Source organism: Ruegeria sp. AB6 (assembly GCF_056542685.1).
In genome coordinates this window covers 1-115,343 of the sequence record NZ_JBQGAD010000005.1, presented here as the reverse complement: position 1 = coordinate 115,343, position 115,343 = coordinate 1, and the positions used below count along the sequence as shown (strand labels likewise).

The 115,343-nt window shown below is 58.8% G+C and carries 98 protein-coding genes, 1 tRNA gene and 1 pseudogene (1 of these 100 running past the window's edge); 46 read left to right on the top strand and 54 right to left on the bottom strand.

Going from position 1 to position 115,343, the window contains the following annotated elements; translation table 11 throughout:
* Positions 1 to 438, bottom strand: the 5' portion of a protein-coding gene (locus ACR0DB_RS12285; protein WP_480551200.1) for a hypothetical protein. It extends 360 nt beyond the left edge of the window; the window shows 438 of its 798 coding nt (coding positions 1-438); it begins with the start codon at positions 436 to 438; the stop codon falls past the left edge of the window.
* Positions 439 to 520: 82 nt separating this feature from the next.
* Positions 521 to 1,288, bottom strand: coding sequence for a helix-turn-helix domain-containing protein (locus ACR0DB_RS12280; protein WP_480551198.1), 768 nt, complete (start codon positions 1,286 to 1,288; stop codon positions 521 to 523).
* A gap of 103 nt (positions 1,289 to 1,391) precedes the next feature.
* Here ACR0DB_RS12280 and ACR0DB_RS12275 point away from each other — a divergent pair, with 103 nt between their 5' ends.
* A complete protein-coding gene (locus ACR0DB_RS12275; protein WP_170773252.1) occupies positions 1,392 to 1,811 on the top strand; it encodes a hypothetical protein in 420 nt (139 codons plus the stop codon).
* A 370-nt stretch (positions 1,812 to 2,181) separates the two neighbouring features.
* Here the strand turns inward: ACR0DB_RS12275 and ACR0DB_RS12270 are convergent, their stop codons facing one another.
* The 3 genes from ACR0DB_RS12270 to ACR0DB_RS12260 form a co-directional block, all read right to left on the bottom strand.
* Positions 2,182 to 3,594: a sulfatase-like hydrolase/transferase gene (locus tag ACR0DB_RS12270; protein WP_480551195.1), complete on the bottom strand. Its 1,413-nt coding sequence runs from the start codon at positions 3,592 to 3,594 to the stop codon at positions 2,182 to 2,184.
* Positions 3,591 to 3,872, bottom strand: a complete 282-nt coding sequence (locus ACR0DB_RS12265) for a hypothetical protein (protein ID WP_480551193.1) — start codon at positions 3,870 to 3,872, stop codon at positions 3,591 to 3,593. Before ACR0DB_RS12265 ends, ACR0DB_RS12270 begins: the two co-directional genes overlap by 4 nt.
* 61 nt (positions 3,873 to 3,933) lie before the next feature.
* Positions 3,934 to 4,212, bottom strand: coding sequence for a hypothetical protein (locus ACR0DB_RS12260; RefSeq protein WP_480551191.1), 279 nt, complete (start codon positions 4,210 to 4,212; stop codon positions 3,934 to 3,936).
* A gap of 120 nt (positions 4,213 to 4,332) precedes the next feature.
* On the opposite strand from ACR0DB_RS12260, the gene ACR0DB_RS12255 reads away from it, so the two are divergent.
* Together ACR0DB_RS12255 and ACR0DB_RS12250 are read left to right on the top strand one after the other, a co-directional pair.
* Positions 4,333 to 5,055, top strand: a complete 723-nt coding sequence (locus ACR0DB_RS12255; RefSeq protein WP_480551189.1) for a hypothetical protein — start codon at positions 4,333 to 4,335, stop codon at positions 5,053 to 5,055.
* 42 nt (positions 5,056 to 5,097) lie between these two features.
* Positions 5,098 to 5,697 (top strand): tetratricopeptide repeat protein, encoded by a 600-nt coding sequence (locus tag ACR0DB_RS12250; RefSeq protein ID WP_480551187.1) that lies wholly within the window; start codon positions 5,098 to 5,100, stop codon positions 5,695 to 5,697.
* A gap of 43 nt (positions 5,698 to 5,740) precedes the next feature.
* Here the strand turns inward: ACR0DB_RS12250 and arcC are convergent, their stop codons facing one another.
* The 17 genes and pseudogenes from arcC to ACR0DB_RS12165 form a co-directional block, all read right to left on the bottom strand.
* Entirely contained in the window at positions 5,741 to 6,670 is a 930-nt protein-coding gene (gene arcC, locus ACR0DB_RS12245) for a carbamate kinase (protein ID WP_480551185.1), read from the bottom strand.
* A 3-nt stretch (positions 6,671 to 6,673) separates the two neighbouring features.
* The gene (argF, locus tag ACR0DB_RS12240; RefSeq protein WP_480551183.1) at positions 6,674 to 7,675 is read right to left on the bottom strand and encodes an ornithine carbamoyltransferase; all 1,002 of its coding nucleotides are present in this window, start codon (positions 7,673 to 7,675) and stop codon (positions 6,674 to 6,676) included.
* 28 nt (positions 7,676 to 7,703) lie between these two features.
* Entirely contained in the window at positions 7,704 to 8,933 is a 1,230-nt protein-coding gene (locus ACR0DB_RS12235) for an arginine deiminase (RefSeq protein ID WP_170789896.1), read from the bottom strand.
* A complete protein-coding gene (locus tag ACR0DB_RS12230; RefSeq protein WP_480551181.1) occupies positions 8,930 to 10,258 on the bottom strand; it encodes an amino acid permease in 1,329 nt (442 codons plus the stop codon). Before ACR0DB_RS12230 ends, ACR0DB_RS12235 begins: the two co-directional genes overlap by 4 nt.
* Positions 10,259 to 10,267: 9 nt before the next feature.
* Positions 10,268 to 11,673, bottom strand: a pseudogene (locus tag ACR0DB_RS12225) (YfcC family protein).
* A 364-nt stretch (positions 11,674 to 12,037) separates the two neighbouring features.
* Complete coding sequence (locus tag ACR0DB_RS12220) at positions 12,038 to 13,879, bottom strand: V-type ATP synthase subunit A (RefSeq protein WP_480551179.1); 1,842 nt, start codon at positions 13,877 to 13,879, stop codon at positions 12,038 to 12,040.
* Positions 13,876 to 14,568 carry a hypothetical protein gene (locus ACR0DB_RS12215; protein WP_480551177.1) on the bottom strand — a complete coding sequence of 231 codons (693 nt, stop codon included), beginning with the start codon at positions 14,566 to 14,568 and terminating at the stop codon, positions 13,876 to 13,878. Before ACR0DB_RS12215 ends, ACR0DB_RS12220 begins: the two co-directional genes overlap by 4 nt.
* Before the next feature lies 1 nt (position 14,569).
* The gene (locus tag ACR0DB_RS12210; protein WP_480551175.1) at positions 14,570 to 15,247 is read right to left on the bottom strand and encodes a hypothetical protein; all 678 of its coding nucleotides are present in this window, start codon (positions 15,245 to 15,247) and stop codon (positions 14,570 to 14,572) included.
* Complete coding sequence (locus tag ACR0DB_RS12205) at positions 15,247 to 15,690, bottom strand: ATP synthase subunit C (protein ID WP_170352721.1); 444 nt, start codon at positions 15,688 to 15,690, stop codon at positions 15,247 to 15,249. The genes ACR0DB_RS12210 and ACR0DB_RS12205 overlap by 1 nt, the downstream gene beginning before the upstream one ends.
* Positions 15,687 to 17,483: a V-type ATP synthase subunit I gene (locus ACR0DB_RS12200; RefSeq protein WP_480551173.1), complete on the bottom strand. Its 1,797-nt coding sequence runs from the start codon at positions 17,481 to 17,483 to the stop codon at positions 15,687 to 15,689. Before ACR0DB_RS12200 ends, ACR0DB_RS12205 begins: the two co-directional genes overlap by 4 nt.
* Entirely contained in the window at positions 17,480 to 18,085 is a 606-nt protein-coding gene (locus ACR0DB_RS12195; RefSeq protein ID WP_170789890.1) for a V-type ATP synthase subunit D, read from the bottom strand. Before ACR0DB_RS12195 ends, ACR0DB_RS12200 begins: the two co-directional genes overlap by 4 nt.
* Positions 18,063 to 19,424 carry a V-type ATP synthase subunit B gene (locus ACR0DB_RS12190; protein WP_170785689.1) on the bottom strand — a complete coding sequence of 454 codons (1,362 nt, stop codon included), beginning with the start codon at positions 19,422 to 19,424 and terminating at the stop codon, positions 18,063 to 18,065. The genes ACR0DB_RS12195 and ACR0DB_RS12190 overlap by 23 nt, the downstream gene beginning before the upstream one ends.
* Positions 19,425 to 19,613: 189 nt before the next feature.
* Positions 19,614 to 21,776, bottom strand: a complete 2,163-nt coding sequence (locus ACR0DB_RS12185) for a DUF3141 domain-containing protein (protein WP_480551170.1) — start codon at positions 21,774 to 21,776, stop codon at positions 19,614 to 19,616.
* Between the two features lie 242 nt (positions 21,777 to 22,018).
* Complete coding sequence (fabI, locus tag ACR0DB_RS12180; RefSeq protein ID WP_480551168.1) at positions 22,019 to 22,780, bottom strand: enoyl-ACP reductase FabI; 762 nt, start codon at positions 22,778 to 22,780, stop codon at positions 22,019 to 22,021.
* A 409-nt stretch (positions 22,781 to 23,189) separates the two neighbouring features.
* Positions 23,190 to 24,464, bottom strand: coding sequence for a TAXI family TRAP transporter solute-binding subunit (locus ACR0DB_RS12175; protein ID WP_480551166.1), 1,275 nt, complete (start codon positions 24,462 to 24,464; stop codon positions 23,190 to 23,192).
* 592 nt (positions 24,465 to 25,056) lie between these two features.
* On the bottom strand, positions 25,057 to 26,163 hold the full coding sequence (locus ACR0DB_RS12170; protein ID WP_480551164.1) for a ParB/RepB/Spo0J family partition protein: 1,107 nt from the start codon (positions 26,161 to 26,163) through the stop codon (positions 25,057 to 25,059).
* Entirely contained in the window at positions 26,160 to 27,467 is a 1,308-nt protein-coding gene (locus ACR0DB_RS12165; RefSeq protein ID WP_170773215.1) for an AAA family ATPase, read from the bottom strand. Before ACR0DB_RS12165 ends, ACR0DB_RS12170 begins: the two co-directional genes overlap by 4 nt.
* Before the next feature lie 465 nt (positions 27,468 to 27,932).
* On the opposite strand from ACR0DB_RS12165, the gene ACR0DB_RS12160 reads away from it, so the two are divergent.
* Positions 27,933 to 28,616: a DnaA N-terminal domain-containing protein gene (locus ACR0DB_RS12160; RefSeq protein WP_480551162.1), complete on the top strand. Its 684-nt coding sequence runs from the start codon at positions 27,933 to 27,935 to the stop codon at positions 28,614 to 28,616.
* Between the two features lie 9 nt (positions 28,617 to 28,625).
* Here ACR0DB_RS12160 and ACR0DB_RS12155 read toward each other — a convergent pair whose 3' ends face one another.
* The 5 genes from ACR0DB_RS12155 to ACR0DB_RS12135 form a co-directional block, all read right to left on the bottom strand.
* Positions 28,626 to 30,239 carry an N-acyl-D-amino-acid deacylase family protein gene (locus tag ACR0DB_RS12155; protein ID WP_480551160.1) on the bottom strand — a complete coding sequence of 538 codons (1,614 nt, stop codon included), beginning with the start codon at positions 30,237 to 30,239 and terminating at the stop codon, positions 28,626 to 28,628.
* 9 nt (positions 30,240 to 30,248) lie between these two features.
* A complete protein-coding gene (locus tag ACR0DB_RS12150) occupies positions 30,249 to 31,538 on the bottom strand; it encodes a TRAP transporter large permease (protein ID WP_170785678.1) in 1,290 nt (429 codons plus the stop codon).
* Entirely contained in the window at positions 31,535 to 32,074 is a 540-nt protein-coding gene (locus tag ACR0DB_RS12145; RefSeq protein ID WP_480551158.1) for a TRAP transporter small permease, read from the bottom strand. The genes ACR0DB_RS12150 and ACR0DB_RS12145 overlap by 4 nt, the downstream gene beginning before the upstream one ends.
* A gap of 60 nt (positions 32,075 to 32,134) precedes the next feature.
* Complete coding sequence (locus ACR0DB_RS12140) at positions 32,135 to 33,133, bottom strand: TRAP transporter substrate-binding protein (RefSeq protein WP_170773205.1); 999 nt, start codon at positions 33,131 to 33,133, stop codon at positions 32,135 to 32,137.
* A 240-nt stretch (positions 33,134 to 33,373) separates the two neighbouring features.
* Positions 33,374 to 34,315, bottom strand: coding sequence for a LysR substrate-binding domain-containing protein (locus ACR0DB_RS12135; protein ID WP_170785672.1), 942 nt, complete (start codon positions 34,313 to 34,315; stop codon positions 33,374 to 33,376).
* Positions 34,316 to 34,414: 99 nt separating this feature from the next.
* On the opposite strand from ACR0DB_RS12135, the gene ACR0DB_RS12130 reads away from it, so the two are divergent.
* The 3 genes from ACR0DB_RS12130 (at position 34,415) to ACR0DB_RS12120 (ending at position 37,467) form a co-directional block, all read left to right on the top strand.
* Positions 34,415 to 36,043: an amidohydrolase gene (locus tag ACR0DB_RS12130; protein ID WP_480551156.1), complete on the top strand. Its 1,629-nt coding sequence runs from the start codon at positions 34,415 to 34,417 to the stop codon at positions 36,041 to 36,043.
* Positions 36,040 to 36,921, top strand: a complete 882-nt coding sequence (locus ACR0DB_RS12125) for a CobW family GTP-binding protein (protein ID WP_480551154.1) — start codon at positions 36,040 to 36,042, stop codon at positions 36,919 to 36,921. Before ACR0DB_RS12130 ends, ACR0DB_RS12125 begins: the two co-directional genes overlap by 4 nt.
* A gap of 177 nt (positions 36,922 to 37,098) precedes the next feature.
* Positions 37,099 to 37,467: a response regulator gene (locus ACR0DB_RS12120; RefSeq protein ID WP_170773197.1), complete on the top strand. Its 369-nt coding sequence runs from the start codon at positions 37,099 to 37,101 to the stop codon at positions 37,465 to 37,467.
* Between the two features lie 9 nt (positions 37,468 to 37,476).
* On the opposite strand, the gene ACR0DB_RS12115 is transcribed toward ACR0DB_RS12120, so the two are convergent.
* Both ACR0DB_RS12115 and ACR0DB_RS12110 read right to left on the bottom strand, forming a co-directional pair.
* A complete protein-coding gene (locus ACR0DB_RS12115; protein WP_480551152.1) occupies positions 37,477 to 39,090 on the bottom strand; it encodes an adenylate/guanylate cyclase domain-containing protein in 1,614 nt (537 codons plus the stop codon).
* Between the two features lie 3 nt (positions 39,091 to 39,093).
* Positions 39,094 to 41,817: a response regulator gene (locus ACR0DB_RS12110; RefSeq protein ID WP_480551150.1), complete on the bottom strand. Its 2,724-nt coding sequence runs from the start codon at positions 41,815 to 41,817 to the stop codon at positions 39,094 to 39,096.
* A 276-nt stretch (positions 41,818 to 42,093) separates the two neighbouring features.
* Here ACR0DB_RS12110 and ACR0DB_RS12105 point away from each other — a divergent pair, with 276 nt between their 5' ends.
* Positions 42,094 to 44,268, top strand: coding sequence for a CARDB domain-containing protein (locus tag ACR0DB_RS12105; RefSeq protein WP_480551148.1), 2,175 nt, complete (start codon positions 42,094 to 42,096; stop codon positions 44,266 to 44,268).
* On the opposite strand, the gene ACR0DB_RS12100 is transcribed toward ACR0DB_RS12105, so the two are convergent.
* Positions 44,265 to 45,164: a LysR family transcriptional regulator gene (locus ACR0DB_RS12100; RefSeq protein ID WP_480551146.1), complete on the bottom strand. Its 900-nt coding sequence runs from the start codon at positions 45,162 to 45,164 to the stop codon at positions 44,265 to 44,267. The genes ACR0DB_RS12105 and ACR0DB_RS12100 overlap by 4 nt on opposite strands.
* Before the next feature lie 106 nt (positions 45,165 to 45,270).
* On the opposite strand from ACR0DB_RS12100, the gene ACR0DB_RS12095 reads away from it, so the two are divergent.
* From ACR0DB_RS12095 to ACR0DB_RS12085, 3 genes are read left to right on the top strand one after another with little or no spacing between them, the layout of a single operon-like run.
* A complete protein-coding gene (locus tag ACR0DB_RS12095) occupies positions 45,271 to 45,999 on the top strand; it encodes a TSUP family transporter (RefSeq protein ID WP_480551144.1) in 729 nt (242 codons plus the stop codon).
* A gap of 6 nt (positions 46,000 to 46,005) precedes the next feature.
* Positions 46,006 to 47,028: a D-cysteine desulfhydrase family protein gene (locus ACR0DB_RS12090; protein ID WP_480551142.1), complete on the top strand. Its 1,023-nt coding sequence runs from the start codon at positions 46,006 to 46,008 to the stop codon at positions 47,026 to 47,028.
* 35 nt (positions 47,029 to 47,063) lie between these two features.
* Positions 47,064 to 48,029 carry a TAXI family TRAP transporter solute-binding subunit gene (locus tag ACR0DB_RS12085; protein WP_480551140.1) on the top strand — a complete coding sequence of 322 codons (966 nt, stop codon included), beginning with the start codon at positions 47,064 to 47,066 and terminating at the stop codon, positions 48,027 to 48,029.
* 46 nt (positions 48,030 to 48,075) lie between these two features.
* Here ACR0DB_RS12085 and ACR0DB_RS12080 read toward each other — a convergent pair whose 3' ends face one another.
* From ACR0DB_RS12080 to ACR0DB_RS12065, 4 genes are all read right to left on the bottom strand, one after another.
* Positions 48,076 to 49,581 carry an FAD-binding oxidoreductase gene (locus ACR0DB_RS12080; RefSeq protein ID WP_480551138.1) on the bottom strand — a complete coding sequence of 502 codons (1,506 nt, stop codon included), beginning with the start codon at positions 49,579 to 49,581 and terminating at the stop codon, positions 48,076 to 48,078.
* Between the two features lie 138 nt (positions 49,582 to 49,719).
* Positions 49,720 to 50,136: an MBL fold metallo-hydrolase gene (locus ACR0DB_RS12075; protein ID WP_170785655.1), complete on the bottom strand. Its 417-nt coding sequence runs from the start codon at positions 50,134 to 50,136 to the stop codon at positions 49,720 to 49,722.
* A gap of 10 nt (positions 50,137 to 50,146) precedes the next feature.
* Complete coding sequence (locus tag ACR0DB_RS12070; RefSeq protein WP_480551136.1) at positions 50,147 to 50,470, bottom strand: pentapeptide repeat-containing protein; 324 nt, start codon at positions 50,468 to 50,470, stop codon at positions 50,147 to 50,149.
* Positions 50,471 to 50,554: 84 nt separating this feature from the next.
* Complete coding sequence (locus tag ACR0DB_RS12065) at positions 50,555 to 51,148, bottom strand: cytochrome P460 family protein (protein WP_480551134.1); 594 nt, start codon at positions 51,146 to 51,148, stop codon at positions 50,555 to 50,557.
* Positions 51,149 to 51,461: 313 nt separating this feature from the next.
* Between ACR0DB_RS12065 and bioB the strand changes: the two genes are divergently transcribed.
* The 8 genes from bioB to ACR0DB_RS12025 all read left to right on the top strand — a co-directional run bounded on the left by bioB (position 51,462) and on the right by ACR0DB_RS12025 (position 59,953).
* Positions 51,462 to 52,442 (top strand): biotin synthase BioB, encoded by a 981-nt coding sequence (gene bioB, locus ACR0DB_RS12060; protein ID WP_480551132.1) that lies wholly within the window; start codon positions 51,462 to 51,464, stop codon positions 52,440 to 52,442.
* Positions 52,439 to 53,572, top strand: a complete 1,134-nt coding sequence (locus tag ACR0DB_RS12055) for an 8-amino-7-oxononanoate synthase (protein WP_480551130.1) — start codon at positions 52,439 to 52,441, stop codon at positions 53,570 to 53,572. Before bioB ends, ACR0DB_RS12055 begins: the two co-directional genes overlap by 4 nt.
* Positions 53,569 to 54,189, top strand: a complete 621-nt coding sequence (bioD, locus tag ACR0DB_RS12050) for a dethiobiotin synthase (protein WP_480551128.1) — start codon at positions 53,569 to 53,571, stop codon at positions 54,187 to 54,189. The genes ACR0DB_RS12055 and bioD overlap by 4 nt, the downstream gene beginning before the upstream one ends.
* Positions 54,186 to 55,472, top strand: a complete 1,287-nt coding sequence (gene bioA, locus ACR0DB_RS12045) for an adenosylmethionine--8-amino-7-oxononanoate transaminase (RefSeq protein ID WP_480551126.1) — start codon at positions 54,186 to 54,188, stop codon at positions 55,470 to 55,472. Before bioD ends, bioA begins: the two co-directional genes overlap by 4 nt.
* Entirely contained in the window at positions 55,469 to 56,083 is a 615-nt protein-coding gene (locus ACR0DB_RS12040; protein WP_480551124.1) for a pimeloyl-ACP methyl esterase BioG family protein, read from the top strand. Before bioA ends, ACR0DB_RS12040 begins: the two co-directional genes overlap by 4 nt.
* Positions 56,080 to 56,838 (top strand): methyltransferase domain-containing protein, encoded by a 759-nt coding sequence (locus tag ACR0DB_RS12035; protein WP_480551122.1) that lies wholly within the window; start codon positions 56,080 to 56,082, stop codon positions 56,836 to 56,838. Before ACR0DB_RS12040 ends, ACR0DB_RS12035 begins: the two co-directional genes overlap by 4 nt.
* A gap of 470 nt (positions 56,839 to 57,308) precedes the next feature.
* Positions 57,309 to 59,192 carry a DEAD/DEAH box helicase gene (locus ACR0DB_RS12030; RefSeq protein ID WP_480551120.1) on the top strand — a complete coding sequence of 628 codons (1,884 nt, stop codon included), beginning with the start codon at positions 57,309 to 57,311 and terminating at the stop codon, positions 59,190 to 59,192.
* A gap of 587 nt (positions 59,193 to 59,779) precedes the next feature.
* Complete coding sequence (locus ACR0DB_RS12025; RefSeq protein ID WP_480551118.1) at positions 59,780 to 59,953, top strand: hypothetical protein; 174 nt, start codon at positions 59,780 to 59,782, stop codon at positions 59,951 to 59,953.
* A 613-nt stretch (positions 59,954 to 60,566) separates the two neighbouring features.
* Here the strand turns inward: ACR0DB_RS12025 and ACR0DB_RS12020 are convergent.
* Both ACR0DB_RS12020 and ACR0DB_RS12015 read right to left on the bottom strand, forming a co-directional pair.
* Positions 60,567 to 60,643, bottom strand: a tRNA-Pro gene (locus tag ACR0DB_RS12020).
* Positions 60,644 to 60,731: 88 nt separating this feature from the next.
* A complete protein-coding gene (locus ACR0DB_RS12015; protein ID WP_480551116.1) occupies positions 60,732 to 61,847 on the bottom strand; it encodes a THUMP domain-containing class I SAM-dependent RNA methyltransferase in 1,116 nt (371 codons plus the stop codon).
* Positions 61,848 to 62,135: 288 nt separating this feature from the next.
* Here ACR0DB_RS12015 and ACR0DB_RS12010 point away from each other — a divergent pair, with 288 nt between their 5' ends.
* The 6 genes from ACR0DB_RS12010 to nqrF are packed head-to-tail and all read left to right on the top strand — an operon-like array spanning position 62,136 to position 67,996.
* A complete protein-coding gene (locus tag ACR0DB_RS12010; protein WP_170773160.1) occupies positions 62,136 to 63,479 on the top strand; it encodes a Na(+)-translocating NADH-quinone reductase subunit A in 1,344 nt (447 codons plus the stop codon).
* Between the two features lie 5 nt (positions 63,480 to 63,484).
* Positions 63,485 to 64,693, top strand: a complete 1,209-nt coding sequence (locus ACR0DB_RS12005) for an NADH:ubiquinone reductase (Na(+)-transporting) subunit B (protein ID WP_170356560.1) — start codon at positions 63,485 to 63,487, stop codon at positions 64,691 to 64,693.
* Positions 64,686 to 65,501: a Na(+)-translocating NADH-quinone reductase subunit C gene (locus tag ACR0DB_RS12000; protein ID WP_480551114.1), complete on the top strand. Its 816-nt coding sequence runs from the start codon at positions 64,686 to 64,688 to the stop codon at positions 65,499 to 65,501. The genes ACR0DB_RS12005 and ACR0DB_RS12000 overlap by 8 nt, the downstream gene beginning before the upstream one ends.
* Positions 65,501 to 66,154, top strand: coding sequence for an NADH:ubiquinone reductase (Na(+)-transporting) subunit D (locus tag ACR0DB_RS11995; protein ID WP_117873115.1), 654 nt, complete (start codon positions 65,501 to 65,503; stop codon positions 66,152 to 66,154). The genes ACR0DB_RS12000 and ACR0DB_RS11995 overlap by 1 nt, the downstream gene beginning before the upstream one ends.
* Positions 66,154 to 66,762, top strand: a complete 609-nt coding sequence (nqrE, locus tag ACR0DB_RS11990) for an NADH:ubiquinone reductase (Na(+)-transporting) subunit E (RefSeq protein ID WP_050603817.1) — start codon at positions 66,154 to 66,156, stop codon at positions 66,760 to 66,762. Before ACR0DB_RS11995 ends, nqrE begins: the two co-directional genes overlap by 1 nt.
* Positions 66,763 to 66,772: 10 nt before the next feature.
* Positions 66,773 to 67,996, top strand: coding sequence for an NADH:ubiquinone reductase (Na(+)-transporting) subunit F (nqrF, locus tag ACR0DB_RS11985; RefSeq protein WP_170789852.1), 1,224 nt, complete (start codon positions 66,773 to 66,775; stop codon positions 67,994 to 67,996).
* Between the two features lie 37 nt (positions 67,997 to 68,033).
* Here nqrF and tviB read toward each other — a convergent pair whose 3' ends face one another.
* From tviB to ACR0DB_RS11970, 3 genes are all read right to left on the bottom strand, one after another.
* Positions 68,034 to 69,317 carry a Vi polysaccharide biosynthesis UDP-N-acetylglucosamine C-6 dehydrogenase TviB gene (tviB, locus tag ACR0DB_RS11980; protein ID WP_480551112.1) on the bottom strand — a complete coding sequence of 428 codons (1,284 nt, stop codon included), beginning with the start codon at positions 69,315 to 69,317 and terminating at the stop codon, positions 68,034 to 68,036.
* A 5-nt stretch (positions 69,318 to 69,322) separates the two neighbouring features.
* Positions 69,323 to 70,336, bottom strand: a complete 1,014-nt coding sequence (locus ACR0DB_RS11975) for a GDP-mannose 4,6-dehydratase (protein WP_480551110.1) — start codon at positions 70,334 to 70,336, stop codon at positions 69,323 to 69,325.
* Positions 70,337 to 70,422: 86 nt separating this feature from the next.
* On the bottom strand, positions 70,423 to 70,947 hold the full coding sequence (locus ACR0DB_RS11970) for a CBS domain-containing protein (RefSeq protein WP_170773146.1): 525 nt from the start codon (positions 70,945 to 70,947) through the stop codon (positions 70,423 to 70,425).
* Positions 70,948 to 71,057: 110 nt separating this feature from the next.
* On the opposite strand from ACR0DB_RS11970, the gene ACR0DB_RS11965 reads away from it, so the two are divergent.
* The 7 genes from ACR0DB_RS11965 to ACR0DB_RS11935 all read left to right on the top strand — a co-directional run bounded on the left by ACR0DB_RS11965 (position 71,058) and on the right by ACR0DB_RS11935 (position 78,410).
* Positions 71,058 to 71,243, top strand: coding sequence for a hypothetical protein (locus tag ACR0DB_RS11965; protein ID WP_170773143.1), 186 nt, complete (start codon positions 71,058 to 71,060; stop codon positions 71,241 to 71,243).
* Positions 71,244 to 71,309: 66 nt separating this feature from the next.
* Positions 71,310 to 72,335, top strand: coding sequence for an FAD:protein FMN transferase (locus ACR0DB_RS11960; protein WP_480551108.1), 1,026 nt, complete (start codon positions 71,310 to 71,312; stop codon positions 72,333 to 72,335).
* Between the two features lie 12 nt (positions 72,336 to 72,347).
* Positions 72,348 to 72,590, top strand: coding sequence for a (Na+)-NQR maturation NqrM (gene nqrM / locus ACR0DB_RS11955; RefSeq protein WP_170356551.1), 243 nt, complete (start codon positions 72,348 to 72,350; stop codon positions 72,588 to 72,590).
* Positions 72,591 to 72,655: 65 nt separating this feature from the next.
* Positions 72,656 to 74,329, top strand: a complete 1,674-nt coding sequence (locus ACR0DB_RS11950) for a sulfatase-like hydrolase/transferase (protein WP_480551106.1) — start codon at positions 72,656 to 72,658, stop codon at positions 74,327 to 74,329.
* 89 nt (positions 74,330 to 74,418) lie between these two features.
* A complete protein-coding gene (gpmI, locus tag ACR0DB_RS11945) occupies positions 74,419 to 75,936 on the top strand; it encodes a 2,3-bisphosphoglycerate-independent phosphoglycerate mutase (RefSeq protein WP_480551104.1) in 1,518 nt (505 codons plus the stop codon).
* The gene (locus ACR0DB_RS11940) at positions 75,933 to 77,063 is read left to right on the top strand and encodes a murein hydrolase activator EnvC family protein (protein ID WP_480551102.1); all 1,131 of its coding nucleotides are present in this window, start codon (positions 75,933 to 75,935) and stop codon (positions 77,061 to 77,063) included. Before gpmI ends, ACR0DB_RS11940 begins: the two co-directional genes overlap by 4 nt.
* Positions 77,064 to 77,069: 6 nt before the next feature.
* Entirely contained in the window at positions 77,070 to 78,410 is a 1,341-nt protein-coding gene (locus tag ACR0DB_RS11935; protein ID WP_170773133.1) for a S41 family peptidase, read from the top strand.
* 39 nt (positions 78,411 to 78,449) lie between these two features.
* On the opposite strand, the gene ACR0DB_RS11930 is transcribed toward ACR0DB_RS11935, so the two are convergent.
* From ACR0DB_RS11930 to ACR0DB_RS11920, 3 genes are all read right to left on the bottom strand, one after another.
* On the bottom strand, positions 78,450 to 79,976 hold the full coding sequence (locus ACR0DB_RS11930) for an MFS transporter (RefSeq protein WP_480551100.1): 1,527 nt from the start codon (positions 79,974 to 79,976) through the stop codon (positions 78,450 to 78,452).
* Between the two features lie 77 nt (positions 79,977 to 80,053).
* Complete coding sequence (locus ACR0DB_RS11925; protein WP_170785606.1) at positions 80,054 to 80,413, bottom strand: hypothetical protein; 360 nt, start codon at positions 80,411 to 80,413, stop codon at positions 80,054 to 80,056.
* A gap of 10 nt (positions 80,414 to 80,423) precedes the next feature.
* Entirely contained in the window at positions 80,424 to 81,182 is a 759-nt protein-coding gene (locus tag ACR0DB_RS11920; RefSeq protein ID WP_480551098.1) for a DUF6478 family protein, read from the bottom strand.
* 244 nt (positions 81,183 to 81,426) lie between these two features.
* On the opposite strand from ACR0DB_RS11920, the gene ACR0DB_RS11915 reads away from it, so the two are divergent.
* The 4 genes from ACR0DB_RS11915 to ACR0DB_RS11900 are packed head-to-tail and all read left to right on the top strand — an operon-like array spanning position 81,427 to position 87,677.
* Positions 81,427 to 84,525 (top strand): ABC transporter transmembrane domain-containing protein, encoded by a 3,099-nt coding sequence (locus ACR0DB_RS11915; RefSeq protein ID WP_480551096.1) that lies wholly within the window; start codon positions 81,427 to 81,429, stop codon positions 84,523 to 84,525.
* Positions 84,512 to 85,414, top strand: coding sequence for a CPBP family intramembrane glutamic endopeptidase (locus ACR0DB_RS11910; RefSeq protein ID WP_170773123.1), 903 nt, complete (start codon positions 84,512 to 84,514; stop codon positions 85,412 to 85,414). Before ACR0DB_RS11915 ends, ACR0DB_RS11910 begins: the two co-directional genes overlap by 14 nt.
* A gap of 59 nt (positions 85,415 to 85,473) precedes the next feature.
* Positions 85,474 to 86,406 carry an acetyl-CoA carboxylase, carboxyltransferase subunit beta gene (accD, locus tag ACR0DB_RS11905; protein ID WP_170773120.1) on the top strand — a complete coding sequence of 311 codons (933 nt, stop codon included), beginning with the start codon at positions 85,474 to 85,476 and terminating at the stop codon, positions 86,404 to 86,406.
* Entirely contained in the window at positions 86,403 to 87,677 is a 1,275-nt protein-coding gene (locus ACR0DB_RS11900; protein WP_480551094.1) for a bifunctional folylpolyglutamate synthase/dihydrofolate synthase, read from the top strand. The genes accD and ACR0DB_RS11900 overlap by 4 nt, the downstream gene beginning before the upstream one ends.
* 67 nt (positions 87,678 to 87,744) lie before the next feature.
* Here ACR0DB_RS11900 and zapE read toward each other — a convergent pair whose 3' ends face one another.
* Complete coding sequence (zapE, locus tag ACR0DB_RS11895) at positions 87,745 to 88,803, bottom strand: cell division protein ZapE (RefSeq protein ID WP_480551092.1); 1,059 nt, start codon at positions 88,801 to 88,803, stop codon at positions 87,745 to 87,747.
* A 147-nt stretch (positions 88,804 to 88,950) separates the two neighbouring features.
* On the opposite strand from zapE, the gene ACR0DB_RS11890 reads away from it, so the two are divergent.
* Entirely contained in the window at positions 88,951 to 90,186 is a 1,236-nt protein-coding gene (locus ACR0DB_RS11890) for an MFS transporter (RefSeq protein ID WP_480551090.1), read from the top strand.
* A gap of 89 nt (positions 90,187 to 90,275) precedes the next feature.
* Here the strand turns inward: ACR0DB_RS11890 and ACR0DB_RS11885 are convergent, their stop codons facing one another.
* The 4 genes from ACR0DB_RS11885 to ACR0DB_RS11870 all read right to left on the bottom strand — a co-directional run bounded on the left by ACR0DB_RS11885 (position 90,276) and on the right by ACR0DB_RS11870 (position 94,048).
* Positions 90,276 to 90,731, bottom strand: a complete 456-nt coding sequence (locus ACR0DB_RS11885) for a YaiI/YqxD family protein (RefSeq protein ID WP_480551088.1) — start codon at positions 90,729 to 90,731, stop codon at positions 90,276 to 90,278.
* Positions 90,728 to 92,176 (bottom strand): Si-specific NAD(P)(+) transhydrogenase, encoded by a 1,449-nt coding sequence (gene sthA, locus ACR0DB_RS11880; RefSeq protein ID WP_170785590.1) that lies wholly within the window; start codon positions 92,174 to 92,176, stop codon positions 90,728 to 90,730. Before sthA ends, ACR0DB_RS11885 begins: the two co-directional genes overlap by 4 nt.
* 3 nt (positions 92,177 to 92,179) lie before the next feature.
* Complete coding sequence (fghA, locus tag ACR0DB_RS11875) at positions 92,180 to 93,013, bottom strand: S-formylglutathione hydrolase (protein WP_480551086.1); 834 nt, start codon at positions 93,011 to 93,013, stop codon at positions 92,180 to 92,182.
* Positions 93,014 to 93,118: 105 nt separating this feature from the next.
* Positions 93,119 to 94,048, bottom strand: a complete 930-nt coding sequence (locus ACR0DB_RS11870) for an AEC family transporter (protein ID WP_480551084.1) — start codon at positions 94,046 to 94,048, stop codon at positions 93,119 to 93,121.
* A 192-nt stretch (positions 94,049 to 94,240) separates the two neighbouring features.
* Here ACR0DB_RS11870 and ACR0DB_RS11865 point away from each other — a divergent pair, with 192 nt between their 5' ends.
* Together ACR0DB_RS11865 and ACR0DB_RS11860 are read left to right on the top strand one after the other, a co-directional pair.
* Positions 94,241 to 94,861, top strand: a complete 621-nt coding sequence (locus ACR0DB_RS11865) for a TetR/AcrR family transcriptional regulator (protein WP_480551082.1) — start codon at positions 94,241 to 94,243, stop codon at positions 94,859 to 94,861.
* A 131-nt stretch (positions 94,862 to 94,992) separates the two neighbouring features.
* Complete coding sequence (locus tag ACR0DB_RS11860; protein ID WP_480551466.1) at positions 94,993 to 96,729, top strand: sugar phosphorylase; 1,737 nt, start codon at positions 94,993 to 94,995, stop codon at positions 96,727 to 96,729.
* Here the strand turns inward: ACR0DB_RS11860 and ACR0DB_RS11855 are convergent.
* From ACR0DB_RS11855 to ACR0DB_RS11835, 5 genes are all read right to left on the bottom strand, one after another.
* Positions 96,713 to 97,942, bottom strand: a complete 1,230-nt coding sequence (locus ACR0DB_RS11855; RefSeq protein ID WP_480551080.1) for a glycosyltransferase family protein — start codon at positions 97,940 to 97,942, stop codon at positions 96,713 to 96,715. The genes ACR0DB_RS11860 and ACR0DB_RS11855 overlap by 17 nt on opposite strands.
* 18 nt (positions 97,943 to 97,960) lie before the next feature.
* Positions 97,961 to 98,722 carry an HAD-IIB family hydrolase gene (locus ACR0DB_RS11850; protein WP_480551078.1) on the bottom strand — a complete coding sequence of 254 codons (762 nt, stop codon included), beginning with the start codon at positions 98,720 to 98,722 and terminating at the stop codon, positions 97,961 to 97,963.
* 134 nt (positions 98,723 to 98,856) lie between these two features.
* The gene (locus ACR0DB_RS11845; protein WP_170773098.1) at positions 98,857 to 100,227 is read right to left on the bottom strand and encodes an HlyD family type I secretion periplasmic adaptor subunit; all 1,371 of its coding nucleotides are present in this window, start codon (positions 100,225 to 100,227) and stop codon (positions 98,857 to 98,859) included.
* Positions 100,224 to 101,981, bottom strand: a complete 1,758-nt coding sequence (locus ACR0DB_RS11840) for a type I secretion system permease/ATPase (RefSeq protein ID WP_480551076.1) — start codon at positions 101,979 to 101,981, stop codon at positions 100,224 to 100,226. The genes ACR0DB_RS11845 and ACR0DB_RS11840 overlap by 4 nt, the downstream gene beginning before the upstream one ends.
* Positions 101,982 to 102,042: 61 nt before the next feature.
* Positions 102,043 to 106,230, bottom strand: coding sequence for a beta strand repeat-containing protein (locus ACR0DB_RS11835; protein ID WP_480551074.1), 4,188 nt, complete (start codon positions 106,228 to 106,230; stop codon positions 102,043 to 102,045).
* Between the two features lie 341 nt (positions 106,231 to 106,571).
* Between ACR0DB_RS11835 and ACR0DB_RS11830 the strand changes: the two genes are divergently transcribed.
* From ACR0DB_RS11830 to ACR0DB_RS11800, 7 genes are all read left to right on the top strand, one after another.
* Entirely contained in the window at positions 106,572 to 107,492 is a 921-nt protein-coding gene (locus ACR0DB_RS11830) for a LysR family transcriptional regulator (protein WP_480551072.1), read from the top strand.
* Between the two features lie 263 nt (positions 107,493 to 107,755).
* The gene (locus ACR0DB_RS11825; protein ID WP_170773089.1) at positions 107,756 to 109,339 is read left to right on the top strand and encodes an ABC transporter substrate-binding protein; all 1,584 of its coding nucleotides are present in this window, start codon (positions 107,756 to 107,758) and stop codon (positions 109,337 to 109,339) included.
* A 67-nt stretch (positions 109,340 to 109,406) separates the two neighbouring features.
* Positions 109,407 to 110,501 carry a M24 family metallopeptidase gene (locus ACR0DB_RS11820; protein WP_480551070.1) on the top strand — a complete coding sequence of 365 codons (1,095 nt, stop codon included), beginning with the start codon at positions 109,407 to 109,409 and terminating at the stop codon, positions 110,499 to 110,501.
* On the top strand, positions 110,501 to 111,508 hold the full coding sequence (locus tag ACR0DB_RS11815; RefSeq protein WP_480551068.1) for an ABC transporter permease subunit: 1,008 nt from the start codon (positions 110,501 to 110,503) through the stop codon (positions 111,506 to 111,508). The genes ACR0DB_RS11820 and ACR0DB_RS11815 overlap by 1 nt, the downstream gene beginning before the upstream one ends.
* Complete coding sequence (locus ACR0DB_RS11810) at positions 111,508 to 112,410, top strand: ABC transporter permease subunit (protein WP_170785567.1); 903 nt, start codon at positions 111,508 to 111,510, stop codon at positions 112,408 to 112,410. Before ACR0DB_RS11815 ends, ACR0DB_RS11810 begins: the two co-directional genes overlap by 1 nt.
* 4 nt (positions 112,411 to 112,414) lie before the next feature.
* Positions 112,415 to 113,392 carry an ABC transporter ATP-binding protein gene (locus ACR0DB_RS11805; protein WP_480551065.1) on the top strand — a complete coding sequence of 326 codons (978 nt, stop codon included), beginning with the start codon at positions 112,415 to 112,417 and terminating at the stop codon, positions 113,390 to 113,392.
* On the top strand, positions 113,389 to 114,345 hold the full coding sequence (locus ACR0DB_RS11800) for an ABC transporter ATP-binding protein (RefSeq protein WP_170773081.1): 957 nt from the start codon (positions 113,389 to 113,391) through the stop codon (positions 114,343 to 114,345). Before ACR0DB_RS11805 ends, ACR0DB_RS11800 begins: the two co-directional genes overlap by 4 nt.
* A 2-nt stretch (positions 114,346 to 114,347) precedes the next feature.
* Here the strand turns inward: ACR0DB_RS11800 and ACR0DB_RS11795 are convergent, their stop codons facing one another.
* Both ACR0DB_RS11795 and ACR0DB_RS11790 read right to left on the bottom strand, forming a co-directional pair.
* Entirely contained in the window at positions 114,348 to 115,025 is a 678-nt protein-coding gene (locus ACR0DB_RS11795; protein WP_480551063.1) for a GntR family transcriptional regulator, read from the bottom strand.
* Positions 115,026 to 115,212: 187 nt separating this feature from the next.
* Positions 115,213 to 115,343, bottom strand: a 131-nt coding sequence (locus tag ACR0DB_RS11790; RefSeq protein WP_480551464.1) for a fumarylacetoacetate hydrolase family protein, incomplete at its 5' end; no start/stop codon positions are given.

The following is a 115,343-nucleotide window of genomic DNA, read 5'->3' as shown; positions in this document are numbered from 1 at the left end:
CATAACCGGTCCGATCGGCGGCAAAACTCCGTGGCTCAATGCAACTTCGGCAAAAGCTTCCAGCCATTCCGGCGGAGAGTCGCGATCAATCACGCGCACGGTCAAATCTTCGGGCAGCGCCCGCGTCTCGACAACTTGGCGCGCGACGTCAACGCAATTCAGGCCTCCCAGATAGCAGGCTATCGTATCTGTTTTGAAACCCTGGCTTTCAATTTTTGCCAGCGTTTTCGCAACCTCAGGGCGTGGTATGCTCTCTATCGCGGTCACGCCAAGGATCCGGGCCATTGCATAGGCATCATCCAAGGCCTCGCTATACTCATTGGAAACCTGAATACCCCGCCCATGGCTACAGAACCGAGGGTCGTCCCCCAGCAGATGCAAAAGATGCTCGCCCGTGGTGGACATATGTCGCTGGGCTTCACTACCAAACACTTCCATCGGTTTTCCTTCAGGGCACCCCATGACAGTGAACCGATGATCATTTGATCAGGGGTGCGCCGTCAAGACGCTCGACCGTATTCTACCCGCCATGTCTCGGACTTGAGATTTCCCTCAGAAAACTTGCGCTTGCTTCGTCGGATGGAAAGAACAGTTCGATCTTCAAGTCATCCAGAGTGACATCGGTCACGGTGCTGAATTGCGCAACAGTCCCAAACATCGACACCCGTTGCTCCCCAAAACGATAGATCGCCGGAACCGTTGGACCGGGAACCATATCCCTGTGGATGCTTGCATAGGGCGCAAGCGCCTTGGCCGCAGCGTCCAATTCGGGCAACCCGCCAGCATTCGCGCTTTCCGAGCGCAAACGCAGCATTGTATGATGCGCAACCTCGGGCCAGTTTTCTACTAGCTCGGCCATGACCGGGCTTGTAACAAGCGCCAACAGGCTTTGCCCGGTTTCGATCCCAAGCGGTGTAAACAGAAGCTCGGCCGCTTTGTTCAATCTGACGATCCTCCAAACCCGATCCAACACAATCCCCGGATAGGGGTCATGCCGTTTCAGTGTCCATTCTACGGCATCGCGGATCGGGGCCATGGCGGCGTCATCAAAGGGAGTTTTGGCAAAACGGGCGGCAAAACCTTCTGCCTGCAGCATCTGGTTTCTGGCGTCGACAGGTACATCCATAACGTCCGAAAGATGAAGGATCATATCCGGGCTGGGTCGAGACCGGCCGGTTTCGAGAAAGGAAATATGTCGCGCACTGACATCGGCTTCGGTCGCCAGGTCAAGCTGGCTCATCCGCCGATGCTTCCGCCATTCTTTCAGCAAACTGGAATAAGGGGTCATGGTGCCACCTTAGTGACCCTGCAGGTAGAAATCACTTACCTCTGACGTAATTGATCTCGACCCGCCCTGACCGCATGAAGGACACCATCGAAAGGAGGGCGTCATGACCCCACAACACATCGCGATGCGACGGTCGGGCACGGCATTGGTCGCCACCGGAGTTCTATTTACATTGACCGCACTGCCTGCCTTGCACAGTCTGGCGCATATCTTTCTGACAGTGGCGTATTGGCCGATCCACTCGGTTGCAGCCGATATCACCGTCCCAGCGCCATTATTGCTTGCAATTGTTGGCGGTCTGACGGCCGGGCTAGGCGCGATGCAATGGGCGTTGGGAACCTACGTTGTGCCGATATCCCCTGCCGCTGCAGCCAAAGTGGCACAGATCACCGCATGGGTCTGGTTTTGCACCGACAGCACTGGCTCGGTCTTGGTCGGAGCGCCCTTAAACGTTGCCCTCAACATTTCCTTCCTGCTGTTGATCCTCTGGTCCAGCCGACCGCAACCAGATGAAAATCCTTGAGGATCTGACGTTTTCGATCACCCAGCGATGGGTTCAATCTCGAATTGTCGAGGCCCGCTGCAAGCAACGGGCACGACGTCAGGGTTTTCAAAATCCATATCGACGGACACACAAATACAAATTCACCAGAGTTAAGTTGGAAATAGCCGGGTGGGATACAAAAAGTACTGGGTCAGCACAAAGGTGCCCTGCAACATGCCCGCAAAATCTCACTCGATGAAACTGATGACGGATTTCAGCAAGCGCCGGATGATCGTTTATAAAAAGCGATAGAACTCCAGGGGTGCTGAGTTGCAAAATCACGTTGAGAAACCTGTTTCCAGCTTGAAAAGGTCAGAGCCCCAAGGGGCTCTGACCCGTACCAGCGGCGTTACATGTCACTATCCGAGAACGGACGCGGATAGTTGTTGATCTGCTCGGGCGTGAAGGGCAAATTCTCGACCTCGACTGGCGCGGTATAAAGCTGCCGCGTCTCGGGCCGTTCGTTCGCGATACCCGTCAGGGCAGGCCCCGGAGTTGGATCGGGACGGTTCGGATATTGGTCCATCCACAGCTCGTGCCGAGCGCGTTGGCGATTGAACATCGACTTGATGTGGAACTGCTCGATCATCTCGCCGGTTTTCTCGCGTGGGTCGGTATAGAGATCATAGAACTCGTTCTTCGACAGGCCGGGAGTTGCGTTTTTCCAATCCCGCTTGAACCGGCCCTTGACGCCAGCCGACAGGTTGGGACCCTGATAGATCATGACATAGTCGCGGCGGCTGAAGCCGTCTCCGTTCAGCAACAGCGAGGTCTGATCGACACCGTCGATCACCCGGTCGGTTGGGATGGCATCCATCGCACCTCCAAGGCGCGCGAAGGTGGTGAAAAGGTCGCTGACATGCAAGATGTCCCCCACGATCTGATCGGGCTCAATCACACCCGGCCACTTCGCGATTGCCGGAACCCGCACACCGCCTTCGGTAAAGTCACCCTTACCGCCTGTATACAGCGTCTCGACCATGCCACGCGGCCCGTAGTGAATGAATGGACCATTGTCGGCCATCACGATCACCAGCGTGTTTTCAGCGATGCCCTTGGCCTCGAGATAGTCAAACAACTCTCCCACGAATTGATCGATTGCAACCAGACCTTCTTGCGCAAGGTTCTTGTTGGCCGTGTCTTTCTGCGTCTTGCGCGGATCAGGAAAAAATGCCGCCAAGATTGGGTGATAAGCGATAAAAAAAGGCTTTTGCTCCTCAACACTCTTGTCGATGAACGCCAGTGTCCGGCGCTGCGCTTCTGTTTCGATATCCCAATAGTTCTCGATATTGGGCGGCGGGCCCCATTCCAGCGTCTCGCCGCCTTTGGTTCCCTCAAGCGTCCAGACCTGACCCAACGGCTGCCAGGAGTTGTCGATGTCATATTTGTCTTCACCATAGAAGTCCGGATAGAGGCCGGTGATCACGTTGCCGACCTCGGCCTGCGGTATCCACATCGACGGAACCTGATTGTAGGGGGTAAACAAGGCCTCGTCATAACCCTGGTTGTGGGCGTATGAGAACTCGGTATCCCCTAGGTGCCACTTGCCGTAAAACGCGGTGTTGTACCCGGCGCCCGAGAGGACCTCGGCAATGGTCACCTCCTCAGCATCCATGCCTGAATATTCAACGGGGAAGGACACTGTGTGCATCCCGTTGTGCACGGCGTAGCGACCGGTCTGAAATGCTGCCCGCGTGGGGGTGCAAGCGGGTTCGGTATACATGCGCATGAAGTTGATCCCTTCATCCGCCATCTGGTTCATATTGGGGTCTCAAACCCACGCACGGCCTGAATTTCGGGGATGCCCACCTCGCCCACGGCGGTGTCGTCCCACATGATGTGGATGATGTTGGGTTTGGTGCCGTGTTCAGCCGCAAGCGCATCGAGTTTTTCCTGAAGCGCGGCATCTTCGGTCGCCCACCGCTCGCCGTGCTGAGCATGAAGGATGTAATGTTCGGCGTCGTGGATGATGGGCTGAGCCGCCACATCCGACGAAAGCACAGCTGCCGCTGCGCCACAGATTGCCAGACTAAATTTCATTTCAGTTTCCCTTTCCTCTATGCTGTTTCCAATAAGTTGATCGGATCCGCGCGGCTGGCGTTCAGCCCCCAAGATTGCGTTCAAGTACGGTTTCGATTTCGCGGACCAGCCCCTGCAGGCTTTCAAGCAGAAGGTCGCGTTCGGCCTGTGTTCCCGGATGCGAGCTGGGACGGCATCGGATCAGAGCGTTCAGGTCACCGGCCAGCAGCTCGTAGTCGCGGCAGATTTCGGCGAAGACTACGTTGGATTGCCGAAGCTGCGTGATAAGCACCTGCCGGTCCGGCAGGTACAATTCGACCATCGAAGGGTATAGTTCCGATCTGTCAATATGCAGAGCCATGCATGGCAGCATGAGCGCGGTTGAAAGGACCCGATAGGGGTTATACGGTGAAATACGACGTGAAACCGTGACTTCATACCGGTTTAGAAACTTGTTTTTGTTGACTTAAGCGACTCTGAGATGAGCGGCGCATCGAATATGGAAAAGCGTGACGAGCCTTTGGCCGAAGCCCAGATCCGAGAGGCGTTGGCCAGAGTTCTCAACAGCCCGCAGTTGTCAGCCTCGGCGCGGTTGCAGGACTTTCTGACTTACGTTGTCGACGAAAGCCTGCACGGTCGGGGGCAAGCCATTGTCGGCAAAATTATCGCGCAGGATGTTTATGGGCGCGACCCCACCAAGGGCAGCGACAACGTTGTTCGGGTTGATGCGCGTAGGTTGCGACGGGCGCTCGCGGAATATTATGGCGCGGATGGTGCGGATGACCCAGTGCATATCCATATCGACAAAGGCCACTATACGCCGCGGTTCGAAGCACGGTCGCAGGCAGATCGGCCAGGACCACAACATGCGCGTGCTCAGGGAAGACGAATGCCAGCGCTCTGGCCCATTCTGATGGTCGGCGCGATCGTCAGTTTGGCAGTTGTATTCTGGATGTCTTTTAAGGAAACGCCGCAACCCTCAGAAACAGAAAACGCAAGCAATGCTGCGCAGGAACGGCTGGCTCTGGCGGCAAAATCAATGGCAACATTGCAGGCTGCCAACATGTCGCAAAAGGCCAGCGAACTTTTGTTTCCCATAGCGGATACAGATCATCAGAATTCGGCCACGCAAATGTTCAAAGAGGCCATCCGCATCGATCCCGAGTATTCAGGCGGCTATGCAGGTGCTGCGCACAGCCTGTAAACTCTGGCTATTCTGTCCCCGGAAGAAACCCGGCAGCAGGCGATGCTTCGCGAAGCGTCGCAGATGTCACAAAAGGCGGTCGATCTTGACCCGACGAATGGTTGGTCAATCTCGTCTCAAGCATGGCTGGCTTTTGCTTCGGGCGACTTGGAAACCGCAAAAGAATTAGCGGATCGGGCTTTCAAACTCAGCGACATGGATGCGCGGGTTTTGGATTTCAGCGCGGTGATCTTTTTACTGACAGGTGATTTTAAATCCGCTCAGATGATTTCTGACCCGGAACAGCCACGCAGAGCTGCGGGATTGCATCACGCACATCGAAACATCTTTGGCGTCGCGAGTTTCCATTTGGGCAACTACGAAGCCGCTATCTCGGCCTTTGATACGGCCATTGCTTCCGGAGGTCCCGTCAGTGAGTTGACACTGCTTTTCAAAGCCGCCTCCTATCAAGCTGATGGTCAGACAGATATGGCAAAAGTGCTTCTTTCAGAACTGGCACAGATTTGGCCCGATTTTCATCCTTCTGTCGCGCTGAACAGGCTATACATCAATCCCGATCACGCGAACGCTGTGCTGTCGCAATTGAAAGCCGCGGGTTGGCAAGAAAACCCGAATGTGCCGAAACACTCGGACGCCAATTGACGGGCACGACGGCCCGTTCTGCTTGGCTTGCGACGTCTCCCTGTTAGTGAAACACGGTTTCACCAGCGTCGTCGCGGATGGTCGTTCCCTTGGTACCGGCCACGATCCCAGCCAGATCAGCCAGCGCGCCGATGGCGGCGGATTTGCCGGTCAAGAGGGCGAACTGAACCGCTGCATCCACCTTGGGACCCATTGAGCCTGCGGCGAAATCATAGGCGTCGATCGCATCAGGTGTTGCCGTCTTGATGCCACGTTGATCATCAGTGCCCCAGTCCAAATAGACGCTGTCCGCATCGGTGGCTGAAATGAACAGGTCCGCCCCCACTTCGCGAGCCAGCAGTTCTGAGGCCAGATCCTTGTCGATCACCGCTTCGATCCCCTCCAGCGTACCCGCGTCGTTATAGACGGTGGGGATTCCGCCGCCACCGGCGCAGATCACCACGGTCTGTTTCTCCAACAACCATTTGATCGGCCGGATCTGGAAAATCCGCTTGGGCAGGGGCGAGGCGACCACCCGCCGCCATTTGTCGCCATCGGCGCGGATGTCCCAACCCTTGTCAGAGGCCAACCGTTCGGCCTCGGCCTTTTCATAAATAGGCCCGATGAACTTGGTCGGGTTGTCAAAGGCGGGGTCCTTGGCGTCGACCTCGATCATGGTCAGCAGCGTGGCCAGAGGGGTTTCCTGCGGCAGGCGGTTGCCCAGCTCCTGTTCGACCATATAGCCGATCATGCCTTCGGTCTCGGCCCCCAACACGTCCAGCGGGTAGGCTTCGTCCGGTTTGTAAGCATTGCCTTGCAGCGCCAGCAGGCCGACCTGTGGGCCATTGCCATGGGTCACGATCAGCTCGTTGCCTTCGGCGATGGTGGCCAGCGCCTCGGCGGCGATGGCGGTGTTTTCGCGCTGGTTCTCCGCGGTCAAGGCCTGACCGCGGCGCAGCAGCGCATTGCCCCCAAGGGCGACGACAATGCGCATGGCTCAGCTCCCTAATGTGGCGACCAGAACCGCCTTGATGGTGTGCATCCGGTTTTCGGCCTGTTCGAACTGGATCCCGGCGGGGCTTTCGAACACCTCTTCGGTCACTTCCATTTCGGTGATGCCGAATTTCTGATGGATGTCCTCGCCCACCTTGGTTTCCGTGTTGTGGAAAGCGGGCAGGCAATGCATGAATTTGACGTTCGGATTGTTCGCCGCCGCCATCAGATCGCTGTTGACCTGATAAGGCGTCAGCTGCGTGATCCGGCTTTCCCAGACCTCGGCTGCCTCACCCATCGAGACCCAGACATCGGTATGGATAAAGTCCACGCCGTCCACCGCCTCTTTCGGATCGTCGGTGATGGTCAGCTTGGCGCCATAGCGCGCGGCGGCCTCTTCGGCGGGACCTCGGAATTCGTCCGAGGGCCACAGCTCTTTCGGGGCGCCGATGCGCACGTCCATACCCATCATGCAGCCCGCGATCATCAGCGAATGACCCATGTTCGAGCGCCCGTCACCAACATAGGCATATTTGATGTCATGCAAGGGTTTTTCACCATATTCCTGCATGGTCAGCAGGTCGGCCAGCATCTGGGTCGGGTGGAATTCGTCCGTCAGGCCGTTATAGACGGGCACACCCGCATAGTCGGACAGCGTTTCGGCCAGATTCTGACCGAAGCCACGGTATTCGATCCCGTCGAACATCCGGCCCAGCACGCGGGCGGTGTCTTTCATGCTTTCCTTATGCCCGATCTGCGACCCCGAGGGCCCAAGATAGGTGACGCCCGCGCCCTGATCCATCGCCGCTACTTCAAAGGCACACATGGTCCGGGTCGAGGTCTTTTCAAAGATCAGGCAGATATTCTTGCCCTTCAGGTGCTGAATCTCGGATCCGGCGTATTTCGCACGTTTCAGGTCGCGCGACAGGTCCAAAAGATAGCGCAGTTCGCGCTGGTTGAAGTCGAGCAGTTTGAGGAAGCTGCGGCCCTTGAGGTTAAATGCCATCGTCTTCGTCTCCTTTTCGTCATCAGTCTCAATAATCTACGGGGTCGCGCCAGATCGGGCAGGTCATGCAATGCCCTCCGCCACGTCCACGGCCCAGTTCGGACCCGGAAATGGTGATCACCTCGACACCCGCCTTACGCAGCAGCGTGTTGGTATAGGTGTTGCGGTCATAGGCCACGACCACGCCGGGCTCTAACGCGACCACGTTGTTGCCATCGTCCCATTGCTCGCGTTCCTGATTGAACGCATCACCACCGGTCTGCACGATGTTTAGCGATTTGATGCCAAGGCACTCTGCCGCGACATCAAACAGGTGTTTGTCCTCACGCCGGAACTCGATCGAGCCCTCTTTGTTGCCCGGATGCAGGCTGATACACTGGATCTCGTTACAGACATCCACAAAAGCGGTCGCGGTTTCGCGGTCGCAATGGCTAAACACCGTATCCAGATGCATGGCCGCCCGGCTGCGTGGCATCTGGCAGGCCACAACCCGTTCCGCCGCACCCTTGGCGAACAGCGCGCGTGCCACCTGACCCACCGCCTGCGGGCTGGTGCGTTCGCCCATACCGATCAACACGCTGCCATTGCCCCAGGGCATGACATCGCCGCCCTCGACCGTGGCCGCGCCATGATCTTCGTCGGGGTCGCCCCACCAGATTTCGAAATCCCCGTTCTTGAAATCAGGGTGGAACTTGTAGATCGCGGTGACCAGCAGCGTTTCAGGCCGCCGCGCGGGCCAATACATCGGGTTCACCGTCACACCGCCGTAGATCCAGCAGCTATTGTCGCGGGTGAACTGCGTGTTGGGGATTGGGGGGATCACAAATCCCAGAGGGCCAAGGTAGCTGCCGAACATGCCCGAGGGCTTGAAGGGCATATCCTCGACCGCGATGCCGCCGATCAGGTACCTGGCCAGTTCTTTGGCCGGCATTTCATCAAGCCATCCGCGCAACTCAGTCAGCATGCCGACGCCAACCTGATTTTCCGTGATCCGCCGTTCCAGCACCCAGTTGCGGGCATCTTTGTCCTTGAGTGTCGTCTCTAGCAAAGCGTGGAATTCCAGCACTTCGACCCCGCGCTCTTCCATTTTCATGCGGAAATCAGCGTGATCGGCACGGGCTTTGTGCACCCATAGAACGTCATCATACAAAAGCTCGGCTGCGTTGCCCGGGGTCAGGCGGGAATGGGCAAGGCCCGGTTCGCACACCATCACCTTGCGAAGTTTGCCAATCTCGGAATGGGCTCCAAATCCAGTCATGATGTCTCCTTCGGTGTTGCTTTGCCGGACTGCCAGCGCAGCCAGACATGGATGGGCAGACCTGCCAAAAGCAGCAGAACGCCCCAGAAAACCACATCCTCACCCGCGCCGTAGATCGCCCAGAGCGCGTAGGCAAAGCCCAACGTGGCAAGGATAAGGATGTTGGGTGACAGCCGGATGTGATCGCCCCGACGCGCACGGATCATGATCTCGGCCAGGGCGCATAGCAGATAGGGGATCAGGGTCGACAGCGTGGCCAGCAGGATGATGAATTCGAACTGCTCGGCCAGCGACCGTGTGTAATTCATGGCAATGAGGGCACTGGCCAGAAGGCTGGACACGATCAACCCAAAGGCCGGTGTACCTGAGCGGGACAGGCGCGCGAAATAGGCCGGGAACAACCCGTCGCGGGCCGCGCCTAGGGGCACCTGCCCAGTCAGAAGAACAAAACCGTTCAGCGTCCCAAAGGTTGAGATACAGGCCCCGATGGCGATAAAGACAGCGCCACCGAAGCCCCACATGACCGTGGCGACATCGGCAAGCGGCGCATTGCTTCCCGCCAAAAGTGACGAGGGCACGACACCGAGCGCCACATAGGTTGTCGCGATATAGATCAAAGCCGCCACGCATGTGCCAAGGATCGTGGCGCGGGGAATGGTGCGCTTGGGATCTTTGACCTCACCTGCCGGGACGGTCGCCGGTTCCAGCCCCACAAAGGCCCACAGTGTCAGCGCAGCACAAGTTGAAATCGCCGAGATGTTGGACATTCCGCTGACATTCACCGGTTTGAAATTAGCGCTGTCTACATATGCAAAGCCCAAAACGATCAGCACCAGCAGCGGAGCCAGTTTCATCACGGTGGTCACGACCTGAATGATCCCCGCTTCACGCACGCCGCGCACGTTGATCCAAGTCAGCAACCACATCGACCCCAGTGCCGCGGCCAACCCGGCCAATGCGCTTTGGCCCACGGCAGGGACCATAACGCTGAGATATCCAGCAAAGGCCACGGCCACGGCGGCATTTCCCGACCAAAGGGCGATCCAATAGCCCCACGCGATGATGAACCCTGCAAAATCCCCAAAGCCTTCGCGGGCATAGGCATATGGCCCACCGGTATCAGAAGACAGGCGCGCCAGCCGTCCGAAGATCAGCGCCAGGACGATGGCTCCTCCGGCGGTCAGAACCCATCCCGCCATCGAGATCGGCCCAAACGCTGCAAGAGACGACGGCAGCAGGAAAATTCCCGACCCGATCATATTGCCCACCACCAAGGCGGTACACATCCAAAACCCAAGAGCGTGTGGGGTATCAGAAGAGGTCATCGGACAGCCTTACGCAATTGCCGACAGGCTGAGACCGACCATGATGATCACGATCAGTACACCCAGCAGCGGAAGGGTGAATTTCAACCACCGTTCATAGGGCACACGTCCCAACGCCAAGCCACCCATCACCACAGCCGAGGTCGGCGTGATCAGGTTCACCAGACCGCTAGCGGACTGATAGGCCGTGACGACCAAAGAACGGTCCACGTTCGAGAAATCCGCCAGTGGCGCCATGATCGGCATGGTCAGAACCGCCAGACCCGATGAGGACGGCACCAGGAAAGACAACAGCCCCTGCAGCCCGAACATGGTATTGATGAAAGCCACCTGACCCAACCCGTTCACTGCACCCTCGGCCCAATACAGGATCGTGTCCGTTGTACTGCCAGCATCCATCACGATAACGATGCCACGTGCAATCCCGATCACCAGCGCCACGCCCAACAGATCACGCGCGCCATCCACGAAAGTCGAAGTGAACTCTTCTTCTCCCATCCGTGCGATCAGCCCGACGACGATGGCGGCCACAAGAAACAGGCCCGACATCTCGGCCATCCACCAACCTCCGACGGATACGCCCCAGATCATTACGCCGAAGCTGGCTGCAAAGATCACAAGGATTACACCATGGGTGCCCGTAAAGGTGACAGGCGCATCGCCCTCGCGTTTGCCTTTGAGGAAATGTGTTTCATTGCTTTCGCGTTTGTCGGCGACGATCGACAGCTGAGGGTCGGCTTTGACCCGCGCCGCGTAGCGCATGACAAACGCAACACAGGCCAGCCAGCAGACCGCAAGCAGTCCAAAGCGCAGCATGATCCCATTGGTGAACGGGATCCCCGCCGCGTCCGAAGCGATCACGGTGGCAAAGGGGTTGATGGTGGACCCCAGCGTACCCACGCCCGCGCCCAGCATGATGATCCCACACCTACAGCGGCGTCATAACCCGCCGCAATCATCACCGGAATGATCAGGGTGTAGAAGGCCAGCGATTCCTCAGCCATGCCATAGATGGTGCCGCCTGCAGCAAACAACGCCATCAGGATGGGGATCATCCACTTTTCATGCCCCTCCATCCTTGCCATCGCTTTGGCGATGCCTGCGTCAATGGCTCCGGTATGGGCCACGATCCCCAGAAAGCCTCCAATCACAAGAACAAACAGCGCAACGTCGATGGCCTGAGCCTCATAGGTGGCAGGATTGTAGAACCCCGCAATCGGTGCCAGAACCACGTCGAAAAAGCCCTGCGGCTGCGGGTCAACTACCTGATAGCTGCCTGGAACCGGGACATCCTTGCCCAGCTGTTCATTTGCGACTCGGTCATACTGACCGGCGGGCACGAACCAAGTGGCGATCGCAACCACTGCGATCAAAGCAAATAGAATGGTGTATGCAGTAGGGAACTGGAACTTCATTTGAACGATCCACTGAAAATACCGAGAATGAAAGCTAAGCTGCCTGCGTGCCCGATGATCTTCCGTTCAGTCCGGCCGGGTTCGTTGCAAGCTGTTGCGTGAAATGTGCAAAGCAAAATCAAACAGGACTTTGACTTGGATCATTAAAAACCCAAAAAGATGTAACTGATTTGTGAAATTTAGCCCTCGGAATTTTGCATGCGCAGACAAAAGCCGTTTTTTGCGGGCTAGCTGTTCACGTTATCCGGATCGAACGTTCCCGATGACAGATCGACACGCGCGTCGACCTCAGCTGCGTTGACGGTCGCATCGGCCCCCGGCTCGCTCAAAATAGTAGCTGTCTAAGGGGCCGGCTTTTGGCGTGTCACACTTCGAACTTTTCCCGGCACAGGCTTTCAATCTGTGCCCAAGTTGATTTGAATTCAGGTGTATTTTCGGCCGCGTAGTGGAAGTTCTTCATCAAGCCTGTCAGCTGCGTAAACACCTGACGTACTTCGGCTTTATCAGCGAAATCGGCGGTGGATTGGGTCACGCCATAGACCAGCTTGAAGGTCATCTTCTGCCGCTCCAGAGGGACGGTTGCGTCCACCTGATCAAAGGCGTCCTGCTGCAGATAAACCATGTCCACAAACAGTGCTTTTTGCTGGGTGACAAAGTCCTCGATCGTGACGCCCTCTTCGCCCGTCACCTGCATCATTTGATCGACCTGTTCGCCCTTTTCGATAAGCGCCAGCAAATCGCGGACCTTGCCGGTCCAGCCAGCTTCGGCATTCTTGTCATACCAGTCGGACAGCTGATCCAGATATCGTGACCAGCTGAGCATCGGGTCCACCGCCGGGTAAAACCGCTTGTAAGCGCGCTCGGACGACAGGCCGAGGAAACACTTGACCGTAGACAGGGTCGACTGCGTGACCGGTTCGTCAAAATTGCCCCCGGCGGGTGAGACCGTGCCGATCAGGGTCAGGCTGCCCAACGCGCCGTCATTGGTCTTCATCGCGCCTGCGCGCTCGTACAGCCCCTTGATCGAGCTTTCCAGGTAGGCCGGGAAGCCCTCCTCACCCGGAATTTCCTCCAGCTTGCCCGAAGTCTCGCGCATGGCCTGCGCCCAGCGGCTGGTGCTGTCGGCAATCAGCAGCACGTCATAGCCCATCTGGCGGTAATATTCGCCCAGTGTGATGCCTGTAAAGATCGACGCCTCGCGCGCAGCGACCGGCATGGACGAGGTGTTACAGATGATGATTGTCCGGTCCATCAGGCTGCCGCCCGAGGTTGGGTCGGTCATCTTGGGGAATTCCGCGATGGTCTCCACCACCTCGCCCGCGCGCTCGCCGCAGGCGACAACGATCACGATATCGACCTTGGAATTCCGTGCGATCAGGTTTTGCAGCACGGTCTTGCCTGCACCGAACGGGCCGGGAATACAGGCCGTCCCGCCGCGCGCGATAGGGAAGAACGTGTCGATCAGGCGTTGCGAGGTCAGAACCGGCTCGGTCGGGTAAAGACGTTCAGACAAGGCGCGCTTCAGGATGTTTTCCGGCAACGCCCTCCGGACGGGCCATTTCTGTGACAGGGTCAGCGTGTGTTCGCCGCCCTGCGCATCCTCAAGCCGGGCCACGATGTCGTGGATCGTGGCAGCCCCTTTCTGGACCCAGACGACCTTGTAATCGCCAACCCAGTTAAACGGCAGCATGATCTTATGCTCGAACCGCCCCTCGGGCACCGCGCCGATGCTGTCGCCCGCCGTCACGGTGTCGCCCACCTTGACCGAAGGTGTAAACGACCACTTCGCCAGCGTATCCAGCGGGGCCACATCCGCGCCGCGCGGCAGGAAAGTGCCAAATTCGGCAGCGACCTTGGGCAGTGGCGACTGCAACCCGTCAAACACCTGACCCAGCAGACCTGGCCCCAGTTCAACCGACAACAACTGGCCCGATTGCTCTACCGGATCGCCCACGGCCACGCCGTCGGTGCTTTCATAGACTTGCACATCCGCCGTGTCGCCGCGCACGCGCAGCACTTCGGCTTTCAAACGTTCCTGACGGCCGCCGGGGCCGGGGCGCGTGGGCAGGATGAAGACCACCTCGTTCTTGACCAATTGCCCCGGCGCGCCCGAGGCATCTGCGTTGGCCTGAATTTGCACCAGCCCCTCTTGCACCGAGACAACGCGGGCAGTGGCGGTTTGGGTGACGGGGGTTGGGGCGGTCATGCGTAGGCTCCCTCAAAGTCGATATCGGCGACGTCGGCCATGGCCTGTTGCGCCAGTTTTTCAAATCGCGTTGCCGCATCCTGCGCATTGCTCTGCGCCCAGCGGTCGAAAATATTCCAGATCAGAACGTAAATCGCTACGGCCTCGAAATCGAACAGATGGCGGGCGGCGTGGCGTTTCAGCTGCTTATGGCTAACCGAAAGCAGAAGCCTCTCCAGACCCAGCGGGTCCTCGGCCTCCAGCAGTTGATGCGCTTCCTTGAGCCACGGCATCGAGCTCTCAAGCTTGAAGGTCGGATCGCTCCAGTTGGCCGGGATGTGGCGGGCCCAGCGGCCCATGCCGAAGGTTCCGGCGGGCGAGCTGCCACCCTTTTTGCGAAGGCGCAATGCGGCTACGGCGGTGCGCAAATCCATCCGCTCCAGAAACAGCTTCTGCAAAGTCGGCTGCGGAATATCAGCAAGCGCGGCCTTGCACCGTTCGACGGCCTGCACGTCTGTCATGTCCATATCGTAATCGCCCCAGTTCAGGGCGTGCTCCAACACCCGCAGCACCTGCGCATCCTCAGGCGTCAACGCGCGCAGCCGCCGGTCTAGCCGAAAGCGCGAGATTGGGGGCTGTTTGGCGATAAACAACCGCTCTGAGCCGGGAAGGCTGCTGATTAGCGCGATATAGGCGTCGGGGTCCGACATTTCAGCGGATCACCCCTTCAAGCACGGCACGGAACCGGGGCTGAAGATGCTCCATCAGCAAGGAGGCCACGGCCTTGTCAGTCAGGTCCAGCACCACGCCCTGATCCTCGGCGCGCACCCGGATACCGTCCTGCGTGCCGTCAGCAGCGTGCAGCTCCACCTGTTCGCGCAGCATGTCGGCGGTCAGGCCCAGCACGTATTTCGTCAGCTTGCCCGACTGGATATCGTCAGCGTTCTGCTTGATATCCTCTTGTGTGGCCACCTTAGCGGGCAGGATCACCTGCACCTTACCGTCCAGCTTGGCCCCTTCGGCAGCGCGCCCGACGACCTCGAGGATCATCTGTTTCAGCATCTCGGGATCAGCCATTTCTTTGGTGACAAGGCGTTCGACATCTTCGCGAAACCGGTCAGTGAGTCCGGCCTTCATCGTCAGCACAGCATCGCGCATGGCGGTGTTCAGCGCCTCTTCCCCGGCGGCGCGGTAATTGTCGGATTCGGTGCGCGCCTTTTTCTGATACTCATCCGCTTCGCGCTTGGCATCGGCGAGAATCTTCGCCGCCTCGGCCTTGGCTTCAGAACGCAACTTGTCCGCATCCGCCTGCCCCGCCGAGACACCGTCGCTGCGCAGCTTGTCGATCAGCGCATCGACCCCGTGCGAGATCATTCCGTCCTGTGCCATCAGCTGATCCCCGCGCTAATGACCAAGGCAAAGACAAAGGCAAAAACGCCAAAGCCTTCTATGATCGCCGCAGGGGCCAGCGACAGGCCGAAGATCTCAGGTTTCTCCTTCGTGGCATTGATCGCCGCCGCACAGGCGCGGCCCTGCCAGATGCCGCAATACATCAGCGCAATTCCCGACAGGATGCCGATGCCGAACAGCCCGCCCGCGTTTTCCGGCGTCACATCGCGGTTCAGCGTAAACATGATCACGATGCCATAGATCACCATGGTCGACGGAAAGGCCGAGACGCCGATGAACCGGCCATAGCCGCCCTCGGTCTCGGTCATCGCGCCGATACTGGCCTGCCCCGCGATGGCACAACCAATGGCGCTGGACGCCGCACCCAATGCCATGGGCGCATAGATTCCCAGCCAACCCAATGTCAGTACAAGCTCATTCATTCCTGAACCTCCTTGCGGGCGAACGGGCGAAAGACGATGCCTTCATCCGGCAGACCCCATTTAAAGAATTCGATGTAATTGAGACGTAACCCGTGGACGACGCCGCTCATCAGTGCGAGTGCGAAATTGAGGAGATGCCCTGCAATCAGGATCAGCAGCCCGAACAGGATGCCCGGCCCTTTCAGCGCCTGCATCACTTGGACCGCCAGATCGTTGAACGTGATCGCCAGCGAGGCCGAGGCCAGCCCCAGCGCGAACAGGCGCATGTAACTCAGAACATCGCCAAACGCCCCCATCGCCCCCGCCAGCCCCTGCAGCCCTTCGATCAGACGCCACAGCCAGTCGGTAGGTTTGGTGATCTGTCGCTCGCTAGTGAACAGCAGAATGGTCAGAAAACCGGCAACCATCAGGACGGTTCCGGGCAGGGTCGCGCCGTCGTTCATGTAGGCCAACCACAGAACAAACCCGCCGATTAGCACTCCGATCCAACCTATATTGGCAACCGCTCTGCGCCGTCCCCACGCCGCCCGCGCTGCCAATGCGTTGGCCAGCACCAGATGGAACACCCCCACCACGATCGAGATCATCATCATCGCGTTGAAATTGTTCAGATCCAGTATCTTGAGCCGCGCCCAGATCGACCCATCTGCCGGGGACGCGCCGAAATAGCTGCCGACCAGGACCCCATAAATCACCGTCGCGCCCGCGATGATCACACCGTAGAGCCGCCAAGACCGCTGCGCCGGGGTCTTGTCCATCTTCCTCCAGAAGGCCAGCAGGCCCAGCAGGATCACCGCGCCATAGCCCGCATCCGCCACGATCATCGCAAAGAAGATCGCAAACGAGGCCGCAACGATGATGCTGGGATCCCAATCCCGGTAGCCCGGTATCTGGTAAAACAGCGCCAGATCGACCGCCGCGCTGCGGTTTTCAGGCTGCTCCAGTAACGTCGGAGGGGCGTCATCCGGCCCCGGCTCCTCGATCAGAACAGCAGCGTCTCGCGCCTGCGCCATCTCCAGCACCGCATCCACACGATCTTCAGGCACCCAGCCCTGCAGGGCAAACATCGCGCCCTCGTCGCGGACCTTCTGTGTGGCGTGGGCCAGTTCCGCCGCGCTTTCCGCCGCCGACAGGTTTCGGCGCATCAGGGTCAGGTAACGGGTCTGGGCGATGCGTTCCGCCTCAAGCGCCTCAATGGCGATCTCGGCCTCTTCCAGCTGCGCCTCAAGCTCATGGATCGGCAGCGACCCGGTATGAGTGCGCGGCACCGGCAGAATATCATCACCCGGATCCTCGGGCGCGATCAGCACCGCGTAAATATAGCGGTGATCCTGTTCCAGAATGGCCCAGGGCAGTTTGACCTCGGACAACGCCTCGCGGTGTTTCACCGGCAGTTGGTAGAACCACAGCCGATTGCCCGCCAGCACATCATTGGGTGGAAAATCCAGATCACCCCACGGTCGCACCTGCGCGATCCGGTGCGCCAGAAAATCCCGCCGATCTGTTGCCTCTCGGGTGCGCTGCATCAGGTCAAGCACGTCGCGCACGAACTGGTCCATGTCGAAGGCCGGATCGCGCTGTATCTGGCGGCGCGGGTCGGCCACGTCGGTCAAAAAGCGCAGCGCTTTATAAGCGTCATGCGCGCCACGTTCGCTGATCTTTTCCGGCTCGACGGGTGGAGGCGCCAGTGGCAGTACATGCATACAGCCCAGCTCCTGCAGCGCCTCTAACGTGTCGCCCTTATGCGCGGCGGGTCCGACGAGGGACAGTTTCTTCAGCCGCGCGACGCTCATGTCAGCGCCTCCTGCGCATGTTTGCGTTTGGAGATTTTCGAGCGCACAACCGCCTGCATCTGCTCATCGCTCAGATAGATGCGGATTTTCTTGATATTGGCCTTGGCGCGCGGGATCAAAACTTTTTCGAACAGGTTGACCCGTTGCGTGATCGTGGCCACGGCCTTGTCGAAAATGCGCACCCTTTCTTCGGCGACCTTCACGCGTAGCCGCGCCTCGATCATGTCATGCAACAGGTTGGCGGCGGCATCGACCCAATGTGGCTTGGCCAACAGCGAATAGGGTCGCACGGCAACTTCGATTCGGTCCAGATCGGGCATCTTGACGCCGACCACGTTGACCTCTTTCAACTGGTAATCCTTCAACTCGACCAACCCGTCCAGGTCGACCCCCTGCTGCGCCAGCATCGGCAGTTTTTCCCCGACCTGCTGCGCCAGATTGTGCACCTCTTGCTGCAGGCGGTGGACGTCTTCGCGGGCTTTGGCACGTTCCGCCATCAACTGCTGGCGCTTGAGGTCCAGCGACGGCAGGAACCGCTCATAGCTTTTCAGCTGGGTCTGCTGGCGAGCCAGCGACGATTTATTCAGCTGCAACCGCGCCATCGGTATCCTTTGGGAAATACTTCTCGACCAAAGCCTGCTTCATCAGCAACTGTTCAGGCTGGAAACACTCGGCCAGCGTCTTCCACCCCAGATCCAGCGCGTCCTCGAGCGGGATCGAGACGTTGATGTCCATAAACCGCGCCCGGAACAGCGCGCCGAATTTCAGCAACTGGTGATCGTAATCCGAAAGATCAAAGGCCATCGCCTGTTTCTGCGCCGCATCGCGGCTTTCGGAATAGAAGCGGATCATCGTGTTCATGATCTGCCCGTGATCTTCACGCGTGGTCTTGCCGATCACGTTCTGCTTGAGGCGTGACAGGCTGCCAAACGGATCAATCACCCCCGAATGCAGGTAAAACTGCCCCTCGGTGATATAGCCCGTGTTGTCCGGCACCGGATGGGTCACATCATTGCCGGGCATCGTCGTGACAGTCAGTACAGTGACCGAACCGCCTTTGGCATAGTCACATGCCTTCTCGTACCGCCGCGCCAGTTGGGAATAGAGATCGCCCATATAGCCGCGCTGCGAGGGCACGCGTTCCTGACTGATCCCCACCTCTTTCATCGCATCGGCATAGGCGGTCATGTCGGTCAACAAGACAAGCACCCGTTTGCCTTCTTCGACCGCGAATTTCTCGGCCACCGCTAGCGCCATGTCCGGCACCAAGAGCCGTTCCACCAGTGGGTCCATCGCCTGATTGACGAACATCACCGTGCGCGAGAACACGCCCGCATCCTCGAACGACGTCCGGAACGTGTGATAGTCGTCAAAGATCAGCCCCAGCCCGCCAAAGACTACGATATCCGCATCCGCCTGAATGCCGATCCGGCTGAGAAAGGCATTGAACGGCTCGCCCGAGACCGAAAAGATCGGGATTTTCTGGCTTTCGACCAGAGTATTGAACACGTCGATCATCGGCACGTCCGTGCGGATCATCTTGTTGGGCACTGCACGTTCCGAAGGGTTTACGGTCGGCCCGCCAATTTCGATCCGCGGTTCGGATGACAGGTCCGGCCCACCGTCGATTGCCACCCCTGCCCCGTCAAAGACACGGCCAAGAATATTGGCCGAATAGGGCGTCTGCATCGGATGACCCAGAAAAGTGGCTGTCGCCTCGGTCGAGATACCCTTGGTGCCCGAGAACACCTGCAGCGTCACCACATCCCGGTCGATGAAAATCGCCTGCGCCAGCGTTTTGTGTCCGTCGATGGTTTCGATCACCGCCAGATCGTTGAACCTAACGGTTGCTTCAGCCGATCCGTCCAACGGAACCCTAACTTTGATCGTATCCCCAACAATTTCCAGAACACGAGTATATTTCAAGAGACTCTGAGACATCGCCTACCCTAAGTCGCATGATTAAGAGTTTATTTTTCTTTCCACCTTCAAACTGCCCACCGAACCAGTGCGCTCGGAGGGTTTAATATTGATTTGGTAAATCCGGTTGCCTCCAAGCTAATAGAGATTGCAGGCCTAAAGCAATGAAATCAATTCAATTCCGACTGGATTTTGTGTCGCCATTCGATTTCAAGACTTTGCCATTGACGTCTGCGACGCCGCCTTTGGCCCCGTTTCAGCATCGGGACGATAGTCCAAAACGCGCACAAGCAAGTTGGCCATCTCTTCAAGTTCTTTGGAAGGTGTTTTGACTTCCCCTATGATGCGTTTGACCAGATCAACGGCTTCAGTGCGCTGCTCCTCGTCAGGCAACAGATAAGGCAACGTCTCGACTGCACCCTTCGGATCGAAAGTGGCGACCAGAGTCTGCTCGTGCAACATACGTTGACGTTCTACAACCGAAATGGATTTGAACGGCGCTTCGTGCCGAAAGATATGCGCCCAGCGGTGCAGAATCTCAGCGCGAAAGCCTTTGTGGCTGTCGGCCAATAAGATCAGCATTCGAATGACCGCCTCGGGCAGACCTCCTTGCCGCATATGCGCAAGCACCGTGTTGACCTCTGGCAAATTGCGCAAAGACGCTGGGTCTGGCAGGGTTCGGCGCTTGGAATACTCTTGCCCGAACCAAGTTGCGAACGGCCCGCCCCAAGTGGCGAAGAAGGTTGCCTCATACCATGCGTCGCGCAAATCACGGCCCAAATCCATCGATTGCTCGATCCATTCACCGGTGAGTTTTTCCCATTTTAGAAACGGGTTGTCAGCATCGGCTGGCGCGCGCTGCGCTCTGGCGTCCTGCGCCAGTTTCTCGATCCCTTTCCCCATAACTGTGTTCGAAGACATCGACGAACGCTGTACGCGCAGCGGATGCGCATCGCGCAAAGCCTGCGCTGTCACCGGTGTCGACATTGTTTGCACGGCTGGGCGACCAAAGGTTTCATAGGCACCCGCTTGCACTTCCGACATATGCGCCACGGCGGCAAAGCTGGTTTCATCCTGGCGACCGTCATCCAATGCAGCGACATCTGAAAGCGTTCGATCGACGAACCGAACTTCGAAGGATTTTTCGACCCCGTCCCCTTCGATGTTATCAATGACCATTTCATAAAGACCGGGTGCCATTGCCTCGACTGTTTCAAGTGTAGAGGCGAGGCCTGTGTGCTCTTTGCGCGCAATCTTGGAGGAAACAAAAATACCCAGATGCCCCACTTCATCATGAAGCATGTAAATAATGCGCTGGCCGCGTACTCGTATCTCTTCTTCGTCCGCATACGTTTCAGCGATCCAGTTCAACGCCTGTTGCGGCGGCGTGATATTGTCGCCATGACTTGCAAAGACAAAAATCGGCGCTTTGATCGCCTTGAGATCTACGGGAACTCCGGGTTCCAGTTGTGCGGTATTCTTGACGAGCCGATTTCCAACGAACAGTTGTTCGACAATCCATCGAATTTCGGCCTCGTTCAGAAGAAAGAAACCGCCCCACCAACGCTCAAAATCGATGAAACGCTGACGGCCGGCTTCGGGATCGCGGTACAGGTCGAAATATTTGCCAAAGTAGTTTCGGCTGGGATTTAGCTGCTCGAAATTCATCACCAGATTGGCACCGTCAAATTTGCCGTTCCCCAAATCTGACCAGAGCATCGGCTGCCATGTACCGCCAAGCATCCCGCCATTGTAGCGCATTGGATTTTCACCAACTTCACCCGACCAAGGTGCGACCGGCGCACCATTGAGCACCAGAGGCCCGGTCAGATCGGGGTTGCAGGCCGCCATCAGCAAGGTCGCCCAGCCGCCCTGGCAGTTTCCTGTCACAACAGGTTGCGGGCTTTTTGGGTGACGCGCGCTGACGGTGCGAACAAATCCAGCTTCGGCATGCATCACATCCGCCAGTGTCTGTCCTTCGACCGGGTCACGGCCAAAACTCACAAAGTATACCGGGTGGCCCTTCGCCAGCGCCACGCCGACCTGGCTGTCGGACTTGAACCCACCAATACCACCGCCATGTCCAGCACGAGGATCAATAATGATGTAGGGGCGTTTGTGATCGTCTACGTTGATCCCTTGCGGGGGAACAATGCGCAAAAGCTGATAGTTGCAGGGCCGGTCGAGCTCCCTCCCGTCAACCATCACTTCGTAGTCATAGACAAGCACTGGCGGGCAACCGGCCGCTTCATGTTCGAGTAAAACGTCTCCGCGCTCGCGCAAGACGTCCATCGTCAGGGCGACGCGCTGACCTGCATCCTTGATATAGTCCGTCCATGCCGAACCTACGGATTTCGTATGCGCGAATTGCACCGCAAGATCTCGCAGTTCGTTTGACCATTTCGTAGACCGGTTTGAATGGTGCTCAGTTATTTTCTGTGCCTGATTAGTAGCGGCTTGCGACAAAATTTGGTACTGCATACCAGATTGATCAAGCACACCAGAAATCGCATCAAGCACGTTGCTGTTTACGGTCGCTGTGGTTTTTTCACCGGTTGAAGGGTGCGACGCATTTTCTTTCGCAATTGAATTCCGGGCCATAGGTCAATCCTTCCTCAGACGATGCTGTACCCACCGTCGATGGGGTGTACGCCGCCAGTCACGTTGAACGCCTCGCGGCTTGCAAGAAACGCGGCATAGGCACCGACATCTTCGATGGTCGCCAACTGATGGGTGAGTGCACGCTCGGCAGCGGCGCTCAGCAGTGCATCAAAATCGGACAGCCCGGTGGCCGCGCGGGTTTTCAGAGGGCCAGGCGACAGAGCGTGCACCGAAATGCCTTTGGTCCCCAGTTCTGCAGCGGCATAGCGCACCGAGGCTTCCAAAGCGGCCTTCACCGGCCCCATGATATTGTAGTTTTCAACAACCCGAGTCGCCCCAAGAAACGAGACCGTCATACATGTTCCGCCACGCACCATCAGCGGTTCGGCCATGCGGATCATGCGCAGAAACGAATGAACAGAAATATCCATGGCCACCCCAAACCCTTCGGCCGAGGTATCAATAACCCTTCCGTGCAGATCATCGCGTGGCGCAAAGGCAATAGAATGCACAAGAGTGTCAATCCGGCCCCATTGCGCCCGGATTGCATCAAACAAGGCGTTTGTCTGGTCTGCATCCCGCACATCCAGCGGCAGACAGATTTTTGCATCAACCTCTTCAGCCAGCGGGACGACGTATGGTTTGGCCTTTTCGTTTACATAAGTCAGCGCGATCTCTGCGCCTTGTGCATGAAGCGCACGCGCGCATCCCCACGCAATCGACTGATCGTTTGCGACACCGATAACAACTGCTTTGTATCCGTCCAATCGAAACATAGCATGCCTTTTTTCTGCAGTGCAGCATAGCGCCTTTTCCTCGATTCGGGAAAGACGATTGCGGTGCAATTCTGCCTACGCTGCGTCACAGAGCTACGAACACGCACCAGTTTGCTCAAAAACGGGCGAATTATGTCCGGGCTTTTTCCATTTCAGCAATTCGCGCAGTAGACGATAGTATACGCCCCTGCCTTGTCCGGCCACGAGTGTTGAGATGACACTCAAACGGAAACGACGCTCTAAACTTCGGCTCTGTACCTCAGCGGAGTGCGAAGGGGTTTTCCTGGATTGCCGCGTTTGCTCGGGTACTAGCTGTGAGCCCAAAGCAACCATATCCGCACTAACTAAAGCGCAAGACCGTATCGAAAGCTCAAATCAAAAAGAAATTTTAACGCATTGCCTGCTATTGCTAAGGGTCCATCAATTTCGCGTTTCGACGGCGCGCAATCTCCTGTCGAATTAGGTCTATGTGCAAACGTGCATCATATGCGCCTTGGCGATATGCGAGCGGCAGGTTCAGGTTTGCAAGTGCGGTGTCCACTTCTTCGAATTTATTGGCGACTTCTTCCACCTCAGCCAAAGTCTGTGCCTTGCTGAGTTCTTCCTCAAGCGCAGCGATGCGCTGGTAAAAACGCCAGACCCTACGCTTTTGAAACCAAACGTAGCCAGACGGGACGATCCGCAGAAAAGGAACTAAGAACAACAAAGGCAATAACAACAACAATACACTGCCAAATTGCGCTGCGATCCAATATGGCAAGACGCCATGCAAAAAGTTTGGCCCAGAATTTATGAGTTCTGTCGCAATTTTGTTTAGTGGCACAGGCGGTGAAGCTGTGTTTGGATACTCGCGCGCACTTTGCAAAATAGTGGCTTCGCTATGAATGTTCTTCGCTGCATTCACCAACCTATCGGTTACTGCAGGATGAAGATCGGAAGCGGCGATAAGTGAAGCCCTCAACGCTAAGATCTTGACATCCTCCGGCGGCCTCGGAGGGTCCAGTGTGATTGATCCTGCCGGTACAGTTACCGAATTTGCGCCTGAAAGTTTCAATGCCAGAGCATCGACCAAAGCCATGGGAACGAAAACGATTTCTGGATCAAAAATTGCGTCCATAAGATAAGGCGCATCGAGGGGTGCGACAAACAACGCTGCATCCGCTTCGTTGGAATACAACGCCTCTATTGCATCGTTTCCCCCGGCATCGACTAGGGTTATGCCGACATTTTGCAAACCTGCGGCCTCAATTAGCGATAAAGCAGCGGCGCGAGTACCAGACGCCTTGGTTCCTGCTGCTAAACGTATGTCTCCCCATTCTCCTGCATTGGCCCCAACTGAACTAGACGTTCCACGGAACACCACCATGGGTTCAAGAAAAATGGCACCCAGGGACTGCAAGTTTTCGTCCTGAGGTAGTTCAAGACCGCCTTGAACAAAAGCGGCATCCACTTTGCCGGAAACAAGTTTTTGAATGTTCTCAACGGACCCCTCGGTTTCAACCAACATTACCTGAATGCCGTCACGTGCAAGTTCTGCTTTATAGAGTTGTCCAACTTGCCAGTATCCGCCGCCGTTTATGCCAGCAGCCAGCTTAATATTGTTGGGCGGTTTCAAACCAAAGATCAGAAAAACAACCAAACCGACAAACATAATCGGAAAGAGAATGAAAAGAGCTAAGCGCATTTATTCCCACATTCGGATGATCGGAACCGTTAAGTCGTTCTCATTTGATAGCAATCTTTTTGCCAACTAGAAACTGATCCCAGCGATTGGCACTCGTAGCTCTTATGGGCGTCAAGACCCATAAGTATGCACCTGATACTCCTGATCGAGTTTGTGTTTTGCGTCAGCCAACCAGTCTTGTAATGATCATAATAAGGACTTTTTGCGCACCACATGATTGAGAGCATAATCTATCCTCGTCACGAACTAGACAGCCAAAGCGGCATTCAAACCTACTAAATAAGGATTTGACTCCAATACATCCCCTTGTGTCCACCACCTGCAGTCCCCCCTGCCCTTACATGTTGCGCCGTTGCCCTACCGACCGCTGTGCTTGCTGGGTCCACGAACCCCTCCTTTGTAGTCAGACCCAGTCATTGCGTTCCAAGCATCCAATCCTAAGCTCGCATCATATGCCTGGGCTCGGCCACAAGATTCTCTGCCAACTGCCATCAAGTCCAAAACAGCTTTTGGGAAAACCCGCCCTAAAAATGACGCATGAAAAACGCCGGGCACTGGCCCGGCGTTTGTGTTTGTTAGCATGTTGCTGATCTTACCCGTGGGTAAGGTTGTCGTCTTCCTGCAATTCGTCCAGCAATGAGGCGATCGCTTGCTCTAGCTTGGCACGGTTCACCCGTGTGAAGTCCAGATTATAGCGCAGTTCAATTCGCCCGCTTGAGGCCGAGCACTTCGCCACCCCTGCTCTGCCCGAAACTTGAAACGTGGTCTTCGCCCGCCGCGTCTTTCCACCGCTTGCACCTGGCACTTTCTTGGGGTTGTCAGCTGTCGGCTCTAAAAACGAGCGGAGAATAGCAACCTCGCGCGCGCCGTCGCGATCCGGTTCGTTCATCAAACTGGTGCTCACATGACGCGCCAAACCGGGATCGGCATCCAACCTACGTTTCAGCTCAACGCCGACATTGCGCGGAATATCGTTAGGATGCATCAGCACCTTGTCCAGCATCATCAGCAGGCTGGCGAAAGATCGGATATAGCTGCGTTTGGTATAGCTGGCGGACTTGAACAAAAGCGCAACGGCCTTGTCCACGTCCGGGCATTCATTCGCAGGGTTCTCGGCAAAGGCCCGCGCCAATGCACCCATTTCCGCAAATGAGATATCCTTGCGGATCAGGTTTTCATCTACCATGCGACGGTAGCTGTCATTCAGATCCGCGCCTTCCGAAATGCCCGCCGGGATAGCCGCATACACTTCATTGCCGGTTTCCTGATACAGAGCTCTATAGGCAGACAATCTCCGCATCCCTTGAATGAGCTCGTACCGACCATCAGCCCGACGCTCCAACCGGATTGGGTTCGACAATCCGATTTCGCGGATCGAATCCTTCAACTCGTCCAATTCAGGATCCGGGCCGTCCTTGCGATCCCGGGTCAGCTTTTCAGTTACCACATCAGCCAGAAGTACATGCTCGGTCACCAGACCTTCGGACCGCAGACGAACAAGCTCATGGGCCAGGCGATCGTTTTCGGCGCGTATGGTGTCCTCTGTCGATTGTTGCCCGCGCAACGCTTCGGCGTTTTCCGAGATCGCGGCGGCCATCGGGCCACGGCGTTTTTCCAAGACCTTGTCAGGAACTTTGCCAACCGGGATATCCTCCATGGAAGGCATGTCGATGTCGAACATTCTGCGTTTGCGGCTCATGCGTCATCCTCCAACTGGTCCCAGGCCGAAAGCATCACGCCCCGGAATTCCTCGTACACGTTATCAAATGTAGACCGCGCGCGGCGCCATGTCTCGCGCGTCATTTCGCGGTAGTCCATTTCATAGACCGAACTCAGAAACCGGCCGGACTGTTCGACCGCACGGGTCATTTCAACCGGATGCTCGGCCACATGTTCGCCAAACACTTTCTTGAACGCTTCGAACATGGCCGAATGCAACGCGTTGCCAGGCTCGTACCGGGTCAGCAGAAAGCGCATTTCACAGAATGTCTTGGGTAAGCCGATCTTACCCGTGGGTAAGGTCTTGTCGAAACCGTAGGCAAGGTCTTCAAGCGCTTCGGCCAGCTGGCCAATGAAAGAGGTTGTCGAGTCGTATTCCCAATAGCCGGGCCCTGAGGGAATATAGAGCATGTCTGCCGCGAACACCGCGTTCATGGATTGATACCCAATCGCCGGGGGGCAATCGAACAGGATAAGGTCATAGGCATCATCGGGGATCTGATCCAGATAACGCGACACAGCCGCGAAGAATGACCACTCTGGGTTTAAGTGACGATACTGGGCCGAGGCGAACTCGACAAAGGCGGCGTTGGCGCAGGAGGGGACAACGTCGATGGTCGACCACGAGCTTTGCTTGATGAAATCCCCAATCCGAAGATCGCCCAAGCCCATATCCGTGATCGATGGCGGCAATTCGCGGCGGGGCAGGGCGGTGCCTGATTCAGCAGCGACGGGGCGGTTATTCATACGTTCGGTCTCGCGGATCAGGTCGCGGGCCATAATGCCCCAGACCGTGAAATCTTCGGCCACATCGGTCAGGCCCATGGAATGGCTCAAAGTGGCTTGTGGATCGAAATCCACCACCAGCACGCGGTAGCCATCCAGCGCCGCCGCATGAGCCAAGTGAAGCGCAACGGTCGACTTACCAGCGCCGCCTTTGAAGTTTGCCACCGCCGCACGTATCGCGCGCTTACCAACGGGGCGGGGCGGCATAAGAGATTTGCGGTTCACCTTGAGCCGCCGGCGGAGCTCATTCACCTCTTCCAGGCTGAACCAGCGTTGCCGGCCGTCTGGTTCCACCTCACCACCCGGCAGCGAGGGATCCGCAGCCAGCTTGCCCCGGAAGGTCGACTGGTTAATGCGAAAGATCAGCTCGGACACTTCCCAGCTGGAAAAACGACGAAGAGTCTTCTCCATCTCAGGACTAAAGGTTTGCTGCCGAATCCAGCCCTGCAACTTAAGGGACTGGTTCCGCAATGCGTTCAGGTCTTCGTGCGTATACATGCCTCGGGTCTCACCATTATGGACGCTATTTTTTATGATTTCACTATTTACGCCCTATTTGCACTTTAAGCAAAAGAAAATATACTCAGATAACGATCTTACCCATGGGTAACATAAACAAGGGAAATCAACGTCCTTCAGGAGCCGAATCGCGGTGATTCGCAGTGCCCCTGGAAAATAGGGCAGGTCGCTATATTTAGGGGGACGTTAGACTCTCTATCGGTCGATTTGGGGGGGCAAACATGCCATTTAAGGGGACAACTATAGTGTCCCCCATCACCAATACTTCACCGTTTTTCTTTTTTGAATTTAGATTTGAGTTGCTGAAAAACCGGGTCAATTCAAACTTCTCTTGACAGAATCGTCGCTTTGGACGCTAATCAGGGCATCAAGACGAAAAGCGTTGGCAAACAGCGCAACAGAGGTGGAAACTCCGCCCGAGGCAGACAGAGCGGTAAGATTGGAATGCAGGTTGCAAAACCGGTTGGGCTAAACGCGCCCGCAATAAAATATGATATCCTGTCCGCGATGACGGTGCACGCTTTGTCAGGCGACAAGCATCGGCAGCGCAGTATTCTACGCATCATTGCGTTGATCACCACGCGGTATAACTGGCGCGCGAATGAGCTGTCGATCGGGCGAGAAGAGATTGCCCGGCTATGGTCGGTGAATGAGCGCACCGTCAAACGTGAGATGTCCAAGCTGCGGTCCATGGGCTGGATTGCGGTCAAACGCCCCGCCGCGCGGGGCAGGGTGGCCGTGTATGAGCTGGACCTCAAACAGGTGATGATCGACACATCCGAGGTTTGGCCCACGATTGGAGCGGATTTTGTCGCGCGGATGTCAGACTCGCCCGAGCCCGGCACAAATGTGGTGCCGTTCAAAGTGAAACCTCCGGCACCTGAAGAAAGCAATGGGGATGTCTGGACGCAGGTTCAGGCCATTTTGCACGGGCGCGATCCCGAGCTTTGGGCCAGCTGGTTTCGCCATCTGATCGAGGCCGAAAGGGCAGGGGGGACCGTAACCCTTGTTGCCCCCTCGCGGTTCGAGGCGGACTATATCCATCGCAACTGGTCCGAGCGTCTGCTGGCCGCCTACAGCCGCATCGCGCCCGATATCAGAAAAGTACGGATCGAATCCAGCAGCTAAACAGAAGGGTTAACCAGAAGCACTGAAATTACGCAGAACCTGACCGGAATTGCTGGATGTGCGCAGGCCGTTCCGCATCGCCAATACCCCGTTCACCAGCACATGTGCAATGCCCGAGGCATAGCGGCGGGGGTGTTTCGCGGTCGCGTTGCTGGCAATGTTGACCTGATCGAACACACAGATATCGGCCTGTTGCCCTACGGCCAAAACCCCGCGATTCTTGAGCCCCAACCGATTGGCGGGGATCGAGGTCAGCTTGGCCACACCCTGTTCCAGAGACAGCGCCGATTTGTCCCGAACGTAGTATTGCAGGAACCGCGCGGCCCAGCCGTAACCCGATAGCGAGCCAATGTGGTCCTTCAGAACGCCCTCATTGGCGATGGCCACAGTGTCCGAGATCACGGCGCATTCGGGTTGTTCCAGACAGAGTTCCACATCCGAGTTGCGGAAGGATTTGGACGACCACATGCAGGCCATCAGGTTCTCGCCTTCCTCCAGAAGGATATCGAGCACTGCGTCATAGGGGTGGCAATTGCGCATCCGGCCGATCTCGGCGAAGTCGGCGCCGACGATGTCCTTGTTGACGGTGGCGTTCAGCAAGACGATGTCCGACCATTTCTCGGCCTTGACGATCAACCACATGGGTTGGGGGTTGGCCTTGATCCGCGCGCGGGATTCAGGGTCAGCCAGTCGCGCAAGCACATCGTCCACGGACCCTGCCTGCGCCCATTTCGGCAGGATCGCCGCCATGAGGGTATGGTTCCAGTCATGCGGGATGACGTCAAAGGCGATGTCCACGTCGTGGCGGCGAGCCAGGTCGATCATTTCCAGTGTGTGGTCCATGGCATAGTCCGGCGCGCCGAATTTGGGCTGGATATGGCTGATCTGCAGCTTGGAGCCGGATTGGCGTGCGGTGGCGATAGCTTCGGCAAAGCCCAGATCGTAATGCGTATCCCGGTTGCGCACATGGGTGGCGTAGAGGCGTTTGTATTTGGCCGCGACCTCACACATCGGCACCAGATGCTCCGGCGAGGCGAGGCTGCCGGGGAAATATTCCAGACCCGAGGAGAACCCGCCCGCGCCTTCGTCCATGCATTGATCGACCAGCCGGGCCATTTCGGTGACATCTTCGGCCTCGCCCGGATGAAGCTGATCGCCCAGAACCGCGCGATGCACGGTGCCGTGGCCGACAAAGGCCATGACATTCACGCCGAGTTCGGTGCGATCCAGCACATCCAAATAGTCGCCGAAACCCAGCCACGTGTCATGCTTGGCCTGATCGGTGTACCACGGGGCCACGCGGCTGATATCGCCTGGGCTGTTAACGGGGGCGCAGCTGATGCCGCATTGGCCGATCACCTCGGTCGTGACGCCCTGATGCACCTGACTTTCCGCGCGCCCATCGGCGATCAGCGTGAAATCGGAATGGGTGTGCATGTCGATGAAACCCGGCGCGACGACCAGGCCCGAGACGTCGATCTCTTGCGCGGACTTCTGCGCGGCCAACTCACCGGCGGGCAGGACGGCGCTGATGGTCTCGCCTGTGACTGCCACGTCGCCCAAATAGCCGTCCTGTCCCGTACCATCGACAATGGTGCCGCCTTTGAGAACAAGATCGAACATGGGTGCCTCCTATTTCGCTTCTCCGTACAGCCAGTCGGGCAGGAAGGTGGTGAGGTCGGGGAAGAATATCAGGATCACCATGCCGATGATATAGGCGAGGATGAACGGCAGGACGGCGACGGATATGCGTTCGATGGATATCCCGGAGATCCGCGCCGCAACCGTCAGGTTGGCGCCAAGGGGAGGTGTCAGGAACCCGATTTCGCAAGTGATGACGGTGAAGATACCGAACATCACCGGATCAACGCCCAGAGAGCTGACCAAAGGCAGGAACACAGCGGTGAAGAGGACGATCTGGGCCAGCGACTCCATGAAGGTGCCGATGAAGATGTAGAACACGCCGATCAGCAGCAGGACGAGGAATTTGTTCTCGGTGATCGAAGTGATGCCGTCTTGCACGGCCGTGGGCACGTCATAGAACGCGGTCAGTTGCCCGAAGGCCAGCGTGGGCGTCAGCAGGATCAGGATGCCGGTCAGCAGCGAGGTAAATCGCAGCGCTTCGATCAGCTTCTTCAGGGTCAGTTCGCGGTAGATGAAGAAGCCCACGAACAGTGAATAGAAAACCGCCACGCCTGCAGCTTCGGTCGGCGTGAAGGCCCCGCCATAGATGCCGCCCAGGATCAGAACCGGCGCGCCGATGGACCATTTCCCGTCCCAAGCCGCGCGCAGAAATGGACCCCATGAGAACCTCTCGCCGTCGCCGCCATATCCGCGCCTACGGGCGACGATATAGGTGGTGATCATCAGCAGGATCGTGACCATGACACCGGGGATGAGCCCCGCCAGAAACAGGCGCGGAATCGAGGTTTCAGACACCAGCCCGTAAATGATCAGCAGGTTCGAAGGCGGGATAAGACTGCCCAAGGCGCCTGCGCTGGCGGTGATGGCGGCAGCGAAGGGCACGTCATAGCCTTCGCGTTTCATTGCAGGCACGGTTACAGACCCAATCGCCGCCGTGGTGGCAGGGCCTGAGCCCGAAAGTGCGGCAAACAACATGCAGGCAAACACTGTCACCAGCCCCATCGAGCCGCGATAGGCCCCCACCAGATTGGTCGCGATCGAAATCATGCGGGTGGCCATGCCGCCCACTTCCATCAACCGTCCAGCCAGCACAAACAGCGGAATGGTCAGCAGCGGGAAGGGGGTCAGGCTGCCATAGCCGGTCTGCGCCATCAGCGTATATGGGATGTCGATCAGATACAGCGCCAGCGCCGTGGTCAGACCGACCGACACAAAGAGCGGCACGCCCATGACGGTCAGCACCACAAAGGCGATGGCCAGGATCATCAGGGCGCTCATATCTGATGCTCCTGATCCTTGGTGGTTGCTTCCCATTCCTCATCCAGCATTCCGGGCAGGCCGTTGCGCCCGTCGCGCCACCAATTGACATAGGTCTGCGCCAGGCGGATCAGCATCAGCCCATAGCCGATCACCAGAATGGTTTGGGGGTAGAATTGGTTGATGCCCAAACTGGGGCTGGTTTCGGGAAAGCGCCAGAAGACGGTCAGATAATCCCAACTGATCCGCAGCATGAAGAGGCAGAAGAAGGCCCAGAAGATATCTGCGATGAAGATGACGATCTTGCCGAAGCCGGTGGGTAGCGCCTGTACCGCGACCATAATGCGGATGTGGAACCGCTCGCGCACACATAGCGATGCGCCCATATAGACCGCCCAGACCATGCACATGGCGGCGGTTTCCTCGGTCCAGTGCAGCGCCACCTGAAACACGTAGCGCGCCACCACCTGCGCAAAGACTGCCACGGCGATCACCGCCAAACAGGTGCAGCAGATCAGTTCCTCGAAATGCCGTTCGAGCCACTTGAGTGCAGCCATTTTGTCCCTCGTCCGCTTGCCGGGCCGAAAAAAGGGCGCCTTGTGGCGCCCCGGTTTTTTTTATTGGGCGGCGGCCTGAATGGCGTTCACCAAGGCGATGAAATCATCACCGCGTTTTTCCGCGAACTCCTGCTGCACGCCTTGGGCCGCGGCAATAAAGTCAGTGCGATCCGGGTCGGTGCGGGCCATGCCGCCTTCGTCAACCAGCCACTGGCGGACCTCTTCGGTTTCGGTCGCGACCTGAGCGGCAAATTCGGCCCCGGCCTCGGCAGCGGCGGCCATGATCTGGGCACGCTGTTCATCGTTCAACTTCTTCATGAAATTGTCCGACGCGAACAGAGGTGCGAAGGCCACGAAATGCTCGAGGATGACCAGGTGCGGCTCAAACTCGAAGAACTTCATGTCGCGAATGAAGGATGTACCGTTGTCGCCACCATCCACGGTGCCGGTTTGCAGCGCGGTGGGGGTCTCGGACCACGCTAGCGGCACTGGGTTTGCGCCAAAGGCTTCAAAGGTGGCTATCATCACCTCGTTCTTGGGGACGCGGATTTTCAGACCTTCCATATCCGCCATGGTGTTCACGGGGCGCACCGAGTTGTAGAAGTCCCGATAAAGCGCCGGACCAAAGGCCAGCAGGTGGACGCTGGTATCGGCTTGCAACTGATCTTTCATCTGCTGTCCGACTTCGCCGTTCAGCACCCGGTCCAGATGTTCGGCGTTCTGGAAGATATAGGGCAGCACCGTGACATCCATCAGCGGCCAATGGGGCGAGACGTTGTTGGCGGTGATAAAGAACCCATCAACCGTGCCAAGCTGCATGGCCTTGAACGCCTCGTCCTCGCTGGAGATCTGGTTGCAGCAGCGCAGTTTAACTTCGATTGCACCGTCCGAGTGCTCGGCCACTTTTTCCTGAAAAATCTTGCCGAACCGGCCATAGAGCGATTCCTCTGGCGCGCCAAAGCCGACATTCATCGTGATGTCAGCGGCCAGTGCGGATGTGGCGGAGAGTGCGAGTGCCAGTACCGGCATCGTCACCGTTTTCAAGTTCCAAAGTTTCATGAAGTCCTCCTGGTTGGTGCGTTCTTGTTGTTTGATCTTGCCGTTTGCCGCCCCGATTTCGTTGATATTCCGTAAGCCTATTACGGGGCGGTAGAATTCTGCAAATCCCAGCGCGCCAAAGAGTGTCAGGCAGCTAAAGCCTGATCCCTCGGATCTGTGAGTGGGACAGGGAAACGCTACCCAATCCTCATTGATGCAGAAAACAGTTGTTTTCTGGGGGTATTATTGCATTTTTTGGGTTTATTGCGCCGCGTACGGCGCAGGCTGCGTCAGGAGGTGATCAAACCCGCCCTGATCCGAGATCTCGCGGCAGGTTTCCAGCACCTTGCGCACCAGGGCCGAGCGTTTGCCCGCGCCGGTATAGGCTACCCCGTAAAAAGGCGCATCCTGATCCCCTGAAATCGGCCGCGCGACATAGCCGTTCTGACCTTTGCGGTCCAGCGGCCCGCAGATGTTCAGAATGGCATAGCCCAGATCCGCCGCGACCATCCCGCGCAGAACCGAGGAGCTTTTGGTGGTGTGGGCAATACGCGGGCGCAGCCCTTCGGTGGTGAACAGTGCCTCGAAATAATCCGGGGCGCCAGGCAGATCCAGCAGGATCATCGGCAGGTCGGCCAGATCGGACAGCGCCACCTGGTCCTTTTGGGCCAAGGGCGAGACATCGGGGATCATCGCAATTGGTGCCGCCTTGAACATGGGCAAGAAGGGCTGCGCCTTGGGCGCGGCGCGACGGTAGGTCAGGGCCAGATCGACCACGCCGCTGTTGAGCATTTCGGCAATGCTGAGCATGTCGCCCTCTTTAATCTCGACCCTGATCTGGGGGAAATCCTGCGAAATGCGCTTGAGGATCGGTGGCAGAACATAAGGCGCGGTGGGGGCATAGCAGCCCAGACGCAGAGTGCCAGCTGGATCTCCGGTTAGGGTCAGCAGATCGGATTCGAAGATGCGCGCCTGTTCCAGAAAGGTGCGGATACGAGCACCGATCTCGATGCCTTTGTCGGTGGGGACAATGCCTTTGGCGGGCATCCGCCGCAACAGTTCGGCCTGGGTCGTGCTTTCGATCATGTCGATGGCGGCCGTGATCGAGGATTGCGAGATATTCATCTCGACCGAGGCCCGCGCGATCGAACCGGTGCGCAGGGCCGCATCGAAATACTGAAGCTGTTTGAGGGTAAAGCGCACGGGTAATTCCTGTATTTTTTGTATGATACTCTGATACTAATTCTATTTTTCCAAGTGACCAAGCTTGGCTAGCTGTAGGAGACCCGAGAGGAGGAGGACATGGGCAAAACGCTTCTTTTCCATGCGAAATCCGTGGTCACGATGGACAGAAACCAGCCGCGCGCCAGCCATGTGGCGGTGCGCGACGGGCGGGTTCTGGCGGTAGGCGGACCGAATTGCGCGGACCCGTGGGGCGGGGCCGAGGCCCATGTCGATCTGTCTGACACGGTGTTGATGCCGGGTTTTGTCGAAGGCCATGCGCATATGATGGCCGGGGCCATGTGGGACTATGCCTATTGCGGCTATCACGACCGGATCGACCCGCAGGGTCAGATGCACAAAGGTATGACGCAGATTGATCAGGTCATTGCGCGGCTGTCAGAGTTCGAGGCGACCCTGGCTCCGGATCAGCCGCTGATCGGCTGGGGGTTCGATCCGATTTTCCTGACCTCGGAGCGGCTCAGCCGCCATCATCTGGATCAAGTCAGCACCACGCGTGCCATCGTTATCATCTTTTCGAATTTTCACCTGCTCTGCGGCAACAGCGCAGCGCTGGCGCTGGCGGGCTATGACGCTGCCACCAATGTCGAGGGCGTCATCAAGGGGTCGGACGGTCAGCCGACCGGAGAGTTGCAGGAAATGGCCGCGATGTTTCCAGTCATGCGCCGGACGGGGATCGACTTTCGCGACCTGACGCAGACCGATGCGGCGCTGCGGTCTTATGGTGAGGTCTGCAAGCGCGCGGGCGTCACCACCGTGACCGATCTGTTTGCCACGCTGGTCGATGAGGATGTCGCGCGTTTGGCCGCTGCGACTGCGCGGTCGGATTTCCCCGTGCGTCTTGTCCCTGCGCTGGGGGCGATGGGCGGCACCCCGGCCGAGATTGCGGCGCAGGCGCGGGCGATGCGCGACCGCTCGACCGAGAAGCTGCGGCTAGGCGCGGTTAAGCTGATGACGGATGGGTCCATTCAGGGGTGGACAGCGCGTGTGCTGGCGCCGGGTTACGTGGGCGGGCAGCCGAACGGGCTGTGGAACACCGCGCCCGACCAGATTTTCCAGCTGTGCGAAGAGATGCAGCGCCAGGGGCTGCAAATGCATATTCATGTCAACGGGGATGAGGCGGCCGAGGTGACGCTGGACGCGTTGGAGGCGGCGGCGCGCAAACATCCGTGGCCGGGTGCGCGCCACGTGTTGCAGCATTGCCAGATGATGGATGACGCCCTGTTTCGCCGCGCGGCTGAGCTGGGCGTTGCCTGCAACATCTTTGCCAATCACCTGTGGTATTTCGGCGATCAGCACACGGCTCTGACCATCGGCCCGGATCGGGCGCAGTCGATGGATGCGGTGCGTGATTGTCTGGATGCGGGGGTGATCACCGCCATTCACTCGGATGCGCCGGTGACGCCTATGGGGCCGCTGTTTACCGCGTGGTGCGCCGTGAACCGCCGCACCATGAGCGGCCAGACGTTGGGCCCGGCGCAGTGTATCTCGGTCGAGGAGGCGCTTTATGCCATCACTCAGGGCGCGGCGCAGACGTTGAAAATGGATGCCGAGATCGGCTCGATCCAAACCGGAAAGCGCGCTGATTTCGTACTGTTGGGCGCGGACCCGACCGCAGTGGCCCCGGACGCGTTGAAAGATGTCGCCGTCTTGGGCACGGTGCTGGGCGGTGAGGTGCATCGCCTATGACTCCGCTGCCCATGACGGTGATCGGAGGCTATCTGGGAGCGGGCAAGACAACGCTGATCAACCGGATTCTGTCAGGCGATCACGGGTTGCGCATTCTTGTGCTGGTCAATGATTTTGGTGCGATCAACATTGATGCCGACCTGCTGGTTTCGGCCAAAGAGGACACGATAGAGCTAGCCAATGGCTGTGTGTGCTGCACCATGGGCGCTGATCTGTTTCTGGCGGTTGGCGATGTGCTGGACCGTCTCGCAAGGCCGGATCACCTGATTATCGAGGCCAGCGGCATCGCCGATCCCGCGCGGATTGCAAACGTGGCGCAGGCGGAGCCCGATCTGAATTATGCAGGGATCGTGACGGTTGTGGACGGTCAGCAGGTGCAGGCGCTGTGCGCTGATCCATTGATTGCACCGCAGGTTCAGGGCCAGATCGCCTGCGGCGATATTATTGCGGTCAGCAAATGTGACCTGTCCCCAGCATTGCGCCAAACCCTGTCGGGCCTGAATACCACAGCGGTGCTGACCCGGACTCAGGATCTGGACATCGCACAAGTGTTGATTGCACCGCAGGGTCCGATTGATCTGCTACAGACCCCGCACCCGGCCTATACCAAGTGGTCGTTCACTGGCCCGGATCCGGTTGACCGGGCGGCGTTGCAAGCCGCCCTGCGTGCCCGCCCCGAGGGGTTGTTCCGGGTCAAAGGGCAGGTGAGGGGCCTGGATGGGGTGGGTCTTTTGGTGCAGGTGGCCGGGCGCGACATTGACATTGGCGATATCGAGCAACCGGCGCAAAGCCAGTTGGTCGGGATCGGTCTGGCGACCAAATTATCAGCGAAGGCATGTGACCTTTGGTGGACGAAATCCGCGTTGCGAAAGCAATAATCGCAAAGGATTGAATATCCCCTCCGAAATACCCGTTGCACGAAAATAAATTGATGAGACAATGCAGTCACCGGCGAGGTTAGGGTAGTTCAGCCGCGGGGGAGGCGACTGAACGGGGGCTTTGTGGCTGGCCGGCATTATTCACAGTCAAAAAGCGCGGCTGCGCGGGGGGGGATTTTGACTAAAGTTCTTTTGGTGGAAGACAACGAGATGAACCGCGATATGCTGTCGCGCCGTTTGCAGCGCAAGGGCTATGAGGTCGTGGTTGCAAAAGACGGGTTAGAGGGCGTGTCGATGGCGGGTTCGGAAAACCCCGACATCATCCTGATGGATATGAGCTTGCCCGAGATCGACGGCTGGGAAGCGACGCGCCGCATCAAGGCCACGCCCGAGACGGCGGCGATTCCGGTTGTTGCCCTGACGGCGCATGCCATGGCCAGCGACCGGGAAAAGGCGCTGGAGGCCGGATGCGATGATTTCGACACCAAACCGGTCGAGCTAAGCCGACTGCTGGAAAAAATGGACAAGCTGGTGCCTGCCTCCTGACAAGTCCGGCTATTTCGCTGGGGGTTTGCGCCCGGTGACGAAGTGCGTTCTGACCTGACCCTTGCCCTTGATGCGGGTCTCGATGGGGTCCGAAACCTGAAACCTGTGTGCGATCCGCCGCGCGGTGTCTTCAGACACCTGCACCTGACCGGGTGCGCCGGTTGATTCCAGACGGCTGGCGACATTCACCGTGTCGCCCCAGATGTCATAGAGAAACCGGTGCGAGCCGATAATGCCCGCAACCACCGGCCCGCTGTGGATGCCGATCCTGATATGCATTGGATGATCGACCTCGCGATTCAGCGCCTCGACCTGCGCCAGCATCCTGTGGGCCATCTCGACAATCACCTCGGCGTGGTCATCGCGGTGATCTGGGACACCGGCGGCGACCATATAGGCATCTCCGATAGTCTTGATCTTCTCGACGCCCAGTTCCGTCGCGGTCCGGTCAAAGCCCGAGAAGATGCGGTTCAGGTAAGACACCACATGGGCCGGGGGCAGTTTGGCCGACATCTCGGTAAAGCCCACGATGTCGGAAAACAGGACGGTGACATCGCTGTGTCGGTCAGCGATGGTCGCTTCGCCTTGGTTCAGGCGCGCCACGATTTTCTGGGGCAGGATGCTGTGCAGAAGGTCTTTGTATTTCTGCTTTTCCGCCTCCATCTGATCCAGATAGTGACGTTCGCGCACGCGCCAGCGTTTCTTCTCCAGCGCGGCGTTGATGCGCGCTTGTAGCAGCACCGGGTTGAAGGGTTTGGGCAGATAATCCTCGGCCCCGGCTTCGATACAGCGGGCGACGCTTTCTATTTCGTCCAGTGCCGAGATCATGATGACCGGTATGTCGTGCAGGGCGTCATGCTCTTTCAATCGGGCCAGCACGTCAAACCCGTTGATGTCAGGCATCATCAGGTCCAACAGGACCAGATCGAAGGGTTGGATGGACACCATTTGCAGCGCCGAATAACCGCCATCAGCGGTCCAGACCTGATGACCATCGCGCTGAAGCCGTCGGGCCAGCAACGCCCGGTTGGCCTCGACGTCATCAACTACAAGGATGTTGCCAGTTAAAAGCTCGGTCTCGGCAATCGGGTCGATCGAGCGCATGCTGTCGGCCAAGTTGGCGAACATCGCGGCAGTGTCCTGCGGCGCGTTGGGGATGTCCGCCGAATTGCCTGCCGGATCATCGGACAGGGCGGCAAGATGGTCGATCTGCTGCAAAAGCGCGTCGGTATGGTCCAAAAGGCCTACCAGGTCACCCTGAAGATGGCTTGCGTCCAGATCGTCCAGATCCTCGAGCAGCATTTCACTGTAGCCTTTGATCGCGTTCATGGGCGTGCGCAGGTCGTGGCGCAAACGCTGCACGCTTTCATCGCCACCTACGGTCAGTTTCAGCGCCGTTTCGGGATGCAAAAGCTGATCCACCTGTGTGTTCAGATCGGCGGTGGCCTTCGAGATCCGGTCGAGATCCGAGGCCACGTCCGACAGCGCCTGCCGGTCGACCTCGGATTGAAGCAGCTCGCTGAATCCCACGATGGCGCTGACCGGTGAGATCAGGCTCTGGCGCAGATTGGCCAACCACGCCGCCTTGGCGCGCTGGGTTTCATTGTCCGGATCGGGGCGCATGATCTAACGGTTCCCGGTTCGCGCGTTGGGCAGGATGGCGTTCAACTGGGACAAGATGGTTTCAACCTCGTCCCCGTCCTTGCTGATCAGCGTCTGGACCGAGCCATTCAGCCGGGCGCGGTCCTCGTTCGACAGGGTTTTCGCAGTCACCACGATGACTGGAATTTCACCCCAATCGGGATTCTTGCGCATTCCAGCCAGAAATTCGAACCCGTCCATCTCGGGCATCATCAGGTCCAGCAGGATCACATCCGGGGTGGTTTTCGACATCTGGTTCAGCGCGTCCAGCCCGTTTATGGCCTGATCAATCTGCCAGCCCTCTTTGCCCAGAACACGGCAGATCATCTCGCGCGTGGCGGCTTCGTCCTCGACCACCAGTACGCGGGTGGAGGGTTGGGCGGAGCAATGCTGTTTCAGGGCGTTCAGCAATTCGACCGTGTCAATCGGCTTGCCCAGATACTCGCTTGCGCCCAGCGACAACCCGCGGGACCGGTCATCAGCGAAGGTCAGCATGATCACCGGAATTTCGGCCAGTTCGGGATCGTCCTTGAGTTTGGACAGCACCGCCCAACCGTCGATTTCGGGCATGAACACGTCCAGCGTGATCGCGTCAGGCCGGGTCTTGCGCGCCAATTCCAGCGCATCCTCACCCCTGGTCGAGGCCAGCACCCGGTATCCTTCGCGGCGCAGACGCCGCCCAAGCAGATCATGCACGGTCGGATCATCGTCGACCAGCAATATCAGCGGCGCGGTCGGATCACTGTTCGGATCGCCCTCGGTATAGCCCGGCCCGTGCAGCAGATTGGCCGCGGGATCGCGGCAGACACCCGGCAGGCGGATGGTGAAGGTCGAGCCTTCGCCTAGTGTGCTGGTGCAGTCGATATCGCCGCCCAATTGTTCGCAGAACACCTTGGTGATCGACAGCCCCAGCCCGGTGCCGCCGTAATTCCGGGTGGTCGAGGAATCAGCTTGGGTGAAAGCCTCGAAAACCTTCTCGACTTGCTCGGGTGTCATGCCGATGCCCTGATCGGTGACGGCAAATTCGATCAGATCGGGATCATCCGTGCGCTGCACAGTCAGAGCGATCTTTGCGTCTTCGGTAAATTTGCAGGCATTGGACAGAAGGTTCAGCAGGGCCTGCCGGACCTTGGTCAGATCGCAGACCATCTCGCCGATATCCTCGGGACACGAGATTTCCAGCGCATTGGCGTTTTTCTCGGCCAAAGGTTGCACCGTCGTGCTCACATCCATGACCATCTGGCAGATGTCAAAGGATTCCAGATTGAACTCCATCTTGCCCGCTTCGATCTTGGACAGGTCCAGAACGTCGTTGATCAGGGCCAACAGGTGCTTCCCGGCGGATTGGATCTTGGTCAGATCGCTGAGGTTGGCCTCATCATTCTGGTCAATGGCGTCTTCCAGCATCAACTCGCTGTAGCCGATGATCGCGTTCAGGGGCGTGCGCAGCTCGTGGCTCATATTGGCGAGGAAGGTGCTTTTGGTCTTGTTTGCCGTCTCAGCGATGTCGCGGGCTATGCGCAATTCGCTTTCCACCTGTTTCTGAGTGGTGATGTCGCGCCCGTAGATATTGGCATAGCCACCATCGGGCACGGGCCACAGAAGCAGGGCGTAAATCAAGCCGCCGGCCTCGTACTCGAAATCCTGGCGTTGATCTTCTTGCAAGCCCTTGGCAACGCGCCTGCGCCATCCGGTACCGACCCGGTCGCCCACCTTGAGCTGAAGCGCCGAGATCAGCGCCGCACTGGCGCGGTTGGCGTAGATCAGTTTGCCGTTGGCGCTGATGCGCATAACGGGGTTGGGGTTTTCCTCGGGGATGCGGGACAGTTCACGCATCCTGTTCTCGGCCTGTTTCAACTGGGTGACATCGCGGCCGTAGAGGTTGACATGTTTGGCATCGGGCAGGGGCCAGAGCAGCAGGGCATAGACCATCCCGCCCGCCTGACATTCGAAATCCTGTCGTTCGTTCTGGCGCAGGCCTGTCTCGACCCGCTTTAGCCAGTCGGGGCCGACCCGCTGGCCGACTTTAAGGTCCAGCGCGTCCAGCAGCGGGTCGCTGGAGCGGTTGGCATAGATCAGCACCCCGTCATTGCTGATGCACATGACCGGGTTGGGGTTTTCCTCGGGGATCTGCGCCAGTTCGGCGTTGCGGGCCTCGACCTTCTTCAGGTCCGAGACATCGCTGTAAATGGCGACAATCCCGTTGTCGCTTGTCTTGCGCTCACTGATCTTGATCCACCCGCCCGAGGCGCGGCTTTGCATCTGGGTGCCTTCAGGGTTGAAGTGGCGCTTAAGACGTTTGGTCAGCCATTCCTCTTCACGACCGGCTGCGTCCTGTATCACGCCCAGCGAAAGGGCTTTGCGGACGACCTGCTCAAACTTCATTCCCGGTTTGATTACATCTTCATGTCCCGGATACAGCATCTGGCGGTATGTTTGATTGGCCAGCACCAACCTGTCATCCGCATCGTAAAGGGCGAACCCCTCGGGGATGGTGTTGATCGCATCCACCAGACGGGCCAGCGTCTGTTCTGCCGCGCCATTTTCGGGGCTAGGGCTAAGCCCCGAGCATTGGGTGGTGAGCTGTTGGGTCAGCGCGATCTCATCTTCGCTGAACCCGGCGGCTTGGAGACGTGTGATCAGTTCGTCGGCGTCCTGCAACCGGGCCGTCAAATCTGCCAAAACCTGCAAGATCTCGGTTCGGGTCATTTATGTGCTCTCCCACGTGGCGAGACCAGAATACCGGGAAGCCGTCATATTGGTCGCCTGTCTATTAAGCAGTTCAAAGGAAATGCATGCGCAAAACAAGGCGTTTTCCGAGAATGAGAGAAACTGTTTGGACCAGAGAAGGCAGGAAAAGCACAGATACAAATATGTTCAAATACAATCTAAGATTAATCATATCTACATATCGCACAACGCCAAATTGTTGACGCAATTCCTTGGCACTCAACTTTCAAAGTGATTTTTTGCAGGAGATTTTCGATGCCGAAGCCAAACAAGGGCGGGGGTGACAGCAACGTCATCTCAGGGAACAAGCGGGACAACACTCTGACCGGAACCAGCGCGGATGAGGTGCTGGACGGCAAAGGTGGTAACGACCGTCTGACAGGCGGCGGCGGCGATGATACGATCCTAGGTGGCAGCGGGACCGACACTGCCGTCTATGCCCATGCGCGCGATGCGTATGAGGTCATACTGCTGGATGACGGGCGCATTCAGATTTCGGGACCCGAGGGGACAGACACCCTTTCTGATGTCGAGCTGTTCGAGTTTGCGGATATGACCCAAACAGCCTCTGATGTGATATTGCCACGTTTTGCCAATCTGAGCGCGCAGGCGGTGCAAGTCGAGGACACCGTGCTGTCGCCTGGTGAGGTGACGGATGTGAGCGTATCGATCGCTTCTGACGGCGTGCTTGATGCAGCCGCGTCCAGTGTTGACCTTGTGATTGCCACCGCTCCGGACGAAGGGGCGATCATCGACACAATTGACGCGGCACAATTGGGTGCTTTGGCGACCGGCAGCAGCGACTCGGTTTCCTTCACGCTTGATCCCGGCGCGTTGCAGCCCGGCACCTATTGGGTTGCGGTACGCGTGGACAGTGGCGATGCCCTGAACGAAGAGGATGAGACCGACAACCTGACCGAATGGGTTCAGATCACTGTCGAGGCTCCCAGCACCGATTTGCAGCTGCTTTCGGCCTCGGTTGGTGACGGATCGGACCTTGATTTGGACGGCGGCGCGCGGATCGAGATCGACTATGTCATTCAGGACGCCTCGAACATGGATGTGTCGGGGTATACGGTCGCCACCTATATCTCGACCGATGCAGCGATTTCCGAAGATGATCAGCGTATTTCAGTGATCACTGGCGGCACCGATCCCGGGATGACGACAAATGTGACTGGAACGCATTGGCTGCCCGAAGGCTTCGCGCCGGGCACCTATCACCTGATAAGCGTCGTCGAATGGGATGACGGATCGACCGATACGCAGCCTGACAACAACACCATTGTGCATACCGTCACCCTGACCCCTCCGCCCGCGCCCGTGGTGGACCTGTCGGTGGGAATGCTCAGCATCGCCGCGTCCTCGGATCTGGATCTGGGACCCGAGGGATATTTGTCTGGCCCGACAGGCGGGCAGCTTGATTTCAGCTTTGACGTCTCGAACTTGGGCTCTGACCCGGCAATCAATACGGGCTTCACGGCCTATCTGTCGACGGACGGTACTGTGTCAGGCGACGATATTGTGATCTGGAGCGGTTCGGCCACTCTGACGGCTGGAGGTTCGGCGACTCTCACGGGATCGGCCAGTTTGGATGCGGGTCTTTCCGCCGGGGACTATCAGGTCATTCTGGTGGCGGATGCCCAGAATGAGGTGGACTCGTCTAACAATAGTGGCACCGCAGACGTCACCCTGATCGGAGGGTCCGCCGTGGGCACCGAAGGAAATGACGTTTGGGTCGGCACTGCGGGCGGGGATAGTGTTGATCTGCTGGGCGGCGACGATATCGCGTTTGCCGGGAGCGGGCTGGACACGGTAGATGGTGGCGACGGGGTCGATACGCTGGACTTCTCGGGCAGGGCACAAGGCGTGCAATTGGCTTATGATTTCGTTTTCGATCCCGAGGACCCTCAGTATCTGGTCGAACAGGGCGCGACCGAGGCGCAATACATCAATTTTGAAACCCTCATATTGACCGCGCAGGACGACCATATTGATCTGTCCGCTGGCGCGGCGGCCACGGTCAAAGCTGGCGCAGGCAACGATCTGATCTTTGGAAGTGCCGGGGATGATATCCTTGAGGGCGGCGCCGGGGACGATTTGATTGCTGGCTATATGGGCAATGACACGATCAGTACCGGTGAAGGTAACGATATGGTTGGTGTTGCGCGCAATGCCTCAGCGGACGGGGTCAGCGGATTTGGTCATGATGTGGTGGATGATTTCGACTTCAACTTTGACGCCCTAGTGATCAATGTGGGGTATCAGGACACCTACGACCCCATGGTCGATTTAATCCAGACCAGCGAGGGTGCGCTTTTGCAATATGCCGGTGATTCCAGCCTGTTGCTGGAGGGGGTCGATGTTGCCGATCTGGATGCGAACCACTTTGTCGTCGTTGAAGACGAGCCGGCCATGATCGGAATCTAGGGTGATGATCCAGACGCTTGTGTGTCCAGAACCGCTGCGGTGAACCGGCGCAGGCCGGGGATGTCTTGTGACGCGGACAAAGTCGCAATTCGGGTCGGCCAGCTTAGGGGCGATGTCAGGCGCAACGTCGCAACGCCCGCGGTATCCGAGCTGCGCAGGATATTCGCATCGACAATGGCGCACCCGGCCCCTTGCGCCACCATATGGACCAGAGAGGTCTGGGTCTCGGCCTCGGCCCGGACCTGAAACGAGGTGCCGGCACGGTCGAACATCATCTCGACCGCGCGCCGAAAAGGGCTGTGCGGGGTTAGCATGATCAGCGGTCTTGTCGCCAGATCAGCCGCCGACACCTCGGTTCTGTGGGCCAGCGCATCGGTGCGCGGCACGATTGCGACTGGGTCCAGATTGGTCAGGCGGGTGCAGGCGAGGTTGGGGTCTCCGGGGTCCGAGGAGACGACCGCACAATCCACCCGTCCTTCTCGTAGGGCCGCAAGACCAGCCCTTTCATTCAGAACGACCACATCCACGCGCAAGGCCGGAAACTCGGCCATCAACCGTCCGGCTGCAATGGCCACCCGCGTATCGGCCACGGCCGGAACGGTTGCCACGCGCAAATGCCCTCCGGTCCCAAGGGCGATCTGGGTGGCGGTGTCGCGGATGCGATCCAGCCCTTGATAGTGTTTCTGAACTGCCTGCTGCAAGCTATGCGCCGCGGCGGTGGGTTCGAATTTTCGTCCGGCGCGGTCAAACAGGGCCACGCCCATCTCAACCTCGAGCTCGGCCACAACGCGGCTGATTGCAGGTTGCGAGATGTGCAGGGCGTCGGCGGCTTTTCGGGTGGACCTTTGGCGGTAGGCCATCTGAAACAGCTCAATCTGGCGGGCGGTAATGCGCATGCAAGTTGATAACATTTGAGCATCAATAAATACAATAAGATGATTTTTTATCATAGTAGATGAGCGCTAGGGTCATCGCTGCGAACCGCAGAAAGGACCTTGCCCCGTGTCGGCTGATTTGCTGATCTTGCTGATTGCCATCGTTTTAGGGGCCGGGCTTCAGGTTGGGGTCGGGATCGGTTTCAGCATCGTGGTGGCCCCGGTGATGATGGTGTTGCTGGGCACGGCGACGGCGGTGCCGGTGCTGTTGATGCTGAACACGCTTGTGTCGCTTGTGGCCACCGACCCGCAGGTCTGGCGGCGCGACCGGGGGCTTGTGCGGGACGCGGTTCTGGCCTGCCTGGCTGGGATCGCGCTGGGGCTGCTGATCTATCCGCTTTTGTCCGAACGCGCGGTTCTGTTTTTGACCGCCGCGCTGCTGCTGATTGGGGTTGCAACTTCGTTGATCCCATTCGGGCAGAGCATCGGACCATCAGGGTTCCGCACCATTTCGGGTCTGTCCGGCCTGGCAACTGTCTGGGCGGCCACGCCGGGGCCGTTGATGGTGCTTGGTCTGCTGGCGGTGGGCCGGTCGCCGCAAGCTGCCCGCAAACTGGTGCAGCCCGTTGCTCTGGTTGCCTATGGCAGCGCCTTTGCGCTGCATTTGGCGCTGGATTGGACGGCCTTTGCTGGTGCGCCGTGGTTGGTGCCTTTTGCCGCCGCGACGGTATTGGGCAGCGTTTTGGGTCGTTTGATTGGCCCGAAGTTACCGCAACGCGTAATTGGGCAGGCGATCCGGGTGATCTCGGTTCTGGCCTGCGTGGCCCTCATTCGACGGGCCTGGATGATGGGATGACACAGGATGACCATGCACATGCAGATTGACCGAAAACTGACCGAATTTCCCCGCGTCCGGTTGATGACCGAGGTCACTCCGGTCGAGCGGCTGAACCGGATGTCGGACCGGTTGGGCATCGACCTGTGGTTAAAGCGCGACGACCTGACCGGGTTGAGTTTTGGCGGCAACAAGACCCGGCAGCTTGAATTCTACTTTGGCGAAGCCCTGCATCAGAAGGCTGACACGGTTTTGATCACGGGCGCGGTGCAGTCCAATTTTGTGCGCACTGCCGCCGCCGCTGCGGTGCGGTTGGGTATGACGTCGGTGCTGCAACTGGAAGAACGCGTACCGGGGATGGGGCCGGCCTATTACCGCTCGGGCAATGTTCTGCTGGCGCAGATTCTGGGGGCCGAGCATATGCACTTTCCGGTGGGCGAGGACGAGGTCGGAGCGGACAATGCGTTGCACGATCGCGCCGCGCGCCTGAGGGCCGAAGGGCGAACACCTTATGTCATTCATCTTGGCGTCGATCACCCACCCCTGGGGGCCTTGGGCTATGTGCAGGGCGGCGCGGAGCTGGCCGATCAGATGGCGGAATTTGATGTGACGGTGGTGCCTTCCGGCAGTGGCGCGACCCATGGAGGGTTCCTGACCGGGCTGCGCCTGTCAGGTCATTGCGCGCAGGTCTACGGCATTTGCGTCCGCCGCGACCAAACCCAGCAGAAGGCCCGGATGGAGAAAGTTCTTGGCAAGCTGGCAGCGTTGATGGGTTTTGACCCGGCTTTGGTGAAGGAAGACATCCACGTCTGGGACGGTGCGCTTGCCCCCGGCTATGGCCAAATTGGGGACCGGACCCGCACGGCACTGGAGCTTATGGCCCGGACCGAAGGCATATTTCTGGACCCGGTCTACACCGCCAAGACCTTTGCAGGGCTTTTGGGGCTTCTGGACAGCGGCGCGATCCGCAAGGGCCAGAAGGTCGTGATGCTGCACACGGGCGGTTTGCCCGCGCTGTTCGGCTATCAGGACCAGCTTGAACCAACCTGACCAAACGACACTCAAGACAATCTCAAAGGGAGGAAATGATGAATAAAAAACTGATTTTGGCGTCGACCCTGACGCTTGCGCTTGGCACCGTGGCCGCTGAGGCCGAAGAGTTCGTGACCATTGGAACTGGCGGCGTGACCGGCGTGTACTATCCGACCGGTGGCTCAATCTGCCGTCTGATGAACAAGAATCGCAAGGAAACCGGGGTGCGTTGCACGGTCGAATCCACCGGTGGCTCGGTCTATAACATCAATACGATCCGCGAGGGCGAACTGGAATTTGGCGTGGCCCAGTCCGACTGGCAGTTTCACGCGCTGAACGGCACCTCAAAATTTGAAGAGGCCGGGCCATTCGAAGAGTTGCGCGCGGTATTCTCGGTCCATGCCGAGCCGTTCAACGTGATGGTTCGCGCCGATTCCGGGATTGAGCATTTCGATGATCTGGCAGGCAAGCGGGTTAATATCGGCAATCCGGGATCGGGCCAGCGCGGCACAATGGAGGTGCTGATGGACGCCAAAGGGTGGACAAAGGATACGTTTGCACTGGCGGCCGAGCTGAAATCGGCGGAACAGTCCAGCGCCCTGTGCGACAACCAGATTGACGCGTTCATCATCACTGCGGGCCACCCGTCCGGCAACCTGACCGAAGCCGCGACGACCTGCGACGCCAAACTGGTTCCGGTGACCGGTGACGCCGTGACCGGGTTGATCGACAACAACGCCTATTACCGGGCAGCGACCATTCCCGGAGGCATGTATCGTGGCACCGACGGGGATGTGGACACGTTCGGGGTCGGCGCGACGCTTGTGACCTCGGCCAAGGTCTCGGACGAGGCGGTCTATGCGCTGGTGTCGTCGATCTTTGAGAATTTCGACGATTTCCGTACGTTCCACCCGGCATTCGCAAATCTGACCAAAGAAGAAATGGTTTCAGCGGGCCTGTCCGCGCCCATTCATCCCGGAGCGCTCAAATATTACCGCGAGCAGGGTCTGTTGAAATAACGAAAGAGCAATCACTTGCTTATCTCAGGTGAGGCCCAGGAGGGCTTCACTTTGCTGCAGGACTGCCTGCGCCGGTTGTTTTAGGATCTTCCCGGTCGGGCGGATGCGTCAGGTTTTCGGCGAGAAGGCATCCAGGGTTCATGATGCCTTTAGGGTCGAGCGTGAATTTCAACTGAGCCAACAGATCATGACGTGCAGGAAGAGTTTTTCGGAACCACCCGGCCTTGGTGCGGCCAATGCCGTGCTCTGCTGAAAATGAGCCGCCGAGCTCTGTGACAATGTCGAATATGCGCGCTTCGATGGTCTTTCCGACGGCGCGCGCCTCTTCCTCGGACTTGGACTCCGGGGGTAGGGCATTAAAGTGAAGGTTGCCGTCGCCCAAATGGCCGTAGGTCTGCGGTATCCAGCCCGGAAACTCCTCAGCCAGCATGGTTTCGAGCGCGACCGCGGCTTGGGGCACATGCCCCAAGCGAACCGACACATCGCTGCGCACGTGGTAGCCGCGCTTGATCTGCCCTTCGACCAGCCCTTCGCGGATGGACCAGAACCGGGCGGCCTGAGATTGCGATTGCGCGATGACGGCGTCCTGCACCACCCCTTGCTCAAATGCTGAGGCCAGAAGTGCCTCCAGATGGTCTTGCAGCGGTAGGTCCATCGCGGATGAAAACGCGATCAGCACATGGACGGGCGCATCTACCGGCAGGATCATCGAGGGGTCAACGGATTGGGCCAATGGCATACAGCTTTGGGACATCACTTCAAAGGCCGACAGGACCTCGTGCCCGTTGCTGCGAATATGCCGCAGCAGATCCAGTGCGCCCTGCATCGAGGCGCAGCCGGCATATGCGGTGGCGCTATGTGTCTGGCGGGGAAGAATGCGCAGGCAGGCACGGGTGACCACGCCAAATACCCCTTCGGCGCCGATAGCAAGCCGCAACGGGTCCGGCCCCCGGTTGTCTTTGTGCAATCCTGTGATCGACGACAGGATCTGCCCTTGGGGCAGCACCATTTCCAACCCCAGAACCTGAGCACCCATCATGCCGTGGCGCAGGACATTCACTCCGCCCGCATTCGTGGATATCAGCCCCCCGATCTGAGCGCTGCCCTGAGAGCCGATGGCAACACCGAACTGGAAACCCTGCTCGCCTAGGGTCGTTTGCACTGTTTCAAGGACGGCGCCCGCCTGCACCGTGCATGTCATGCCGTCGGCGTCGATCTCTTCGATTGCGGTCATGCGTTGGGTGGAAATCAGAATGCAATCGCCCCGATTGCGCTGCGCGCCCCCGACCAGACCGGTATGCCCCCCTTGCGGGATGATACCGATGCCTGTGGCGTGGCTGAGGGCACAGACCTGCGACACCTCGGCTGAAGTGGTGGGTTTGACAACGGCCAGGCATTGTCCTTGCCGGTCTCGGGTCCAGTCTCGGGTGTAGGTCTCGGAAATATCTGAACCGGTCAGGACGGCGGCTTCGCCCAGCGTCGCCCTAAGCGCAGACAGATACGAATGAGTTGTGGCCTGGTCGTGCGAATCTGTTGGGGATGATGGTGTCATGTCGGACCTTTGTCACATCCGCCCCGCAAGTAAACCATTATCGGTCCTTGCGCGTTTGCCTTTTGCCATAGCGTCAGGATCGGCTGGCAAGGATGCTGTTGTGCGGAGCCAAAGGGAAGACGTGATCGGGGTAGCGGGTCAACATGCCAGCAATACGCTCGGATTTGGCCATCCCCTGTTGGGCCAGTCCAAGGCCGCGGTTTCAATGAATGTCAAAGACTGTGCTGCGCTTGCGACAATTGCTTGTGGAAACTGTGGCCCCAGAAATTGCAGGCCCAGATAGTGGTCGGGATGCGGGTGCGTGATCACGATATGGGTCAAAGGTTTGCCGGTTTCGCGGACCAGACGCGCCAGATCCTGCGCCTCGCTCACGTTCAGATTTGCGTCGACCAACACACAGCTCTGAGGGCCTTCGATCAGACAGGCATTGGCGAAAAAGCCGACCTCTGGGGCCGGGTGACGGTCGAGTTGCGGCGCATCGGCCTGCGCCGGACGGGCCAGTGCCGACAGCATGGCACAGCCCGCAACCCGCATCCATTGGCGGCGCGAGATCATGGCGGTCTGTTTACTTGCAACTGCCAACGGACCCAACGGCGCATTGTCGCGCGTCGTTGTAATAGGCCCCGTCAAATCTGGTGCCTTCGAAATTGTTGCCCCCCAATTGGGCTTTGGTCATGAAGGCCCCGCGCAGCTTGGCTGCAGTCAGTTTTGCGCCGCTGAGGTTGGCGTGGCTGAGATCCAAGCCCGAGAAATCCCGACGCGCCAGATCACAGCCGTGCCAGTCCACACGCGGCGCTGGTTGGGCATCGCAGTGATCGACCGCAGCCCCCATCTGCGCCAGAGCGGGGCAGGCTGCAAAACAGGCGACGAGAAAGAGCTTATGTGACACGTGAAGATCCAGAGAGGTTTTTGGGGTGCGAATGTATTGGCCACCGCGCCAACCTGGCGCGATGGCATTCAGAGGTCGATCCGCTTAGTTCGCGCTGAGGATCGCGTAAAAGCGGGTGAAAACCATATCCTCGTCTGCATTGTCGATATGGCACGAGGCACAGGCCTCGATTGGGGCGGCGGCGGTTTCGGCATAGGGTGGGGCATGGTGGCCAAAGTTGAAATAGCCCCAGTTGTTACTTTCCGCAAAGCGCGAGGAATCCTTGACCGCGATGTCGATGCCGTTGAACCCGGCCGGGAAATAGCCCTGTCCCGACACCTCAAGCCGCGATCCGTCCGCTTCCTCGCCGGGTTGGGTCAGTTGCAGCTCTTTTAACAAGATAGTGCCTTCGGGAAATTCCCCGGTTTCCTTGTACTGAGCATAGGCCGTCGGATGCATGTAGACATTGTGGTATTCCGGGAACCCGGCCTGCCCGCCGTTTAGTGCGTTCGGCGTCAGGGGTGAGCCCAGGAACACCCATTCCCTGTAGCCTGTTGGTAGAACCAGTTGACCATCCTCGGTCCATTGAGGCTGCCAGTCGTCGGACACTTGCGCGTTGACCGACGTGCTGAACTGACTGATCCCAAGCGCTGCAACACCCATCGCTGCGCCCAATGTTAGGATTTTCAATACTCTCATGGCTGATGTCCTCTTGCTTGGAAATTTTCGTCGCCCGGAAATTTGGAACGGGTTTATGTGACACCAGCCTATCCAAGCCGGCCCGGCGTCAAATTGCGTGTCATTCGGAAAAAGATGCAGATCGTTCAGCCTCACGAGCTTATCAGCAAAAACAGCGGTGATTTGACTGCCCGTGCGCATATTGGGCGCACGCATTCTTGCGATGCCCGCGTCCATTTGCCCTGACCTTGTCTGAGTGAAAAATATTGCAGTGTCAAAATTTATCGATAAAAAATGGCTGCAACCTCGGGTTACATGAAAGATTATAGATAAAATGCAGACCCAACCAAACTCGTGGACACGTGACGCGGCTCAGGCGCTGTATGATCTGCCGCTGTTGGATCTTCTGTTTCGCTCCCAGACAGTGCATCGCGCCAATTTCGATCCCAACAAGGTCCAGACCTCGAAACTGCTGTCGATCAAGACCGGAGGCTGCGCCGAGGACTGTGCCTATTGCTCGCAATCGGCGCGCAACGGGTCCAAGCTGTCGGCCTCGAAACTGATTGAGGTCGAGCGCGTTCTGTCCGAGGCCCGCAAGGCGAAAGAGGGCGGCGCGACCCGGTTCTGCATGGGGGCCGCGTGGCGCGAGCCCAAGGACCGCGACATGGCTGCGCTGGTCGCTATGGTCGAAGGCGTGCGCGACATGGGGATGGAATCCTGCATGACGCTGGGCATGCTGAGTGACACGCAGGTGGTGCAGCTGCGCAATGCAGGGCTGGATTACTACAACCACAATATCGACACGTCCGAGCGCTATTATTCCGAAGTGATCACCACCCGGACCTTTGCCGACCGGATCGACACGATGAACCGGGTGCAAGAGGCGGGGATCAAAGTGTGCTCGGGCGGGATTCTGGGCATGGGTGAGGGCGTTCAGGACCGCATGGACATGCTGGTGACGCTGGCCAACATGGCGCCTGCGCCGGATTCGGTTCCGATCAACATGCTTATGCCGCAGCAGGATACACCGCTGGCCGATGCCAAGCCGATTGACCCGATCGACTTTGTGCGGGTGATCGCTGTGGCGCGGATCATGATGCCGCAATCCTATGTCCGCCTGTCTGCCGGGCGCAGCGACATGAGCGATGAGCTGCAGGCGATGTGTTTCTTTGCCGGTGCGAACTCGATCTTCGTGGGGGAAACGCTGCTGACGGCGGAAAACCCTGAGGAAGACACCGACGCGGTTCTTTTTGCCAAGCTGGGGCTTCAGGCCGAGGTCGCGGCGCAGGACAGTCGGGCTGACGCGGCCGAATGACGGTTACGGCGCGCTTGTCCTCGATGCTTGAGGTGCTGGACAACCGACATCGTCGGCGGGTGTTGTCACCGCGCCGGGGGTTGGATTTCGCGTCGAACGACTATCTGGGGCTGGCGCAGTCGCCCGAATTGGCCGAGGCCGCGCAGCAAGCGCTGTCGCGCGGGGTGCCGTTGGGGTCGGGCGGGTCGCGCCTGTTGCGTGGCAACCACCCCGAGCACGAGGCTTTGGAGCAGTTCGCTGCCAGTTTTTTTGGGGCCGAGGCCGCGCTGTTCATGGGTGGCGGGTTTCAGGCCAATCAGGCCATCTTTTCCAACCTCCCCGCCGCGGGGGATCTGATCCTGCATGACGCTTTGGTCCATGCCAGCGCGTTCGAAGGGATGCGCACCGGGCGTGCCGACACACGGGGCTTTGCTCATAATGACTTGGCCGATGCGCGCCGGGTTCTGACGCAATGGCGCACCGAGGGTGGTTCGGGTCAAGTTTGGGTTGCGGTCGAAAGTGTCTATTCGATGGAAGGCGATCTGGCCCCGTTGGTCGATTTCGCAACGCTGGCGCGGGACCACGATGCGGTGCTGGTGGTGGATGAGGCCCACGCAACGGGCGTCTTTGGTCCACAGGGCCGGGGTCTGACGCATGGGCTGGACGCGGATGTGCTGACCTTGCACACCTGCGGCAAGGGTTTGGGTGTTTCCGGTGGGTTGATCTGCGGTCCGCGTGTGATGATCGACACTTTGATCAATCGCGCGCGCCCGTTCATTTTTGCCACCGCCCCGTCGCCCTTTAATGCAGCCCTCGTGCGGGCCGCGCTTGAGCTGCTGACCAACGACCCGATTTGGACGCAGCAGGCGCAGGACCGGATCGCGCATGCCCATTCGGTGGCGCATAGTGCTGGGATCGCGCCGCAAGCTCTGACCAGTCAGATTATCCCCGTCATTCTAGGTGATGACGCCAGCACCATGGCAACGGCGGCGCGCTTGCAGGAACAAGGTTTTGATATCCGCGGCATCCGCCCGCCGACCGTGCCGAAGGGCACGTCGCGGTTGCGAATCTCGATCACCGGGAATGTCACCAAATCCGAGATCAGCGCCTTGTTCGAAACACTGTCGCGCTACCGGAAGGAGGCCGCATGAGCACTCTGGTCGTCACCGGCACCGATACAGGTGTGGGCAAGACCGTCCTGTCCGCCGGGCTGGCCGCTGCCCTTGGGGCCAGCTATTGGAAGCCGGTCCAGTCCGGGTTGGAAGAGGCGACGGATACCGAAACCGTGCAGGCCCTGTCTGGCGCGCCGATCCTGCCCGAGGCGTATCGGCTGAACCTGCCCGCCTCGCCGCATCTGTCGGCCGAGGATATGGGGGTTGAGATCGACCTTGACCGGCTGGCACTGCCCAAAGTTGCCGGCCCGTTGGTTGTGGAAGGGGCGGGCGGCGTGATGGTGCCCCTGACCCGGCAGCATTTCTTTCTGGACTTGTTTGCCCGTTGGCAGGCCCCGGTCGTTCTGGCGGGGCGCACGGCTTTGGGCACGATCAACCACACCGCGCTGTCGTTGCGCGCCTTGCGGGGCGCGGGTGTCGACGTGGTCGGCGTGGCATTCATCGGAGACGCCGAGCCGGATGTCGAACAGACCATTGTCGAGATGTGCGAGACGCGCCATCTGGGACGGCTGCCGGTTCTTAACACCGTGACGCGTGCCTCTGTGGCTGATGCGATGGCGGGGATGGACCTGACCACGATACGGGGTGCGCTGTGACCCCATTGGATTTTGACGCGCGCCACCTGTGGCATCCTTATACCAACGTCCTGGATCCGGGGCCTATGCACCTGATCTCTTCGGCTGAGGGCGTCTGGCTGACGCGCGAGGACGGCGGTAAGATGATCGACGCCATGTCATCTTGGTGGTGTGCGGTGCACGGCCATCGTCACCCGGCCATCATCGCAGCGATGCAGACGCAGTTGGATCACTTGCCCCATGTCATGTTCGGCGGCTTGACGCATACGCCCGCGATTGAGCTGGGCAAGCGGCTGATCGACATGCTGCCCGATGGATTGGACCGGATTTTCTACAGCGACAGCGGCTCGGTCGCGATCGAGGTCGCGTTGAAGATGGCTGTGCAGTACCAGATGGCCAAGGGTCATTCGGGCCGGACTGAATTTGCCACGATCCGGGGCGGATATCACGGTGATACATGGAAAGCGATGAGCGTCTGCGATCCAGTCAATGGAATGCATGGGCTGTTCCGGGGGGCGATGTCGATCCAGCATTTCCTGCCCCGGCCCTCTGTGGCGTTGGGACAGGACTGGCCGGAGAATCCGGCGTTGAATGGGCTTGCCGCTCTGGAAGAGTTGCTGGACCGTCAGGGCGCCCGGATCGCCGCGTTGATCCTTGAGCCGGTGGTACAGGGTGCTGGCGGTATGTATTTCTATCACCCGTCCTGGCTGAAAGGCGCGCGCGAGCTGTGTTCGGCCCATGGGGTGTTGCTGATCTTTGACGAGATCGCCACCGGGTTTGGGCGGACGGGTCAGCTTTTTGCCATGCAGCATGCGGATGTGGTGCCGGATATCCTGTGCGTGGGCAAGGCGCTGACCGGCGGTCATATCACTCTGGCTGCCACAATTGCGACCGAAGCCGTTGCGTGCGGGATTGGCGAAAGCGAAGCCAGCGTGTTGATGCACGGGCCAACCTATATGGCCAACCCGCTGGCTTGCGCCGCGGCCATCGCCAGCCTTGACCAGTTGCAACAGCGCGACTGGTATCTCGAGGTCAGCGCGATTGCCAAGCAGATGGAGCATGAGCTTGCGCCCGCGCGCGACATTCCGGGCGTAGCTGATGTACGGGTTCTGGGCGCAATCGGCGTGATCGAGATGGAGCAACCGGTTGACCCTCGGGTCGCGCATGTACAAGCGCTCGACACTGATGTTTGGCTGCGCCCCTTTGCGCGCAATATCTACTGTATGCCGCCATTCGTGATCTCGGGCGATGAGTTGAGCCGGGTGACGGCGGCTATGGTCGATCTGGCGCGGGGCGAGGCATGAAGGCGGTCTGGCTGTCCCGGTCGGGTACGGAAAACCTGTCACTGGTGTTTGGTGGTTGGGCGCTGGGGCCAGCCCCGTTTGCCGGGCTGGAGGGTGGCGGGGATGTTCTGTTTGTCGACGACTATACTCAGCTTGATGCCGAGTTGCCCGAACTGGCCGATTATGACCGGCTCGATGTGCTGGCGTTTTCCTTCGGTGTCGCCTCGGCTGTGCACTGGTTAGAGGGGGCGGGGGTCAACCCGGATCGTCTGGTTGCGGTCAGCGGCACCTTGTTTCCGGCGGATGCGGAAAAAGGCATCGCGCCTGACATGATCAACGCCACTGCCGACAATCTGAGCGCGGCTAGCTTTGCCAAGTTCTGCCGCCGCGCCGGGTTCGAAGGACCAGCACCGCAGATTGACATCCATGCGGCGCAAGCGGAACTGCGTGCGATCCTTCAGCGCGGCCCCGCTCTGGCGCGTCGGTTTGACCGAGTGTGGATTCCGCACCAAGACCGGATCATCCCCACCAAGGCGCAAGAGGCGGCGTGGCAGAGCTCGGCCATTCGGCGCATTGACGGCCCGCATGTTCCGTTTCGAGCGGGTCAAAGCTGGGCAGAGTGGTTGGCATGAACGCATTGATCACAGACCGGGTACAACGCAGTTTTAGCCGCAGCTTCGGGAGCTACCACGACGCGGCGGGCCAGCAAGCGCAGATTGCGGCGGATTTGGTCGATGCCCTGCGAATCCATGGCGCGCCCGACAAGTTTACCCATGGGTTAGAGTTGGGGTGCGGCACAGGCCACCTGACCCAAAGGTTGAAGGAAACTTTCCAGTTTCAGTCGCTGACGCTCAATGACCTTGCGCCTGAGGCTGAAAAAACGGCAACGGACGCAGATGCATCTTTCCTGTGCGGTGACGCCCAGCAGATCATGTGGCCAAATGAAGTCGATCTGATCTGCTCGGCCTCGATGATCCAGTGGTTTGAGGACCCGGCGATTCTGATGCAACGCATAGCAAATTGGCTGCAACCCGGAGGGTGGATGGCTGTTTCGGGCTTTGGTCAGACGCAGTTTCAAGAGCTGGCCCAAGTCGGCTCCAACGCTGGTGCGCCGGGCCTGTGCCAGCCCGAAGAGCTGTCCGCTGCCGTCCGCGATGAACTGGAGGTGGTTGCAACCGGTCATTCTATCCGGACACTACGGTTTGACTCGCCTCATGAGGTATTACGCCATTTGCGGAGCACCGGGGTGAACGGCCGCGCGCGCGCAACCTGGACCCGGTCGGATTTGCGGCGGTTTTCGGATGACTATGTCGCGCGTCACGGCAGCGACGGGACTGTGCCGCTGACCTATCACCCGATCTGGATCATCGCCCGCAAGCCGGACTGATCGCCCACCGGGATCACAGCGCTGTCACACAGGATTGACCCGTTGGTTACACACCTCCGTGCTAGGCAGGGCAGGCGCGCGTGTTTCCACCTGAATCTTCCGAACACAAAGGTCCCCAAATGATCAGAGCCGTCCTCATCTCCGCCAGCTTGCTACTCATCGCCGCCTGCGAAAGCGGCCCAAGTGGCGGCAGCGCTGAAAATCAAACTCAGGACTTCGAAGAGAGCTTCCGCAATCGTGGCAGCTGATGCCTGATGGCTGGGCCAGGTGGTTTCGGCCCAGCTTTTCCTGACCGTCTGCCCAAGACGGGATAGGGCATTCTGGTCGGTTTGCTTCCTGCGCGCGGCAGGTATGCGTGCCTCATTTCCGCTCTATACATCCCCGTCGTCTCTCGCTATGAGCGGCGCTTCGACGATGATCCGTGTGTTGGACGCTCTGAGGGTGACAGCATCACCAGAGCGAGCCGATCTATGAAACAGACATTGCAGGATGCGCTCACGCGCAAAGGATATGAAACGCTGACCCCGGTACAGCAGGCCGTGACCGCGCCCGAATTGCAGGGGCGCGACCTGTTGGTTTCCGCGCAAACGGGTTCGGGTAAGACCATCGGGTTTGGGCTGGCCATCGCGCCGACGCTTTTGGGTGAGGGCGATGTCTTTGACGCGGCCGCAGCACCTTTGGCGCTGGTGATTGCGCCTACGCGCGAGCTGGCGATGCAGGTAAAGCGCGAGCTGGCGTGGCTTTATGCTGATGCGGGGGCGTTTCTTGCCTCTTGCGTGGGCGGAATGGATATGCGCGACGAACGCCGCGCCTTGGCCCGAGGCGCGCATATCGTTGTCGCAACGCCGGGCCGGTTGCGCGATCATATCATGCGCGGTTCGATCGATCTGACTGATGTGCGGGCGGTGGTGCTGGACGAAGCTGACGAGATGCTGGATCTGGGCTTCCGCGAGGATCTGGAGTTCATTCTGGAACAAACGCCCGAGACGCGTCAGACGCTGCTGTTCTCGGCCACGGTGCCGCGCGCGATTGTCAGCCTTGCTGCGCGCTATCAACAGGACGCTGAACGGGTCAGCACGGTCAGCGAACGCACGCAGCACGCAGATATCGAATACCGTGCACTGAATGTGGCGCCGCGCGATGGCGAGAACGCGATCATCAACGTGTTGCGCTATTACGAAGCCCCGAACGCTATCGTCTTTTGCAACACGCGCGCCATGGTCAGCCGGTTGACGGCACGCTTGTCCAACCGGGGGTTCCCGGTTGTCGCTTTGTCGGGGGAGTTGACGCAGAGCGAACGCTCCAACGCGCTGCAAGCGATGCGCGATGGTCGTGCACGTGTCTGTGTGGCCACCGATGTCGCGGCGCGGGGGATCGACCTGCCGAACCTTGATCTGGTCGTTCACGCCGAACTGCCCAACAGTCACGAAACCCTGCTGCACCGCTCGGGCCGGACCGGTCGGGCAGGCCGCAAAGGGGTCAGTGCGCTGATCGTGCCCCCGGCGGCGTTCAAAAAGGCACAGCGCCTTTTGAAATTCGCCAAACTCACCGCCGAGTGGGGGGCTGCGCCCTCGGCCGAAGAGGTCAACGCGCAGGATTTGCAACGGATGTTTGCGTCCGACGACTGGCAGTCCGAGGTCCCCGAGACCGAGCGCGCCTCGGTCGAGCAACTGGTTGCGCGGTTCTCAGCAGAACAACTGGCCGCAGCTTACGTTCGCCAGTACACGCGCCAACATTCCGCGCCCGAAGAACTGGGCGAAGTCAGCGCGGCAACCAAACCCAGCGCCCCCTTTGGCCCCAGCGTCTGGTTTTCCCTGTCTGAGGGGCGCAATCAACATGCGTCACCGCGCTATGTTCTGCCGATGATCTGCAAGGCCGGGAACATCACGAAATCCGATATAGGCGCGATCCGCATTGCCGACGATGTGACCTATATCGAAATCCGCGAAAGCAGCGTGCCCGGTTTTATCGAAGCCATTGGGCCCGAGATGAAGGTCGAAGGAGCGAAAGAGATCGTTCGACTGGACACGGCCCCAGACCTGTCGCGACCCGCAAAACCGGGCCCCAAACGTGGGATGAAGGACAAGAAACGGGGAAAAACTGAGCGTCCGGAGCGTCTGGTCGAACCGCTACCGGCAAAGACGCGGAAGAAGGACACACCCAAACCTGCGGACAAGGGAAAAGCCGATCCCAAACCCAAGCGCAGCAAGGCCGGGGACGCCTGGGCAGGCAAGACACCGGATCGCCGCCCCAAAGGTCCTCCGCCGCCAAAAGGCAAGCCCAACAGCAAGAAGAACCGCGCGCGGGCCGCGGCGGCCAAGGGCGGCAATGCGGTTCCGAAACGCCGGACGTAAACTGGGGCGTTAATCGCGCTGCGAAGCCCCTTTGCAAAAGTTGTGATCGGTTCTGAGGCTATTCTTCTTGCAATAGTCTGTGTGTTGATGTGCAATCGCGTTCTGATTGTACAAATGCTATTCAACTGGTTGGAAAGAGATGTCGAGCATTCTCATTTGGTCGAGCGTTTTTCTTCGGGCCGGTACAGCAGGGCAAAACGCAAAGCGCTGGATGGTCAACTATCTGCGCGGCCAAGTCCCGGCTTCGTCGGGCAAGGTATTTCTTAGGGAAGGAAGTCCGGTTTGACCAAATCAGAACTAGTAGCAATTTCAGTTTCCGTCGCGGCTCTCGCTCTGTCCGGATTTACAGCATATAAGCAACTTGATCGCGATGACCGGGCGATAGAAGCCAGCGTCCTTACAAGTCAAATTGACGCTTGCATTAAGCTTTACGCACATCATAGTACAAAGGGAACACCTGCACGGGCGAAAGAGGCCATAGACGCCGCACGCTCGTTTACAAATTGTCTAGCGGCTAAAGATATGAAGGCGTGTCGCGAGAGCGAAATTTTGGCTCGATCAGGACATATGTGCGTGGGAAATGGCTCATGAAACCAGCAATATCCTCAGTGGTGTACAAGAAATTCGGCTTTCTCATTCTTTTGGCAATCGCTTATAACGTTCGTGTTCACGTGAATGGAGGTAGTCTGGGGCTAATTATCATTTTGGCCGTATTTGGTTTTGCTGCACTCTTTTTCTCCAACAAAGCTAAAAGCGAGTAGTTGCGAGAAGTTCACGATAATGAGCAGGCTAGTGGATAGAATAGTGATGCTCATCAAGGAATTCTGCGCGCCTTACTCTGGCCCCCTGAAGCTTCTGATTTGTCTAAGCCCTGCATTTGTCTTCAAATTTATGTATCCAGACATCTACTATTCTTCCGGGTGGTCCGGAAATGCGGATTTTGGAGTATATGTCGCTTTGCCGTTCTCCTTGTGCGCACTGATCTGGGATTTTGTTAAGCGGAAACAGCAGTCCATCAGAAGGCAAGCTGTAGACGACCAAAAGGAGGCAGGCTTGCCCTAGCCCCCGGACCGCCGCATATCCACCATATGCACGTCCTCTGTCTCACCTGTCTTGGCTGCTATCAGACGGGAATGACCCGCGAGCCAAAGGCTATTGAGGCGCATAAGAAGGCCAGCCGATCCCCAGTCAGGTGCAGCAGGTGAGGACTACGCGGAACCTCCGACTAGTTCAAACCGACCCTATCGTTTTGCGTGGATGTGAAGCCTAACCGGCAGAGTGAGAAAATCACGGATTCTTAGGAGTGTCCCTAACATGTGAGGAAAACTCGGCAAGTTGGGAAGACGTGAAATCAGCGTAAGTGTTTAATACTATTGGTCGGAGTGAGAGGATTCGAACCTCCGACCCCTGCCTCCCGAAGACAGTGCTCTACCAGGCTGAGCTACACTCCGACCGTGGCGGCGGGTCTATACCCGGCAATTTGGATGTGCAAGAGGGATTTTGCGGTTTCAAACCCCGCGCTCATTGCCGCGATTGGTGTCAGGGCAGGGCGTCCGTGTGGTAGAGGCGGATTTTGGTGCCGCCGTGGTCAACCACTGGTCCGGGCGGCAGCAAAGGCAGGCGGGTTGCGCGGGCAAGCCCCGCATTGCTGGTCACGATCCCCACGCGCCAGCCGCTGAAGCGGGACGCAAGCACTTTGCCTAACGCCCCGTAGAGAGAGCGCAGGCGTTTTTCATCGCCGATTCGTGCACCATAGGGCGGGTTGACGATGACAAGACCGGCGTCGCCGGGTGGGGGCTTGATGTCGCTGACGGCGCGGGTTTGGAACTTTGTGACCTCACTCACTCCGGCCTGCGTCGCATTGGCTTGGGCGGCTTCAACCGCGCCCGAATTGCGGTCGGAGCCGGAGAAAACAAGATCGGTTTCGGACATATCCCCGTTGGCGCGTAGATCGCCCCAAGCGGCAGGGTCGAACCCGGCAAGGTCTTCGAAGGCAAAGCTGCGGCCGCGGCCGGGGTTCAGCCCCAAGGCGATCTCGGCGGCTTCGATGACGAAGGTGCCGGAGCCACACATCGGGTCCAGGACCGGTTCGGATCCGGTGTATCCGCACTCGCGCAGGAACATTGCGGCCATGGTCTCGCGCATGGGGGCTTTGGCAACTACCGGTTTGTGGCCGCGTTTGTGCAGCGGCTCGCCGGATGTATCGACTGAAAAAGTGCAGATATCCTTTTCAATGCGTAGCAGGACCCGCAGGGTGGCATCGCCCGAGATTGGCGCGCCGAGAGTTTCGGTAATTGCGTGCTCGACCCGCTGCTTTGCGGCGCCTGCATGGTAGATACGGGATTTGCGGCTGGTCGCCTCGACTTTGACCGGCACATCGGGGCGCAGAAAATCTGACCATGGAAACTTGCGGGCACGTTTGTCGAGCTGGGCCAGGTGAACGGCAGGAAAGCTACCGATGCGCAGCAAGACCTTGTTGGCACCCCGCAGACACAGATTGGCGCGCCAGACATCGGTCCATCCGCCGCGCAGGCTGACACCACCGGGTACGATTCTGGCGTTTTCGAATCCGTTTTCGACAGTCTCGGCCAGTAAAGGGGTCTCGAGGCCGGGCGTGGCCACCAGAAATATCTCGAATTTGTCGCTTTGTTCCATTTTGGGTGCTTACACCGGATGCGATCCGGGTGCGACATGCATTTTCCACGCGTCGAAACTGCGCAACATGATAGGAATGTGACAATTACTTGCGGCTTTGAGCGGTAACAGGTTTGCGTTTATGACCATCCCCGCGTAAAGGGTCCATGATCGAAAATATGCCTGCGGATTTTGGACCGTTTTCGGCGCTTTTGCGACGGAGATCCCGAAAAACCGTGCTATTGCAGGATTCCGAAAGGACGTCGGCAGAGTTGGCGCAGACAAAGAGGCTTGGAAGACCGTAGCGACATGCAAACTTTCAAACTGAAAAAAGGGTTCGAGCTGCCGGTGCTGGGTGCGCCGGATCAGACGATTCATCCTGGACCCGAGTTTTCGACCGTCGGAGTTCTGGGCGGCGACTATATTGGCCTGAAACCCAAGATGCTGGTACAAGAGGGTGACGACGTCCAGCGCGGCACGCCCCTGTTTAGTCACAAAGACGCGCCCGATGCGATGATGGTAGCGCCAATGACCGGCAAGGTCGTCGCAGTCAATCGCGGTGCTCGGCGCGTGCTGCAAAGCGTCGTGATCGAGGTGTCAGACCCCAATGACACCGGGGTTGATTTCTCGGGCACCGGGAATGCCGACAGCGCCGAGGGCGTGACGGCCAAGCTGTGTGCTGCGGGTCTTTGGACGGCCTTCCGAACGCGGCCCTATTCCAAAATGCCGACACCCGGCACCACACCTGCAGCGATTTTCGTGACGGCGATGGACAGTGAGCCTCTGGCGGGTGATGCAGCCGTGATCATCGCTGACGCAGGGGATGCTTTCGCTGCGGGTCTGGCGGCGGTCGCGAACCTGACCGAAGGCAAGACCTATCTGTGCCACAAAGAGGGTGACTCGGTACCGGGCGCCGATGTGCCAGGAATTGAAGCCGCCGCATTCGCAGGGCCGCACCCGTCGGGGCTGGCGGGGACGCATATCCATTTCCTCGAGCCGCTGGCAGGGGACAAGCAGGTCTGGACCATCGGGTATCAGGACGTCATCGCCATTGGTCGCCTGATGCAGACCGGCCATCTGGATCCCAATATCGTGGTCGCTCTGACCGGTCCGGGCGCGCGTCAGCCGCGCTTAATCCGCACGGTCATGGGCGCGTCGACCGACGATCTGACCCGCGACGAGGTTGATGTGGACGGGACGCCCCGGATTATCTCGGGCTCGATCCTGTCAGGTGCACAGGCTGAAGGCCCGACCGCTTATCTGGGTCGCTTTGCGCGGCAGGTTTCGATCATCCGTGAAGATCACGATCAACACACGATGGGTTGGATTCTTCCGATGCCGTCGAAATTCGCCGTACAGCCCGTGTTAGGCTCGGCCTTTGCGAAAAAGCTGTATGCGTTCACTTCAAACCTGAACGGCGGCCGTCGTGCGATGGTGCCGACGGGCGTGTTTGAAGAGCTGATGCCGCAGGACTATTTGCCAACGCAACTGCTGCGCGCATTGCTTGTCATGGACACGGACACGGCGCAGGCGTTGGGTGCGTTGGAGCTGGATGAAGAGGATTTGGGCCTTGTGGGCTTTGCCTGTCCGGCAAAATATGAATACGGGCTGGCGCTGCGCGACTGCCTGACCAAGATTGAAAAGGAGGGCTGATCCACATGGGTTTGCGCAGCTTCTTCGATCGGATTGAGCCGAACTTTACCAAGGGCGGCAAGTACGAGAAGTATTTCCCCATCTACGAGATGGTCGAAAGCTTTATCTACACTCCGAAAACCGTAACCACCGTGGCCCCGCATGCGCGGTCCTACGTGGATATGAAGCGGATCATGACCTATGTCGTGATCGCCACGATCCCCTGTATCCTGTGGGGGATGTGGAATACGGGCTATCAGGCGAACTCGGCGATTGCGACGCTTGGTCCGGATGCCGCGACCGGTTGGCGTATTGCTTTGCTGCAGATGTTCGGCATCTCGCTGGATCCGTCCAGCCTGTTTGCCAATGTGTTGCACGGGTTACTTTATTTCCTGCCGATCTACATCACGACGCTGGTCGCGGGTGGTATTTTCGAGGTCATCTTTGCCACCGTGCGCGGGCATGAGGTGAACGAGGGCTTTCTTGTCACATCGATGCTCTACACGCTGATCCTGCCGGCATCGACACCGCTGTGGCAGGTCGCTTTGGGCATCATCTTTGGCGTTGTCATCGGCAAAGAAGTATTTGGCGGCACCGGCAAGAACTTCCTCAACCCGGCATTGGTGGGGCGGGCGTTCTTGTATTTCGCTTATCCCGCGCAAATGTCGGGGGACTCGGTCTGGACTCCTGTGGATGGGTTCTCGGGCGCGACCGCGTTGGGGATCACCGCAGCCGAGGGCGTTCAGGCGCTGGCGGCCGACGGTATCACTTGGGCCAATGCGTTTTTCGGCACCATTCAGGGCAGTTTTGGCGAGACATCGACCCTGGCCTGTATGATCGGCCTGGCCTTCCTGCTGACAACGAAAATTGCCAACTACCGCCTGATCCTGGGCTGTTTGGCGGGGACCATCGGCTTTAGCCTGTTGCTGAACCTGATCGGGTCGGACACCAACCCGATGTTTGCGATGCCTTGGTACTGGCACATCGTTCTGGGCGGCTACGCCTTTGGTCTGGCTTTCATGGTCACCGAGCCGGTTTCCGCCAGCCACACTAACATGGGCCGCTATATCTACGGTGCGCTGATCGGTGTCATGGTTGTGATGATCCGCGTCATTAACCCTGCTTTCCCCGAAGGCATGATGCTGGCTATCCTCTTCGGAAACGTCTTTGCGCCGCTGATCGACTATTTCGTCGTGCAAGCCAACATCAAACGGAGGGCGCGTCGCCATGTCTGATACGCAGTCCCAAGAACCAAAGGGCGCGATTGCAAAATTTCTGGCCGCCTCGCCGGATTCTGTCGGTAAAACGATAATCGTCGCGGTCGCTGTCTGCCTTGTGGCCTCGATGGTCGTATCCGCCGCAGCGGTCAGCCTGCGCCCGGTGCAAGAAGCCAACGCGCTGAAGGACAAGCAGGTCAACGTTCTGCAAGTCGCCGGTGTCTATGAGCCGGGCGTCGATGTCTCCGAAGCGTTCGCTGCGTTCGAACCGCATGTACTTGAACTGTCGACGGGCGCTTTCGTCGACGATCAGTTCGACGCTGCCACGTTTGATGACATCGCTGCGGCCAGCGATCCCGACCTGAGCGTTGCGCTGGACAATGACCCGGCAGGTATTGGGCGTCAGTCTAAGTATCGCGTGATCTACCTGTTGCGCGACGATGCGGGCGAGTTGGACAAGGTGATCCTACCGCTGCATGGCTATGGCCTGTGGTCCACGCTCTATGGCTTTATCGCACTGGAGAACAACGGCAACGATATCTTCGGCCTGCAATTCTATCAGCATGGTGAGACGCCGGGCCTTGGGGCCGAGGTGGACAATCCGCGCTGGAAGGCACTGTGGAATGGAAAACGTCTGCGTGATGACGCGGGTGAGCTTCAGATCACCGTCGCCAAATCGCAGCCCGCCGCTGGCCCCGATTTTTACGTCGACGCGCTGGCCGGGGCGACGCTGACCTCGGTGGGTGTCGATAACCTTGTACGGTTCTGGATGGGAGATGCGGGTTACGCTCCGTTTCTGGCCAAACTGCAAGCAGGAGAATTCTGATGTCTCAGACTAAGAAAGAGATGCTGGTCGACCCGCTTGTCGACAATAACCCGATCACTCTGCAGGTGCTGGGCATCTGTTCGGCGCTGGCGGTGACCTCGTCACTGCAGGTCTCGATGGTGATGGCGCTGGCGGTGATCTTCGTGACCTCGTTCTCGTCCTTCTTTATCTCGTGCCTGCGCAACCAGATACCCGGCTCGATCCGGATCATCGTGCAGATGGTGATCATCGCCTCGCTGGTGATCCTGGTGGACCAGATCCTTAAGGCCTATGCGTTTGAGATCTCGAAAACCCTGTCGGTTTTTGTCGGCCTGATCATCACCAACTGTATCGTGATGGGCCGGGCTGAGGCGTTTGCGATGAAGAACCCGCCCGTCGCGTCGTTCATCGACGGCATGGGCAACGGTATGGGCTACGGCCTGATCCTGCTGCTGGTCGGCTTCATTCGTGAGCTATTCGGTGCCGGGTCGCTATTTGGCATCACCATTCTGGAGACCGTCAACAACGGTGGCTGGTACGTGCCCAACGGCATGCTGCTGCTGCCTCCGTCGGCGTTCTTCATCATCGGTCTGATCATCTGGGCCTTCCGCACATGGAAGCCGAACCAGGTGGAAGAGCGTGAGTACAAAATTCAGCAGGTAGAGGCCCACTGATGGAAGGTCTGATTTCACTGGCCGTAAAGGCCATCTTTGTCGAAAACCTTGCGCTCAGCTTCTTTCTGGGGATGTGTACCTTCATCGCCGTGTCCAAGAAGATTTCGACCGCGCTGGGTCTGGGCATCTCGGTCATGGTGGTGCAGGCCATCACCGTGCCTGCCAACAACCTGTTGCTGAACTATCTGCTGAAACCGGGCGCGCTGGCCTGGGCGGGATTCCCGGATGTGGACCTGACCTTCCTTGGCCTGATCTCATATATTGGCGTGATTGCAGCCATGGTTCAGATCCTTGAGATGGTTTTGGACAAGTATTTCCCGCCGCTTTACAACGCGCTGGGGATCTTCCTGCCGCTGATCACGGTGAACTGCGCCATTCTGGGTGGTTCGCTGTTCATGGTGGAGCGCGACTATAACTTTGCTGAGGCCGCGACTTATGGTCTGTCTTCCGGTTTTGGCTGGGCTTTGGCGATCACTGCGATGGCGGGTGTGCGCGAAAAGCTGAAATATTCGGATATCCCCGACGGCCTGCAAGGGCTTGGGATCACCTTCATCACCGCGGGTCTGATGGCGATGGCCTTCATGTCCTTCTCAGGCGTGAAACTGTAAGGAGGGGCGCATGGAAACTTTTAGCTTAGGCGTCGTTCTTTTTACTCTGATCGTGTTGGGGCTGGTGGCCATCATCATGGCTGCGCGGTCCAAGCTGGTGTCGACCGGGAACGTGAACATCACCATCAACGGTGAGAAAACCATCTCGGTCCCAGCAGGTGGCAAACTGCTGCAAACGCTGGCGGCCGAGAAACTGTTCGTCCCCTCCGCCTGTGGCGGCGGCGGTACCTGCGCGCAATGCCGGGTGAGGGTGCATTCGGGCGGTGGCTCGATCCTGCCAACCGAGGAAAGCCATATCACCAAGCGTGAGGCTTCGTGCGGTGACCGTCTGTCCTGTCAGGTCGCGGTCAAGCAGGACATGGACATCGAAGTCCCCGAAGAGGTCTTTGGCGTCAAGAAATGGGAATGCACCGTTCGCTCGAATGAAAACGTGGCGACCTTCATCAAGGCCCTGACCCTGGACCTGCCGGAAGGCGAGGACGTGAACTTCCGCGCCGGTGGCTATATCCAGATCGAGGCCCCCGCGCACGCGTTGAAATACACCGATTTCGACGTGGAAGAGGAATATCGCGAAGATTGGGACAAGTTCAATCTGTGGCAATACGAATCCGTCGTGGCCGAACCGATTGAGCGGGCTTATTCCATGGCCAACTATCCGGACGAAAAAGGCATGATCATGCTGAACGTCCGAGTGGCTTCGCCGCCTCCGGGTTCGGATGGTATCCCCCCGGGTCAGATGTCGTCGTATATCTTCAACCTGAAACCGGGTGACAAAGTCACGATTTCGGGTCCGTTTGGTGAGTTTTTTGCCCGCGACACGCAGAAAGAGATGGTCTTTATCGGTGGTGGTGCGGGCATGGCCCCTATGCGCAGCCACATCTTCGATCAGCTCAAGCGTCTGGAAAACCGCGATCGCAAGATCAGCTTCTGGTACGGCGCGCGGTCGAAGAAAGAGATGTTCTTTGTCGAGGATTTCGACCAACTGGCCGAAGAGTTCGACAATTTCGAATGGCATGTCGCCCTGTCGGATGCGCAGCCCGAGGACGATTGGAAAGGCTATACCGGCTTCATCCACAACGTTCTGTTCGAGGAATACCTCAAGAACCACCCCGCGCCCGAGGATTGCGAGTTCTACATGTGTGGACCGCCGATCATGAACCAGTCGGTCATCAACATGCTGCTGGACTTGGGCGTGGACCGCGAAGACATCATGCTGGACGATTTCGGCGGGTAAGACAGGATAAACCGGCGCAGCACAGCGCCGGTTTTTTTTACAACCGGAGGTCGCTGGCCTCTGGCGGTAGACAGGATTTGACGTCGAACAACACGCTTTGATCCTTGCCAAAGGCGCGTATCTCGGCCGGGGCGAGCGCCAGAAATTCCTGATGCGCAACTGCCAGAACGATACCGTCATAGGCGCCGGTTTCAGGCTGCGAAGTCAATGAAATCCCGTATTCCTTCTGCGCGGCAACTGCATCCGCATGGGGGTCGTGGACATCGACTGTGACGCCATAGTCTTGCAACTCGTCAATGATATCGACAACGCGCGTGTTGCGCAGGTCGGGGCAGTTTTCCTTGAAGGTCAGACCCATCACCAGCACGCGGGCGGCGGCAACATTGATCCCCTCGCGCATCATCCGCTTGACCAGTTGCGAGACCACATAGCCGCCCATACTGTCATTCAACCGACGCCCGGCCAGAATGATCTGAGGGTGATAGCCCACGGCCTCTGCCTTGTGGGTCAGGTAATAGGGGTCTACGCCGATGCAATGACCGCCCACCAGACCGGGGCGGAAGGGTAGAAAGTTCCACTTGGTCCCCGCGGCGCGCAGAACTGCATCGGTGTCGATATCCATCCGGCCAAAGATCATCGCCAGCTCATTCACCAGCGCGATGTTCAGGTCGCGCTGGGTGTTCTCGATCACCTTTGCGGCCTCGGCCACACGGATGCTTTCCGCCTTGTGGGTGCCTGCCGTGATGATCCGCGCATAGAGCGCATCCACCAGATCGGCCACCTCGGGGGTCGAGCCAGACGTAACCTTGCAGATATCCGCGATCCGATGGGTCTTGTCGCCGGGGTTGATCCGCTCGGGACTGTAGCCTGCAAAGAAATCGCGGTTGAACACCAGGCCCGAGGCGCGTTCCAACACTGGCACACAGTCTTCCTCGGTCGCGCCGGGGTAAACGGTGGATTCGTAGATAACCAGATCACCGGGTTTCAGCACGCGTCCAACGGTTTCAGACGCGCTGAGCAGCGGTGTTAAGTCAGGCTGCTTGCCTGCCGTGATCGGGGTGGGGACGGTTACGATATAGGTGTCGCATCCGGCGATTTCTGCCGGATCGGTGGTGAAGGACAGGCCGGTCGCGGCGCGCAGGTCCTCGGGCTCGACCTCATGGGTTGCATCCCAACCGGCACGCAGCGCGTCGATCCGCGCAGTGTTGATGTCAAAGCCGATTACGGGGCCGATTTTGCCAAAGGCCACAGCCAGCGGCAGGCCGACATAGCCCAGTCCGATCACGGCGATCTTGCGCGCGTTGGGGTCTGCTTCAAACATCGCCGTCATTTACCATGATAGTCGCGGAACCACGCGACGAACCGGGCTATGCCCTCTTTGAAATCGGTCTGCGGGCGGTACCCTGTTAGGGATTGCAGGAGGTCATTATCGGCCCATGTCGCAGGCACATCGCCCATCTGCATGGGCATGTAGTTACGGATCGCCTTTTTGCCCAAGGCATCCTCGATGGCCTCGATGAAGTCCATCAGCCGCACCTTGTCGCCATTGCCGATATTCACCACACGCCAAGGTGCTGCCGGAGACAGGCTGTCGCCCTCGGCAATCTGATCCGCGCTGTCTGGGCGCTCGGGCGGCACGTCGATCAGCAGGCGGATACCCCGCACCAGATCCTCGACATAGGTGAAGTCGCGGTACATGTCGCCGTGGTTATAGATGTCGATCGGGCGGTCATCCAGAATGGCGTCCACAAACTTATAGAGCGCCAGATCGGGGCGGCCCCAACTGCCGTAGACAGTGAAAAAGCGAAACATCGTCGTCGGCAGGTTCCACAGATGAGCGTAGGAATGGCCCATCGCCTCATTCGCTTTCTTGGTAGCTGCGTAGATGGTCAGGGGGGTGTCGGCTTTTTCGACCTCGGTAAAGGGCATCTCTTCATTGGCGCCGTAAACGGATGAGGTCGAGGCCATCAGCAGATGCGCAACTTCATGTTCTCGGGCAATCTCCATGACATTGAATGTGCCCACGACGTTTGAGTTGATATAGCTGCGCGGGTCTTCCAGGCTGTAACGCACCCCGGCTTGTGCGGCGAGGTGAACGATGACCTCGGGCTTGAAGTCATCGGCGATCTGTTTCAGGCGGTCGTGATTTTCCAGCAAGTCCTCGGTTGCGGAAAAGCCAGGGTTTTGCAGCAACATCTGGTGGCGGCGCTGCTTGAGGGTGACGTCGTAATAGTCGGTCATCCCGTCATAGCCGTGCACACGAAAGCCTTCGGCCAGCAAAAGCTTGGCCAGATGGAACCCGATGAACCCGGCCGTTCCGGTGACAAGAACCCGTTTCATGCAACCCTCTGTTTCATCGCCGTTTGATGCTGCATCAGGGATACTGTCACCGGCCCGAGGTCAAGCGGTTTTCGCACTTTGGAGCGTCAACCGACGATCATCTGTTTCATGCGAAGGGCTTCGTATTCCAGCTCTTTCAGGCGGAAATGCACGACGTCGCCAATGGTGATCACGCCGCGCAGGGCGCCGTCGGCGAGAACCGGCATATGGCGGAATCGCCCCTCGGTCATGGTTTTCAGAACGTCGTTCAGCGGGTCATCAGGTGCGCAGGTTTTGACCTCACGCGTCATCAGATCCTCGACTGATTGGGGAAGCGTCTGACCGGGAGTGTCGGCCATGCGGCGCACGATATCGCGTTCCGACAGAATGCCTTGCAGTGCGCCGTTTTGATCTGTCACCAGAACCGCCCCGATTTTCTTTTCCTTCAGCGTGTTCACCACCGAGTGAATCGTGTCGTTTGGACGCACCGAGAACACCGCATTTCCCTTGCCCTCAAGCAGTTTCGCCACGGTCGTCTGCGAGTGTGACAGGTTCGAGTCGACCGACTGGCTGCGCGTGCTGGTCTCGGCCTTGTCGCCGCGGGTCGGTGGCTGGTAAGAGCTTGGGGCCATGGGCAATCTCCTTCTGCTTTGTTATTTACCTTAGCGCAGCCAAACGACCTGTATAGGGTGCAATTGCCCGTTCCGGGGAAAACTGCCGAAAACCAAGGATATCCGAACTTTTGTCCGACCTTTCTCTGACCCCGCCTGTTGCAGCGCTGATCTTTTTCGCCGTGGTTGTATGCGGGCACAATTTTCGCATGGCATGGAAACAACAAGCGCCGGGGTGGCAGAAAAAGGCGTGGCTGTTTGGGGTGCCTGCCGGAATTGGTCTGCTGGTTTTGGGCTTCATGCCGCTGAAACTCTGACGCAGGTTTGACTCTGATCCGGGGCGCTGGCATATGCCGGGCACGTTTTCCTAAGAGGGTGCTGTGATGCGTCTTGTCCCCGTTTTGGCTGTTGCCGCGCTGGTGTCTGGCTGTTTGTTCGACAAAGAACCAGAGGTCGTGCGCCTGTCTGGCGAAACCATGGGGACGACCTTCAACATCACCGCCATCGGCGTGGACCTTGACGAAGAGGCGCTGGCAGGTGCAGTCGATCAGACGCTGGCCGAGGTCAACGCCAAGATGTCCAACTGGGATCCGAATTCCGAGGTGTCCACCTTTTCTGCGTCGGACAGCACCGATGCCGTGGCAGTATCTGACGAATTTGCGTTGGTGATTGACGCGGCAAATGACGTGCACGAGAAAACGGGCGGCACGTTTGACGTCACCCTTGGCCCGCTGATTGAGCTGTGGGGCTTTGGCCCGCGCAAACCCGAAGATCCTGTGCCGTCGGATGCCGAAATTCAGGCCGCGCTGGACAGCGTCGGTCAGTCCCGCCTGTTGACGCTGGACCGCGAGGCCGGGACGCTGGCCAAATCAGATGCGGGCGTGGGCATCAACCTGTCGGCCATCGCCAAGGGCTATGGCATTGATGCGGTGGCCGAAACGCTGCGCGACGCCGGGATCGAGAATTACATGGTCGAGATCGGCGGCGATCTGGTTGCCATGGGTCAGAATGACAAGGACGAGGCCTGGCGGATCGGGATCGAAAAACCTGAAACCGGCGTGCAGGCCATTCAGTTGATCGTTCAGCTTGACGATCTGGGGATGGCGACCTCGGGCGATTACAAGAACTTCTTCGAACAGGACGGCGTGCGCTATTCGCATATTATCGACCCGGTGACAGGCCGCCCGATCACGCATCGGACCACCTCGGTCACGGTGCTGGCGGAAAACGCGATGATGGCCGATGCCTGGGCCACGGCCATGTTGGCGCTGGGGCAGGAAAAAGGGCTGGAACTGGCCGAAAAGCATAAACTTGCCGTGTATTTCATCTCGCGGGATGTGACAGGGGGCGAAGATGCCTATATCACGGTTCATAGCAGCGCGTTCAAAGACGCCTTGGGCAGCAACTGACGGATACGGATCATGAGCACCTTTATTCTGGCTTTCATACTGCTGGCTCTTGTGATGGTGGGCATGTCGTTGGGCGTGATGCTGATGGGCAAGACCATCAAGGGCAGCTGTGGCGGTCTGAACGCGATCTCGGGTGCGGATAAATGCGTGGTCTGTCAGAAAGATGTCGACCCGAACAGCCCGCTGCGTGATCAGTTGCAGTGCAAGCGCGCCAAGAAGATGCTGGAACAGATGGAACGCGAAGCGCAGGTGTAAATTCCGCTTCGCCGCTGACGCCGAATTGGTTAGCCTCAGCCCCGGACGATCAAAGGGGCGCATCTGTGGCCAAAGCCAAAAACATCCTGTTCATCATGTTCGACCAGCTGCGCTGGGATTATCTGAGCTGCTACGGCCATCCGCATCTGCACACGCCGAATATTGACCGTTTGGCAGCGCGCGGTGTGCGATTTGACCGGGCTTATATCCAATCACCCATTTGCGGCAGCTCTCGCATGTCGACCTATACCGGACGCTATGTGCATTCGCACGGCGCCTCGTGGAATGGCATCCCGCTAAAGGTCGGCGAGATGACGATGGGCGATCACCTGCGCAGGGCCGGAATGGAGTGCTGGCTGGTCGGCAAAACCCATATGCGCGCGGATGCCGAAGGGATGGCGCGGCTGGGTCTGGAACCTGACAGCCTGATCGGGGCCCGTGTGGCGGAATGCGGTTTTGACGTGTTCGAACGCGATGACGGGATGCTGCCCGAGGGACCGGACGGTTATTACGATCCGGACGGCGCGAAAGAGTACAACAAGTACCTCACTGCCAAAGGGTATGAGAGTGACAACCCGTGGCACGATTTTGCCAATTCTGGTCTTGATGCAGATGGCAACGTACTGTCTGGCTGGTTCCTGAAGCATTCGACCGAGGCGGCAAATATCGCCGAGGAAGACAGCGAAACCCCATACCTGACCGGGCGCGGGATCGAGTTCATGGATACTCATGACGGCCCCTGGTGCTGCCATCTGAGCTTCATCAAACCCCACTGGCCTTATATCGTGCCTGAACCCTATGCTTCAATGTACGGCCCCGATGACGTGCTGCCGGTAAACCGGTCTGAAGCCGAGCGTGACAATGCGCATCCCGTTTTGCGCGCTTTCATGGACACAAAGATCGGCCAGACATTCTCGCGGCCGGATGTGCGCGAGGCGGTGATCCCCGCCTACATGGGTCTGATCAAACAGGCCGACGATCAGATGGGCCGCCTGTTCGACTGGATGGAAAAAACCGGCCGGATGGAGGACACGATGATCGTGCTGAGCTCGGATCACGGCGATTTTCTGGGTGATCACTGGATGGGGGAGAAGACATTCTTCCACGACGCCTCGACCAAAGTGCCGCTGATCATCTATGATCCATCGTCCGCCGCTGACGCCACGCGCGGCACGGCCTCTGATGCGCTGGTGGAATCCATAGATCTTGCCCCGACCTTTCTTGATGTGGCGGGCGGCGCAGATGCCTCACATATCCTTGAAGGGCATTCCCTGTTGCCGATCCTGCATGGGACGCAGGCGGAAACTCCGCGGGATGTGGTGATTTGCGAATATGATTATTCGGCCTCGCCGCTGGCGGAGAAACTGAATGCCTCGGTCCGCGATGCGGTGATGTTCATGGTCGCCGACAGGAAGTGGAAGCTGATCCATTGCGAGGGTGGCCATCGTCCTTTGCTGTTTGATCTGGAAAACGATCCACAGGAATTGACCGATCTGGGCGACAGCGCCGACCACGCCGACGTCATCGCGCAGATGTATGAGCATCTGTTTACGTGGACCCGCAGGCAATCTCAGCGCACCACGCGGTCCGAGGCGCAATTGATCGAGATGCGGACCAAAAGCCGGGGCCGGGGGGTTGTTGTCGGCATCTACGACGAAAACGACATGCCGTTGGAGTTGACGGTGAAATACCGAGGCCGCAAAGCGCGCCCGTATCGGGATATTGTCGGCAAGGATTAAATTCAGCGCGTCTGCGCCAAAAGGCGGTTCACCCGGCGTCGGGCAAGGGGTAAAAGGTCAGGCAAGAGCAGCAATCCCGGAGAGTCCGAATGACCGCCCCCAAACCTGTCGTCCTGTGCATTCTTGATGGTTGGGGTCTGTCCGAGGAGACCAAGGCCAACGCCCCCTATCTGGCGCAGACTCCAACATTTGATGCGATCATGGCGCAGGGGCCGCACGCGCAGCTGATCACACACGGGCCTGACGTGGGTCTTCCCAGCGGCCAGATGGGCAATTCTGAGGTTGGCCATACCAATATTGGCGCGGGCCGCGTGGTGGCGATGGATCTGGGCCAGATTGATCTGGCAATCGAGGATGAGTCATTTTTCGAAAATCAGGCGTTGCAGGCCTTCATCGCCAAGGTGAAGGCGGCGGGCGGCACGGCGCATCTGATGGGTCTGGTCTCGGATGGCGGCGTGCATGGGCACCTGAACCACATCGTGGCGTCGGCCAAGGCGATCACGGATGCGGGCGTATCGGTGGCGTTGCACGCGGTGACGGATGGGCGGGACGTGGCCCCGAAATCGGCCGCGCCCTTTGTTGCTGAACTGGAAGAGCGACTACCTGACGGCGCGCAGATCGTCACTGTTAGCGGGCGCTACTATGCCATGGACCGCGACAATCGATGGGAAAGGGTCAGTCAGGCCTATGACGCCATGATCAAAGCTAAGGGCCGTGCGGCGGCTTCTGCGCGTGCAGCCGTTGAACACGCCTATGACCAATCCGAAACCGATGAGTTCATTCTGCCCACGGTGCTGAGCGGATTTGAGGGCATCAAGGACGGCGACGGCTTCTTCTGCCTGAACTTCCGCGCCGACCGCGCCCGCGAAATCCTGCGCGCCATAGGTGAGCCCGGATTTGCCGACTTCGACACCGGCCCGCGCCCCAACCTGTCTGCGCTGCTGGGGATGGTTGAATATTCCGACGGCCACAACGCCTATATGACTACCGTTTTCCCCAAGCGGGACATCGCGAATACGTTGGGTGAATGGGTGGCCAAACAGGGCTTGCGTCAGTTCCGTTTGGCCGAGACCGAGAAATACCCCCATGTCACCTTCTTCCTCAACGGTGGCAAGGAAACCCCCGAGGTGGGCGAAGACCGCTATATGCCCAAATCGCCAAAAGTGGCGACCTATGATTTGCAGCCCGAGATGTCGTCGGCCGAGGTGACGGCCAAATTCGTCGAGGCGATTGAAGAGGGCTATGACCTGATCGTCACCAACTATGCCAACCCCGATATGGTCGGCCATACCGGCGATCTTCAGGCAGCAATTAAGGCGTGCGAGGCGGTGGATCAGGGGCTGGCGCAGGTGATCGAGGCGCTGACCAAAGCAGGGGGCGCGATGATCGTGACGGCGGATCACGGCAACTGCGAGGTGATGGTCGACCCTGAAACCGGTGGGCCGCATACAGCGCATACGCTGAACCCGGTGCCCGTGGCTTTGGTCGGCGGACCCGAGGGTGCCACGTTGTGCGAGGGGCGGCTGTCGGATCTGGCACCGACACTGTTGGACCTGATGGGACTGGAGCAGCCTCAGGAAATGACCGGGCGCAGCTTGCTGTCATGAGGGCGCTTCCTGTTCTGCTCGCAGCCCTTCTGGCAGCTCCGCTTTACGCGCAGACGGACCCGTCCACTGCGGCGCTGAACGCGGCGCGCCAGCTCGAGGCGGCCTCGATCGCGTTGACCGAAGCTGACAGCGCGCGGGATCGGGTGCGGGCGTTGACCACCACGGTGCAGGCTTATGAGGCCGGGTTGACGGCGATGCGGGACGGCTTGCGCAAGGCCGCTACGCGCGAGGCGCAGCTGACCGCCGAACTGCACGCGCGGGAAAAGGATGTGGCGCAACTGTTGGGTGTGTTGCAAACGATCGAGACCACAGCGCCGCCGGTTTTGATGCTGCACCCGTCGGGCCCGTTGGGGTCCGCGAGGGCGGGCATGATGTTGTCCGAGGTCACGCCGGGCCTGAACGCCCGCGCTCAGGCGCTGGCCAGTGACCTGCGAGAGGTTCAGACACTGCGCCAATTGCAGCAAAGCGCGACCGAAACCCTGACAGAAGGTCTGGTGGGTGTGCAAACCGCCCGAACCCAACTAAGCGCCGCGATTGCCGACCGTACAGACCTGCCGCGCCGCTTTGTCGAAGACCCTATTCGTACCGCCATCTTGATTTCCTCGACCGAGACTTTGGAAGGCTTCGCAAGCGGTCTGTCCGAGATTTCCGAGGGTGAGATTGCCGCCACCAATGCCGATGTATCCGACCGCAAGGGTCAGATCGACCTGCCGACGCAGGGGATCATCCTGCATCGCGCGGGCGAGACCGATGCCGCAGGCGTGACCCGCCCCGGCATTGTGATGGGCACCCGGCCCCGCGCGATTGTTACATCGCCCACGGCCGCGACGATCCGCTATCGCGGGCCGCTGCTGGATTTGGGCAATCTAGTGATATTGGAGCCGCAACCGGGTCTTTTGTTCGTCTTTTCCGGCTTGCAAGAGGTGTATGGAGAGACGGGTCAGGTGATCCCGCAAGGCTCACCCGTTGGGTTGATGCCAGGTGAAACGCCGGAAATCGGCGCTATTTTGTCAACAAGCAGTGATGGCACTGGAACTGACCGCTCAGAAACGCTCTATATAGAGGTAAGACAAGAAAACAGCCCCGTGGACCCGGAATCGTGGTTTCGGACCGACAAGGATGGATAACCGAGTATGAAGAAATTTGTGATGGCCGGTTTGGCCGGAACCGTGGCAGGCATTATCGCAACCACTCAGATTGCAGGCCCCTTGCTGGCGCAAGAGGCCGAGAACAAGGCGAGCGTTTATCAGCAGCTTGACCTGTTTGGGGACATTTTCGAGCGTATCCGTTCGCAATATGTCGAAGAGGTTGAGCCCGAAGATCTGATCGAAGCGGCGATTGACGGAATGCTGACCTCGCTTGATCCCCATTCCAGCTACCTGTCGCCCAGCGATGCAGAGCAGATGCGTGTTCAGACGCGCGGTGAGTTTGGCGGGCTGGGGATCGAGGTTACGCAGGAAGAAGGCTATGTCAAAGTGGTCTCACCCATCGACGACACGCCGGCTGATGAGGCCGGGATCGAAGCGGGCGATTTCATCACCCATGTGGATGGCGAAAGCATTCTGGGCCTGACGCTGGACAAGGCGGTCGATCTGATGCGCGGGCCGGTGGGCTCGGAAATCGTGATCACCGTAGTTCGTGAGGGCGAGCAGGAGCCTTTTGACATCACCATTGTCCGCGACACGATCAAGCTGACTGCCGTGCGCGCCCGGACCGAAGGTACCAGTGTCGTTCTGCGTGTGACTACGTTCAACGACCAAACCTTCCCCAACCTGCAAGAGGGCCTGAACGAGCAGATCGAAGAGATCGGCGGCATCGACAAAGTCAACGGCGTTGTTCTGGACCTGCGCAACAACCCCGGTGGTCTGCTGACGCAGGCGATCAAGGTTTCAGACGCATTCCTGAACGAGGGCGAAATCGTTTCAACCCGTGGTCGTGACCCGGGCGAGGGTGAGCGGTTCAACGCCACCGCCGGCGATCTGGCCGAAGGCAAGCCGATCGTGGTGCTGATCAATGGCGGGTCGGCCTCAGCCTCGGAAATCGTGGCGGGTGCGCTGCAAGACCATCGCCGGGCGATTGTCGTGGGCACGAAGAGTTTTGGCAAAGGCTCGGTCCAGACGGTCATGCCGCTGCGCGGGGATGGTGCGATGCGTCTGACGACGTCACGCTATTACACGCCGTCGGGACGCTCGATCCAGGCGCTTGGGGTCAGCCCGGACATTATTGTTGAACAACCGCGTCGTACAGCGGATACCGAGGAAGAGGAAACAAACCCCCGCACCCGGTCCGAGGCCGATCTGCGTGGCAGCCTGAACAATGACAGCCTCAGCGAGGATGAGATCCGTCAGATCGAGGAAGACCGCGCCAAGGCTGAAGAAACCGCCGAGTTGCGGGAAGAGGATTACCAATTGGCCTATGCCATCGACATCCTCAAAGGTCTGTCGGCCTTCCGGCCCAACGGCCCGTCCCAGTAAATCGAAGGGCCGCTCCAGGGCGGCCCTTTTCTTATGAACTTAGCTTTCGACCTTCCGCAGCTTCTCTTCATCCAGCATCATCGCAAGGATCATACCGACCGAGACCGAGATTGCGGCGAAGACAAAGGCCATGTTCATGCCACTGTCGAACGCCGATGCGATGGCGGTTTTCACCTGTTCGGTCTCTGCCGGGGTCAGTTTGGCCATCACGGCTTTGGCGGAATCGGTGGTCAGCGTGCCGCCGTTGATGGCCCTTTGATCCGCATCGGACATTTTGATGCCATCCACCGCAAGCTGTTTGCCAAGGCTGGAGAGGCTGGTGGCATACATGATCGCGGTGGCGAACGCGACTGAGATGGCACCATAGACGAGGTGGGTCATGAAGCTTAACCCGCCAACAAGCCCGGCGCGTTCGGGTTTGACCGCACAGACCGCAGCCGTACCCGATGGCCCCACTGTCAGCGTTGCGCCCAGCCCGATCATGGCCATGCCGGGCAGGATCTGGAAATAGCCCAGCCCTGTAGGCATCGCCACGATGCTGAGCGCCCCTATGGTGGCAATGAGATAGCCCCAGAACAACAGCCGCTTCGGCCCGAAGTCGTTATAAAGCGTCCCAGAAACGATCGACCCGATCGCCAACAGTAAAGTCAGCGGGGCCAGCCCAAGCGCTGAATGAAAGACCGACCAGCCCAGAACCTTCTGCATATATTGCGGGAAATACAGCAGCCCGACAAAGGCGGCTGAGACGTTGAACATGTTCAGACCCAGCGTGATCAGAAACTCTCGGTTCTGCATCATTTGGGGCAGCAGCAACGGCTCTTTCACACGCTTTTCGATTATGGGGAAAGACAGGAACAGCACGGCGCTGACAAAGAACACCATCAGCAGTGGCGGCGAGGCCCAACCCCAATCCGCGCCCACATCCAGCCCGTAAAGCAGCAGCAGGACCGCCAAGGACAATAGAACCATTCCGGCGATGTCCAGATGCTCACCCTGTTTGTGCTGTTTTTCACGCTCCATCAGGATCAGTGCCGTAATCATCGAGATGGTCGAGAATATGACATTGGCCAGGAAGAACAGCCTCCAATCACCGAAACTGACCGCTGCGCCGCTGATCAAGGGACCAAACACATTGCCACTGGTGACACCCGCCAAGATCATGCCCATGACCAAGGCCCGCTGTTCAGGCTTGGCGATCTTGGTGGCGCCAAAGGCCAGCGCGCAAGGCCAAACACAACCTGCGCCAATACCTTGCAAGGCGCGCGAGAGGATCAGGAAATCGAGGCTGGGGGACAGAAAACACATGACCGAAGAAAACAGAAAGATCGACAGCCCGATCAGCATCATTTTGCGGTGGCCGAACATGTCCCCCATCCGGCCTCCGGCCACCATGGTCATGGCAAAGAACAGGGCGTAGATGTTCAACACCCATTGGGTCGATGTGATGTCCGCGTCAAAGCTGTTTTCGATCGCGGGGACCAGTATCAAGGCACCGGTAAAGTCGATCCCGATGCCAAACCCTGTCACCATCAGGGCGATGACCTTGATAATACTCGCCCGGTCCATACCAATACTCCACCAATCGCCTATCGGTTCATGATGCACGGAAAACACTGGAAAGATAGGGGCTTGGGTCGCAGGCGTCAGGTATCGGACTGTTGCGACCGGCGAAAGGCGCGTTTCAGAAGGTCCAGTTCCGCGCGCAGCAGGTCAATCTCGGCCCGCAGATCGTCCGCCGCAGGAACCCCTGCAATGATGGTGAAATCGCCCAGTTTTTCCGAACTGTCCCGATCTAGGATGACAAAGCTGTGCACCCCGTCCGACAGAGCCGAGTTCGGGACGGGAATAGCCAGCGCCCAGCCATCGGGCGAGGCGGTCAGAGTTACGCCGTCCAACACCTCATCCCGGTAGTGAACTGAGACGTGCGGCTCGGCTGAGGATGTGATCAGCCCTTGCCAGATTCCGTTTTCCAGTCTGAGCGGCGTCAGGATGGGGTGCGTCATGATATGGGCCTCATAAATCGGCGCGATGGTGGCGGCAGAAGGTCAGTTCGCGCACAAAAATGCGGTTCATCGTCGGGGCGTCAAAGATGAGATCTAGCCAGATCTTGTCGATCCGCCGCTCGTTCAGGGGGAGGTGGGCCAAATCGAAATCGACCCCGCCTGTTCGGTTTGGGTCTAACTCCCTGAGAACCTGTTCGGTATTGGGGCCGTGCTGGATGTTCAAACGGGCCATTCCGTGTGTATCGCGTTCCGCCTCGATCTGCGCATCGACCCGTATCAGGTGCTGCTTGGTCAGACCCTGCGCGGCATCTGCGGGCAACGCGACGGACAGGGACAGAAAGGAGCCTGCGAATTCGAACACCTCGAGACTGAGCCCAAAGGGTGCCAGATCATTGTCGCGCCGGTTGCGCGTCTGGCGCAGGCTGATTTCCGACAGCGCGCAGTCGTGAAACAAGGTAGTCTGACCGTCCAACGGTGTTTTGCGCGGGGCCGAGGCCAGCCCGCTGCGCGACAGCGGTTCGCGCCAGAGGTCGGGGCGCCAGCTCCAATCTGTGCCAAGGGGTTTGGCGAATTGGTTTGATCCGATCAGGGGCCGCGTCAAACGGCCATCCGCCGCATGGATCAACCGGTCCAGATCGGCGCGCAGCTTGCGCGCTTCGTCTCGCTGGTGGCGCAACTGGGCGGGGGGTGTGTGCCCGGCCATCTGTGCGGCCTGCCGCCAACGAGCCTGCACCTTGCGGAAAATATAGCGATCCAGAAATTTGCCCATGGTCCCCGTCATCTTTTGTTGACCACTGTTTAGTCAATGACGGTGGTTAGGATAAAGCCGAAACCCGGAAATATCGCGTTAATTCCGGCGGAACAGTCGGGTTTCGGCTGGGCAGGCGGGCTGCGATCTGATACCCGCAGGGCCGTTCTTGCAATCGCGTGGACCAATGCGTACCGTCCGGCACCTGATTGCTGTAGATCATCCGAAAAAACGCGTATCAAAAAACTTGAGGCAAGGCCGGGGTATGGAACCCACTCTTTTTTCGTTCATTTGGAAGTATTCGAAGAAACAACAGATTGTGCTGTTGGTGCTGACGGTTCTGTCCTTCCCGTTTCTCTACGCCTCGTTGGAGTTGCCCAAGCAGATCATCAACGATGCCATCGGTGCGCCCAGCGATACGGTGACGGTGCTGGGGATCTCGTTCACACAGGTCCAGTATCTCTTGATTCTGTGCTGCGCGTTCTTGCTGACGGTGATCATCAGCGGGCTGATGAAGATGCGCATCAACACGATGAAGGGCGTTCTGGCCGAACGGATGCTGCGTCGGCTGCGGTTTACACTGATCCACCGTACCATGCGCTTCCCAAAATCCTATTTCCAGACCACCAGCCAGGGTGAGCTGGTGTCGATGATCACCTCCGAGGCAGAGCCGATGGGCGGGTTGATGGGCGATGCGATTGCCCAGCCGGTGTTCCAGTTCGGGCAGATGATGACCATCGTCACCTTTCTGTTTATGCAAAGCGTTTGGTTCGGATTGGCCAGCATCGCGCTGATCCCGCTGCAAGCGTGGATCATTCCCAAGCTGCAACGGCAGATCAACCTGCTGAACAAGGACCGCATCCAGGAGGTGCGTCATCTGAGTTCGGAAATCGGCGAAAGTGCCGCGGGCATCAGTGATCTACGCACCAATGGGGGCTGGCGATATCGTCTGGCGCTATTCAGTCATCGGTTGGGCACCTTGTTCGAGATCCGGTTCAAGATCTACAACAAGAAATTCTTCATGAAATTTCTCAACAATATGATCACTCAGATGACGCCGTTCCTGTTCTATTCGGTTGGCGGCTATCTGGCGATCAAGGGAGAGGTTACGGTGGGCGCGCTGGTTGCGGCGCTGGGGGCCTACAAGGATCTGAGCGGCCCGTGGAAGGATTTGCTGACCTATTACAATCAGGTGCAGGATATGTCTCTGCGCTGGGAAATCGTGACCGAGCGGTTTGCGCCGGACAATATGATTCCAGAAAACCTGTTCGTGGGCGAGCCAGAGACGATTCCACACCTTACGGGCGCAATTCAGTTGCGCAACGTGACAGTCCGCGACGATGACGGCAAAACGATCCTTGAAGATATCGACCTGACGATCCCCAAGGGCGCGCGGGTTGCGATCCAATCCTCGAACGCGGCCGAGCGCAGTGCGTTGGCTCAGGTCCTCACGCGCGAGTTGCTTCCGGTGCAAGGCGATGTGACCATTGGCGGGCACGATCTGCAAGGGTTGCATCAGGCGGTGATCGCGGCCCGGATAGGCTATGCCTATTCGCGGCCCTATCTGTTCGACGGGACCTTGGGGGACAATCTGCTGATGCCTTTGCGCACCCGTCCGAAACATGCAGAAGAGGCCAAAAAAGCGCCGACACGTTGGCAGATCGAAGCGGAACGCGCCGGAAACCCGGTGGATTCCCTGTCGGACGAGTGGATCGATCCCGCGCTGGCCGGGTTGGAGGATATCGACGACATCCGGGACTGGTGGTTCCAGCTGGTCGAATCCATGGGCATTGACGAGTTCATGTTCCGCCGGACTTTGCGGTCTCAGTTCGATCCGGTGCAGCACCCGTCGTTGGCGCGTGAAATTGTCGATCTGCGCAGCCGCGTGGCTGAGCGGTTGCAGGAAAAGGGGCTGGACCGGTATGTTTACCGCTTCGACCCGGATCTGTTCAACCCGGCGGTTCCATTGGGGGGCAACCTGCTTTACGCCGCGCCGTCGCATGATATTTCGCCTGATATTCTGGCGGGCGACCGGCGGTTCATGTCGATGTTGCGGGCTCATGATCTGGATGACGACGCGATGGGGATCTCCAGCGCGGTGCTGAAGACGCTGAACCGCACTTTCGGACGGGATGGCACCGATCACCCGCTATTCCTGCGGTTGGGCATGACCAAGGACATGTATTACCGCCTGCTGGATATCGAGGAACGGCGCAAGCTGAAGGGTGAGGCCGGGATCACCGATCAGGAGCGCGCGCTGCTGTTGACCGTTCCTTTCCTGTTGACAGCGGAACAGATTGGCCCCGATTTCCCCGACGAATACAAAGAGAAAATTCTGGCCATCCGCAGCGGACAGGCGGACCGTCTGCGCGCGCATCTGAAGGGCATGTTCATCCCCGTCACGCCTGACACCTATATCGAGCGTATGACGGTTATTGAGAATGCGCTCTTTGGCCGTATCTCGTTGATGGCGGGCGCGCATGCGGATGAGATCGAGGATGTGGTGGCCGATATCTTGAACGAGGCCGGTCTGCGCCGTCGTGCGGCGGCGATCATCTATGACTTGCCCTCGGGGCTGGGCGGAAACAACCTGCCGACGGTGTTTCAAGAGCGCGCCGCCTTTTCGCGCGCTGGAATCAAGCGGCCCGATGTCCTGATCCTGGACAAGGCGTTGGCCAGCCACGATTCCGAGAGCCGACTGCGGACGCGGCTGAAACTGCGAGAGCTTTTGCCCGACTCGATTATGATCTTCATGGAAGATCACTTTGCACATCCCGAGGCTTATGACCTGTTTGTCGAGATCAAGGATGGCCGTATCGACGGCGTCTCCAAGACGCGAACCCTGGACGAGGTGGACACGACTGAGGATCTCAGCCGCAAGCTCAAGATCATATCCTCGACCGAGCTGTTCGCCGGCATGGATGGCCGCAACCAGCGCCTGCTGGCTTTTTCGGCGCAATGGTACCATGCCACGGCTGGTCAGGTCATCTTTTCATGCGGTCAGGCACCGGATGCGGCCTATCTTTGCATCTCGGGCCGAGCCAGCCTGGAATGGCCCATCGAGGGCGGCACCTCGCGGCAGGTTTCGGTTATTGAACCGGGCCGTCTGATCGGGGATTTGTCCATCATCACTCGGGACCCCCGTCAGTTGGACCTTGTGGCGCTGGAGGAGTGTTCCTTCCTGCGCATTGGTGCCGAAGAGTTCCGCGCCGTGGTCGACAGCGACGCGGGTGTTGCCGTTCAGTTGCTTGAAACTGTTGCCGGGTATCTGACCTCACTGGCCAACCGGGTGAACGAGACCAAGGACCCAACCATCTTCCTGGAAGATCCCGGCCAGCCCGAGAGCGTAAATGAACGTGCCTGAGATTAGCTCGCCCCGCTACGGGTCGCATGAACAGCTTGTGGCCCCGGCTCGGGCGCGCGCTGAGATTTGGCGTCTGTTGGCGGGGTTGGGCATCGTCGCAGCCGTTGTCATTGCCCTGAATCTGGCGCTTCTGATCGTCATTTCAGCTATAGGGTCCTACGAATGGGCCGAGGCGTTTTTGTCCGGTTCCTCACCGTTGTCCATGTTGGTTCTGCTGAGCAGTTTCGCCTTTGTGACATTGGGCGTTCGACTGGCGGTCCGCCGTCTTCACCAAAGGTCGCTCGCGTCTGTTTTGGGCCCACTAGGTCAAAGTGTTGCACAGTTCTGGGTCGTCTTGCGCGCATTGGTGGTGCTTGGTGTCGTCATCACGGTGTTGCCGCCATATGATATGGGGGCCGCTTTCGTTCCGAATCTGGCCTTGTCGACATGGCTGTTGTTTCTGCCCCTGTCTTTAGGTGCAGTTCTGATTCAAACCAGCGCAGAAGAGTTTTTGTTTCGCGGCTATATGCAACAAGCCCTCGCTGCGCGATTCCGGTCGCCTGCGGTGTGGATACTCGTCCCATCTTTGCTGTTCGGAATAGGCCACTACGCCCCCGGTACCGCCGAAGGGAACGCCGGGCTGATTGCGCTTTGGTCTATCATGTTTGGCGTTTTCGCGGCTGATCTCACCGCGCGCTCAGGCACGTTGGGCCCTGCGATAGCACTCCATTTCTTCAACAATACCGTGGCGTTGCTGTTCATATCGTTGCCCGACAGCCTAAGCGGCCTTGCCCTTTTCCACCTGCCTTACGACATGTCCGATACCGGTATATTGCGGCAATGGCTTTACGTGGATTTCGCCATCATGACCGTCAGTTGGCTGACCGCGCGCCTGGCACTCAGGCGTTGATTGCATTTCTTTCCGTTGCGCCTTATTTGACGTCAAAGCCGCATTAGCAAGGTTCCGACATGAACTGGATCACAAACTACGTCCGCCCCCGGATCAACTCGATCTTTTCGCGCCGCGAGGTTCCCGAAAACCTTTGGCACAAATGCGATGAATGCGGAACGATGTTGTTTCACCGCGAACTGGCGGCAAACCAGAATGTTTGCACCCAATGCGATCATCACATGGCGATCACCCCACGGGAACGCTTTGCTCACCTGTTCGACGGCGGTATCTTTACCGAGGTAGAGGTCCCTGCGCCCAAAGACGACCCGCTGCAGTTCCGCGATCAGAAGAAATACCCCGACCGCATGAAGGCGGCGCAGAAAAAGACCGGCGAGAAAGAGGCGATGCTGGTCGCTGCTGGTGAAATCGGCCGTACTCCGATCATCGCTGCGGCGCAGGACTTTTCCTTCATGGGCGGTTCGATGGGCATGTATGTTGGCAACGCCATCATCGCCGCCGCGCAAGAGGCTGTGAAGCTGAAACGCCCGTTGATCCTGTTTTCTGCTGCTGGGGGTGCGCGGATGCAGGAAGGCATCCTCAGCCTGATGCAAATGCCGCGCACGACTGTGGCGGTCGAGATGCTGAAAGAGGCGGGTCTGCCTTATATCGTCGTCCTAACTCACCCGACCACCGGTGGCGTCACCGCGTCCTATGCAATGTTGGGTGACGTGCACATTTCCGAACCCAACGCGCTGATCTGTTTTGCCGGGCCGCGCGTGATCGAACAAACCATCCGTGAAAAACTGCCAGAAGGCTTTCAGCGCGCTGAGTATCTGCTGGATCACGGTATGCTGGACCGCGTCACCAAGCGCACCGAAATGCGGGACGAGTTGATCACCATCACCCGGATGCTGCTGAACCAGCCGCCGGCAGTGAAAGGCGATCTGCCCGCGCCAGCTCCGGAAGAAGCACAGCCCGAAGCACTGGCTGAACCTGCGGACGAAAAATGACCTCACCGTCTTCTGACGTCATCCTCGACCGGATGATGGCACTGCATCCCAAGATCATTGACCTGACCTTGGATCGGGTGTGGCGTCTGCTGGCCGCGCTGGATAACCCGCAAGAAATGCTGCCCCCGGCGATCCATATCGCCGGGACCAACGGCAAAGGCTCAACCCAGGCGATGATCCGCGCAGGGCTCGAAGGGGCAGGGCTGTCGGCCCATGCCTATACCTCGCCGCATCTGGCCCGGTTCCACGAACGTATCCGCTTGGCCGGAGAGCTGATCTCGGAACCGGCCCTGACCGAGGTGCTCGACGAATGTTACGCCGCCAATAACGGCGAAAACATCACTTATTTCGAGATCACGACCTGCGCCGCCCTTCTGGCTTTTGCGCGCACACGGGCCCATTACACTCTGCTCGAAGTGGGTCTTGGCGGGCGTCTAGACGCCACCAATGTGATCCACGAACCCGCAGTTACGGTGATCACGCCCGTGTCCATCGACCACGAACAGTTCCTTGGCAATACGCTGGGCAAGATCGCGGCGGAAAAGGCCGGGATCATCAAACCCAGCGTGCCCTGCATCGTCGGACCCCAACCCGATGAAGCGCTCGAGGTCATAGAATACACCGCCGCCCGTCTTGGCGCGCCGCTGCTGGTTTACGGCCAGCACTGGCATGTACACGAGGAAAACGGACGCCTGATCTATCAGGACGAAACGGGTCTGCGCGACCTGCCTCTGCCAAACCTGTTGGGCGCGCACCAGATCCAGAACGCAGGTGCCGCGCTGGCGGTCCTGCGCCACCTGAACCTGGGCGATGACGCCTATGAGGCCGCCGTCACCCGCGCCGAATGGCCAGCCCGGATGCAGCGCCTGAAAACCGGCCCGCTCGTTGATGCCGCTCCCCAAGCAGAGCTATGGCTGGACGGAGGCCACAACGCCGCCGCCGGGATCGCCTTGGCCGATGTGCTGGCGAAACTGCCTAAATGCCCCACCCATATGATCTGCGGGATGCTCAACACCAAGGACGTCACCGGATACCTGGCTCCACTGGCCGCACAGGCCCAAAGCCTGACTGCCGTTTCCATACCGGGAGAAGCCGCCACGCTTAGCGCCGAAGACACCGCATCCGCGGCCGCCAAAGTCAATCTGCCGGCCACTACTGCAAACAGTGTCATGGATGCTTTAACCGCCATCGTCACGGATGACCCGCAAGCCCGCGTCCTGATCTGCGGCTCGCTCTATCTGGCTGGTCACATCCTACGCGAAAACGGCTAACTCCCGATCCGTGCCGCTTCATCTGGCCAAAAATATCCCGGGGGAGGCGCGTCGGGGGCAGAGCCCCCTATGTCCCCCAATCTTGTGCTTGCATCTCACGTAGACGCGAGGCAGTCCGTTCAAATTCAAACGTCCCTTCACCCTCGACATACAACATCTCAGGTTCCGCGGCCGCCGAGCAAATCAATCGCACCTTCGCTTCGTAAAGCGCGTCAATCAACGTCACAAAGCGTTTCGCCTCGTTAAAATTGTTGCGCGACAGGCGGGGAATGTCCTCCAACACAAGCACTTTGATGGCTTCTGCAATGGCCAGATAATCCGCAGGCCCCAACATCCGCCCGCATAGATCGTAGAAGCTGGCGCGCGCCACCCCATTCCGAAACGCCGGTAGCTCGACCGCGCGACCATTGACCTGCAAAACCAAGGGATCAGCCTGACCCCCGGACAAGTCCTGCCACACAGCCCGAACGCTCTGCCGCGCCTCAGGTCCAATCGGGGTGAAATAGACCGGCGCTCCTTCCAAACGGTTCTGGCGATAGTCGGTGGGCGAGACCAACTCCCACACCTGAAGCTGTTCCTTGATATGCGCGATGAACGGCAGGAACAGCTGCCGGTTCAGGCCATCCTTATACAAATCGTCCGGGTGCCTGTTCGAGGTCGTGATCACCGCCACCCCGCCCGCATGCAGCAGGTCGAACAGACGTCCCACAATCATTGCATCGGTGATATCGGTGATCTGCATCTCATCAAAAGCCAGCAGGCGGACGGATTTCACAACTGCATCGGCCACCGGGGCCAACGCATCCTCGACGCCATCGGCGCGGGCTTTGTGCATCCCGGCATGGATTTCCTGCATGAAGGCATGAAAATGAACGCGTCGTGCGGGAATATCCTCCAGCGCATCAACAAACATGTCCATCAGCATCGACTTGCCGCGCCCAACGCCGCCCCACAGATACAATCCCTGCGGTGCAGGTGGGGCCTTGCGGAAAAATCCGCGTTTAACCGGGGCGGCCAGAGCCTGACGGATACGTTCGAAATGAGGAAGAACAGCCTCTTGCGCATCGTCTCGGGTCAGGCTGCCATCGGCAATGCGTGCCTCGTAAAGCGAAATCAAATCCGTCATATTCCGAGGCATACCCGCCGCGCAGCCCGTTGAAAAGCGGCCATTCCCGCGACGCATCAATTTTGCTGATCCGAAGTCCCAAAACTCCTGAATTGACCACGTCAAGATTTCCTCTACCGTCCTTGGACCGAACCGTCCGAGGGCCCAATGCCGCAATACGAACGCCTGCTGAACCCGATCCTGATCGTTGGCTGCATCATCATCACGGTTAGCTTTGCCGTACGCGCGTCGTTCGGGGTGTTCCAGATTCCGATCGCCGACGAATTCGGCTGGCTGCGCACCGACTTCTCGATGGCGATTGCGATTCAAAACCTGGCCTGGGGGATCGGCCAGCCGATCTTTGGTGCGCTTGCGGAAAAAATTGGTGACAGGCGCGCGATTGTTCTTGGAGCGCTGACTTATGCCGCGGGCATGGTCCTGACCGCATGGTCGGTGACACCGTTCGAACATCAACTATACGCTTGGCTTGTAGGTTTTGGCATTGCCGGAACCGGGTTTGGTGTAATCTTGGCTGTTGTCGGGCGGGCGTCTTCGGATAAGAACCGCTCGATGTCTCTGGCTATCGTGACGGCAGCGGGCAGCTTTGGACAGGTCCTTGGCGCCCCCGCAGCCGAATGGATGCTGAGCTTTCTGCCCTGGCAGCAGGTTTTCATCATCTTCGCGCTGCTTATTCTGGCCCTTGTCCTGACATTGCCTTTCATGCGCGCGCCGCAAGCGGCCACCAAGGCCGAGTTGCAGGACAGCATGGGTGAAATCCTGGCGCGCGCTTTCCGAGACCCATCTTACGCGCTCATTTTTCTAGGCTTTTTTAGCTGTGGCTACCAATTGGGTTTCATCACCGCCCATTTCCCCGCCTTCGTGACTGAGATGTGTGGGCCGATCCAACCAGGAGGAGTACTGCACGCCGTCGGGATCACGACAACATCGGCGCTGGGGGCTGTGTCGATTTCTCTGATCGGTCTGGCTAATATAGGCGGCACACTGGTAGCGGGTTGGGCGGGTAGCCGCTTTCCCAAGAAATATCTGTTGGCCGGGGTCTACACGGCGCGGACACTTGCGGCCGCTGTCTTCATCGTCTTTCCGATTACACCGATCTCTGTCATCGTCTTTTCTCTGGTCATGGGGTCGCTATGGCTGGCCACAATCCCGCTGACATCAGGGCTGGTCGCTCATCTTTATGGGTTGCGGTATATGGGTACGCTCTACGGGATCATCTTTTTCAGTCACCAGATTGGTAGTTTTTTGGGCATTTGGTTGGGGGGCCGCATGTATGACGCTTATGGCGACTACACGATGGTCTGGTGGATCGGCGTTGCCATCGGTGCTTTCAGCGCAATCGTTCACCTGCCCATCCGCGAAAACCGTACCCCTGTTCCAGCGTGACCATGGCCTTAAAAACCGCAGCGCGGCACGCGCTGCCCGGCCCAACCGGAGGTGACGCATCTTTGATGCGGCTTCGACGGGCGGGAGTGTTACTCCCTTTGTGCTGCGCGTAACTCCCGTTCCAAGGCATCCAGAAACCGGGATCGGTCGGCCCTGTTGAAGGGTTTCCCTCCGCCACCCGCGCCCAGCGGATTGGCCGCGCGCAGGTCGGCCATCAGATCGCGCATCGCCAGTTGCTGGCCGATATTGGCGGCGGTGAAGGCCTCGCCATTGGGGCGGAGAACCCGCGCACCGGCTTCGACGCATTTTGCGGCCAGCGGGATGTCGGACGTCACCACCACATCGCCGACACCGCAGCGCTCGGCTATCCACTTGTCCGCCTCGTCCGCGCCCTCAGATACGACCACAACCTGTACCAAAGGATTGGCCGAGGGGCGCAAACCCCCGTTTGACACCAGTGCCATCGGTACCTTGTGCCGGGTCGCCACACGTTCAGCCTCGGCTTTTACCGGGCAGGCATCCGCATCGATATAAAGCGTGGTCACGCCTTTTTCGCCTGTTTTGCTGCGGGTTTTTTCTTGACCTTGAACTCTTCGGGAATGGGCATTCGGTTGAACGCATCCAGCCCGGCGATTTTATAGGCTTCGGCCAGTGTCGGATAGTTGAACGTGTTCTGCACAAAATAGTCCACGGTGCCCTTCAGGTTCAGCACGGCCTGCGCGATATGGATCAGCTCGGTTGCGCCTTCACCGACGATCTGCACCCCCAGCACCCGGCGGGTCTTCAGAGAGAACAGCATCTTCAGCATCCCGTGCTCCAGTCCCATGATGTGCCCGCGCGAGGTTTCGCGGAACCGCGCCACGCCGACCTCATAGGGGATACCGCGTTCTTGAAGCTCTTCCTCGGACATGCCGCAGGTGGAAATCTCGGGGACGGAGTAGATGCCGTAGGGGTACCACGGGCTTTCCGGCAGGGTTGGGGTCTCCAGCGCATGACAGGCCGCGACGCGACCTTGCTGCAATGAGGTTGAGGCCAGAGAGGGATGCCCGATCACGTCGCCCGTCGCATATATATGCGGCACAGCGGTTTGATAAGTCTTGCGATCCACCGTGATCCGGTTGCGGTGATCTGTCTCCAGACCCACCGCCGACAGGTTCAGGGCCGATGTCGCGCCCATGCGCCCGGCGGCAAACAGCAGCATCTCGGCCCGGACATGGCGGCCGTTATCAAGCGTCACTTCGACATGACCGCCTGCATCTTCGATCTTTTCGACCGCCGAACCCAACCGCAAGTCCACTCCGTTTTCGCGGATCTGATGGGTGAAATCGTGGATCAACCGGCTGTCGATGAAGTCCAGAAATGTCTCGCGCGGCTCGATCAACGTGACCCGCACATCCAGCGCCGAGAACATGGTGGCATATTCCACCCCGATCACGCCCGCGCCGATCACGCAGAGCGACCGGGGGATCTCGTCCATTTCAAGGAAATCGTCGCCGTCCACCACGGTCTTGCCGTTGAAGGGCACATAATCGGGCCGGTAGGTCTTGGTGCCGGTGGCGATCAGGAACTTGGCGGCTGTCAGCCGGGTCGTCTTGCCCGCATCCGTTGCAACCTCGATCTCATGCGGGCCGACGAATTTCGCCAGACCGTTCAGCGTCTCCACGTGGTTGCGGTTGAACTGGTGTTCCAGAACATCGACCTCGTGATCCAGCGTCATGTGCAACCGGGCCTTGAGGTCTTCGGCCCGGATCTGGTCTTTCACCCGGTAGGACCGCCCATAGAAACTGCGCTCGCGCCATCCTGAGAGGTTCAGCACGGTTTCCCGCAGGGTCTTCGACGGGATCGTACCGGTGTGAACCGAAACGCCGCCCAAGCGGTCTTTGCGGTCGATCACCAGCACCCGGCGTTGCAGTTTGCCTGCCTGAATCGCAGCCGCCCGCCCCGAAGGGCCAGACCCGATGATGATCAGGTCGTAGTCGAAATCGCTCATGCGTTAGTCTCCGTACAGCGCCTCGGCGTGGAAGGTGATATGATCTTCCATGAAGGTCGACACAAAGAAATACGAATGGTCATAACCCGGTTGTAGCCGGAAGGTTGCCTGTTGGCGACGTTCAGCTATCGCCTGCGCCAGCGCCTCGGGGCGCAGCAGGTCCATGAATTGATCGCTGGCCCCGGTGTCGATCAGGATGGGGCCGTCAAAGCCTTTTTCCTTCATCATCAGCGAGGCGTCATGTTTGGTCCATGCGGCCTCATCATCGCCCAAATAAGCGCTGAGCTGCTTGCGACCCCAATCGGCCCCCGTCGGGTTTGAGATTGGCGCAAAAGCCGAGACCGAGCGGTAGCGCCCCGGCAGGTTCATTGCTAGCGTCAGCGCGCCATGACCGCCCATCGAATGGCCTGTGATGGCTTGACGCTCCATGTCGATGGCAAAGTTTTCAGCCAGCAGGGCTGGCAGTTCCTCGGCCACGTAATCCCACATGTTGAAATGTGGGGCCCAAGGGGTTTGGGTCGCGTTCACGTAAAAGCCCGCACCTTGGCCCAGATCGTAGTCCTCGTGATCGGCCACGCCCTCACCACGCGGAGAGGTGTCGGGAAACACAACCGCAATCCCTTGTTCTGCCGCCCACGCCTGCGCGCCCGCTTTGGTCATCGCGTTTTCATGGGTGCAGGTCAGGCCCGAAAGATACCACAGGACTGGAACTGGGCCGTCCTTGGCCTCGGCAGGCAGAAACAGGCCAAAGGTCATGTCGCATTGGCAAGCGGTCGAGGCATGGCGGTAGACGCCCTGGACGCCTCCGAAGCAGGTGTTTTCCGAAACGGTTTCCATCTGGCTTGTGTCCTTACATTGGGGTTGCGCCATGGCTAACCGCCCAAAAGCCGTACGTAAAGTGCGGCGGACACTGGGTGCGCGCATTTTTCGGAAAGGTGATGATCAGGGCGTGCTGACCCACGCGATGACCAGTGGAACGGTCAGGATACTTGCGGCGGTCGACAGAAGGATAGCCGCCGATGCCCGATGAGGGGCGACGTTATAATGCGCGGCCAGCATATAGACATTTCCGGCGACCGGCAGCGCAGCGGCGGCAATGGCCACCGAGGCCGGAAAGGCGGCAATTGGCATGATCCACAGCAAGGCCACCGCCACACAGGCGGGATGAACCACGAGTTTGCAAAAACTCAACCACCCGGCGACCTGAACCCGTTCGGCGGATTTGGAGGCCAGCGACGCCCCGATGGCGAAAAGCGCGCCGGGTGTGGCTGCACCGCCAAGAATGGTCAGAAAGTCATTCAATGGCGCTGGGACAGGAAACTGCATTGCGGACCAAAGCATTCCGGCCGAAATGGACACGATCATCGGGTTTTTTACCAGACCCAGTCCGATTAGTTTGAACGTGGCCGGGGCCAACCGCCCGTCGCGACCTGCATTGATCAGGATCACGATCAGCGACGAGAACACCACCAGATCAACGGTCAGCACCAGCATGACGGGGCCGATCGCGGCCTCGGTGAACAGAAGCGCGAGCATCGGAAGGCCCAGAAACCCCACGTTGCCGATGGCCGCGCACTGCGCCTCGACCGCGGCGGTTGGAAAATCGAGCCCGCGCAGCCAAGCGACGCAAGTGGCCAGTCCGTAGACGGCCACCGTGCCTATAAGATAGCCGATGACAAGACGCACATTGAAAATCTCGGCAAAAGGCAGGGTGGCGGCAAATCGAAACAGCATGGCCGACAGGGCGAAATAGAACACGAATTTGGTCAGATAGGCCGTCGCCTCTTCGGTAAAAAAGCGGGTGCGACCGGCCCAGTATCCCAGGCCGATGATCGCGAAAAAAGGCAGGGTGCGCAAAAAGATATCGACCATGGCCGAAGTGTTAGCACGGTTTGGCAGAACGACAAGGCCGCGTATGTATGGTCATGGGGATCAAAGACCGCGTTGGATACGTCTAGACAAAATTACCGGTTTTGTAGGGTTTCGGCGGCATCATTTTGTGCGAATCGTTGTGTCTGAACTAAACGGTTTATAAACTTTAACCTCTTCATCAACGGAGTGAGCATGTCAGAACCAGCCGCCATTTTGCGCACCGGACGCAAGTTCGATCAGGTATTGCGCGGTGCGCGCGAAGTGTTCATGGCGGATGGGTTCGAAGGCGCAAGTGTTGACGATATTGCGCGCGCGGCCGGGGTGTCCAAGGCGACGCTTTACAGCTATTTTCCTGATAAACGTCTGTTATTCATGGAAGTTGCGCAGACAGAATGTACCCTCATGGCCGAACACGTCGTGTCGATGGTGGACGATACGCTGCCGGTGCGCGACGTTCTGTTGATCACGGCAAAACAGTTGACCGCATTTCTTGTATCTGATTTTGCGCAACAGGTTTTCCGTATTTGCGTGGCCGAGCGCGACAGGTTCCCGGAACTGGGCCGCGCGTTTTTTGAGGCCGGGCCGAAACGCGGTACCGGCCACATTGCGGAGTATCTGCAACTGGCAGTCAAAAATGGCGAGTTGGCGATTGAGGATGTACAACTCGCGGCCGAGCAGTTCTCGGAGTTGTGTAAGGTACGGATTTGGGCACGGGCCGTTTTTGGAATTCAGAACCAGTTTTCGCAGGACGAAATAGATGTGGTCGCCTTGCAGGCGGTCGACATGTTCATGGCAAATTACGGGGTTCGATAGGTCGGGATTTGGTTAAACTTTAGGCATTGGGACGTGGCTCTGCGCGTCGCCTCAAGGCTGGGTTTGACTGCGCCGGAATAATAGCGAACCATCGGGCGTATGAAACCAAAGGTCCGGAACTTTTGACCAGTGTGAATTCCAGTTTCTCGCGCCGGCTGGCTGAGCTTGTCGCGCAGATCTACCCTGACAAGGACGTGCCGGACATTGCGAAGCGCGTCTCCGAGGCGTTCTGGCCAACTGGCACACATCGTCGCAAACAAGGACGCAAGCCGGGCAATGGTCTTTGGTCCGAGAAAGACAGCGTTCTGATCACTTACGGCAATTCGATTGAAGATCAGGTGCACAAGCCGCTTGATCTGCTGCATGATTTTCTGATCCGTCACCTGAACGGGGTGGTCAATGGCGTTCATATCCTTCCGTTCTTTCCATTCACCTCCGATGATGGGTTCGCGGTATCGGATTATTACAGCGTCAGTACGCAGCTGGGAGGTTGGCCGGACATCACTCGGATTGCCAGTGATTTCCACCTGATGTCCGATCTTGTGCTGAACCATGTTTCAAGTCAGGGTGTGTGGTTCACAAACTATCTGCAGGGTAAACCGCCACACAACCGGTTCTTTTTTGAAGCTTCACCCGAGGATGATCTGTCTGCGGTTGTCCGTCCTCGCACCACGCCGTTGTTGCGGCAAGTCGATACCAGCGAGGGCGAGAAATACGTTTGGTGCACTTTCAGCCACGATCAGGTCGATCTGGATTTCTCGAACCCCGAGGTTCTGATCGAGATGCTGCGGATCATCCGCCTGCACATCGACAAGGGCGTGCGTATTCTGCGACTGGATGCGGTGGCGTTCGTGTGGAAAGTGATCGGAACGAATTGCATCCACCTGCCGCAAACGCACGCCATCGTGCAATTGTTGCGGCTGTTGTGCGACTATGCCACCGAAACGCTGGTTCTGCTTACGGAAACCAACGTGCCGCGGACTGAAAACCTCAGCTATTTTGGCAACCGGAACGAGGCGCACGCGGTTTATAACTTCCCTCTGCCGCCTTTGATCCTGCATGCGATGCAATCAGGTACGGCGCAATATCTGCGTGAATGGCAGGCCGCGATGCCACCCGCGCAGCTGGGCTGCGCCTATCTAAACTTCACCGCCAGCCATGACGGCATCGGGATGCGCCCGGCCGAGGGCGTTTTGCCCCCCGAGGAAAAGGACCGAATGATCGACACGGTGCGCCGGATCGGCGGATTGGTTTCGATGCGCGCGCTGCCCGACGGGCGCGAGGAACCCTATGAGCTTAACTGCGGGTATTTCGATGCCATGTCCGAGACGTTCCACGGCCCCGATCAATATCATCTGGCACGGTTCATCTGTTCGCAGACCATCGTAATGTCTTTGGAGGGGATACCAGCCTTTTTCATCCATTCCCTTCTGGCCACGCCCAATGATCACGAGGCCGTCGAACGGCGCGGCATGAACCGGGCGATCAACCGGCATCGCTGGCACTATCCCGATTTGTTGGCACGTCTGGCCGATCCGGGGTCAAATCAGGCGCTGGTATTGTCAGAGCTGTCCAAACGTCTGCACCTGCGGTCGCAGCAACCGGCCTTTCACCCCAACGCCACGCAGTTTACCCTGCGGCTGGATGATCGCGTCTTTGGCATCTGGCGGCAGAGTCTGGATCGCAGCCAGTCGATCTTTGCGCTGCACAATGTCTCGGCTGAATTGGTCCATGTCAGCCCCGCCGAGATCAATATGATCGCCGAAGAGGTCTGGACCGACGCATTGACCGGCGAAATCCTAGCCACCAACGGCCCGGATATTGTTCTGGCTCCGTATCAGTGCCGCTGGATCACGAACGCGGGCTGAATTCGTCCAGATCGTCGGATACGGCGGCCTTGAGACGCAGCAGAAACTCGGGGTCGGCCGAATGCACTCGGTTCCATGTAGGGATGAACGGCGTCTCATGCGGGTTGTCCAGAAACACCTGCCCGGCGCGAATGATGTTTTCGGCGAACAGCTCGATGGACTTCTCTTCCTTGTGGCGGTCCAGTTCCAGCCCGTTCATCTTGGCATCGGTATAGTAACCCTCGAGCAGATCCAGCGCCGAGCGATAGTAGGTCGCCTTGAGCGTGCGGAACGTATTGGGCGTAAACACGGTGCCATCGGCGGCCAGTTTGCGGAAGATCGCCTTGCAGATATCGGTGGACATACGCGACAGGCCGCGATTTGCGTCCTCGGGCGAAAGGTCTTGATGTTTGTGGTCGTAATTGTCGGCAATCTCGACCTGACAGACGGATTTCGGGGCCAGATTACGCCACGCTTCAGACAATACGCCGATCTCTAGCCCCCAATCGGATGGAATGCGCAGGTCGGGCAGGGTGGGCGTGCGGATCGCGAACTCTCCCGACAGCGGATAGCGAAAACTGCGCAGGTAATCGAGGTAATCCCGGTCGCCAATGACCTTTTTCAGCGCGATTAGCAGCGGGCTGACCAACAGGCGCGTGACGCGGCCGTTCAGCTTGCCACTGCCAATGCGGGGGTAGAACCCCTTGGCCATCTGGAACGGAAAGGTTGGGTTCACCACCGGATAGACCAGACGATCCAGCATTTGCCGGTCATAGGTTACGATATCGCAATCATGGATCGCCATCACGGAACTGTCGGCGCAAGCCAGCAGATACCCTATGCAGGACCAAACATTCTTGCCCTTGCCCGGCTCTTGCGGCGCCAGTCCCAGTTCTTGCAGATGCGCCTGCAACGCAGTCAGGCGGGGGCTGTCATTCCAGATGACGGCATGGTTTTGCGGCAGATCGGCAAAGAACGCCCGCGCGTGGCGATATTGCGTCTCATCCGCTTGATCCAACCCAATAATGACGCGGTGCAGGTAGGGCACTTGCGCCAGTTCGTGCAAAATCCCGGTCAATGCGGGACCTGCCAACTCTGAATAGAGGCAGGGCAGGATCAGAGTGATCTTGCGCGTCTCGGCAAAGACCGAGATTTCATGGGCCAACTGGCCAGCGGGTCTGCTGCGCAGGTTGTGCAGAGTGGTAATGTTTCCGTTCTGGTGAAAATCGGCCATGTCGTGCGCCTCGTTTTGTCAAATATCCCGGGTCAGCGCCAAAATCGCGTCCGACCAACCTTGTGGACCTGCCTGTTTTGTTCTGAGAATGCGGGCTTCGGTATCGGACGGAAACTGCGATATCCCAGCGCTGTGGGGGTTGTGCACGACCACGCCGTGATCGGCCAGCTCCAGCATCTCACGGTCATTCGGAGCATCCCCCAAAGCGATCGTCAGACGAGGGGTAAAGTGGCTGATAACCTCGCGCATCGCGTCCGCTTTGGTCGAGCCAAACGACAAGGTCAGAAATCGCCCACCCTGACGCGCGTGCAATCCGTGTTCCTGCGCGGCAGCAAGGAATGCTTCAAGGCCTGAAGTGGAGCCAGTCCACAGGCCCGGCTCGCTAAACCGACGCTGTCGGGCAAGCGACGCCTGCTGGGGGTCGAGGCCCGTCAAATTGGCGATCTCGCTATCGGACATATCCCCGAAGCCTTCAAATCCCTTGGGCAGTTCTGCGAGAATTGCCCGCAGCTTGGCATAACAGGTTTCGCCGCTATCGGGCTGGTCCGGCCATAGAACGCCTGCGCCGTTTTCAACGATGGCGGGCATCCCCAAAAGCCCGAGTTCCTGTTGCAGAGGCAGGATTTCTGCTGCGGTTTTACTGCTGGCCAAGACCAGACCGGCCTTCAGGTAAGACAGGCGTTGAAGTCCGGGTTTGGCGGCTGCCCAGCTATAGTCGTGATGATCCAGCAGCGTCCCGTCGAGATCGGAAAAAACCAATAAATCAGGCGCGCGTGTCATGGCCGGGGAGGGGTCGTGCAAAGTTTCATATCGTCAAATTAGAAAACCATGCCCGAGCGAAGTAAATGTATGGCGGTGATAAATACGCCAAATGAACAACCCGCGCCTAAAAAATAGGCGCGGGGGTACCCAGGTCACTCGATAAACGTTTTGGCCAACCGGTCGCTGATAGGTTGCGACAGGTAGGTAAAGACTGCCCGTTCGCCGGTATTCACAAACAGATCGGCGGGCATTCCCGGCACCAGATCCAGTGCCGCGATCGCCTGCGGCTGATCGGCGTCCAATTTGACGCGGGCTTTGTAGTAGGCCTCGCCTGTGCGGTCGTCTTCCAGCGCGTCGGCTGAAATGTCGAAGATCTGACCATTGGCTTCGGGAACATCGGCCTGTGCGAAGGCAGACAGGCGAATGCGCGTGGTTTGCCCGATATGCAGCTTGTCGATGTCGCCGGTCTTGACGCGGGCTTCGACGATCAGGGCCTGATCGGCGGGCACGATGTCCATGATCGGCTCACCGGGTCGGATCACACCACCGGTCGTTGATACCGCCAGGTTCACCACACGGCCGCTGGTCGGGGCCAGAACCTGCGTGCGGTTCAGACGGGCCAGCGTTCCTGCAAATTGCGGACGGACCAGATCAAGCTGGGCTTCGACTACGGCCAGTTCTCCGGCGATGACCTCATCACGCAGTTTCTGCTGGCTGATCAGCGACAATTCCAGTTCCTGCACCTGGTTTTCGGCTTGCGCGATTTGCGTGCGCAGCGAGGCATCGACACCATTAAGACGCTCCAACTCGATCCGGCGCGCGCTGACACGGGTGACAGCAACCAGACCTTTGGCCAACAGGGATTCCAGATTGGTCAGCTCACCTTTGGTGATCTCGATCTGGTTTTGGGTGCTTTGGCGTTGCTCATTCAAACCCGCGATCTGGGCACGCAGACCCGACACGCGCTGCGCGTTGATTTGGGCTTCGGTGTTGCGGGCGCGGGCCTCGGCATCGAAGAGTTGTTTCTGCGTCAGATAGGGCGAGACCCAATGCAGGCGCTCCATGCCTTCCTGAAAACCCGCAAATGCGGCAGCTTCGTAGAAGTGACCTTGGCCGCTCATCTGTGCCAGCAGACGGGCGCGGCGTACTGAAAGCTCGCCCAACTGGCTGCCCTGCACGCTAAGATCGACGTCGATCTCGGTGCTGTCGAGCCGCACGAGGGGTTGCCCGGCCTGCACAAACTCGCCATCCGTGACGAGGATTGCGTGAATGATGCCGCCATCCAGATGCTCGACCGTTTTGCGGTCGCCTTCGACCACGAACGAGGCAGGGGCAACTACTGCGCCGTCCAGTTTCGAGGCCAGGGCCCAATAGGCGCTGCCGCCGACAAAGGCCATCAGGGTGAAGACGCCGAACAGGATATAGCGTCCGATATTTGATGTGGTGTCGTTGATTTCCTTCAGCTGCGCCTCGTGAAAGGCAACTGCACAGTAGGATTGGGAGTGGGGAACCAAGTTTGTCATTGGGCTGCTCCGCTGATCTGAATTTCATTTGCAGGGCGTGGCGACGGGGTCGCAGCGCCGGGTTGATTGGGGGTATCAAGAACGTTGCGCCGGTTAACCTTCAGCACGTCGTCTTTGTCGCCGAATTGGGTCTGGTTACCGTCGCGCAGCACCATGACCTTGTTGGCCGCTTGCAGGGTGGCCGGACGGTGCGTCATCACGATCGAGATCGCTCGGCGGGCTTGCGCGGCCAGAATAGCGTCACGCAGAGCCTGTTCGCCTTCGGCATCCAAGTCCGAGTTCGGTTCGTCCAGAACCAGAACGAACGGATCACCATAAAGCGCGCGGGCCAGGGCCAGACGCTGGCGTTGACCGCCAGACAGGAAAAAACCCTTGCCGATGCGCGTTTCATAGCCGTCGGGCAGCGAGCTGATCAGCTCGTGCACGCCGGCCTCGCGCGCGGCACGCAGAACCTCGGCGTCGTCAATGGCAATCGAGAATCGGCCGATGTTTTCGCGGATTGTGCCGTCAAACAGCTCAACATCCTGCGGCAGGTAGCCGATCTGTTTGCCAAGGTCTTCGTTGTTCCATTTCGACAGCGGGCTGCCGTCCAACAGAACCTCGCCGCGCTGCGGGAACCAGATCCCGGCCAGCATCTTGCCCAGCGTGGTCTTCCCCGATCCGCTATGGCCGATCACAGCCAGCACATCACCCGGTTGCAGGCTGAAATCGATACCGCGGACCGTTGCGTTCATCGCACGCGGCGGACCAGCCTGCGCGATCTTGACGTCCAGCGATTTGAATGCGCGTGGCAGGTTCAGATTGGTCGGCGCTTCCGCATAATCCTCGGTCAGTTTCTTGATCTTGGCATAGGAACCGCGCGCGGCCAGGAAGGTGCGCCACTGGCCGATCAACTGGTCGATAGGCGACAAGGCGCGGGCCAGAACGATGGTTGCGGCGATCATAACACCGGCGGTGGATTCCCCAGTGATGGCCAGCGCGGCACCCAGACCCAGAATGGCCGATTGCAGGCCCATGCGGATCGTTTTGGACAGTACCGAGAAGCTGGCCACACGGTCCGCCGCACGGGTCTTGTACTGGTGTGCATCGGCTTGCAACGCCGTCCAGCGGCGCAGCAGGTCCGACTTCATCCCCAGCGCATGCACAAGTTCGGCGTTCTTGTCGCTGGTGTTGAACAGCGCGTCAGAACGTCCACGCGCCTGCGAGGCTTGCTCCATCGGGCCGCGGGCGCGCGAGTTGTTGATCAATGCCATGATGGTCAAGGTCAGCGCGCCGACCAGACCCAGCAGGCCCAGCAGTGGGTGCAGAACATACAGCACCATCAAATAGATCGGGATCCAAGGGGCGTCGAAAAAGGCGATCAGGGTCGTGCCCGAGATGAACTCGCGGAAGCCGTTGACATCCTCGACCAGATGCTCGCCGGCGTCGCTTTCGCCCTGCACCCGGCGGCGCATCGCAGCGCTGAGCACCGGGGCACCGACGCTCAGCTCGAACCGGGCGGCGAGACGACCCAGGATGCGCATCCGCATCAGGTCAAGGCAGGCGATTACAATGAAAACACCAACCAGAAGAACGGACAGAGCGATCAGTGTGTCGACGTTCTGGCTGGTCAGAACACGGTCATAGACCTGCAACATGTAAAGCGGCCCGGCCAGCATAAGCAGGTTCAGAAACAGGCTGAAGAAGGCGACCGCAACAAAACCCTTGCGCAGTGACCCCCAGGCAGTTTTGACGGGATTGGCATGCTTGAACATTTCTTTGACCCTTTCCGGTTTGAAGAACGGGGCGACCCAAGGCCGCCCCGCTGTTGGTCAGTTACGCGACAAAGTCGTCGTCGTTCAGGTCGGTGCTGTTGACACCGGCGAGGCGGACGGACCCTTCACTGCCGAAGGTGATGACCGCGTCGTCGCCATCTTGTGCAACGCCGACACTGCCGTCGAAGTCGGGTCCGAATTCGCCGAACTGGAGCTGGTCCAGACCGACTTCGAAGTCCTGAATAACGTCGTTGCCGAAGTTGCCTTCGAAGACGAAGGTGTCGTTGCCTGCGCCACCGATCAGGATGTCATCGCCACCCTCACCGTTCAGCACATCGTCACCGGCCTGACCGTTCAGGGTGTTGGACCCCGAGTTGCCCGACAGGATGTCGTCGCCACCATTCGGGCTGCCAGCGTTGTTCGAGCCGTTGATGTTTTCGAACCCAAACACCTGATCCAGGATTGCACCATCGGGTGCATTGACCTGTGCAACGCCGTTGCCTTCTTCATCCAGATCCAGAACAACGCCCGGCCCTGCAGTGAACAGCGCGGTGTCGATCCCTTCGCCACCGATGATCACGTCGGCACCTCCGAAGGAATGGATCGCGTCATTGCCGGCACCACCGTCGAGGATGTTGAACTCGTTGTTGCCAAGGATCAGGTCATCCCCGTCCGAGCCTACAACGTTTTCGAAGTCATCAACTTCGGCGACGATCTGGCCATTCTGGATGATGGCACCGTCGTGCGGACCTTCATCACCGCTGCCAGCAGGGTTCGGCGAAGGACCGCTGAGGTCCAGATCAACGGTTACACCGTCAAAGCTGGAGACGTCGATCGTGTCGCTGTCATCCGAGCCGACAACCCGCTCGATCGAGCGCAGGATGTCCACTTCGATCTGGTTGTCGATGACGTCCTCGCCGATGACACCTGTGCCACCAGTGGCTTCGGTATCCAGCGTTGCACCAGCATCTACCAGCGTGTCCTGCAAGACCGGGCCGTTCTGACCAGCAGGTGCATTGTGCAAGTGCACAGCCGAGACAACACCCGGGATCGGAGTCAACAGATCAGCTTCGTTCAGGCCCGTCACGCTCAACTCGCTGGAATAGGTGACTTCACCGGTTTCCAAGTTTTGAGTGACGACGAGGGTCGCCTGACCGGTCGCTTCGCTGTCGGATGTAGGACCAGGCTCCTGCGAGGCGTCCAGACCACCGCTCAGCGTGACAGTACGGATGCCATTCTCGGTCACGTCGCTGTCAACCAGCAGTTGCCCGCGAATTTCACCAGCCGGGAAGTCCGATGTGTGGATGTTGTAGTACAGGTTGCCCTGGACTGCCTGCTCCACGAACTCGGCGCCGTTGGTGATGGACGATCCGAACTGATCCGGTGCTGCAACAACCGCGTCGGTGACGGTGACGTTAAAGCCTGTGTCACGTGTGGCAGTGCCATTGCCGTTTGCATCCAGGCTGACTTCGACCGCGACATCCAGATCCGAGAAATCGGCTGTGTCGATGCCTTCGCCACCGTCGATGAAGTCATTGCCCAGACCGCCGGTGATGACGTTGTCTGCGTCGCCTGCGATCAGAACGTCATCTCCTGCGCCGCCCGAGATATCACCGTTGGTGGTGCCCAGGTCGACAAAGATGTCGTCGCCGTCGCTCAGCAGAACGTTGCCGTTGATCACGCCTTCGTCGTCGTTGACGATGGTCACGAAGCCTGCATCCGATGCGTCGATCGCATTGACCGTGCCGCGGATTTCGCCTTCGTTCAGGATCGCGCCAACCAGGTTCAGGCCGCCATCAACGCGGATACCTGCTGCGGCGTCCGAGTCCTCGGAACCGGCGATCAGGCCTTCGTTGACCACAACACCCGCGAAAGAGGCGTCGTCCTGGCTGGTGAACAGGCGCAGACCGTCACCGACCTGGTTGCCTTCCAGCGCATCGCCACGACCTTGCAGCGTACCTTCGTTGATGACTGCTGCGGACACGATGTCCCCCGACTCGTCGCCGGTTTGCAACGAAACGGCGGAACCGTTATTGCCTTCGCCTGCATCGACCAGACCCGAGTTGGTGAAGCTGTAGTTGTCAGCAGTGCCATCGGCATAGACTGTGCCGTTGCGCTGATCGCCAGTGCCCAGGATTCCGCCTTCGTTGACAACATCCAGACCGATCCCGTCGATATTCACCGCACGGCTGTCCGATGTCACAGTGCCACGGTTGACGAACGAGCCGCCTGTGTGATCACCTGTGCCAAAGTACACACCGTTCTGGCCGCCTTCGAACAGACCGCCTTCTTCGTTGATCAGCTGACCTTGGAAGTTGACGTTGTTCACCGCACGGAACGCACCGACGGTGCCGTTTGCACCTTCGGATGCAACGGTGCCCGAGTTGGTGATGGTTCCCGAGAACGTGCCCGTGTTGCCGACATTGCCAATACGGATGCCGTCTCCGGCGCCATTGGTGCCTGCCGCCGCGTTGCCGCGACCCTGGATGGTGCCTTCGTTGTTCAGCTCAAAGCTGTTCTCGCCTGCAATCTCAGCGCCAAAGCCCGAACCTTCATTGCCTTCGCCCGCATCGACCACACCGGTCGAAAGGTTGTTGAAGGTAAAGTCCTGCGCAGTGCCATCAGCATAGACTGTGCCGTTGCGCTGATTGTCGGTGCCAAGGATGTCACCGGCGTTGTTCACTTCCAGACCGATGCCATCAATGTTGAACGCGCGGCTGTCGGACGAGATGGTTCCGCCTTCCAGGTTGTTGAACACACCACCGGTGTGATCTGCGCCCTCACCGTTGACCGGGTTGCCGAAATAGACACCATTCTGCACGCCCGAGATATCGCCCGAGTTGTTGAACTTACCTTGGAACGAGACGCCGTTTACAAAACGTACGCCAGCGACGGTACCGTTTGCGCCTTCCGAGTCGATGGTGCCGGTGTTGTTGATGACCGCATCGGTGGTGCCGATGTTGCCGACATTGCCGATCCGCACGCCGTCACCGGCTGCGTTTGTGCCCGCTGCGGCGTTGCCGCGACCCTGGATCGTACCGGCGTTGTCCAGCGTGAACGAGGTCACGCCGTCTGGTGCGTCACCGATTTCAACACCAAAGCCCGAGCCTTGGTTGTGCTCGCCCGCGTCGATGGTCCCGGTTACGAGGTTGTTGACCGAGAAATCATCGGCGGTGCCATCGGCATAGACGGTGCCGTTGCGCTGATCGTCGGTGCCCAGAATGTCGCCACCGTTGATCAAGTTAACCCCTGTGCCATCGATGTTTACGGCGCGGCTGTCGGATTGGATGGTGCCGAAGTTCAGAACGTCAAGATCATGTTCACCCTGGCCAATATACAGACCGTTCGCGGCACCTTCGATCACCCCGGTCGAGGTGTTCAGGATTTCGCCTTCGGTGTTGGCGCCGTCGGCGATGCGGATACCACCGGCAGTGCCTTGGGTGCTTTCCGACGTAATCAGGCCGCCGTTGACGATTTCGGTTTCCAGGATGGTGCCCTCGGCGCCGTTGTCGACGCGAATGCCGTCGCCGGCCAGCGATGTGTTCGATGCTGCCTGACCGCGACCCTGAATGGATGCGCCAAAGCCGTTGAAGATGTCGGTTTCGACACGATCGCCGACCTCGTCACCCACCTGCAGCGACACACCTGCGCCCTGGTTGCCTTCACCTGCGTCAACGGTGCCGCCCGTGAAGTTCGAGATCGAGACGTCCTCGGCGGTCGAGTTGGTGTAGATGGTGCCGTTGCGCTGATCGCCGGTGCCGATGATGTCACCAAAGTTGCGAACGTCGATTCCCTGGCCCTGAATGTCCACAGCCCGGCTGTCCGAGCTGATCACGCCGCCTGCAAAGTTGTCGAGGCTGCCCGAGCTTTCGGCGCCAGCAAATTGCACGCCGTTGAATTCGCCCACGATCTCGCCAAAGTTGCGGATCAAAGCGCTGCCTGTGACCTGAACACCGGTTGCCAGCGCGTCAGGGCCGTTGTTGGCTTCGATACGGCCGGTGGCGAAGTTGAAGATGTCGACGTCCTGGCCTTGGGCTTGAACAGCGGCAACTGCGTTGTTGGTGATGATTTCACCAAAGTTCAGCAGGCGCGAAAAGTCGTTTGCCAGTACAAAAGCCGGGGTGTCATCAACCACGGTGCTTTGCGCGAAGTTGTTAATTAGAGTCTGACCATCACGAGAGGTCTCTTGCGCCAGCGTGGACGTCGTCAAGAGACGTGCGCGAAGGCTGCTTAGAAGTTGGGACAGCATTGGATACTCCGTCAAAAATTGTTTCGTTTTGCAGATCGCTCGCTGCGATGGGCGTTCCGCGTATCAAAGGGGTAGCCAGCCGTGCCGGTCAGCTAAAATTCATCCTTCGAATTGGGGGTATAACCAACGCAAATACTCACGTTATTCGTGAAGATTTTGGGCGTCGCTTGGCGTAAAAACAATGACTTAGCTGAACTTAGATCACTTCGGTAAACTATTCGGTTGCGACAGTTGACACTTATGTGACCAGACGTGATCGTGTTTTCATACACGAGGGGTAGCATTGAGGTAAGAATTGGTCGGCCCGCAGGGGTGCGACTCGGTTTTTATAGTTTGCGAAAATGAATTTCAGAGATTTGGAATATGTCTTGGCCATCGCCAAACATGGCCAGTTCAGTCAGGCCGCCGCGGCCTGCAATGTCTCGCAACCCGCATTGTCCAATCAGGTCAAGAAACTTGAGCAAGAGTTGGGAGTTGAACTGTTTCTGCGCCTCAATAACGAAGTGCGTCCGACAGCCTGTGGTCTACAAGTTCTGCGCATTGCCGAACGTGTTCTGAACGATGCGCAAAAGATACGCGATACGGCGACCAAGTTCCGCGACCCCGAGGCGGTTCCTTACACTATAGGGATGACGCCGACGCTGGCCCCTTATCTGACGCAGTATTTCTCGGACCTGTTCAGCGCCCTGTTCCCGAACATGCGTGTGACGATGATCGAGGACCTGCCGCATAACATGTTGCGCATGGTAGAAGATCACACATTGGATCTTGCACTGGTCGCCAAGGTCAACAACACCGAGACGCTGGAGTTCACGTCGATCTGGTCCGAGCCGTTGTTTCTTGCGGTGCGCGAGGGGCATCCGCTTTGCACCCTGCCATCGATTGCGCCTGAGGAAGTGCCGCGTCACGATTTCATCCGCCTGCCGCATAGTTTCGGCTATGAGCTGGAAAACCGTCTTCCCAAGATCGACCCGGCAAACCGCGCCAGTAAGCGGTTCGACCTAAGCGCGCTGCGGTTCGAGACGATCTGTCGGCATATTTGTCATTCCGACGATTGTACAATCGTGTCGGCCCTGGCGGCCGAGCAATTCAAACGCGACCGCTGGCCTTTGTGCTTTATCCCCTTTGACGCGCCGGGCAACCTGCGCGATCTAGGCGCGGCGACCCGTCCGGGTTGTCCAAGACGGCCGCTTTTGGATCGGATCGGGGCGTTCGTTCTGGAACAGCCTCCGGTCGGTGTGGCCCCAACATTCCAGATGTGATCGCGGAAATCCGAAAACTTGCGCTGTATCAAAGTCGGCGCGACTGATTCCCCTCAAAGCTAGGAACAGAACCGGGCCGTCCCACGCCGGATGGCTGTCTTTGCGTATGCACGCGCTCGCGGACTCGTTAACTTTGTTGACAATGGATTTTGTATTTTGGATACATTGAGCAGTGATTTCGCGGCGGCAAGAGTCGCCAAAGCGTGTTCTGACAAAAAAGCACTAAGCGAAAACCAAACGAACGACATTTCTGGGAGAAACTCATGAAACTTAAGTTTTTGGCCGCAACCGCAGCGATTGCGTTGTCCAGCGCTGCGGCACAGGCAAATACGTTGGTCTATTGCTCGGAAGGCTCGCCCGAAGGTTTTGACCCGGCGCTGTTCACCGCTGGCACCACCTTTGATGCGTCCTCGCACCCGATCTACAACCGCCTGCTGGAATTTGAGACCGGCACCACCAATGTGATCCCAGGCTTGGCCGAAAGCGTCGAGGCCAGCGATGACGGTTTGGAATATACGTTCAAGCTGCGTCAGGGCGTCAAATTCCACTCGAACGACGAATTCACCCCAACCCGCGACTTCAACGCCGATGACGTGATCTTCTCGTTCATGCGCCAGAAGGATGAAGGCCACCCCTATAATCAGGTGTCTGGCGGTACGTGGGAATATTTTCAGGGCATGGGTATGCCCGATCTAGTCGAGTCCATAGAAAAGATCGACGACTACACAGTGAAATTCACGCTGTCTAAACCCGAGGCGCCTTTTGTCGCCAACATGGCGATGGACTTTGCCTCGATCCTGTCGGCGGAATATGCCGACGCGATGATGGAAGCGGGCACACCTGAAAAGCTGAACACCGCGCCTATCGGCACCGGCCCGTTCTCATTCGTGGCCTATCAGAAAGACGCCGTGATCCGCTATGCGCAGAACGCTGATTACTGGAAAGCACCGGCGGATGTGAGCAATCTGATCTTTGCGATTACGCCTGATGCGTCGGTCCGTTATCAAAAGCTGAAGGCGGGTGAATGCCACATCATGCCTTATCCGAACCCCGCCGACATTCAGGCGATGCAGGATGACGCTGACATCAACATGATGGAGCAAGAAGGCCTGAACGTGGGTTATCTGGCTTACAACACCACGATGGAGCCGTTCGACAACCCGAAGGTGCGCAAAGCGCTGAACATGGCGATCGACAAGCAGGCGATCATCGATGTGGTGTTCCAGGGCTCGGGGCAAGCGGCCAAGAACCCGATTCCGCCGACCATGTGGGGTTATAACGAGGCCATCACCGACGATGCCTATGATCCCGAAGCGGCCAAGGCGATGCTGGAAGCCGAAGGCGTCAGCGATCTGTCGATGAAAGTCTGGGCGATGCCGGTTCAACGCCCCTATAACCCGAACGCCCGCCGCATGGCCGAGCTAATCCAGGCAGATTTCGCCAAGGTCGGCGTGGATGTCGAGATCGTCTCCTATGAATGGGGCGAGTACCTGTCACGCTCTAAAGAACTGAACCGCGACGGTGCTGTTCTGCTGGGTTGGACCGGTGACAACGGCGATCCAGACAACTTCCTGGCCGTGCTGCTGGGTTGCGACGGCCGCGAAGCCTCGAACCGTGCGCAATGGTGCCACGAGCCCTTCGAAGATCTGATCCTGAAGGCCAAGCAGACCACTGATCAGGCCGAGCGCACCAAGCTGTATGAAGAGGCGCAGGTCATCTTCAAAGAGCAAGCCCCCTGGGCCACCATCGCACACTCAGTCGTTTACATGCCGATGCGCAACGAAGTGCAGGGCTACAAAGTCCACCCGCTGGGCGGTCACATCTTCTACGGCGTCAGCGTCGAATAAATCATCACTCACGGATCGGAGCCGCCCGTATGGCGGCTCCGGTTTTCTTTTTTGGAGGTCGGCCCCCATGCCGGATTTGTCCGAGTACCGTCAACTGGCAAAGGACATGTCAGTCGATGCCGTGGCCCTCGTGCCCGGTCCCAATTTCACCCGCGCGTTGGGGAAACCCTTCATGAGCCACGAGCGACCCTTTGTGGTCGTTATCCCGGCCCGAGGTAGTCCCGCCGCGATTGTCCCCAATCTGGAGCTTGGCACCTGGGCGCTGGTCGGCTTTGACGGTGCCGTGTTCGATTGGATGGACCAGGCGGGCTATGACAGCGCTTTTGCCGCTTTGGCCGCGCACATGCCGCTGACATCGCTGGCCGTCGAAGGGCAAGTGATGCGGGTCTTTGTGTCGAAGGCTTTCACCAACGCGCTGCCCGATCTGCGCATTGTGGATGCCGAACGCGAAATCTCGGGCTTGCGGATCATAAAGACCGATGACGATATCGCGGCACTGCAAGCGGCAATTGATATCTCGGAACGCGCGCTGGAGCGTGTGATAGCCGATGTGCGCGTCGGACAGACGGAAAAACAGATCGAACAGGCGCTGATTCAGGCACTGTTCGCCGAGGGTGCGGCCTCATTGGCGTTCGCGCCGATTGTGGCGGCTGGTGACAATTCGGCCCAACCGCATGGCAAGGCGCGTGCGGATTATCAGATCAAACCCGGCGACGCGTTGTTGTTCGATTTTGGCGCGCGCAAACACGGCTTTGCCGCCGATATCACCCGCACTTTCTTTGTGGCCGAAGTTTCAGACGAGGGCAGGGATGTCTACGACACCGTCCTGCGTGCCAACCTCGAAGGGTTCAACGCCTGCCGCCCCGGTGCTACGGCGCATGACATCGACGATGCCGTCACCCGCGTGCTTGAGGCATCGCCCTATGCTGACCGTATACGCACCAAAACCGGGCACGGGTTGGGCCGCGATGTGCATGAAGCGCCCTATGTCATGCGTGGAAATCATCAGGACATCCTTCCCGGCATGGTCTGGACCAATGAGCCGGGGCTTTATGACCTCGGAAATTTTGGTGTACGGATCGAAGATGACGTTCTGGTGACGCAGGATGGCTGTCGGTCACTGACCCGCTTTCCCAAAGATCTCACAATCATAGGTCGCTGATGTTTGGCTACTTCCTTTCGCGCCTTGGAATGTTCGTTCCGACATTTCTGGGCGTGACGCTGATTTCCTTCATGTTCATCCGGGTGCTGCCCGGCGATCCCATCATCGTCATGGCCGGAGAACGCGGTATGACTGAAGAACGCTATCAAGAGATGGTGGTCAAGCTGGGCTTCGACAAACCGGTGCTGCAGCAATACTGGGACTATCTGGTCGGCGTTATGCATGGCGACTTGGGCGAAAGCTTTGTCACTAAGAAACCGGTCTGGGATGAGTTCTTTGCCTTGTTCCCCGCCACGCTGGAACTGTCGATCTGCGCAATGATCTTTGCGGTGGCTCTGGGCTTACCTGCGGGTGTGATTGCAGCCGTGAACCGAGGCAGGTTCTTTGACCGCGCGTTGATGTCCTCGGCTTTGGTTGGCTATTCGATGCCGATCTTCTGGTGGGCCCTGCTGCTGATCATCGTGTTCTCGGGCAATCTGGGTTGGACGCCGGTATCGGGGCGGATCGACCTGCTGTATTACTTCCCCAGCGTGACCGGGTTCATGCTGATCGACAGCTTGCTGTCGGGGCAGGAGGGGGCGTTTACCTCAGCCGTACGCCACCTGATTCTGCCGACCATCGTGCTGGGCACCATCCCGCTGGCGGTGATCGCGCGCCAGACTCGCTCGGCCATGTTAGAAGTTTTGGGCGAGGATTACATTCGCACCGCCCGCGCCAAGGGTCTTGCGCCCACGCGGATCAACGGGCTGCATGCGCTGCGCAATGCTCTGATCCCGGTGATCACGGTGATCGGCCTGTCGGTCGGTACGCTGCTTGCGGGCGCAATTCTGACCGAGACGATCTTTAGCTGGCCGGGCATCGGCAAGTGGATGGTCGACAGTATTTTCCGCCGCGATTATCCGGTGGTGCAGGGCGGGCTGCTGATGATCGCCGTGATCGTGATGCTGGTGAACCTGATGGTCGATGTCCTTTACGGCATCATTAACCCCAAAATCCGGAGACGGTGATGGCCGAGCTTTCCGCAACCACCCCCAAGACCGAGGACCGCCCCAGCGCCCTGCGCGAATTCTGGTTCTATTTCAGCGAAAACCGTGGCGCGGTGATCGGGTTGTATGTGTTCATGGCCTTCGTGATCTGCGCGGCTTTTGCGCCTTTGCTGGCACCCTATGACCCGACCGAACAGTTCCGCGATCACATCCTGCAACCCCCCGCGTGGCAAGAGGGCGGCAGCTGGGCCTTCCCGCTGGGCACCGATCCGTTGGGGCGGGATATGCTGTCGCGGCTGATCATGGGATCACGCTATTCCTTCTTTGTGGGCATCGTTGTTGTCTGTGTGGCCGTGACGGGCGGCGTGATCATCGGGCTATTGTCCGGCTTTGCACCGAAATGGGTCGATACGCTGATCATGCGGGTGATGGATATCATCCTGTCCTTCCCCTCGCTGCTGTTGGCGCTGGTGCTGGTGGCTATTCTTGGGCCGTCGCTGACCAATGCGATGATCGCCATCGCCATCGTTTTTCAGCCGCATTACGTGCGCCTGACCCGAGCCTCGGTTCTGTCTGAGCGGCAGAAAGACTATGTGACCTCGGCCCGTGTGGCGGGCGCGGGCAAGGCGCGGCTGATGTTCAAGACTGTGCTGCCTAACTGTCTGGCCCCGATCATAGTGCAGGCGGCATTGTCTTTCTCGACCGCCATTCTGGACGCAGCCGCCCTTGGATTTCTGGGCATGGGTGCACAGCCACCCACGCCGGAATGGGGCACCATGCTGGCCGAAGCGCGCGAGTTCATTCTGCGCGCCTGGTGGGTCGTCACCTTCCCCGGCCTTGCCATTCTGGTCACGGTGCTGGCGATCAACCTGATGGGCGACGGCCTGCGCGACGCGCTGGACCCGAAACTGAAGCGGAGCTGACGATATGAGCTTGTTGGATATCCGAAACCTCACTGTCGAGTTTGCCACCGCCTCGGGCCAGTTCCGCGCCGTGGACGGTGTGGACCTTTCTGTCGACAAGGGCGAGCTGATGGCCATTGTGGGCGAAAGCGGCTCGGGCAAATCCGTGTCGATGCTGGCGCTGATGGGCCTGTTGCCTTGGACCGCCACGATCACCGCCGACCAGCTGAGTTTCGAGGGCATTGACCTGACCAAAATCTCGGCCCGTGACCGGCGCAAGATCATCGGCAAGGACATCGCCATGATCTTTCAGGAGCCGATGTCGTCGCTGAACCCCTGTTTTACTGTGGGCTTCCAGATCAAAGAAGCGCTGCGTATCCATCTGGGCCTGAACCGCAAGGATCGTCACCAACGCGCGATCGAGCTGTTTGATCAGGTCGGCATTCCCGCGCCGGAAAGCCGGTTGAATACCTTTCCGCACCAAATGTCAGGCGGTATGAACCAGCGGGTCATGATCGCCATGGCGATTGCCTGCAACCCCAAGCTACTGATCGCTGATGAGCCGACAACAGCGCTGGACGTCACCATTCAGGCGCAGATTCTGGACCTTCTGGTGCGGCTGCGCGATGAACAGGGGATGGGTCTGGTGCTGATCACCCACGATATGGGCGTGGTGGCCGAAACCGCCGAACGCGTGCAGGTACAATACGCTGGTCAAAAGGTTGAAGAACAGCCCGTCAAAGATCTGTTCCGCACCCCGCGCCACCCCTATACCTCTGCGTTGCTAAGCGCACTGCCGGAACGGGCGACCTCTAAAATGTTGCCGACGATTCCGGGTGTGGTGCCGGGGCAGTTCGACCGCCCCAAAGGCTGTCTGTTCAGCCCACGCTGTCAGTTCGCCGATGGCACCTGTCAGGCCATCCCGCCCACACCGCATAGCGATTTGTTCGGCAAGGCGCGGTGTCACCATGTCGAAAGAATTGCAGCCGGAGAAATGGCATGACAGCTCCTATCGTTCAGGCAAACGCGCTGGCGCGACACTATGAGGTCAAGGGCGGGTTGTTGTCGAAATCGGCTACGGTCAAAGCCCTGTCCGGCGTCGACTTCGCGCTGCAACCGGGCAAGACACTGGCGATCGTCGGCGAGTCGGGCTGTGGCAAGTCCACTCTGGCGCGCGTCGTTACGATGATCGAAGAGCCGACCTCGGGCACGTTGTCCATTGACGGGGTCGATATCACGCCGTCGAAATGGGCGCAGATGCGCGATACGGTGCAGATCGTGTTTCAGGACCCCTATGGCTCATTGAACCCACGCCAGCGGATTGGGCAAATTCTGCAGGAGCCGCTGATCATCAACCGCCCTGACATGTCTGCCGCCGACCGCGAAGCACGGGCGCGCGAGATGATTGATCTGGTCGGGCTGCGGTCGGAACACTATGACCGCTATCCGCACATGTTCTCGGGCGGTCAACGTCAGCGGATCGCAATTGCACGCGCGCTGATGCTGAACCCCAAAGTGCTGGTGCTGGACGAGCCGGTCTCGGCCTTGGACGTGTCGATCCAGTCGCAAATCCTGAACCTTCTGGTCGAATTGCAAGAGCGCCTGAACCTTGCCTATCTGTTCATCTCGCATGACCTGTCGGTAGTTAAACACTTCGCCGATGATGTGATCGTTATGTATCTGGGCCGCGCGGTCGAGCACGCCACGAAAGACCAACTGTTCGCCGCCCCCCGTCATCCCTATTCCAAGGCGCTGTTATCGACCACGCCGCGCGCGGACCCTGAGGCGCGCAAGGAACGGATCAAGCTGGAGGGCGAGTTGCCCTCACCCATGAACATCCCCAAAGGCTGCGCTTTTGCGCAAAGATGTTGGCTCGCAACAGATGAATGCCGCGCAGCCCCGCCAGAGCTGTCAGGCGAAGCCCATCGCGTGGCCTGTCTGCATCCGCTGGACTGACCCTAGTCTTCGGAGTTTCGCGTTGCCGTGACCATGGCCAGCAACTGGTCTTTGGTGCGTTGGATGTGCCGGGTTAGCAGATCGCACCCGGCTTCGACATCGCGCGCGCGGGCAAGGGCCAGTAACTCGCCATGATCACGCTTGGCGGGTTCGCGCTGTTCCATGACGCTTAGATGCATACGGACATAGCGATCCGATTGCACATTGACCCGTTGCAGAATGTCATTGGTAAGCCCGCGCCCTGCCGCTGCATAAAGCGCCTTATGATATTCATAGTTCAGACCGCCCCAGCGCCCGACATCGTAGGCTTCGTAGGATTTCTCCATCTCATCCAGCAACCTTTCGCATATGGCGAAATCGGCTTCGGTCATAAGTGGGATCGCGCGGCGGAACAGGTCAACTTCGAGCAACACGCGTAGGTCGAATATCTCGGCGATTTCGTCCAGCGAGTGCGTGGTCACGGCAGCGCCGCGATTGTTGGTCAATTGTACCAGCCCTTCGGCATCCAACCGCTTGAGCGCCTCGCGGATCGGCATGCGCGAGACATCATAGTCCTCGGCCAGCGCTTCTTGGCGGATGGTCTCACCCTCGGCCATCTCGCCGCTGAGGATTCGCTCGCGCAAGTCATTGGTAATGACATCTGGCAGGCTTTGCCGTGGGATCGCGCGGGTGCTTGGCATTGTGTTCATCTCGGGCAGTGCATTTTGTATCCAAAGTACAAACTGGAGGCGAGATTTCCAAGGCCTTAGCGAATGGGTATTTTGCGCACCCAAGCTGACCTGACATTCGGTTGATGCAGCCATTAAAATAAAACCCCAGACTGCTGATGCGATCTGGGGTCCATTGGTAAGTGATTTGGTGCCAGGGTTAGCCCTGAACAACATCCTGCCGTTGCACGCCCAGTCCTTCGATCCCCAACTCCATCTTGTCGCCGGGCTTCAGATAGGTTTGCGGGTTCTGTCCCATCCCAACACCCGGAGGCGTCCCGGTCGAGATCA

Bases quoted from the DNA above. Each gene is read 5' to 3' on its own strand.
- ACR0DB_RS12040 (WP_480551124.1), top strand. From the start codon at position 55,469: ATGAAGGCGGTCTGGCTGTCCCGGTCGGGTACGGAAAACCTGTCACTG.
- ACR0DB_RS12125 (WP_480551154.1), top strand. From the start codon at position 36,040: ATGACTCCGCTGCCCATGACGGTGATCGGAGGCTATCTGGGAGCGGGC.
- ACR0DB_RS12235 (WP_170789896.1), bottom strand. From the start codon at position 8,933: ATGACTGGATTTGGAGCCCATTCCGAGATTGGCAAACTTCGCAAGGTG.
- ACR0DB_RS12255 (WP_480551189.1), top strand. From the start codon at position 4,333: ATGAGCGGCGCATCGAATATGGAAAAGCGTGACGAGCCTTTGGCCGAA.
- ACR0DB_RS11800 (WP_170773081.1), top strand. From the start codon at position 113,389: ATGACAGCTCCTATCGTTCAGGCAAACGCGCTGGCGCGACACTATGAG.
- ACR0DB_RS12205 (WP_170352721.1), bottom strand. From the start codon at position 15,690: ATGAATGAGCTTGTACTGACATTGGGTTGGCTGGGAATCTATGCGCCC.
- ACR0DB_RS11830 (WP_480551072.1), top strand. From the start codon at position 106,572: ATGAATTTCAGAGATTTGGAATATGTCTTGGCCATCGCCAAACATGGC.
- argF (WP_480551183.1), bottom strand. From the start codon at position 7,675: ATGGCATTTAACCTCAAGGGCCGCAGCTTCCTCAAACTGCTCGACTTC.
- ACR0DB_RS11960 (WP_480551108.1), top strand. From the start codon at position 71,310: ATGCGTCTTGTCCCCGTTTTGGCTGTTGCCGCGCTGGTGTCTGGCTGT.
- ACR0DB_RS12165 (WP_170773215.1), bottom strand. From the start codon at position 27,467: ATGTATACGCACGAAGACCTGAACGCATTGCGGAACCAGTCCCTTAAG.
- ACR0DB_RS11815 (WP_480551068.1), top strand. From the start codon at position 110,501: ATGTTTGGCTACTTCCTTTCGCGCCTTGGAATGTTCGTTCCGACATTT.
- ACR0DB_RS11870 (WP_480551084.1), bottom strand. From the start codon at position 94,048: ATGGTCGATATCTTTTTGCGCACCCTGCCTTTTTTCGCGATCATCGGC.
- ACR0DB_RS12230 (WP_480551181.1), bottom strand. From the start codon at position 10,258: ATGACCTCTTCTGATACCCCACACGCTCTTGGGTTTTGGATGTGTACC.
- ACR0DB_RS11930 (WP_480551100.1), bottom strand. From the start codon at position 79,976: ATGGACCGGGCGAGTATTATCAAGGTCATCGCCCTGATGGTGACAGGG.
- ACR0DB_RS12215 (WP_480551177.1), bottom strand. From the start codon at position 14,568: ATGTCGGACCCCGACGCCTATATCGCGCTAATCAGCAGCCTTCCCGGC.
- ACR0DB_RS12275 (WP_170773252.1), top strand. From the start codon at position 1,392: ATGACCCCACAACACATCGCGATGCGACGGTCGGGCACGGCATTGGTC.
- fghA (WP_480551086.1), bottom strand. From the start codon at position 93,013: ATGGAAACCGTTTCGGAAAACACCTGCTTCGGAGGCGTCCAGGGCGTC.
- ACR0DB_RS12140 (WP_170773205.1), bottom strand. From the start codon at position 33,133: ATGAAACTTTGGAACTTGAAAACGGTGACGATGCCGGTACTGGCACTC.
- ACR0DB_RS12270 (WP_480551195.1), bottom strand. From the start codon at position 3,594: ATGAACCAGATGGCGGATGAAGGGATCAACTTCATGCGCATGTATACC.
- arcC (WP_480551185.1), bottom strand. From the start codon at position 6,670: ATGCGCATTGTCGTCGCCCTTGGGGGCAATGCGCTGCTGCGCCGCGGT.
- ACR0DB_RS12075 (WP_170785655.1), bottom strand. From the start codon at position 50,136: ATGATCTCGCGCCGCCAATGGATGCGGGTTGCGGGCTGTGCCATGCTG.
- ACR0DB_RS11850 (WP_480551078.1), bottom strand. From the start codon at position 98,722: ATGACACGCGCGCCTGATTTATTGGTTTTTTCCGATCTCGACGGGACG.
- ACR0DB_RS12115 (WP_480551152.1), bottom strand. From the start codon at position 39,090: ATGCGCCCCGATCCGGACAATGAAACCCAGCGCGCCAAGGCGGCGTGG.
- ACR0DB_RS11805 (WP_480551065.1), top strand. From the start codon at position 112,415: ATGAGCTTGTTGGATATCCGAAACCTCACTGTCGAGTTTGCCACCGCC.
- ACR0DB_RS12110 (WP_480551150.1), bottom strand. From the start codon at position 41,817: ATGACCCGAACCGAGATCTTGCAGGTTTTGGCAGATTTGACGGCCCGG.
- ACR0DB_RS11865 (WP_480551082.1), top strand. From the start codon at position 94,241: ATGTCAGAACCAGCCGCCATTTTGCGCACCGGACGCAAGTTCGATCAG.
- ACR0DB_RS11845 (WP_170773098.1), bottom strand. From the start codon at position 100,227: ATGACAAACTTGGTTCCCCACTCCCAATCCTACTGTGCAGTTGCCTTT.
- ACR0DB_RS12100 (WP_480551146.1), bottom strand. From the start codon at position 45,164: ATGCGCATTACCGCCCGCCAGATTGAGCTGTTTCAGATGGCCTACCGC.
- ACR0DB_RS11810 (WP_170785567.1), top strand. From the start codon at position 111,508: ATGGCCGAGCTTTCCGCAACCACCCCCAAGACCGAGGACCGCCCCAGC.
- ACR0DB_RS12065 (WP_480551134.1), bottom strand. From the start codon at position 51,148: ATGAGAGTATTGAAAATCCTAACATTGGGCGCAGCGATGGGTGTTGCA.
- ACR0DB_RS12080 (WP_480551138.1), bottom strand. From the start codon at position 49,581: ATGACACCATCATCCCCAACAGATTCGCACGACCAGGCCACAACTCAT.
- ACR0DB_RS11910 (WP_170773123.1), top strand. From the start codon at position 84,512: ATGAACGTGCCTGAGATTAGCTCGCCCCGCTACGGGTCGCATGAACAG.
- ACR0DB_RS11825 (WP_170773089.1), top strand. From the start codon at position 107,756: ATGAAACTTAAGTTTTTGGCCGCAACCGCAGCGATTGCGTTGTCCAGC.
- tviB (WP_480551112.1), bottom strand. From the start codon at position 69,317: ATGTTTGAAGCAGACCCCAACGCGCGCAAGATCGCCGTGATCGGACTG.
- ACR0DB_RS12175 (WP_480551166.1), bottom strand. From the start codon at position 24,464: ATGCGCTTAGCTCTTTTCATTCTCTTTCCGATTATGTTTGTCGGTTTG.
- ACR0DB_RS12000 (WP_480551114.1), top strand. From the start codon at position 64,686: ATGTCTGATACGCAGTCCCAAGAACCAAAGGGCGCGATTGCAAAATTT.
- ACR0DB_RS11890 (WP_480551090.1), top strand. From the start codon at position 88,951: ATGCCGCAATACGAACGCCTGCTGAACCCGATCCTGATCGTTGGCTGC.
- ACR0DB_RS12005 (WP_170356560.1), top strand. From the start codon at position 63,485: ATGGGTTTGCGCAGCTTCTTCGATCGGATTGAGCCGAACTTTACCAAG.
- ACR0DB_RS11840 (WP_480551076.1), bottom strand. From the start codon at position 101,981: ATGTTCAAGCATGCCAATCCCGTCAAAACTGCCTGGGGGTCACTGCGC.
- ACR0DB_RS11975 (WP_480551110.1), bottom strand. From the start codon at position 70,336: ATGAAACGGGTTCTTGTCACCGGAACGGCCGGGTTCATCGGGTTCCAT.
- ACR0DB_RS12055 (WP_480551130.1), top strand. From the start codon at position 52,439: ATGACGGTTACGGCGCGCTTGTCCTCGATGCTTGAGGTGCTGGACAAC.
- ACR0DB_RS12155 (WP_480551160.1), bottom strand. From the start codon at position 30,239: ATGTTCGATCTTGTTCTCAAAGGCGGCACCATTGTCGATGGTACGGGA.
- ACR0DB_RS11920 (WP_480551098.1), bottom strand. From the start codon at position 81,182: ATGGGCAAATTTCTGGATCGCTATATTTTCCGCAAGGTGCAGGCTCGT.
- ACR0DB_RS11855 (WP_480551080.1), bottom strand. From the start codon at position 97,942: ATGGCCGATTTTCACCAGAACGGAAACATTACCACTCTGCACAACCTG.
- ACR0DB_RS11995 (WP_117873115.1), top strand. From the start codon at position 65,501: ATGTCTCAGACTAAGAAAGAGATGCTGGTCGACCCGCTTGTCGACAAT.
- ACR0DB_RS12150 (WP_170785678.1), bottom strand. From the start codon at position 31,538: ATGAGCGCCCTGATGATCCTGGCCATCGCCTTTGTGGTGCTGACCGTC.
- ACR0DB_RS12035 (WP_480551122.1), top strand. From the start codon at position 56,080: ATGAACGCATTGATCACAGACCGGGTACAACGCAGTTTTAGCCGCAGC.
- accD (WP_170773120.1), top strand. From the start codon at position 85,474: ATGAACTGGATCACAAACTACGTCCGCCCCCGGATCAACTCGATCTTT.
- nqrE (WP_050603817.1), top strand. From the start codon at position 66,154: ATGGAAGGTCTGATTTCACTGGCCGTAAAGGCCATCTTTGTCGAAAAC.
- ACR0DB_RS11820 (WP_480551070.1), top strand. From the start codon at position 109,407: ATGCCGGATTTGTCCGAGTACCGTCAACTGGCAAAGGACATGTCAGTC.
- ACR0DB_RS12190 (WP_170785689.1), bottom strand. From the start codon at position 19,424: ATGTCTCAGAGTCTCTTGAAATATACTCGTGTTCTGGAAATTGTTGGG.
- gpmI (WP_480551104.1), top strand. From the start codon at position 74,419: ATGACCGCCCCCAAACCTGTCGTCCTGTGCATTCTTGATGGTTGGGGT.
- ACR0DB_RS12145 (WP_480551158.1), bottom strand. From the start codon at position 32,074: ATGGCTGCACTCAAGTGGCTCGAACGGCATTTCGAGGAACTGATCTGC.
- ACR0DB_RS11925 (WP_170785606.1), bottom strand. From the start codon at position 80,413: ATGACGCACCCCATCCTGACGCCGCTCAGACTGGAAAACGGAATCTGG.
- ACR0DB_RS11935 (WP_170773133.1), top strand. From the start codon at position 77,070: ATGAAGAAATTTGTGATGGCCGGTTTGGCCGGAACCGTGGCAGGCATT.
- ACR0DB_RS11795 (WP_480551063.1), bottom strand. From the start codon at position 115,025: ATGCCAAGCACCCGCGCGATCCCACGGCAAAGCCTGCCAGATGTCATT.
- fabI (WP_480551168.1), bottom strand. From the start codon at position 22,780: ATGTTTCGATTGGACGGATACAAAGCAGTTGTTATCGGTGTCGCAAAC.
- bioB (WP_480551132.1), top strand. From the start codon at position 51,462: ATGCAGACCCAACCAAACTCGTGGACACGTGACGCGGCTCAGGCGCTG.
- ACR0DB_RS12030 (WP_480551120.1), top strand. From the start codon at position 57,309: ATGAAACAGACATTGCAGGATGCGCTCACGCGCAAAGGATATGAAACG.
- ACR0DB_RS12085 (WP_480551140.1), top strand. From the start codon at position 47,064: ATGATGAATAAAAAACTGATTTTGGCGTCGACCCTGACGCTTGCGCTT.
- ACR0DB_RS11835 (WP_480551074.1), bottom strand. From the start codon at position 106,230: ATGCTGTCCCAACTTCTAAGCAGCCTTCGCGCACGTCTCTTGACGACG.
- ACR0DB_RS12025 (WP_480551118.1), top strand. From the start codon at position 59,780: ATGAAACCAGCAATATCCTCAGTGGTGTACAAGAAATTCGGCTTTCTC.
- sthA (WP_170785590.1), bottom strand. From the start codon at position 92,176: ATGAGCGATTTCGACTACGACCTGATCATCATCGGGTCTGGCCCTTCG.
- ACR0DB_RS12170 (WP_480551164.1), bottom strand. From the start codon at position 26,163: ATGAGCCGCAAACGCAGAATGTTCGACATCGACATGCCTTCCATGGAG.
- ACR0DB_RS12010 (WP_170773160.1), top strand. From the start codon at position 62,136: ATGCAAACTTTCAAACTGAAAAAAGGGTTCGAGCTGCCGGTGCTGGGT.
- ACR0DB_RS12210 (WP_480551175.1), bottom strand. From the start codon at position 15,247: ATGGCACAGGACGGAATGATCTCGCACGGGGTCGATGCGCTGATCGAC.
- ACR0DB_RS12265 (WP_480551193.1), bottom strand. From the start codon at position 3,872: ATGAAATTTAGTCTGGCAATCTGTGGCGCAGCGGCAGCTGTGCTTTCG.
- ACR0DB_RS12200 (WP_480551173.1), bottom strand. From the start codon at position 17,483: ATGAGCGTCGCGCGGCTGAAGAAACTGTCCCTCGTCGGACCCGCCGCG.
- ACR0DB_RS12160 (WP_480551162.1), top strand. From the start codon at position 27,933: ATGCAGGTTGCAAAACCGGTTGGGCTAAACGCGCCCGCAATAAAATAT.
- ACR0DB_RS11915 (WP_480551096.1), top strand. From the start codon at position 81,427: ATGGAACCCACTCTTTTTTCGTTCATTTGGAAGTATTCGAAGAAACAA.
- ACR0DB_RS11970 (WP_170773146.1), bottom strand. From the start codon at position 70,947: ATGGCCCCAAGCTCTTACCAGCCACCGACCCGCGGCGACAAGGCCGAG.
- zapE (WP_480551092.1), bottom strand. From the start codon at position 88,803: ATGACGGATTTGATTTCGCTTTACGAGGCACGCATTGCCGATGGCAGC.
- ACR0DB_RS12105 (WP_480551148.1), top strand. From the start codon at position 42,094: ATGCCGAAGCCAAACAAGGGCGGGGGTGACAGCAACGTCATCTCAGGG.
- ACR0DB_RS11940 (WP_480551102.1), top strand. From the start codon at position 75,933: ATGAGGGCGCTTCCTGTTCTGCTCGCAGCCCTTCTGGCAGCTCCGCTT.
- bioD (WP_480551128.1), top strand. From the start codon at position 53,569: ATGAGCACTCTGGTCGTCACCGGCACCGATACAGGTGTGGGCAAGACC.
- nqrF (WP_170789852.1), top strand. From the start codon at position 66,773: ATGGAAACTTTTAGCTTAGGCGTCGTTCTTTTTACTCTGATCGTGTTG.
- ACR0DB_RS12130 (WP_480551156.1), top strand. From the start codon at position 34,415: ATGGGCAAAACGCTTCTTTTCCATGCGAAATCCGTGGTCACGATGGAC.
- ACR0DB_RS12220 (WP_480551179.1), bottom strand. From the start codon at position 13,879: ATGACCGCCCCAACCCCCGTCACCCAAACCGCCACTGCCCGCGTTGTC.
- ACR0DB_RS12250 (WP_480551187.1), top strand. From the start codon at position 5,098: ATGCTTCGCGAAGCGTCGCAGATGTCACAAAAGGCGGTCGATCTTGAC.
- ACR0DB_RS12015 (WP_480551116.1), bottom strand. From the start codon at position 61,847: ATGGAACAAAGCGACAAATTCGAGATATTTCTGGTGGCCACGCCCGGC.
- ACR0DB_RS12260 (WP_480551191.1), bottom strand. From the start codon at position 4,212: ATGGCTCTGCATATTGACAGATCGGAACTATACCCTTCGATGGTCGAA.
- ACR0DB_RS12090 (WP_480551142.1), top strand. From the start codon at position 46,006: ATGACCATGCACATGCAGATTGACCGAAAACTGACCGAATTTCCCCGC.
- nqrM (WP_170356551.1), top strand. From the start codon at position 72,348: ATGAGCACCTTTATTCTGGCTTTCATACTGCTGGCTCTTGTGATGGTG.
- ACR0DB_RS11900 (WP_480551094.1), top strand. From the start codon at position 86,403: ATGACCTCACCGTCTTCTGACGTCATCCTCGACCGGATGATGGCACTG.
- ACR0DB_RS12280 (WP_480551198.1), bottom strand. From the start codon at position 1,288: ATGACCCCTTATTCCAGTTTGCTGAAAGAATGGCGGAAGCATCGGCGG.
- ACR0DB_RS12195 (WP_170789890.1), bottom strand. From the start codon at position 18,085: ATGGCGCGGTTGCAGCTGAATAAATCGTCGCTGGCTCGCCAGCAGACC.